The sequence below is a fragment of the Wenyingzhuangia sp. IMCC45533 genome, assembly GCF_054111225.1.
The window spans coordinates 730,172-845,514 of sequence record NZ_CM134197.1 but is presented as its reverse complement, the minus strand read 5'-3'; the positions used below and the strand labels follow the sequence as shown (position 1 = coordinate 845,514).

Genomic DNA, 115,343 nt, shown 5'->3' with positions numbered 1-115,343 from the left:
ACCACATTTGCTGCGTTGCTAGAATCAGGAGATCATATTGTTTCGGCTCGTTCTGTTTTTGGGGCTACGCATGGGTTATTTACTAAGTATTTTCCAAAGTGGGGCGTAGAAACGTCTTACTTTGGAGTGGATGAGGTAGAAATTGTAGAAAGCTTAATACAACCCAATACAAAATTTATTTATGCAGAAACTCCTACCAATCCTGCTGTGGATGTGTTGGATATGGAAGTGCTGAGCAAAATTGCCAAAAAACATGGAATTTTATTAATTATAGATAACTGTTTTGCAACTCCTTATTTACAAAACCCTATTAAGTTTGGAGCAGATTTGGTAATTCATTCTGCCACAAAATTAATTGATGGGCAAGGACGTGTATTAGGAGGCGTTACCGTGGGACCTAAAGATTTGATAAGAGAAATTTATTTATATGCTCGTTTAACTGGGCCTGCAATGTCTCCGTTTAATGCATGGGTATTGTCTAAAAGTTTAGAAACCCTAGCCGTTAGAGTAGATAGACATTGTGACAACGCTTACAAATTAGCACAGTTTTTGGAAACTCACCCTAAAGTAAACTGGGTAAAGTATCCGTTTTTAAAATCTCATCCACAATATGAGATTGCTAAAAGGCAAATGAAATTAGGAGGCTCTATTATTGCTTTTGAAGTAAAGGGGGGGAAAGAAGCTGGTAAAAAGTTTTTTGACAATATTAAAATGTGTTCATTATCGGCCAATTTAGGAGATACAAGAACAATTGTTACACACCCTGCATCTACAACACATCACTCCGTGGCGGAAGAAGATCAGTTAAAGGTAAATATCACCCAAGGAATGGTACGTTGCTCGGCTGGGTTGGAACATATAGATGATATTATTGCAGATATCAAGCAAGCTTTGGAGGCTTAAAAGCATAAACCGAGTTTTAACTCGGTTTTTTTTGTTCTAAAAATTAATTTTTTGAGGTAATACAATTTACGAGACAACTCTACGCATCCCCACTTCCTGCTGAACTTGTTTCAGGATCCCATCCTCACTATGATATTTAGTTGGGTGTGATTCTGAAATAAATTCAGAATGACTGTATGTAAAATATTTGAATGTAGACAATGTAGGTTTCTAGTGAAAATCACTTAATTTTTATAGAAAGATCAACCCTAAAATTTTAAGTATTCTGCTGAATTTTTTAATTGTATGGAGGGTGAGATTGAGCTTTTTAAGAGCTTTATAGAGTAAACTGAATGATGTTTTTCGGAATTTTATTGAAAACAACATTGGTGAAAATTGCGTGAGGGATTGTAGCGGCATCCTTTTACCTTTGGTTTGAGTGGATTTGTGAAGTGAAACGGAATAAATTTGTATCGAAAACAGGTAAAAGATATAGCGAAAAGCCCGACCCTTGGGACACGCCCAAAAATGATTCAGAATTTTTTTTAAGAAATTTAAAACTTTTTTGAAATACCAGGGTCTAAGAAGTATAAAAGCAAACCGTTTTGACAAACGAAAAAGAGTTTATTGAAGAGTTACTTGGTAAAAGCACTAGAGATAATGCTTTTAAAAGGCTGCTTGATATGTATCAGGAGCGTTTGTACTGGCATATCAGAAAATTGGTTCACACTCATGAAAATGCAGATGATGTTTTGCAAAATACTTTTGTAAGAATTTATAAGAGTTTGCCTAATTTTAAACAAAAGAGCTCTTTGCATACATGGATGTACAAAATAGCTTACAACGAGAGTTTAAGATTGTTGGAAAGTAACAAAAGACATTTTAAAGTTTCTGTAGACGAGGTAAGCGAAAAGCATTTAGAGGGTTTGTTTGAGGATGCTTATTTTAATGCCGATGCAGTGCAAGTTAAATTACAAAAGGTTTTGAATTCTTTACCAGGCAAACAACGAGATGTTTTTAAAATGAAATATTATGACGATTTAAAGTTTAGAGAAATATCAGAAATTATTTTATTAAAGGAGGGAACTGTTAAGACCTTGTATTACAAGGCTGCTAAATTTGTAGAAGATACGATGGTAGATGAAATGTTGGTGGAAAGTAAAATTTAAGAAAATGGACACATTTAATAATCATAGAGAAGAGAAAGAACAAGTGAGCACGAATTCAAATCAACAAAAAAATCACGTTGAGGACTTGGGTTTAGAGGTGCCTGAAAATTATTTTAAAAACTCAAAACAATCTATTTTAGATAAAATTGCTGAAGAGTCGCAAGAGACACAATACGATACTACAATAATTGATTGGAGACGTAAAAGAGTAGGGTTGTTTATTGCTGCATCGGTCGCTATTATTTTTGGGTTAGCGATTTTAAAAGTTCAGCAAACTTATTTTGATGTCGATAAAAAGCATACTCATAAGATGGCATTGTTAGAGGAAAACGACGATTTAATTAATTCTCTGTTTGTAGAAGAGTACGAGGCAGAAGACGTGATAGATGATTTTTTTGTGGATAAATTACTAGAGGATTTGTAAAGAATTAAATAGGATGTGAATAGGAGTAAAATTTTTTACTCCTATTTTTTTTTTGAAAGAATTAAAACTTTTTTAAAATAGGCAGGTCTAAATAAATAGAACGTTCAAATAATTAACAATTTAAAACATTAGATAGATATGAAAACATTTAAAACACTAACAACATTAGCATTGGTATTAATATTAGGGTTAAGCAATGCAAGTGCTCAAGACACAGAAGTTATTGCAACAGCTAAAGAAAGTATTTTAACGGAGGCTCAAAAGGAGATGATTAAAAATCAGAGAGAGATGATTAAATCAAACAAAGAGGCTTTTAAAACTTCGTTAACAGAGGAGCAATTGGCAATTTTAGAGAATAAAGAGTTAACAAGATCCGAACGAAGAGCAGCTTTACTAGCATCTTTAACAGAGGAGCAAAAAGCAATTAAAACAGCAAATAGAGAAAGCGCTAAAGAAGCGAGAGAGGCTTTTAGAGAAACGCTTACAGAGGAGCAAAAAGCTCAGATGCACGAAAGACGAACGTCTGTAGCAGAGAGAGGAACTAAGGCAAGAAAAAAGATTAGAGAAAGAAGAGAAAATTTAACCGAGGGGCAAAGAAGAAAACTGCGAGAAAGAATAAAGCAAAGAAGAGAAGATAGAAAAAATGCCAAAGGAGAAGCTGTAGTAAGTCCTACAGAATAGAGCATAGTTGCGAGTAATTAACTAAAAGTAACTACCCAAGCGGGTGGTTGCTTTTTTGTGTTTTAACCAAAGCGAGAAAATGGATGAAGTATAAAATTTTAATTCTTTTAATAGTATCACTTTTTTTTATGGATATTCAAGCGCAAAAGGCTGATCAAAATAAAACTGAAGTTGATGTTTTGATAGATGATTTGTTTGAGGATGAAAACGACATAACAGCCGACGAAGAAGCGTTGATAGAAAGCGTTTTTTTAGAACAAACAGAATTGGAGAATTTGGTGAGCAGCTTGTCTGATTTCAAATTTTTGTATTTTTCGATGGACTACACGAGTGATACTTATTTTACGGGTAGAGATATTGGAATTGATCAGTACAATTTACGACCTCAAGTAACTTATATGAATGCTAAAGGTTTTTTTGCAAGCGTATCTAGTATTTATTACGATGAGTTTGATCCACAATGGGACTTTATCTCTTTAACTACAGGTTATGGAAAAAGTATAGGAAGGAAAAAACTCCTGAGATTGACAGCGAGTTATTCTAGATTTATTTACTTAAATGACTTGGATAACGCGTTTACCAACTCCATCACAACAGGTGTTGGAATAAGAAATAAAAAGAGAAGTATAGGTACACGCTTATCAACTACGTTTTCCTTTGGTGGAGACACTTCTTTTCAAATATCTTCTAATTCTTTTTTACGCTTTAAGTTGTTTAAAAAATCTAATTCTAGCTTGTACTTGAGACCCTCTGTAAATTTTCAAATAGGGGATCAAATTGTTTTCCAGGAGTCTGGAATTATAGAAGAGCAAGGAGTTGAGTTTATAGATTTTGAGGAGCAAAATGTTTTTGACTTATTGAATATACAGTATAGCTTACCTTTGCTGTATACGATTAAAAACTTTGATTTTGAATTATCGTATCATATAAATACTCCAAAATCTCACGGTTTTTTTGAATATGATCATACAAGTTTTTTTAATTTTTCTGTAGCGTATTTGTTAGAGTTATAGACTATATATGTGTTTTTTATTTAACTTTGTAGCTAATGAAATCGATACTATCAGTCATATTAATCTTTTCTTTTTTGTTGCAATCTTTCGCGACCGTACAAGCGATGCCTTACAGAGAAGGAAAGTTGGATATGCAATGTATGGTTAAAAAAGAATCGCTAAAAAAACATAGTTGTTGTACAATGGCAACTGCAAAAAAAGAAGCCTCAAATAAAAAAGATTGTTGTTCTGGTACTTCTAAAATGAGTTGCTGTGTAATGATTGTTGCTATTTATCCAATAGAATATCATTATTCATTTTCCAAGATATCTACAGCAAATCCTAGATTCGGTTACCACGAGTCAATTTCCAATTATAGAAACAAAATTTTTCATCCTCCAATTTTAGCATCATTATATACTTAGTATCATTAATGACATCCTTGTTGGGATGTATAGAAATATGTTAGAATTTTAAATTTAAAAAGATGAAAAAAATAATTAAAGCTACGTTATTAGTAGCAATATTTGGAGCATTTACCTTATTGATGTCTTCTTGCGGTAACAAGCGGAAATGTAACACTAATTGTTGCCAAACGGAGCAATGTAAGCAAAATTGCATTGCAGATGGTTGTTGTAAAGCTGGAGAAACTTGTGATACAACCAATCATAAAAAGTGCAAACACAAATGTTGTGATGCTACCAAGGAAACTTGCCATACAGGTCAAGAAAAATCTTGTTGTAAAACCAAGTAATAGCAAAAGCCCATCAAATTTTGATGGGCTTTTTAATGATTAATCTTCGTTCATTCCAATTTCAGCTAGTGGGTCAGTTTTTAAATCTTCATAAAACTTTGCATTAGTTACGTGGAAGTAGGGAATTAACCACAAAAAACCAATACCGAAAGTAAAGAATGCGCATAGTAGTGACCATCCCATAAATCTCAGCGTTAATCTAAAATATTTCATTTTATGACCATTCATCATTTCTTGACTTTTAGCCAATGCCTCTTGCGGACTTAATTCTGGTTCATCTACCATAATAAAAAATACCATTGAATAAGAAAGAGATTTAATGATTCCTGGGATAATTAGTAAAAGAGACCACAGGAAAACGTAAAGAGCTCTCAATAAATAAGCTACCAATCCGTTGCTGAAATTTTTAAATCCTTCAAAAATATTTTCGAATTTTAATTCGTTACCTCTGGAGATATTTAAAGAAAATAAAGCTAACCCCAATGCAAAGGGACCTCCCAATATGATACCGGCATAAGGTATCATAAACGTTAGAATGATGTAGGTTAGAAATGCCCCAATAGCAAGTGGCCAATTGTTTTGCAAGGCTGCCCTTGCGTTTTTCATTAAAGTAGTGTTTTCTGTAGTCATGTTTTTTTGTTTGAGTTATCGCAAATTACTAATATTAAACATATTTTTATTTAAAAAATATAAGGTTTCTTACTTTAGTAAAAAAAAACGAATTGAATCAAAAAATATATTTGTCACCTCCGCATTTAAAAGGAAATGAGCGAGAATTACTGTTGAAAACGATGGAGAGTAATTGGATTGCTCCGCAAGGTCCGATGTTGGCCCTTTTCGAACAAAAAGTAGCTGATTTCGTAGGTAGTAAGTATGTGTTGGCTTTAAATTCTGCAACAGCGGCTATCCATTTAGGATTGCAAGTTTTAGGGATAAGTAAAGGAGACAAAGTATTGTGTGCTAACTTTTCATTTATTGCATCAGTAAATCCAATTACCTATTTAGGAGCTATTCCTGTTTTAGTAGATTCGGAGTCTACAACACACAATATGTGTCCTGTTTTGTTAGAAAAGGCTATTACTAATGAAATAAAGAATGGTGAAAAACCAAAGGCAATGGTATTGGTGCACGGTTATGGGATTCCAGCTAAAATTGACGAGATTTTAGCGATTACTAAAAAATACAATATTCTAGTTTTAGAGGATGCAGCCTCTGCTTTGGGAGCTAGATATAGAAACCAATGTTGCGGCACGTTTGGAGATTTAGGGGTATTCTCTTTTAACGGAAATAAAATAGTAACTACCTCAGGAGGAGGGGTACTGATATCCAATCGGGAAGAGTATATAAAAAAAGCAAGGTATTTAGCTACTCAAGCCAAAGAAAATGGTACAGATAATCAGCATCATCAAATAGGTTATAATTATAGGTTGAGTAACGTTTTAGCAGCTATTGGTGTAGCACAAATGGAATTGTTAAATGATTTTATATCACTAAGAAAACGCAATTATGAGTTTTATAAAAAAAACTTGTCAAACGATGATATTTCTTTTTTAGGAGCAGAAACCGTAGCGGAGAGTAATTATTGGTTAACCTCTGTAATATTTAAGACAAATAACATCAAAGAAAAAGTAAGAGAAGCTTTAAAAGAAGAGGGGATTGAGAGTAGAAACTTGTGGAAACCTATTCATCAGCAAGTAGCATATCAAAACACAGTGGTGTATACAAATGGTATTTCCGAGGATCTTTTTGGGAGAGGACTCAGTCTACCTAGTGGCTCTAGTTTGAGTTTACATGATTTAGATAAGATTTGTGAGATTGTAAAAAAAAGTGTTTAAAACCATTTTTTTCTCTTAAAATAAATCATAATAATCACCGTAACAACCGCCATAATACCCAGTAAAATAAAATAGCCATTAGGCATATCTAATTCGGGGATGTATTTAAAATTCATTCCGTAAATACCCGCTAAGAAAGTAAGAGGGATAAACACAACAGAAAAAATGGTAAGTGTTTTCATGACTTCGTTTAGTCTATGTCCTTGGATACTAAAAATCATGTTGATTTTACTTTCCATTTCTTGCAAATCAAAATCAATCGTATTAATTAGATTATTTACTTGGGCATTCAATTCGCTATAAAACTTTTTATTTACGCTTTCTTCTTCAATTTTTTCTAGCTTAGTGACCACATCTCTTAAACTACTAACAGCTTTTTTATAGGTAATAATTACCTTTTTATCGTTTTCAACAGTTTTGGTAAATTCTGGAGTTGGGTTTACGTCCAATGAGTGATTTAAGGTATTCAAGCTGGATGAAGCGTTTTCATAAGCTTCTTCATAATTATCAATAATAGATTCTAAAATTAAGAACAGTAAATAGTCTGTTTTTTTGGTTCTAACAATCCCTTTGTTTTGTTGAATACGCTCACGAATCCACTCAAAATAATCTCCTTTTTTTTGCTGAATACTCCATAAATAATAAGGAGTAAGGATAAAAAACATTTGTTCAGTTTCAAAATTGAGACTTTCTGTTTTTAACACTTTAATGGCTACAAAAATAACTCCCTTTAGTTCCAAAACTTTGTTAGGATGTTTTTCTTCGCTAATTAACTTTAGTAAAAAGTCGTCTAATAAAGTTTGTTTGATAACAGATTTAAATTCATCGGTATAATTCGTACCGTAAGTGTTTAGCCAGCTAGTAGTACTGGGGTCGTTGATAAAAGCAATTTGATTGATATCCGTTATAGGCTCACTAGAATAAGATTCTTTGTTGTATTCTATCAAAGACGTATTTTTTAAAAACAATTCATTCATCTGTACCTATTTTTGAATATGAATATCTAATTGATTAAACGGAACCGTAATATCTTTTTCCTCAAAAGCCTTAGCTATTCGTATTCTAATATCGCTTTTAATTTTTTCTGCTCCAAAAATATTTGTTGTGTAAAATAAAAGCATAAAGTCTAACGAAGAAGAGCCAAAATCGGTAAAAAACACATTAGTACTTTCAGTTTTTATTACTTCAGGATGGTTATTGGCACATTCTTTTAAAGTTGCAATTACCAAATTTACATCACTCCCGTAAGCAACACCTACTTTTATTTTAAATAAAGTTTTAGTTTCATTATGACTCCAGTTAATTACTTTGCTTGTAGTAATTTGAGAATTAGGAATAATGACCGAAATATCAAATCTATTGATGGCTTTGGAAGTTCTCAATCCTATTTCATGAATTCTAACAATGTCACCATCAATTTCTAAAACGTCACCCACTTTGGTAGTTCCCTCAAAAAGTAAAATAAGCCCAGAGATAAAATCGTTAAAAGTTTGTTGTAATCCTAAACCAATTCCTACCAATAAGGCAGCAGATCCTGCTAAAATAAGTTTTACATCAATATTTAGACTTTCTAGTACAGCGACAATGGCTAGAGTCCAAAAAAAGTATGCACTAATTTGAATCATTGCATAATTATTGGCGTGCGTATGATTTACGCTATTTCTCTTTTTGATGATTTTAGAAAATCCCCACAACAGTATTTTGGTAAATACTAAAATAAAAAGAGCGAGTACTACATTAAAGACTTTTATTTGACGTTCTCCAATGCTTAAAAGTTCAAAATTTAAAAAATCACTAAAGGTGTCCATAAGTTTTTTTGATAAAAGTAGTAAAACAGAACAAAGTAAAGGAAAAAAGAATAACCCACGAATTAGCCACCAATGGCAATCATACTTCGGTTATTTAATCTAAGTTCATCTGAAGTAAATTTGTCCTGCGTATCCATACCTCCACGTACTTTCTTTTTAGATTGAACGGCAATATTGATGGGTTTTTCAATATCATCACCATTTCTCAAAGCTTCTAACAAATTGGTTTCTCCACCAGAAAATAGACAGTTTTTTAACATACCATTTGCAGTTAACCTAATTCTATTACAGCTATCACAAAAAGGATTGGTAACAGTACTAATAATAGCAAAACTACCTGTGCCATTCCTTACCTGAAAGTTTTTAGAGGTATCATTAGCAGCATCTTGTAGCCTGATGATGTTTTCTGACCCAAAGTGTTTTATAGCTTTATCTACAATGGTGTCTAAAGAAACCAACTGATCTAAATTCCATTTATTTCCGTCGAAAGGCATAAATTCTATAAACCTAACATTTAAGTTGTGAGTTTTAGAATAGGCTATAAAATCAACAATTTCGTTATCATTGGTGTTTTTCATTAACACGCAGTTCAGCTTTACCTTAAAAAAATCATCCTCTGTAAAAAGTTGAATGTTTTCTAATACTTTATCAAAATCTTTTCTACGAGTAATGGAGTTAAATTTATCTCTATCCAAAGAGTCAATACTAATATTTATTTTTTTGATATTACACGCTTTAAAGATATTTAGAAAACGATCAATCAGCACACCGTTAGTGGTGATAGAAAGCTCTACAGGAAGTGTAGCTAGTTTTCTCAACACAATTTCTACATCTTTCCTAACTAGCGGTTCTCCACCAGTAATTCTAATTTTAGTGACTCCTAAATCAACAAACTTTTTAGCCACCGTATAAATCTCATCATAAGTCATAATATGGCTTTTTGGAGACAATGGAATTCCAGCTGCAGGCATGCAATAGGTACAACGAAAATTACATCTTTCAGTAATCGATATACGCAAGTACGTGTGTTCTCTATTAAAAGAGTCTGTTAATATGTTGCTTGAGTTGTTGATATATTTGCTGTTTATGTGTTTAGTTGTTGAGTTGCGTTATAGCTTAATCAGTTTAAGGTTAGAAAAATGAGCATCGAAATTAATGTCTTTCTCCTTTTAATACTCCGTAAATGTGTAATATTTCTGGAAAAATAGCTTCCATAGATTCTTTAGCACCATTGGTAGATCCAGGCAAAGCTAATACTAAAGTATTATTTATAATTCCTGCCACGCTTCTGGATAACATAGCATAAGGCATTCTGTTTTGTCCGTAGTTTCTAATGGTTTCTTCAACACCAGAAATTCTTCTATCCAATAAAGGAATCAATGTTTCTGGAGTAACATCTCTTGGAGATAAGCCTGTACCTCCTGTGTATATAATCAAGTCAAAATCTTTTTGACTATTGGTTAATGCTTTTTCTTCGATAATTGCTGCTTCGTCGGGAATAACTGTGTATTCGCCAGTGGTAACATCACATTCTCTTAGTTTTTCAATAATAGCTTTACCAGCCTTATCTTCCTTAGTCCCCGCAGAAATAGTATCCGAACAAACAATAACTGAGGCTTTTAAACCTGTTCCTTTCTTTTGTTTATAGGTAGATTTACCTCCTCTTTTTTGTAAAAGTTTAATGTGTTCTATTTCTACTTCCTTGTCTATGGGCTTTAACATATCATACATGTTTAAAGCAACAACACTTGCTCCGTGCATAGCTTCTACCTCAACCCCTGTTTTGTAAATTGTTTTAACGGTCATCAATACAGTAATTTCTAGTCCGTTAATTTGGTATTCAACTCCAGTATACTCAATAGGCAGTGGATGACAATCGGGTAGTAAATAAGGGGTTTGTTTAATACCTAATAAACCAGCAGCTCTGCTCATTTCAAAAACATCTCCTTTAGGAACCGTTTTGTTATTAATTGCATCAATAGTTGTTTGCTTGCTAACTTTTACAACTGCTTGGGCAACTGCTGTCCTTAGTGTGTTGGTTTTATATGTGATGTCTACCATTTAATTTATGTTGAGTTGCGGAAGTGTTTATTTGTTTAGCTGTGTTTTTCGCAAAGCGTTAATTTTGTTTGAAATCATTTCTATTACAGACCTTATTTCTTTGTATTTCTCAGCATTAATATAGCCCAATTCGTATGAAATAATCACTTGATTTAATACTTCAACTAGAGAACTATAGGCTATTGTTGAAAAATAAGCTTTGTCTTTATAAGTTTTTCTGGAACTACCTTCGGCTAGATTGGATGATACGGATATGGATGCTCTTCGTAATTGAGATGATAAACCATAGATTTCTGATTTGGGAAAATTCTTAGTTATCTTATAAACCTCTTTGACCAACTCTTTCGAATCTTGCCAAACAATTAATTTCTCAAAAGAAAATATATGCATATTTAACAAACTAACCAATTAAACAAAAAACAAATAAACAACTAATTGTTTACTTTCCACTGATGCGTTTCATCTTCAAAAACCTCTTTTCCAAAAATTGGAGTTTCTGCTTTAATGGTTTCTACCAAATACTCCAAAGCCTTCATCGCTTCTTTTCTTCTTGGAGAAGACACGAAAACAAAAAGACAAAGTTCGCCAGTTTTTACAGCACCTAAACTGTGATAAATATGAGAACAAGTCAATTCAAATTTATCAAAAGCACTTTCTCTAATTTCATCAAACTTAGTATTAGCCATTTCTTCGTAAGCCGTATACTCAATAGCAGCAACCGTTTTACCGTCAATGTTATCCGCTCTAACCTGACCTAAAAAAATATCGTGAGCTCCAATGGTAGTTTTACTTTGATGTTTAGAAATTGAGTTGGCTATAAATTCTGGGGTGATAGCACCTTCAACAAAAACGTTTTTTATTTTTTTCATAACAATGTTTTTAGAATATTTTGAGATGTGTTGTCGAACTATTTAAGGGTTGAGTACTCTAAAATTTCAGAGTACAAATATAATCAACCTCCAGCAAACGGAGGTAAAAAAGCCAATTCATCTCCCTGATTAATCAATGTGTCTTTAGAAGCAATTTTTTGATTGCAAGCAATGTTGTAGGTAAGCTGACTCAACGTTGGATACTTTTCCAAGATAAGATTTTCAATATCAGAAATACTAGTATCCGTATCAGGAAAACCGATGTTTTCTGAGGAGGTATTTGTCTTTTCCAATACCATTCCAAAATATTTTACGGTAACTAGCATATGTCGTGTTTTTCTAAATCTTTTGGCGTGTTAATGTTGGCTAACTTACACACAATATTGTCTGGAGCAGGAATCGTTTTATGCTCTAGTTGTTTTACCACAAAGCGCAATTTTTGAATTTTATTCTTTAGTGCTAATTTAAACACAGGCAAACACTTTTTATTATACAAAGCAGTAAGGGGTGTTGTTCTGGTATTATAGATATATTGAACAACATCATATTTATTGTTTCTATATTCCAGTAAAGGTCTAAATACGTCCATATCTACCTTAGGACTATCGCAACTTATAACAAAACTGTAGTCTGTTTTACTAGCTTTTAAACCTGTGTATACACCAGCAATTGGACCGTAATCTTTGACGTTATCAGGTATTCTTTTTACACCAAACTGATCGTAATTAGGATTGTTACTAACAATGATGATTTCGTCCACAATAGGATATAAATTATTAATTATATGCTGCGTAAACATTACGTTTTTAAAAAGTAATGTTCCTTTATCAGCACCCATTCTAGAGCTTTTTCCTCCAGCCAAAATAATTCCTGTGATATTCTTTCGCATAACGATGTTAATCTATAATGTAGGTGGTTACAAGTTCATTTTTACGAATAGTTCCTCTTCCTTCTTCCAAGTAAATCAAGGCATTTGCGTTTGCAAATGTATTCAGCATTGCGGAGCTTTGACTTCCTAAAATTTCTACATAATTTCCGTTGGCTTTTGCTTTTAGAAATTCACCTCTTATTCCTTTCTTTTGATAATGATTGATTAGTGCTAGTTCTTGCGTTTGTTTTTGATAGGTTGGATTCCCTACAAACTTTTGCAGTGCAGTTTCTATGTAAATGTAAAAACAGGTGAGGGCAGAAGCAGGGTTTCCAGGCAGCGCAAAAATGGCTGTGTCCTGATGAATTCCATAAAACAGCGGCTTTCCAGGTTTTTGCTTTATTTTATAAAAAATCTGTTCAGTGTTTAGTTCTAACAAAGCTTTACCCACAAAGTCATAATCTCCAACGGAAATTCCACCAGAAATCAGAACAAAATCACTGTTGTTAATAGCTTCTTGTAAACTATTTAAAGTTTGTTGGTAATCATCTTTTACTTTGATGATATTGATGTTTCCAAACCCTTTTTTTAACAAGGCAGTTTGCAACATAATAGCATTGCTCTCATATATTTGTCCAAAATCTAAAGGAGTTCCAGGAGGAGTCAGCTCGTTTCCGGTAACTACAATTGATATTGATGGTTTTTGGTGTACTTTGACAGTGGTTAAACCCAAAGTAGCTAAAAAGCCAATAGCGGCAGGATTTAATTTGGTTCCTTTTGTTAATGCAATTTGCTGCTCTTTAATTTGCTCTCCTGCCAAACGAATATTTTTATGATGACTCAATTCGTCTTCAATAGCAAGTAGCCCATCTTTTACGGAGGTGTTTTCTTGCATAATTACAGCATTGGCATTATGCGGAGTAGGAGCTCCTGTAAAAATTCTTACAGCCTCTCCAACTTTTAATGTTTTAGGTTTATTGTCTCCAGCCTTAATCTCATCAACCAAGGTAAAGTTGTTTTGATGCGCTATATCATACAAAATAGCGTATCCGTCCATGGCAGATTGATTGAAAGGAGGCATATTGATAGGTGATAAAATATCTTCAGCCAAGTATAAATCTAAAGCATCCAGCAAAGGAATTTCAACGACTTTGCCAACACGAGTACGGGTGTTAACAAGCTCAATAGCTTTAGAAATGCTTACCATGTATTTGTTGTCCATCTTGCTTTAAATAAGAAACCAAAATTAGGATTTATTTTTAAAGTTCAACTTCCGAAAATTCTTTTTTAGGAGCTTCACACAAACCACATTCGTAATCTGCTGGTAATTCGTCAAATAAAGTACCAGGTTTTATGTTGTTTTCCTCATCTCCAATTTGTTCATCATAAATAGTCATACAATGATTACATTGATGAACTTTGCTAGTAATCAAACCGCTATCCTTGTTCTCTTTTGGTTTGGCAACATTTTCCAAGCTATTATCTAGCTGATCAAAGTACAATTGACTCAACTGCATCAATAAACCCGGTAATTCAATTTCTTCGACATTTTGTGCATATGGAATATATACACCTGTGTTGGGATTAAAGTTCTTACAATACAAAACATTGTATGTTGCAATGTTTTCAAATTCGTTGGCGATTTTAGGAGCAGGATTTTTTTCAATAATCATAGAAGTGAAATATTGAGGTTGCTCGCTCCTTTCGTGGTAACCAATAGTTAACCCATAGGTACTAATATCGTTTTGATCTAAAGATTTTACAATAAAACGCTTTAGTTTTAGTGCGTCGTGGTTATTTACAGGTAAGTGCCAGTTCAATTCTAAGGAAGAGTGACGTACATTAATACCTCTTTGTCCTAAGAATTTTTCTAACATAAACTTGTATTCCTTTTCAATTCCTTTTATAACTAAAGATTTCCAAGGAGTGATACAAATTCTACTGATTTTATAATCCATACAAAAATCGCAGAATTCTTCTAAAAATTTGATGTCGTATTTGTTGTTTCTCCAGTATAGTCCTAACCAATACTGATTGATTCCCATTTTATTCATACCCTCATAGTACGGAAACGGTTTGTAGGCAATAGATAAAGGTTGAGTAATCACTTTGTTGTTGGTTTCTACCAACTCGTTTACTCTATTGTATAAATCTTGAACGTTGTTAAAATTTTTATATTCATCTTCAATAGCTTTGGCAATGTTGGCAATATTCCAAGTATAAACCAAAACAGGGTAATCTGTATCTCTTTTCCAACCTGGTAAATTTAAGTTTAAATACCAGTAATCTTCATCTTTGGAGGCCACAAAATTTAAGTGTCCGTTATAAATTGGAACTAAGTTTTGTTGTGCATCTACCAAATTAATTTTTAATGTAGGGTTGTATTTGAATTCTTCGTGTAAATACAAATAAGTGGTTGCACTTAGCCACGATGTTTGCGGAAATACATCTGCAGATACATAAGAGGAAACAATATTTTGAAACTTATGATTTTCTTCAATATCCTGTTTGAATTGAGGAAAGTATGTTTTTAGTAAATGTTCTTGATTTTCTTTTACGGGTAGTAAAATATCTTGTCTAGAACCAAAACTGATGCTATCTAAATTTAAAGCTTTGGCTAATTGAATAACTTGTTTTAACTCGTTAGGAGTAATTACTCCCCCTTTGATAAATATTCTTTTTAACGTTTCTACCATTTTACTAAGCGTTAACAGTTACTAATTCTTCTTTTAAAATATCTCTTACCTCTGGTTTACAACTTCCGCAACCCAAACCAGCTCCGGTGGTTTTACACAATTCTGCAAAATCTTGACAGCCCCCTGCAATGGCTTGCTTTAAGTTACCGTCTCCCACTTGACTACAAGAACATACTAATTTTCCTACTACAGGTTCTCCACCACCACTACCGCGTAGTAGTTCGTCACGTTTGTCAGACAGTTCTACCTTATCCTCTATTAGGGCTTTGAATTCTGCAAATTCTTTTTTGTCTCCCATTAAAACGGCACCCACTAAAATATCGTCTTTCACTACGCATTTTTTGTAATAGCGTTTGCGTTCATCAGTCAAAATAATTTGTTCGTAGGATTTGTCATCTTTAGGAATTTCAATATTTCCGATACTACATAAATCTAAGTTCTCAAACTTTAGAATATTCATCAACACAGATCCATCGTATATGCTACCTAAATCTCCTAAGATATATTTAGCAGCGATATCAGCTTGTTGCTCCGCTGCTGAGGTAATTCCAAATAACCAACCGTTGTATTGAGCGATTTCTCCCAAAGCAAAAATACTAGGGTCGCTAGATTGTAAGTGTTGGTTTACTTCTATCCCTCTACCACATCTTAGTTTGATCGCTCTACCTAACTCAATGTTTGGAATGGTACCAATAGCGTACACAATTGCATTGGTTTTAATGATTTTTCCAGTCTTAAGTCTTACTTCTAATTCGGTTTCTTTTTCAGTCTCAAAAACAGTATCTACTTCGTTATTATAATGAACTTGAATACCTCTTTCTTCTACATCTTTCCCTAGTAATCTACTAGAAACCAAATCTAACTGACGTTCCATCAAACGGTTGGCACGCTGTATAATACTAGATTTGATATCTATTTTAGAAAGAGAAGCAGCTAATTCTAATCCTAATAAACCACCACCTACGATAGTTACATGTTGTTGGTTTTCTGGCAATCCTGTTTTTTCAAGATGCGCTTTTAACGCATCTGCATCTTTTCTCGTTCTCATGGTAAAAGCACCTGCAATGTCTAACCTAATATCTTTAGGAACAAAGGCTCTACTACCTGTAGCAATAATTAAAATATCATAAGAATGTGTATCTCCATTGCTATCGGTAATAATTTTGCGCTCACGATCTATATTTTCTATACTACAACTTGCGTGTAGATTTACTTGTAATTTTTCTAATTCTCCTTCTTTAATTTTTTGGAGTTGCTCCCAAGTCATTTCTTCGTTAATGTACTCAGGTAACATCACTCTGTTGTAAAAAGGATATGGTTCTAAAGAGAATACGTCTAATTGATCTTCAGTATTATGTTCTCTATAGGTTTGTATAAATCTGTACGAAGCAGAACCTGCTCCTACCAAACAAATCTTTTGTTTTTCTTTTTTATATTTTGTGACTTGTGCTACAGCATGTTTAAAATCTGGCTCACTAGAAATAGGATCAATCAACTCGTTGGTTAGATTGTTGACACGTCCAAAATCATCACCAGAAACTTTACCAAAGTGCATTGGCATAAATATAGATCCCTTTTTAATGTCTTTGTTTACTACTGCTTTTACTCTGGTTGTTCCTCTGCCGTTGCTAACAATTACAACAGTTCCTTCTTCTATTCCTCTTTCTTTGGCATCTTCCTCGTGCATTTCTACATAAGGGCCATCAATATGGGTTAACAAACGTTTTACTTTTCCTGTTTTGGTTCTGGTATGCCACTGATCTCTAATTCTACCAGAATTCAGTATCAATGGAAATTCTTCTGTAGTTTGTTCAGATTGATTGTAAATATTTGTAGGAACGTTAAAGTTGGCTTTCCCATTAGGAGTGTAAAACTTTTTATCGGTAAATAATCTAGGAGTTCCTTCGCTATCTTCTGTAGGTACGGGCCACTGAATAGTTCCGTTGGCTTTTAACTTGTCATAAGACAAACCAGTAATATCTATATTGGTTCCTTTAGTCATTTGGCAGTACTCTTTGTACACCTCTTCTGCGTTCTTAAAGTCAAACCCTTTGTAGCCCATAGCTTGCGCAAAACGACATAAAATTTCTATATCTGGCAATGCTTCTCCTGGAGCTTCTATTCCTTTTTCTAAGTAAGATATTCTTCTTTCGGAGTTAGACATGGTTCCTTCTTTTTCTAACCAACCCGCAGCTGGCAATAAAAGATCTGCATACTTAGTGGTTTCTGCATTATGAGAAATATCTTGTACCACTACAAATTTAGCCTTTTTTAAGGCTCTTTCTATCTTGTTAGAGTTGGGTAAACTTACCACAGGATTGGTACATATAATCCAAATTGCCTTTAATTCGCCTCTGTCAAGTGCATCAAACATTTTGGTTGCCGTAAATCCTGGTTTAGGATTGATAGGGTTAGAGCCCCAAAAATCTGAAACCTCTTTTCTGTGTTCGGGATTGCTCAAATCTTTATGAACTGCCAATAAATTAGCCATTCCTCCAACTTCACGACCTCCCATGGCATTGGGTTGACCGGTTAAAGAAAAGGGACCAGAACCAGGTTTACCAATTTGTCCTGTAACCAATGATATGTTTAATAAGGAGACGTTTTTATCTACTCCGATAATACTTTGATTTAGTCCCATGGTCCACATACTAATAAATCCTTTGGCATCGCCAATGTATTTAGCAGCTAGTTTTATTTCATCTACGGTAATATCACAATTTTTGGCAGCCTCCTCTAAAGACATTTCAAAAACTAAGTTTTTAACATCTTCAAAGTTGTTGGTGTGATTTAAAATAAAATCAAGATCTATTTTGTCTGTTTCAATCAATTCACGAACAATGGCATTATTCAAAACAACATCTGTTCCTTGTTGAATTTGTAGATGCAAATCTGCCATGGCAGCAGTTTGCGTTTTTCTAGGGTCTACAACAATAATTTTAGTATCAGGATTCGCTTCTTTATGTGCTTCTAATCTTCTGAACAAAATAGGATGACACCAAGCTGGGTTGGCACCAGTAATTAAAAACGTATCTGCTAATTCTATATCTGCATAGGAAATAGGTACTGAATCTTCTCCAATGGCTTTCTTATAACCCACCACGGCAGAACTCATACATAATCTTGAATTGGTATCTATGTTGTTAGTTCCAATAAATCCTTTGGTCAATTTATTAACTAAGTAGTACTCTTCCGTTAAACATTGTCCGGATACATAAAAACCAACACTGTCAGGTCCATGTTTTTCAATAATGGATTTAAAAACAGCTGCAGCTCTATCAAAAGCAGTATCCCACGAAACTCTTTTTAAAGGGTGATTTTTACTCCACTTCATTTCTGGATATAGAATTCTATCAGTAGTGTCTTGCGCTACGTAATGCAGGTTCATCCCTTTAGAACAAAGCATTCCTTTGTTTACAGGATGCTCAGCATCTCCTTTAACTTTTAAAGTTCCGTTAACATCTTTATCAACGATGATTCCACAACCTACTCCGCAGTAAGAACAAGTTGTTTTATATGATTTATTTGCAGACATGAATTGTTATGTTTTAAAGATACTTTCGCAAATATAGTTAATTTTACGTAGATTTTAAGTATATATACGTAGTTTTGGTTTTTGAATCTGTTTGATTTTTAAATTTCGAGGCCTCAATTTCTTAACATATTACACAAAAAGCCTAAGTAACTATACTTAGGCTTTTTGTGGTTAGTGAAATGAATAAAAACAGTTTGCTATTTTTTTGTATACTTTTTAATCCATTCTTGTTCCGTTAAGGCTTTAAATTTTTTCTTACCCTCATACGGGTCTTCTCCACCTTTAAAATAAGCTTTTATTTTTTGCATTGGAATGGTGTCTTTCATGTTTTCTGGAGCGGGAGCTTGATGATTTCCGTGAAAATCGTGACATTGTAAACAAGTGTCCCATTTTCCTGTACTAAATAACACGGAGTGAGGCACATCCAAAGGATCATTTTTAATTTTAGTGTCGCTATGGCAATTGATACAGTAGTTTCCTTCAGCTAAACTGATTCTAATTCCGTTGTGCTCGCTATGGCAAGTGTTACAATTAGTGGCATCAATTTCTTTAATAGCTTCTTTGTACTTGGGTTCTAAGAAACGATGCGTGGGGTGTCTATCGTTGTCTCTTTCATGACAAGACAGACATTTTTTGGTGTCTGCTGGAAGAGAACCAAAATCAACTACATTCTTTCTCAGTCCAATGGCACATTCGGTGTTGGATTGTATTTGTTGAAGTAGGGTTCCTTTAGCATCGCTATGACAGGTGTTACAGGAAAATCCTTCGTGACCAGTATTCATAGGGCCAATACTTAAGTATTTCTCCGCAGGCTTTGCAAAAATTAAGGAGGCAATTACAAGAATAGAAACAATAATACCTATTAAAATTCCGTAAAACTGTCTCTTTCGTAATGGATTTATATTAAACATTTTTTAACTGATTTCAATCGTTACTTTTTCGCTATTAGGATAAGTTATACAGGTTAAAACTTCTCCGTTTGCTACTTGGTCATCACTTAACAAATGACCCTGACTCATGGTAGTTTCTCCGTCTATACAGTTTCCTTTACAAGTACTACACATTCCTGATCTGCAAGAGTAGGGAAGAGGTATATTTTTACTCATGGCTTGCTGAAGAATGGTTTTATCTCCAGGAACTTCTAATTCGTAAGTCTCTTTTTTGTATTTGATGGTAACGTTGCTAACTAAATTTTTTCGATTGACCTTAACGGTTGGAGCTTTAAAAGCTTCTAGCATAATTTTGTTTCGCTCAATTCCCTTTTCTCTAAGAATTTTTACGGTATTGTCCATAAAACCACTCGGACCACACATCATGTATTTGTGGTCTTCATATTGTAAATCATATTTGCTAAAAATAGTGTCTAAAATATGCTCGGTTAAAAAACCAGTATGGTAGCTAGGATTAGTATTTTCACTTAAAACATGTTCAACAAAAAAGTTTTTTGGGTATTCTTTTTCTAGTTTGCTTATTTCGTTGTAAAAAATAATATTTTCTTTATTCTGGTTAGCGTATATTAAAATCACTTTAGATTTAGGTTCTTTCACCATGACCGATTTGGCAATGGAATACACAGGAGTAATACCACTACCGGCTCCAAACAAAACATAGGTTTTTTCTTCTTTTATGTTTGGTTTTACGTAAAAGCTACCCATGGCAGTATCTGCCTTTATTTTGTCTCCAACTTTTAGAATATTATTTACGTAGTTAGATACGTACCCACCTTTAACGCGTTTTACTGTAATTCTAAGATCTTTTTCAGTATCAGGACTACTACTAAAAGAATACGCTCTTTTAACAGTATCCTTGCCGATTTTAAAATCGAACATAATAAACTGACCAGGCAAATACTTTATTTTTCTAAAAAAATTGCCATTTTTAAAGCAAACAGTAACGGCTTCAGGGGTTTCTTTAATAATATCTGTAACCTTTAATATCATGTGAAGATGATTTATTTATTTGTAGTAAAAAACGGTAGCTATGTGTAAAAACATAATTCCGGTGATAAGCATAGAAAAACCTACGTGAAGAATCATCCACGATTTAAAAATCCATTCTTTTTGTGATTTAATCACATCAAGATTAATGGTACCTAGCAACATATTGCTAAAGAAAATATAGCTTAGTAAAGCCAAGTAACCGTATCCAAAACTAGTTGCGTGGATATAGAACAATAAAGGGCTAAATGCACCTAGCCACTTGTGAAAGTTAGTAAGTTTTAAAGAGTGTTTTCTTAATTTGGTAATTACCCTTGTAAAGGTTAAAAGCCATTGGAAAACAATAAAGAGAGCTACTGCTAATCCTGTCCATCTCTTAAACATTTCTTGTGATTGTAGCAGCTCGAAAGATGTAATTTTTAAGTTTAGTACCTCCTGTAGTATATAACTACAGAAGAGTACCAAACCAATAATTGTTATAATCTTTTGATTTTTCAAAATAGGTCTATTTCATTAATGATGCCATGGTAGTGTAAGAAGATAATTTTCTAACGCTATCAATAAATACCTCTGGAGTAGGTAAGTATTTACCTGAAGACGGCCATTTGTCACCAACTTCTGGTTTTTCACTTTCTTTGAAATCTGCAATTTCTGCTAAGTAATCATTATAAATAGCTGCTGTACCATCTCTATAAGCTTTTAACACATCCATAGCTTCTGTGTAGCTTAAAGAATCCGAAGGATACTGCCAAGTAGTTGCTCCCATTACATCTCCTAATTTCCAATCTTTTTTGGTAGTCTGAGGGTGTTTGTTATGACAACTTACACAAGCAGGAGCTCCAGCCACATCAGCAAACATAGCAGTGTAAACTTTTGCTTCTTCATCATAGAAATGTTGAGGTTTTCTGTCTTCTTTAATTTTTTTGAATAAGTCTGCTTGTTTTCCCACTAATTGGTTAGAAGCATTGATAGGGTAGTCTGAACCTAAGTACAAACCTAAAGGCACATCACCTTTACGGATATCGTTAGCAACTCCTCTTAAGAATAAAGCTGGTAACGGACCTGCTTCAACTTTTTCGTCTTGCCACTCTTCGTCAAACTTAAACCCTTGTTTTTTTCCAGCTCCTACAATAGCTTTGGTGTATAAAGTTCTTGTAACGTCATTTTCATGGGCTACCATGGTAAGTACATCTGCAACTGCAAAAGATTTTTTTTCAGTAGCAGTAGCTTTCGATTCTTCTGGAACTCCGCCACAAGAGACTAAAATTAACGCACACGTTGCAAAAGAGAATAATTTTTTAATTAGATATATAAAAGTTTTCATGTTGATTGTTTTTAAATGTAGTTTGTATAGTTTTAGTTTAGTTTTTTAGTATGCTGCTTCAATCATTACAGAGGCCATTACTCCGTAAACATCTGTCCAAGCTTGTTTTACTTCAGGAGTAAAATCGTCTCCTAAGCCAACAGCTAAGGTTCCTAATAAAGCTGCACCTACGGTATCGTAGTGAGATTTTTCTACTCTGTATGCTACGTGTCTTTTTCCTAAATCTTGTAATACGGGTACCAAAGCCTCAATGTTAGATAATCCTGCAACAGCTCCAGATAACATCGTCATTAATTTATTTCCTTGCTCTTTCATTTTGTCCTCATCTGCAGCTGGAAATAAAGGTTTAAGATTTGGGTCTAGTTCAAATAACTTAGAATAAAAAATTTCTGCAGCTGTGGCAGCGATAGGTTTTACTGCTTCAAAAGAAGTTTGAACTAATTCTACTGTTTTAGCAGGAATAATTTCTTCTTTCTCTACTACAACAGGTTCCACTTTCTTTTTTCCGAATAGTTTAGATAAAAATGCACTCATGATTTTTGATTTATTTACAGTTTAGTGAATATTAGTTTTGTAAAATTAGTTGATAACTATCAAGTTTAAAATGTTATTAATCAACGAGAATATTGCTTTTATAGGGTATGATAACTGCGATTTGACAGTTGGCTATCAAGGAGTTAATAATACTTGACAGTTTTATAAAACGAAAAAAGCTCGAGCAATTGCTCGAGCTTTTAACACTGAATATTAAGGTTTAAGGATTCCTTAATATCTTATAAGAATTTTGGCTTGATGATTAACATTAACCATGCCCAGTTTTGAGTGCTTTCTGCGTTCGCTGGTTCTGTGTCCCCTTCAAAAAATTGAGAGTAACCACCGACTAACTTAAATCCATTGAATTTTTTTGCTATTACCAAATCTAATTCTTGTCCAATGTTGTCTTCGTTTCCTGATTGTTGCGAGAAGTTGTGTCCTTTTAAAGATACTGCGTATCCAGAGATGTTAGTTTTAACTCCTAAGTTTAAGTCGATAAGTCCAGGTCCGTTAACATAGTTACCTACAAAAAATCTATCCATTAAACCATTAAATGCATGGTTTGTTCCGTATAATGGAGCGAAACCGAATGTACCATCATCTGTTCTACCTGAAATAATTTCACCTCCAGCTAATACAGTTAGCTTTTCAGTAGCCTTAAACGTAGCGTCTAAACTTACTAAATAAGCACCTTCAACCTCCTGTACTCCTGAAGCTGCAGGTGTAGCTGCTTGAGTGATATCATATCTCTCTCCGTCTTGTATAAAAGCATTAGCTTTTAATTTTAAAGAATTAATGCTGTAGTCTGCGTGTAGACCAACAGTCCCTAAAGTAGCTTTACGGTCAGTACCGTTTTGAAAAGTATTTACCATTCCTAAGAAAGATAGATTCAGTGCATCATATTTTTTATTTGCGTGCACAAATCCCATGTCTCTGTAAGAAAAGGCATTCAGTCTGCTGTAAATTCCAGTTCCTGGAGTTGTATTGCTTAAAGACCCACCTAAGTCTAAACTATATCCGTTATTTTTGTATTTGATTATAGCAGCATCATGTGTTCTCGCTTGTTGAGCCCATCCTAGTCCTCCTAAAATTCTTTGGTCATCGTAAGATAAAGGTTGACGACCTAATTTTAAGCTAGTAGATTCTGATAATTTAATATCTGCCCAAGCCTCTTGTACTCTAAAGTTTCCATTTCCCGAAGGTGAAATTTGCGGTCTGTCTCCGAAAAGGAATACTTCTTGTACTCCAATATGCAATTTGTAACCTTGCGAAGCATAATCAGCATTTAACGCTGCTCTTATAGAAGTGTTATAAACACCTGTGCTACCTTCTAAAGCGGTTGCTGATTGACCGTTACCAAATAATTCTGTACGTGGTCTAAACTCACCAGATAAAGAAAATTTTGGAGCTTCTTGTGCTTGTGCTAACGCAGAGACAGCAAAAGTAGCTGCTAATAATGTCTTTGTTAATTTCATGTTTAAAGTATTTATAGTTTTCGTTTATTTAAGTATTTACTTACGTATTACAAATGTATAGCTAAGTATTTATACGTATTTTGTTTTTTTGCAAAACATTACCTGTTTTTTAACAGGTAATGCACATTTTTATTTAGTGTTCTAAGAAATCAATTAAGTGTTTTCTGTATTTGTAGTAATCGTCATGTTCCAAAATAGCCTTACGAGTTCTAGGTCTTTGAAAATCTATAGAAAGTACATCTCCAATTTTAGCCCTAGGTCCACTAGTCATCATCACTACACGGTCTGCTAAGAATATCGCTTCATCCACATCGTGGGTAATCATTACGGCAGTAATCTTTTCTTTGTTCCAAACATCAATTAAAACATCTTGTAATTGTCCTCTGGTTAAAGAATCCAGCATTCCAAAAGGTTCATCTAACAAAAGTACTTTGGGTTTAATGGCAAATGCTCTTGCAATACCTACACGTTGTTGTTCTCCTTGAGAAATGTCAGAAGCTCTTTTATTAAAAGCACTTTCCATTCCCACTTTGTGTAAATAGTATTTACAAATGTCTTCTTTTTGTTTTTTTGTAGCGTGCGGATATACTTTTCTTACCCCAAGCATCACGTTTTCCATAGTCGTTAACCACGGCATTAAACTTGGAGCCTGAAAAATAACCCCTCTGTCTGGTCCAGGTCCTTTAATACTAGAACCTAATACAGAAATTTTTCCTCCTGATATTTCATTCAAACCAGCAATCATAGATAGCATGGTTGTTTTACCACATCCAGAGTGACCAATGATGGTGATAAATTCTTCTTTTCTTATTTGCAGATTTAGGTGTTCTAAAACTACGTAGTCTCCTTTGGGAGTTGGATATACTTTTTTTAAGTCTTGTAAATCCAACATTACCTCATTACTAGGGAAACGTTCTATTTTTGGGTGATTTGTATTTAGAGTCATAGTGGTAATGGTTTTATTTAGTGTGCCATCTAAAATCTTTAGGCTGAATGTCTGGTAATTCATAAGTTGCTGTACTTCCAGCAGCTTGTTCATCCCCTAAATTCATAAGGTACTCTATAATTTCGTTACGTGTTTTTTTGTACTCAGGATTGTCGTTTAAAGCTGTTTTGTCTCTTGGTCTTTCAATGTTTACTCTAAACTCTGGTCCTAAAGTTGCTTTAGGTCCTGGTTTTAGTGGAATAATTCTATCAGCCATATAAATAGCTTCATCCACATCGTTCGTGATTAACAAAGCTGTTCTTTTGTTACGCTCCCAAATTTTTAAAATCTCGTCCTGAAGATTTCCACGTGTTAAGGCATCCAAAGCTCCCAATGGTTCGTCCATAATAATCATCTCAGGATCCATAGCCAAAGCTCTGGCAACAGAAACACGCTGTCTCATTCCTCCTGATAATTCTTTAGGTCTTTTGTTGGTTGCGTGGGTAAGCCCCACCATTTCTATGTATTCTTTTACTCTAACGTCTTTTTCTTGTTTAGAAGCTTTTGGGAAAGCCTCTTGAATTGCCATGTCTATGTTTTGATAAACAGTTAGCCAAGGTAATAAAGAGTAGTTTTGAAAAATAACTCCACGTTCGTGGCTAGTATCTTCTACAGGTTTCCCTTTAAAAATAACTTCCCCCTCGGTAGGTTTTAGTAATCCGTTAATTAGGTTTACTAAGGTTGTTTTTCCACTCCCTGAAAATCCTACAATGGCTACAAATTCTCCTTCTTCAATGCTTAAGTTGATGTTATCAAGAATTTCACCCTTGTATTCCTTGCTAGGATTGTAGGACTTATGTATGTTTTTTAGTTCTAATATTGCCATGATATTGATTTAAGATTTAAATAATGAGAATTTTAACTTCTGGTTTAAATTCTTAGATCGTTTCTTTCTCGAAAGAGATTAAGTTTTGGATAAACATCATGATTTTGTCTAATGCAAAACCAATCAATCCAATCACAAACATGGCTACAATAATTTTTGAGTTTGAATCGTTTGCTCCGTTCTGAAATTCTTCCCATACAAAAGAACCTAATCCTGGAGATTGTGCTAATAATTCAATAGCAATCAATACCATCCAAGCTACAGATAAGGTAATTCTTAAACCTGTAAAAATTAAAGGTAAAGAGGCAGGTAATATCACTTTAAACGTTTTTTGTAAAGGTCTTAGTTTTAAAACTTTTGCTACGTTAATATAGTCTATGTTTACAGAAGCAACTCCCATAGCAGTGTTTACCAATGTTGCCCACATAGAACATAGTCCAACAGATATAAATGAGATGATAAAAGAACTATCACCATCAGAATCTCTTAATAATGTAGTAACAATCATTGTTACTAACAGTAGCCATACTACTGGAGATACGGGTTTAAAAATTTGAATAATCCAAGTAATAGAAGCTCTTAATGTTTCGCTTAAACCTACCACAATACCAATAGGAACGGCAATAAACAGGGCTAATAAAAATCCTGCAAATACGGTTTTTAAACTTGTTTTAATTTGGTCTACAAAAGAGGGTCTACCTGTGTACGTAATTGCTTTTTTACCCTGAGCAACACGTTTTTTGTTCATTTCAAATGTTTTTTCTTTGAATGCTTTTTTATCGGAACGAACCGTTTTAAAATCTACCCATAAAGAATAGAATGCGTTTTTGGTTTGTGCAGGAGACGGTAAAGTAACAGGAATTACTTTTTTTTCTTCAGGTGTTAATCCGCTAAAAATCTCGTAAGATCCATCTTCCTTTTCGATAGCAACGGCATTTACATCATCTTGCTTTGCTAGTTCCTTGTCAGCCATATCATCAGAAATAATAAACTCCCCGTTTAATTTTTCTTTAGCCGATTTAATTAATGAAGCCACTCTTTCTGCTTCTTTATCTCCACTTGCTCTACGAGCGTTTTCTATTTTGTTTTCAGATAAACTATGAAAAAGTGAGTTAGCCCCAACGTTCCATAATAGTAAAAATATAAATATTGAAGCTATGGGAGCTACAATTTTTCTCATGACCTGCTTAGTGTTTTTTTTAGGTTCTTCTCCACTCGCCAAACGAATTAGAGGTTCTAAAAAACCAAGTCCTATAAATTTTACTACTTTAATAGTTGAATCCTTCATAATGTGTTTTGTTTTCCTTAAATGCTATAAATATTCAGTGCTTTAAATAATTTGGAGCGCGATTAAGCGCTCCAAATTTTAACTTAATCTGTTTTGAAGAGGATTAGTCTTTGTTACCAATTTTGAATGAGTTGATGTATCCGATTGGATCTTTACCATCATACTTGTTTCCGTCGATAAAGTCAGTAGTAGCTGGTTTGTATCCATCAGTAGATGGGATGTCAGAAGCAGGAATCTTTCCTTCTTCAACTAACAACTCAGCAGCTTTTTTCCAAATCTCTGGCTTGTAAATATCTTTTGCTTTTTCAGCATACCATTCAGCAGATTTTGTAGTAGGAATTTGTCCCCATCTCCTCATTTGAGTTAAGAACCATACAGCATCAGAATAGAATGGATAAGTTGCATTATAACGGTAGAATACGTTAAAGTCTGGCATTTCTCTTTTGTCTCCTTTTTCGAATTCAAAAGTACCTGTCATAGAGTTTGCCAACACAGCTTCTGGAGCTCCTACGTATTGAGGCATAGATAAAATCTTTACAGCTTCAGTTCTGTTTCCAGGAGCATCTAACCATTGTCCAGCTCTAATTAAAGCTTTAGTAATTGCTACTGTAGTGTTAGGGTATTTTTCAGTAAATTCTTTCGTTAAAACAAATACTTTTTCTGGGTTGTTTTTCCAGATATCGTAGTTAGTAGTTACAGGTACACCAATTCCTTTAGAAACCGCTTGTTGGTTCCAAGGTTCACCCACACAGTATCCGTAGATAGTTCCTGCTTCTAAAGTAGCTGGCATCTGTGGCGGAGGAGTAACAGATAATAATACGTCAGCATCAATTTGTCCTTGAATGTTATCAGCAGAATACATACCTGGGTTGATTCCTGCAGAAGCTAACCAATATCTAATTTCGTAGTTGTGTGTAGATACTGGAAATACCATTCCCATTTTAAATGCTTTTCCTTCATTTTTATACTCAGTAATTACTGGCTTTAAAGCTTCAGCGCTAATTGGGTGTACAGGTTTACCATCTGCATCTTTCTTGACGTGTGGTTTCATACCCTCCCAAACTTTGTTAGAAACTGTAATACCGTTTCCGTTTAAGTCCATAGAGAAAGGAGTTACCAACTCAGCCTGACGTCCAAATCCTGCACCAGCAGCAATTGGCTGACCAGCTAACATATGAGAACCATCTAATTGACCATCAATTACACGGTCTAAAATGTTTTTCCAGTTAGATTGTGCTTCTACAGATACAAACAACCCTTCGTCTTCAAAGAATCCTTTTTCTTTAGCGATTGCTAAAGGAGCCATATCTGTTAATTTAATAAAACCAAAAGTTAACTGAGGTTTTTCAATTTCCAAACTTGTTGTTGCTGCTTCTGGAGCAGCTTCGGTAGTTTTGGTTTCTTTTTTCTTTCCACCACCACAAGATGCTACTAACATAGCGGCTGCGACAAGTGTAGAAGCTTTTAAAAATGTAATTTTCATATTAAGTGTTTTAAATAATTACGTATTGATACTTAGATAAGGCAAAGATATATACGTAGTAATATTCAGTAAATGTTGAATAAACACTACAAAACGAGTTTTTAAACACAAAAAAAACTGCTGATAGGCAGTTTTTTTTTGTGTTAGTGTGTATGTACTTAGTTTTGTTAACTATCTAAGAAGAAATTGTGTTCGGATATTTCTTTCTTTAATTTATTGATGTCTAGTATTTTAATCACTTTTGATTTGGTGAAAATCAAATTTTCCTTTTTTAAGGCAGATAATATACGTATCACTTGTTCATCAGTAGTACCTGCGTAGTCTGCCAACTCTTTTCTAGATAATTCTAGCCCCAAAGTATTTTCTTCTTTATTACCAAACTTTCTGTATATATATAGTAACATATCTATGACTTTTTCTCTAACCGTCATTTGGGACATGGTTTTTACTTTGGTTTCGCTTCTGTTTAACTCTTCTGCGTAAAAGTGCATAAAATCAAAAGTAACTCTTGGTTCCGCTAAAAGTATTTCCTTTAATAAAGAAGTAGAAAAGTTACAGAGAATGGTGTTTTCTAAAGCCGTGGCTCCAATTTTATAAGTTTCTCCCATTCCAAATCCACGATGCCCAATTACTTCTCCGTCTTTAGAAAGTCTTAAAATTTGTTCTTTACCGTTGTATCCAGTTTTAATAACTTTAACTTTTCCGCTATAAATAAAATATAAACCATTTACAGGAGCCCCCTCCATAATAAACTGTCTAGATTTTTTACATTGAATAGTGTGTTTTTGGTTAGTAATATCTGGATTGATATTATTAATGGCTTCTAGATTCTTTTTGATTAAGCATTTTTCGTTGACACAGTCTGAACAGCTATAACTCATTTTTTCTACGTATTTATGATGACAAATGTACTCATTAATTTTGTTAATCTAAGTATTACTACGTATATTTGCATTGTGGTACAAAGTAAAACAAACTTCTTTATATATGAAAACAATTTTAGTAATAGGTAACGGAATGGTAGGTTATAAGTTTTGTGAAAAGCTTATGGCTAAGTCTGAAAGTGGTGATTACAAGGTAGTTGTGTTTGGTGAAGAACCAAGACCAGCGTATGACAGAGTTCACTTAAGCGAGTATTTTGCAGACCAAAATGCTGAGCGTTTAAGTATGGCTCCAAGATCTTGGTACGAAGAAAACGGTATTGAATTAATTACCAACGAACGTGTTACCGACATTCATAGAGATAGTAAAACAATCACTACCATTAGCGATAAACAATACAAATATGACTATTTAGTACTAGCTACAGGATCTTCTGCATTTGTACCTCCAATTCCAGGAGTGGAGAAAAAAGGAGTTTTTGTGTACAGAACTATTGAAGATTTAGATGCTACCATGGCTTATGTGGCCGAAATTAAAAAAGCCAAACCAGATGGGAAAGCCGCTATTTTAGGAGGTGGTTTGTTAGGGTTAGAAGCGGGTAAAGCAATTATTGACATGGGACTTGAGACTTCTGTGGTTGAATTTGCTCCTAGACTAATGCCGAGACAATTAGATAACGATGCTAGTAAATCTTTACAAACAAAATTGGAAGATTTAGGAATTAAGATATTGCTAAGCAAAGGAACTCAAAATATAGAAGGAGATGGTGCCATTACAGGGATGAAATTTTCTGAAGAGGAAACATTACCTGTTGATATGCTATTAGTTTCTGCTGGTATTCGTCCTAGAGATGAGTTGGCTAAGACTTGTGGTTTAGAGGTTGGTACCCGAGGAGGAATTGTGGTAACCAATGATATGAGAACTTCTGATAGCGATATTTTTGCCATTGGTGAGTGTGCTTTATTAAATCAAATGATTTATGGATTGGTGGCTCCTGGTTATGATATGGCTGGTGTAGCAGTAGATCAAATTACAGGAAGTACTGATGCTCAAATGCCAAGTTCTATTGATATGTCTACCAAATTAAAATTGAGTGGTATTGATGTAGCAAGTTTTGGAGATGCTTTAAACGAAAGTGAAGAAGCAGAATCTATAGTTTACGAAAATAAATTTCAAGGGATTTACAAAAAGATTAATGTATCTAAAGATGGTAAAGCCCTATTAGGAGGTATTTTGGTAGGAGATGCTTCTGACTACAATATGTTGCATCAAATATTTTTAAACGGAATGGCTATTCCAGAGAATCCAGAAGATTTAATTTTGGGTGCTCGTGGAGGAGAAGAAGCTTCTTTTGGATCGGCATTAGATTTGCCAGATACAGCAGTAGTTTGTTCGTGTGAAGCTGTTACCAAAGGAGATATTTGTTGCAAAGTAGAAGAAGGAATAACCACCATGAAAGGAATTGCAGCCGAAACTAAGGCAACTACAGGTTGTGGAGGTTGTAAACCAATGGTTTCTGATTTAATTAACGAAACACTTAAAGCACAAGGAGTAACGGTAAAAGAGACAATCTGTGAGCATTTCGATTATTCTCGTCAAGAATTATATGATATTGTAAAAGTAACAGGTGTTAAAACTTACGAAGAGTTATTGGCAAAACATGGTAAAGGTAAGTTAGGTTGTGAAATCTGTAAGCCTTTAGCTTCGTCTTTATTTGCGAGTATCTATGCGGATACAGGAAACGACCACAATCAGTACCAAGATTCTAACGATAAATTCTTAGCGAATATTCAACGTAATGGTACTTATTCAGTAGTGCCAAGAATACCAGGAGGAGAAATTACTCCGGACCAGTTAATCATTTTAGGAGAAATTGGTAAAAAATACGATTTATACACAAAAATTACTGGAGGGGTTCGTATTGACTTCTTTGGAGCAGAATTACATCAATTACCTTTAATTTGGAAAGAACTAATTGATGCTGGATTCGAATCTGGACACGCATATGGTAAATCTTTACGTACGGTTAAAACTTGTGTAGGTTCTACATGGTGCCGTTACGGTATGGATGAATCAGTATCGTTTGGTATTGAAATAGAAAATAGATATAAAGGATTGCGTTCTCCACACAAATTAAAAGGGGGAGTTTCTGGTTGTATTCGTGAGTGTGCTGAGGCAAGAGGAAAAGACTTTGGAATTATTGCCGTAGAAGGTGGATGGAATCTATACATTGGTGGTAATGGAGGAGCTACTCCAAGACATGCGGAGTTATTAGCAGAAAAAATTACCAATGAGGAAGTAATCAAATATACAGACCGTTTCTTAATGTACTATATTAAAACAGCGGGTCCTTTAGTGAGAACTGCTGCTTGGTTAGACAAGATTGATGGAGGTATAGAGCATGTAAAAGATGTAGTTATTAACGATTCTTTGGGACTTTGTGCTGAATTTGATAAAGATATGCAAGGATTAGTTGATGCTTATAAATGTGAGTGGAAAGAAGCTATTGAGAATATTGATGATCAAAACAATCGTTTTGCTCACTTTGTAAATTCGGAAGATAGCGATAGCAATATTGAGTTTGTAGCATTGAGAGATCAAAAAATGCCAAAATTGTGGTCTTAATTTCTAACTATTAAAAACTAAACAAGATGAGTTCAATTCTAGAACAATATAAAACAATAGCAGAATCAGAAGTTAAAACATGGTTCAAAGCAGCTCCAGTTACCAAGTTTCCAGAGAATGGTGGAGCCTGTGTTAAGATAGACGATAAACAAATAGCAGTCTTTAATTTTACTGCAGAAGGTAAGTGGTATGCATCTCAAAATGTATGTCCTCATAAAATGGAAATGGTGATGTCTAGAGGTATGATTGGTGAAGACTGTGGTACTCCTAAAATAGCATGTCCATTACATAAAAAAACATTCTCTCTTGAAACCGGAGAGAACTTAAACGGAGAAGACTATTCTATTGCTGTGTATCCAGTAAAAATAGAAGATGGATTCGTTTACGTAGGTACTAATTAGTAAAATTATATTTTATTAATAAGTTTGTTTTATACTCAATTGAGCTCAATGGTAACATTGGGCTCTTTTTTATAAGCGAGGGATTCTATCATTTAAATATTCAACTCAAAAAAAAATCAAATTAAATTCTTGAATTTAATTTGATTTTTTTGCTTTCTTAAGCAGTCATTTTTTGTTGTAACAATAAAAAATGTTCAGGTTTTAAGTTTCGTTTCGCCTGATCATAGATAGAAACATACATTTCTGGATCTCTGTTTTTTATTCTTTCAATAAGCTTGTAATAGTAAGTGTAACTTAAACTTTTCATATGTTTTTATTATAAGGTTATGAGACAAAATTACGTTAAGTGTATGTTAACTCTGTTGTTCTGAATCAATTACAATACTGTCTTAGAAAATAAAACAATGATTTGTGTCAATTTTAATTTTGAATGTTTGAATAGTATAAATAGTCAGAGAGGTCTAAGAAATATCATCAACTGCAATGTTAAAAGATGGATTAATTTTATACAATAAATAGTCATCGAGAAATGTTGCAATTAACTTACTTCAGTATAGGATTCAAGAAATAAGTGAAATGATACTTGATTATTCGCTTTGACTCAATTAGAAACAAACCACACCAATACAAAGAATTAGAATAAACAACAAACTAGCAAATCAATAATTTTTAAGGTGAGTGCGCTTACAAATCACCGTCAATCTTGGCTTGTTTGATGATGATATCTACAAACATTTTATACGTTGTGTTATTCTTAAAGCTTTTGTTGTCTTTGTTTTTAAACAAATAGGTCATAATCTCATCCACAGAAAAGTGATGTAAACTAACGGGACTATGGTATTTGCTATCAGGTTCGTTTACGTTACTGCTTTTAGAAATATATAAATCATAATATTCTTTAAAACCATGTAACGAATTAAAAAACTTTTCTCTCGTTTTTTTTTGAGGATTACCTTTTTTATTTAAAAAATCGCTAATGGCTTGTTGAGAATCTCCAGTAAGGCTTGCAAGTTCAGATTGACTGATGCCTTTAGTTTTGAGGTAGTTATTTAAGATTTCTCTGAACATGAATTATTTGAAATAAAACTAGTTATTTTCTTGTTTACTTGTTTTTTACTTGTATATTTGTTTTTGTAATTACCGCAATTGCGGATGCTGTAGTTGCATACAGCGTAAAAGTACAAAAAGAATTGGTTTATGAATTCTGAAACAACAAAAAAGAAAAGACAAAGAGCAGCGTCTTTAAATGTAATGAAAAAGACAAATACATTGCTGATTGCTTTAAATGAAGAGTTTGATATATGGAACTCTTCTGATTTTAAACACATAGCTCGGCTAAACAATCCAGAGCTTAGTTTAGAGTCTGACTCAACTTTTAAAACCTTCTTTGGCGGACAGTGTAAAAATCCTGTTCTGTTAGCCAAAATGGAAGTAGTTTATCAAAACTTAAAAAAGAAAAAAATTGGAGGTTAAAGAATTACTTCAAAAAATGCTATGGGGTAGAGTGATGGCTCTCTATAAAAAGCCATGTGCACAACAAAAGCGTTCCGTCTGGGGTTGGATGGAACGTGTTGTGTAAACAACTCAATCACTTTGTATAAAATTACATTCCTACTGTGTAAGTAGGAATTGTATATTTGTAGCCATGTTATCAAAGAAAACAAAATATGGCATAAAGGCATTAACATATCTAGCCAAAAAAAATAGGGGGTGTCCTATTCAAATCTCTGAGATTGCCGAAAGTGAAAGTATTTCTGTTAAGTTTTTAGAACGCATTTTATTAGAACTAAGAAAAGCGGGTGTATTAGACTCAAAGAAGGGAAAAGGAGGAGGTTATTTTTTAGCTAAGTCTCCTGCGGATATTCCAATGACAGAAGTGATAAGGACTCTTGAAGGTCCCATTGCTATGGTACCTTGTGTATCTCTAAATTTTTATAAAAAGTGTGATGATTGTAAAGATGAGAATTTATGTTCAGTAAACAAATTAATGATACAGGTCAGGGACAATACTTTAGAGGTTTTTAGAAACAATTCTCTGCAAGATTTGATAAACATAAATGTTTAACTTGCTAATATGCAAAACGATTTATTATGGGATACACAAAAGTTTTTTCTGGAAGTTTGGTAGAAGTTCAACACGTTAAGCAGGTATTGCAGGAGCGAGGTATAGAGCCTATTGTTAAAGATCATTCTAATTCTGCAATGATGGCCGGTTTCGGTGCGGTTTTACCAAATTATCAAGAGCTCTTTGTGAGGGATGATGAAACAGAAGCGGTATTAAATTTTATTAAAAACATGTAAGTTAGTAGCTTTTAATGTTACTAAATGGCCAAACTTATTTTTATGAAAATTACTTTTGCTTTTTTCTTTATACTGTCTATCTCCTTGGCTAGTGCACAAGAAATGACGAACTATCAACTTCAAAAAATTGTAAGGAGCCAGTCCGATTCAATTTTTAATAAGAGTGTTAATTTTACAGAATTTAAAAAATTAGATAGAAAACTAATTTGTTTAACTGACAGTCTTGCCAACCGAATGAGAATTATTTCTCCAATTTCTAAAGTAGAAGATTTATCGGTAGAACATGTTTTGGCTTCTTTAGCAGCCAATTTTCATACAGCCTTAGACGTAAAGTATGCAGTTTCCGATGGAATTATGTGGTCTGTGTATATACATCCTTTAAAAGAGCTTTCGGAAGTACAGTTAAAAAATGCGGTTATGCAGGTCTACAATGCCAATGTAAGCTTTGGAACTACCTATCAGAGTACCAACTTAATTTTTGGAGGAAAATCTAATGAGTCTGTAGAGGAATCCGCAGAAGAAAACAAAATATAAAATTTATAAATAAAAACATTTATACCAACGAAATATATTATCCTACTTCTTTAGTAGGAATTTTTTATTTTTTATTTTGTTAGCTGTAATATAACTTATATCTTTGCGACCTACTTGTTGTTATTTCCTACTTATTAAGTAGGGTAATAAATAAGAGATAGAAGAACGACAATGATTACAGAAAAAATAATTGAAAATAAGTCTGATGCTAGCTTTAAAGAGTCTAGATCTTCAGAAACACCTATCAGAAGTGTAGTAAAAGCGGTGAGCTGGAGGGTAGTGGGTACTGTAGATACTTTGATAGTCTCTTGGTTTGTAGTTCAAGATGCAAAAACTGCTTCGGCAATAGCTTCTATTGACTTTGTAACAAAAATGATATTGTACTTTTTTCATGAACGTGCGTGGAACGCAATAAAATGGGGTAAAAAATGAGCAAAAAATATACAGAGGAGCAAATAGCTCAATTCAATCAAGATTTACAAGGAAAGACTCCTGCAGAAATTGTTGCATGGGCAATTATTAAAGCAGAAAAACCTGTAATAACAACAAACTTTAGACCTTATGAAGGGGCTATTTTACACGCAGTTACAAGCATCAAACCTTCAATTGATGTAGTTTGGTGTGACACAGGATACAATACTCGTAATACCTACAAACATGCAGAAGAGTTAATTAAATTATTAGATTTAAATATCGATTTATATGTGCCTCAGCAAACTTCATCACATAGAGATGCAGTTATGGGAATTCCTCAAATTGATGACCCTATGCATCAAGTGTTTACGGAACAAGTAAAGTTAGAGCCTTTTAAAAGAGCGATGGCTGCGCATCAACCAGATGTTTGGTTTACCAATTTAAGAAAAGGACAAACTGCGTTTAGAGATTCCATAGAGGTGGTTTCTCAAGATGCCAACGGAGTGTTAAAAGTAAGTCCATTTTACAACTATTCTGATGAGCAATTAGACACTTATTTAGAAGAAAATAATATCCCGAATGAGCACAAATACTTTGATCCAACAAAGGTTTTGGGAAATAGAGAGTGTGGATTGCATAATTAATACTGAGTATTGAGTGCACAGTATTCAGCAAGTCAGTAAAATAGAAAACAAACTAAAATATACGTAGCAGTAGTAAACTTAGTACTTAGTGCTAATTACTTAATACTAAAATAACAAATGAACGATTTAAGAGTAAATACATTAGAAAGCGAAGCCATTTACATCATGAGAGAGGTAGCTGCGCAGTTTGAAAAGCCAGTTCTGTTATTCTCGGGAGGTAAAGATTCTATCACCTTGGTAAGATTGGCTCAAAAAGCCTTTTGGCCTGCTAAAATTCCTTTTCCATTTTTACACGTAGATACAGGACATAACTTTCCAGAAACCGTAGAGTTTAGAGATCGTTTGGCTAAGGAATTGGGGATAGAGTTAATTGTACGTAATGTACAAGACAATATTGATGCTGGTAAGGTAACGGAAGAAACAGGAAAGTATGCTTCTCGTAATATGTTACAAACAGAAACTTTACTAGATGCTATCGAAGAGTTTGGTTTTGATGCTTGTATTGGTGGTGCTCGTAGAGACGAAGAAAAAGCAAGAGCTAAAGAACGTATCTTTTCTGTAAGAAGTGATTTTGGTGAATGGGATGAAAAAAACCAAAGACCAGAATTATTTGATTTACTAAACGGTAAAATAGAATTAGGACAAAACGTAAGATGTTTCCCTATTTCTAACTGGACAGAATTAGATGTATGGTCTTACATAGAAAAAGAAAATATTGAAATCCCTTCAATCTATTTTGCACACAAACGTAAAGTGTTTTTAAGAGACGGAATGATTTGGTCTGCCGAAGATGGTGTCGTGTACCGTGAAGAAGATGAAGAGGTACAAGAAATGATGGTTCGTTTTAGAACTGTAGGAGACATGAGTTGTACGGCAGCTGTATTGTCTGATGCTGTTTCTATCGGTAAGGTAGTAGAAGAAATTAGAGACTCTTCTATCTCTGAGCGTGGTGCAAGAATTGACGATAAGCGTTCTGAAGCAGCGATGGAAAAACGTAAGCAACAAGGATATTTTTAATAGTACAGCGTAATTAGTACAAAGTACAGAGATTATAAAAATTAAAAACATATAAGGTACTCGTAGCAACTGAATTTAGATACTCAGTACTCAGTACTTAATACTATAAAACAAATGGAAGTTTTAAAAATAGCAACAGCAGGAAGTGTAGATGACGGTAAAAGTACGTTGATTGGACGTATTTTATATGATACACGTTCTTTAACAGATGATAAATTAGAAGCCATAGAGCGCACTAGTAAACAGAAAGGATTTGATTATTTAGATTTTTCCTTAGCTACAGACGGTTTGGTGGCAGAAAGAGAGCAAGGAATTACCATTGATGTTGCTCACATTTACTTTTCTACTGCTAAAAAAAGTTACATTATTGCAGATACTCCAGGTCACGTAGAATACACACGTAATATGGTTACGGGTGCTTCTACCTCACAAGCAGCTATCATTTTGGTTGATGCACGTAACGGAGTTATTGAGCAAACTTATCGTCATTTCTTTATCAATAACCTGCTAAAGGTTAAAGATATTGTAGTAGCGGTTAACAAAATGGACTTAGTAGATTTTGCTCAAGATAAGTTTGAAGCAATCAAAGCTGAGATTACAGCATTGGCAGAAAGAGCAGGTTCTACTCAAAATATTACCTACATTCCAGTTTCTGCATTGCAGGGAGATAACGTAGTAGATAGGTCGGATAAAACACCTTGGTATTCAGGTAAAACTTTATTGGAGCATTTAGAAAAATTGGAGGCACAAGACGTTTACGAAGAATCTGTGGCACGTTTACCAGTACAAACTGTGATTCGTCCAAAAACTGAAGATTTTCATGATTTTAGAGGATATGCAGGAAAGTTATACGGAGGAAGTTTATCGGTTGGAGATGAAGTAACTGTGTTACCATCTAAAACAGCATCCAAAGTAAAAGATATTTACTTTTTTGATAAAACGTATCAAACTGCAGAAAGAGGTACTTCTATCAATGTAACGTTAGAAAATGATATCAATATTTCTAGAGGTGATATTATTGTAAAGTCATCTGAATTACCTAGAGAAACCAAAGCATTAGAAGCAAAAGTATGTTGGATGGATGCCACTAATTTGGTAGTAGGAAAAAAGTATTTGTTACAACAAGGAGCTAATGTAATCGCAGCAAAAGTAGCTGCTATTAATGGTGTAATTGCAACAGATTTTTCTGGGGAATCACAAGCTACAGAGTTAAAAGTGAACGAAATTGGAAAGGTTTCATTCAAATTAGCTAAAAACTTGTTTTATGATACTTATGCAGAAAATAAAACCACAGGATCTTTCATTTTAATTGATCCTCAAACGAATAATACATCAGGAGCTGGATTTATTCAGTAACTATAGAATAAGTAAAGAGTACAAAGTAGTAAGTACTAAGCATAAAAATAGATTTAAGAATTAAAGTTTTAGTTTAAAGTTGTTGTAAAAGACTCTGTACTTAGTACTCCGTACTTTTGACTAAAGAAAAAAACAAAGTTTTTAACATGCAAAGTTTTAGATCAGAAATAGAAAATCCTATTGTTCAAAAAGATATTATTGAATTAGGAGATAAAATTCAACAGTTTTACGATGGTAAAATTGATGAAGAAAAATTTAGAAGTTTACGTTTAGCTCGTGGTGTATACGGACAACGTCAGTTTGGAGTGCAAATGATTCGTATCAAATTGCCATACGGAAAAGTAACTTCAGATCAGTTGTTGAGAATTTGTGATGTTTCAGAAGAATATTCAAGAGGACGTTTACATATTACTACTCGTCAGGATATTCAAATTCACTACGTGAGTTTGGATAGAACTCCTGAATTATGGGCAGAGTTAGAAAAAAGCGATATTACTTTGCGTGAAGCTTGTGGTAACGCAGTACGTAACGTAACAGCATCACCAGATGCAGGAATCAATCCAGAGGAGCCGTTTGATGTGACTCCCTATGCAGATGCTGTATTTAAGTTTTTCTTACGTAACCCAATTTGTCAAGAATTAGGACGTAAGTTTAAAGTTTCTTTCTCTTCTGCGGAAGACGATTCAGCTTTATCTTACATGCACGATATAGGATTTATTGCTAAAATTAAAGTAGTAGACGGTAAGCCAGTTTTAGGATTTAAAGTAATGTTAGCAGGTGGATTAGGTTCTCAACCTCGTTTAGCTGATGTGGCTTTTGATTTCTTAGAGTCTAATAAAATAATTCCTTACATGGAATCTATCTTACGTGTGTTTGATAGATACGGTGAGCGATCTAAAAGAGCCAAAGCGCGTTTAAAATTCTTAGTAAAAGATTTAGGATTAGAAGCATTTAATGAGATTGTTGCTAAAGAACAAAAAGCACTTTCTAATCAGTCTGTAGCTATCGTTACAGAAGGTTTTGACAACAATCCTGATGTATCTGCAATCGTAGCACCAGAGGTTTCTATTGATGATGCTGAGGCTTATGAAGCATGGAAAGCAAACAATGTTTTTGCTCAAAAGCAAGAAGGTTTATTTGCGATTGGAATTAAAGTAAATGTTGGAGATTTCTACTTACCAGAAGCTAGAGCTTTAGCGGCATTAATTAAAGAATATGCAGCAGATGAATTACGTTTTACTTTACGTCAAAACATTTTAATTCGTCACGTACGCGAAGATTTATTACCTTTCTTTTACACAAAATTAAAAGAATTAGGATTCACGGATTTAGGATACGAATCTGTAGTAGATGTTACTGCTTGTCCGGGTACAGATACTTGTAACTTGGGAATTGCATCTTCTACAGGAGCAGCACAAGAAATGGAGAAAGTTTTAAGAGCTGAGTACCCTCAATTCGCTAATGAATCCAATCTAGTGATTAAAATTTCTGGATGTATGAACGCTTGTGGACAGCACAACTTGTGTAACATTGGTTTCCAAGGAATGTCTATAAAATCAGGAAAATTAGTAGCTCCAGCCTTACAAGTTTTACTAGGTGGAGGAACTGTTGGAAATGGAGAAGGTAAAATTGCAGATAAAGTAATTAAAGTACCTTCTAAAAGAGGACCAGAAGCATTGAGATTAATCTTAAACGATTATATAGAAAACTCTGGAGGAGCAGACTTTATTGAGTACTACGAATCTAAAGGAGGTCAAAAATATTTCTACGATTTCTTAAAACCATTATCTAGTACTGATGATTTGGTTGAATCTGACTTTATTGATTGGGGTTCTGAAGAAAAGTATGAAAAGGCAGTAGGTACGGGAGAATGTGCTGGTGTTGTGATTGACTTGGTGTCCACTTTATTATTTGACTCCAAAGAAAAATTAGACAACGCTAAAGAAACTTTAGCTGGAAATAAGCTGAGTGATGCCATTTATTTTGCCTATAGTTCTATTGTTCACACAGCAAAAGCTATTTTAACTGCTGAGGGTACAAAAACAAATACACACAACAAAATTATCTCTGACTTTAACGAAATTTTCGTTCAAGGAGGTAAGATTGATTTAGGAACAGATTTTGAATCTTTTGTATATCAAATTAATCAAAACGAACAATCTGAAGCATTTGCAAAATCATACATTGCTGATGCGGAAAAATTCTACAATTTGGTAGATGCATATAGAATTGCAGAATTGGCTGAATAAACGATATAAGAATTTAAGAATTTAAGAATTTGAGGAGTAATAGTTTGCATAGCAAGCAGTAGTTAAGAAGTTTCATAGAGACTTCTTAACTACTAAATAGCGAAGCTATTGCTAACTCCCAAATTTCTTAACTCCCTAAAAAGTATGAGTAAAGGAAAATTAACATTAGTAGGAGCAGGGCCAGGAGATCCAGAGCTAATTACTTTAAAAGGAGTAAGGGCTCTTAATGAAGCTGATGTTGTTTTATATGATGCTTTGGCTAACGAACAGTTGTTGGAGCACGCACCTAATGCAGAAAAAATCTTTGTTGGAAAACGAAGAGGAATGCATAAGTTCATTCAAGAAAAAATACAAGAATTGATAGTGGAGCACGCAATTCAAGGAAAGCACGTGGTAAGACTAAAAGGAGGAGATCCTTTTATTTTTGGACGTGGAGCAGAGGAATTGAAGTATGTGCTAAGCAAAGGAATTGATTTTGATATTGTATCGGGAGTAACCTCAGCAATTGCAGCACCAGCTAGTTTTGGAATTTCGTTGACCCAAAGAGGGGTAAACGAGAGTTTTAGAGTTATTACAGGAACAACCTCTGATGTTGAACTTAGTGAAGATATTGAAGCAGCAGCAGGATCCAACGTAACTATCGTCGTGTTAATGGGGATGAGTAAGCTAGAAAAAATAGTAAACGCATTCTTAGCTCATGGCAAAACAGAAATTCCTGTTGCCATTATAGAAAACGGTACTTGGGATAAGGAAAGATTGGCCATAGGAAAAATAGATACGATTCTAGAAATCATCAATCAAAAAGGATTAACCAATCCATCTATGATTGTGATAGGAGAAACAGTAAAAGAAAGCGAAGTTTTATATAGCTATTTGTTAAATAAAAAAGGATTAAGTCTCTAATGGAAAAAAATCAGTTATACCCAGTCTTTTTAAAAGTTACTGCTTTGAATGTTTTGGTAGTAGGAGGTGGAAATGTAGCATTAGAGAAAATATCTTTCATGTTAAAATCTAGTCCTGATGCTAGAATAACAATGATTTCTCCTATGTATAGAGAAGAAACCATAGAAAAAGCAGATAGCGCAGCCAATGTTCGTAGAGTTATTGGGAAATACGATAGCAGTATGTTAGAAGGAAAACATATCGTAATTGCGACAACAGATTTACCAAGTGTAAACTTAAAAGTTTATAACGACTGTAAAGAAAGGTCTATTTTGGTAAACTTGGCAGATAATCCCCCTTATTGTGACTTTTACATGGGAGGAATAGTGACCAAAGGAAATGTTAAAATAGGGATTTCTACTAACGGAAAATCTCCTACCATGGCTAAGCGATTACGTCAGTTCTTTGAGTCTGTTTTACCAGAAAACATTGATGATTTGGCAGAGTACTTAAATAAGTACAGAGATACCATCAAAGGAAACTTTGAGGAGAAAGTAGACAAAATGAACGAATTTACTAAAGGTTTAGTTGGAGACGTTAAAAATAAGATAAAAGAGTAATTAATAGTGATTGATTGGAAAATTATTACGATTTTTGCAGTCATTATTTAAAATGAGAATAAATAAAAAACTAAGATAATGATCAAGACAGATATCTTAATTATTGGAGCAGGTCCGTGTGGAATGTTTACTGTGTTTGAAGCGGGATTATTAAAATTGCGTTGTCATTTAATTGATGCATTACCTCAAGCAGGGGGTCAGTGTTCCGAAATTTACCCAAAGAAACCTATTTATGATATTCCAGCTTATCCAGAAGTGTTAGCAGGGGATTTAATAGATAATTTAGCAGAGCAAATTAAGCCTTTTCAACCAGGATATACTTTAGGAGAAAGAGCGGAAACCATTGAAAAATTAGAAGATAATTCTTTTTTAGTAACAACCAATAAAGGTACAGAGCACAATGCTCCCGTAGTTTTTATTGCAGGAGGTTTAGGTTCTTTTGAGCCACGTAAGCCACCTATTAAAGAATTGGTAGATTTTGAAGATAAAGGAGTGGAGTATATTATTCGTGATCCAGAATTATATCGTGACAAGCGCGTAGTAATTTCAGGAGGAGGAGATTCTGCTTTAGACTGGGCTATTTTCTTGTCAGATGTAGCTAGCGAAGTATCTTTAGTTCACCGTAGAAACGATTTCCGTGGTGCTTTAGACTCTGTAGAAAAAGTAGTTGAATTGTCTAAGTCAGGTAAAATCAACCTAATTACAGAGGCTGAGGTTAAAGGAATTAATGGAGATGGAAAAGTTGAATCGGTTTTAATCAAACATAAAAAAGATGGTGACATCGTAAAAGAGTGTGATCACTTTATTCCATTATTTGGATTATCTCCTAAATTAGGGCCAATTGCTAATTGGGGATTAGAGATTGAGAAAAATGCCATCAAAGTAAACAATGCAGTAGATTACTCTACCAACAGAGAAGGTATTTATGCAATTGGAGATGTAAATACGTATCCAGGAAAATTAAAACTAATCTTGTGTGGTTTCCATGAAGCTACCATTGCTTTACAATCAGCATACAACATTATTCACCCAGGAAAACGTAATGTAATGAAGTATACTACGGTAAATGGAGTAGAAGGTTTTGATGGAGAAAAGAAAGAAGCTAAAAAAGCAGCAGTGATTAAAATATAATTTTAAATTTTATTTTAAATAAAAGATAAGCCACTTTTAACAATTTTGTTAAAAGTGGTTTTTTTATGCAAGTGTACTTAGAAATTGAAACTTCTACACTAGATACGATTAAATTCAAGATAGGCTTCATTGTACTAACAAAGCTGTTAGTATTTTACTTATTTTTATAGAAAAATAAAACATGACCTTATTAGTAGTTTATGCTGTTTTATCCATCTTTTTTTCCTTTTTATGCTCTATTCTAGAGGCCGTTTTATTAAGTATATCTCCTACTTTTATAAATGTTAAAAAGCAAGAAGGAAAATCTTATGCATCAAAATTAGAAGTATTTAAAAAGGATGTTGATAAGCCGTTAATAGCAATTTTAACAATTAATACGGTTGCACATACAGTAGGTGCTATTTTAGTGGGTGCGCAAGCTAAAAAGGTGTTTAACGATGATGGTAATGGGGTTTTTATTGTCTCTGTGGCTATGACTATTTTGATCCTTGTAGCTTCCGAAATTATTCCTAAAACTATAGGAGCAACTTATTGGAAATCGTTAGCAAGTTTTACAACCAGAACACTAGAGATTTTAATTTTTGCATGCAAATACACACTTATCCTTTGGGTATTGCAGCTATTTACTAAGCTTTTTGGGAAAGGAGGGCATGGAGAAAGTATCTTAAGTAAGGAAGATTTTTCGGTAATGACGGACATTGCTGAAAAAGAAGGTGTTTTCAAAAAAAACGAAAGTCAAGTAATTAAAAACTTGTTGAGTTTTGACGAAGTTGCAGTAAGACATATCATGACTCCAAGAACCGTATTACAAACCGCAGATAGTTCCCAAACTATCCAATCTTTTGTTGAAGAAAACAAAAAGCTAATGTTTTCTAGAATTCCAATCTACACAGATCATCCTGATAATATTAAGGGATATGTGTTGAAAAATCAGTTACTAGAGGCTTTAATTGATGGAGAAGGAGATAAAACATTAGAGATTATTCAACGAGATATTATGGTGGTTAATAGAGATATAGCAATACCTCAGATCTTTAAAAATTTAATAGATAAAAAAGAACACATTGCTTTAGTTGTAGACGAGTATGGTTCTACGGTAGGAGTTGTAACCCAAGAAGATATTATTGAAACTCTTTTGGGTTTAGAGATTATGGATGAGAGCGATCACGTAAAAGACTTACAGATTTTAGCCAAAAAAAACTGGGAAGAAAGAGCAAAGAGTTTAGGTATAAATTCTGATATAAAATGAATGGTTGATATAAGAAAATCAATATAAGCTATTTACTTTAAAATTCCTTTTCCTAATTAATCCCTACATTGTATCTTTGCACCTCAAATTTAAGAACATAAATAATCAAATTTCAGTATTATGTCTGATATTACAGTTAAAATCAAGGATAGAGAAGGAGTAGTACATGAGTTACAAGCCCCTACAGATATGGCAATGAACCTTATGGAGCTTTGCAAAGCATATGAATTGCCTGTAGAAGGTACTTGTGGTGGTATGGCTATGTGTGCATCTTGTCAATGCTATGTAATATCTGATCATGAATTACCTGAAATGGGAGAGGCTGAAGAGGATATGTTAGATCAAGCATTTTACGTAGAAGATAACAGTCGTTTAGGGTGTCAGATTCCTATTACGGAAGCGTTAGACGGTTTAGAAATTGAATTGGCTCCTGAGAGCGAGGTTTAATGAACTGTAAATAATATTCAAGAGCCTTTCGTATCGAAAGGCTTTTTTAGTTTTAGTGAAACTTAAAAATAATATCTTTGTGTCTTAAGAAGTAAGACTTAAATCAGTTTGTTATGGTGAAAATAGGTGATATAGAGTTATGTGATTTTCCTTTATTGCTAGCTCCTATGGAAGATGTCAGTGATCCTCCCTTTAGAGCGTTGTGTAAAGAACAAGGTGCTGATTTGGTTTATACGGAGTTTATATCTTCTGAAGGTTTGATTAGAGATGCAGCTAAAAGCGTAAAGAAATTAGATATATATGAAAAAGAAAGACCTGTGGGTATCCAAATTTTTGGAGCCAATTTAGAATCTATGTTGCGTACCGTGGAAATTGTAGAGCAATCTAAACCAGATATTATTGATATCAACTTTGGATGTCCCGTAAAAAAAGTGGTCAGCAAAGGTGCAGGTGCAGGAATTTTGAAAGATGTTGATTTAATGGTACAGCTTACCCAAGAAATGGTAAAGCACACAAATTTGCCTATCACCGTTAAAACACGTTTGGGGTGGGATGAAAATTCTATTATGATAGAAGAAGTTGCAGAGAGGTTACAGGATGTAGGATGTGCAGCTATTTCTATTCATGGTAGAACAAGAGCTCAAATGTATAAGGGAGATGCCGATTGGACTAGAATTGCAGCGGTAAAGAACAACCCTAGAATGCATATTCCTGTATTTGGTAACGGCGATGTAAATACTCCTGAAAGAGCTGTTAAAATGAGAGACGAATACGGCCTAGACGGTTGTATGATTGGGAGAGCTAGTATTGGAAATCCTTGGTTTTTTAAAGAAGTTAAACATTTTATAGCTACAGGAGAACATTTACCTATAGCCTCTATTGCTGATAGAGTTGCTGTGGCAAGAAGACATTTAGAAATGGAAATTGCATGGAAAGAGAATGAAATACAGGCAGTTATGGAAACTAGAAGGCATTATGCTAATTACTTTAAAGGGATTAGAGATTTTAAAAATTACAGAATAAGATTGGTTACAGAGGATTCTGCACAGGGAGTTTACGATGTGATGAACGAAATTTTAGACAGATTTGGACATGTAGAGAATTTGATGCAGCCATAATCAAACAGAATCATATGGTTTGAGTAAAACACTAAAAAGCTTTTTAAGAAATTAAAGAGCTTTTTTAAATTTTGGAGACAAACTTTTTAGAGATTCTACTACTCGCTAGCAAACTTGCTAAAGCTCCAAATACAATGATGGTTAAACACACAATCCAAACATTTTTTATTTCAAAAGCTACGGGATAGGGAATGGAGGTATTAATCATAATCAAGCCCAACTCGAGTTGTAAGTATATCAATGCAATCCCCAATAACAAACCTATTAACATTCCCGTAATGTTGAGTAAAAAACCATAAACGGTAAAAATCTGCCTAACGCTTTTAATGTTGGCACCCATATTTAAAAGCGTTTTGATATCTTTTTTCTTGTCCACAATCACCATAATAATGGTACCACTGGTATTAGATAAAACCATAATAACTACTAGCAATGAAACTAGGTAAGCAATTAATTTTTCGGAATTCAAAATTTTATAGAATGACCCATTAATCTCTTCTCGCCTAGTTACGTTGTATTCCGTAAGATTTGTCTTTAAATCATTAATTAAACTGTTTAACTCTTCTGAGTTGTTTATTTTAAGATCCACATAACTAACCTCGTTTACTCTTTTTCCTAGTAGCTTTTGCGCAAGTTTTAGTGGGACATAACAAATGCTTTTATCGTCTTGATTTTGATTAGAAAAAACACCAATCACTTGAGGTTTTACTGTTCTAAAGGCATTTTTTGGATTGGTAATATATCCTTTACCTGTTTTAGGAACATAAATTTGTAGCCTGTCAGTATATACATTTAAGTCCAAAGCTCTTGTTAACGGATAATCTACGATACAAGCATTAGAACTTTCCGCAGAAAACCACTCGCCCACCATCATTAAAGAATCAATAGGGGTGGTTTCTTTAAATAAGCTATCTACCCCTTTTACAAAAGCAATTTCTTCTTTATCATTACTTTTAAAAAAAGCCCTTTCTTCAAGAATTTTAGTGGTAATAAAGTCAAAGTCTTGGTGTGGTAATTTGGAGATAAAAGAACTATCAGTTAGAAAAGTTTTTCCTTTGCTGGCAGTAATTCTAATATCTGGAGTGTTTTTGTCTAAAATATTAAGACTGTAATTCTTAATCCCGGTAAAAACTGACAGCACGATAAACAAAGCCATGGTACCTGCTACAACCCCCAAAGAAGCTAAAATGGTAACAATATTAATAATATTATTACCACTTTTAGATTTTAGATATCGTTGAGCTATATATAGCGAGAATTTCAAAAGGCTATGATTTTTTTCTTTTATCTAATATTTCTGGATTGTGGATAGGATTTACATCTTTTCCGTTTAGAGAGTCGTCAATGTTTTCAATATAATCCAAAGAATCATCACCAAAAAATAAGAGGTTAGGCATTCTTCTCAGCTGGTGCTTTGTACGCTGTGCCAATTCATGACGGATGGCAGGAGTGTTGGCAGTAACTGCTTTTAGGATAGCTTCTCTTTTATCAGAAGGAAATACACTTAGATAGGCCTTGGCTTGTCCCAAATCTGCTGTTACAGATACTTTAGATACAGAAATAATAACACCACGTAAACCATTACGAGCATCCGCTTGTAAAACTTCAGCTAAATCTTTTTGAATGACACCAGCAATTTTCTTTTGTCTATTTGTTTCTTCCATGCAACAAAGATACGATTATGAATGATAACCTAAATATTAATTATAAATATTGACAAGAAAGAAATGATAAACTTTAATTTTTGATTTATACATAGTACCTTGCAGCAAAATACCAAAATAGTACGATGTCTAAATCATTTGAAAAATATCAAAAAAGACGATTGTTAGCCTCTTACCTGTCTGTTGTACTGAGTATAACAATGGTCTTATTAATGGTTGGTTTTTTAGGTTTAACAGTTTTAAAGTATAGAAAGTTAAGTGGTTATTTTAAGGAAAAAGTATCAGTTACTTTATACCTAAAAAATGACATGAAAGACACTGAGAAAATAGGATTAGAAACTTATTTGCAGGACAAAGAGTACGTTAATAAAATTAATTTTGTCTCTAGAAAACAAGCTGCCGAAGAGTTTAGTAAAGATATTGGAGAAGATTTTTTAACTTTTTTAGGAGACAATCCTTTAAAAAGCTACTACGAAATTGGTTTAAAGGCAGATTTTGTGAGCCCAGGTCAACTCATTTACATTGCTAAGGAATTAGAGAAAAATGCTTTTATAGATGAGGTTGCTTATGATGCTCCGCTGGTTGATTTGTTAACTAAAAATATTAAAGCCATAGGGTTTTGGCTAGTTGTGGGTGCTTCTGTGTTGGCTTTTATCGCCATTTTGTTACTCAACAGTTCTATAAGGTTATCTATTTATTCTAAGAGATTTACCATTAAAACGATGCAAATGGTAGGGGCTACCAAGTCGTTTATCAGAAAACCGTTTATATGGACGAGTGTTCGCTTAGGTTTATTAGGGGCTTTATTTGCCTCTTTGATGATTGTTGCTTTTTGTTATAAAGTAGATGATAAACTACCTGCATTGGCTCTTTTAGATGACACACAAGTATTGTCTATGGTAATAAGTGGTGTCTTTTTGGTGGCTGTTATGATTACAACATTTAGTTCTTTTGTGGCTACACAGCGTTTTTTACGATTAAAAACAGATCAATTATATTTTTAAGATATGAAAGGAAAATTTGCATCAGACTTTGTGTTTGGTAAGAAAAACTATCAGTTAATGGTATTGGGCTTGATTGTGATTGCCATCGGATTTATATTAATGTCTGGAGGGGGGTCAAATAACCCAGCGGTGTTTAATGAAGAGATTTATAATTTTAGAAGAATAAGATTAGCACCAACTTTGGTTTTAATTGGCTTTGGAATTGAGATTTGGGCAATCTTAGCGAACCCATCAAAAAAATAAGATGGGATTAATAGAAGCTATTATTTTAGGAATTATTCAAGGACTTACAGAATTTCTACCCGTATCCTCTAGCGGACATTTAGAGCTAGCAAAATACATTTTGGGAGACACTTCGGTGCCAGAAGAGAGTTTAACTTACACAGTAGTACTTCACTTTGCTACAGCTCTAAGTACTTTAGTAATCTTTAGAAAAGAAGTATCTCAGATTTTGAAAGGCTTGTTTCAGTTTAAAATAAACGACGAATTTTGGTTCTCCTTAAAAATTGTAATCTCCATGATTCCTGCCGTATTTGTAGGTCTAATGTTTGAAGAAGAGCTAGAGTCTTTTTTTGGAGGAAAAATATTATTAGTAGGGGCTATGTTGTTAGTTACCGCTTTGCTATTGTTGCTCGCAGATAGAGCCAAAACCACAAATAAAGATGTTACTGTGGCGGGTTCTATAATTATAGGTATTTCACAAGCCATTGCAATGCTACCTGGAATATCCAGATCTGGAGCGACCATTTCCACTTCAGTTCTTTTAGGTGTAGATAGAAACAAAGCAGCTAAATTTTCTTTCTTAATGGTTGTACCCCTAATACTAGGAAAAATAGCCAAAGATGTTCTAGGTGGAGATATTCATTTTGCTTCCCAAGAAATGATACCTATGGGAGCTGGTTTTTTTGCTGCTTTTTTTGCAGGTTTGTTAGCATGTAAGTGGATGATTGCTTTGGTTAAAAGAAGCAAATTAATTTACTTTTCCATTTACTGTGCAATCGTTGGTTTGGTTGCCATCACTTATACATTTATAAAATAATATGGAGTCTTTAGAAGCGTACAAACAAGGACAGGTACTATTGATAGACAAACCTTTGCATTGGACATCTTTCCAAGTTGTGAACAAACTACGTTGGGTGATTAAGCAGCATTATCAAATAAAAAATATCAAAGTAGGACATGCAGGGACATTGGATCCTTTAGCCACAGGTTTGTTAATACTATGTACAGGTAAATTCACCAAAAAGATAGAAACTTACCAAGCACAGCATAAAGAGTATACAGGTACAATTACTTTGGGAGGTACTACCCCTAGTTACGATTTGGAAACGGAGATAGATAAAACTTACCCTACAGAACACATCACAAAAGAAATGATTTACGACACCACAAAGCAGTTTGTAGGGGAAATAGATCAAAAACCACCTATTTTTTCTGCCATTAAAAAAGAAGGTAAAAGGTTGTATGAGTTGGCAAGAGAAGGGAAGACTACAGAAATAAAATCTAGAAAGGTTACTATTTCTGAATTTGAAATCACGCGTATAGAGTTTCCTAACGTCTTTTTTAGAGTGGCTTGCAGTAAAGGAACTTATATTCGTTCTCTAGCGTACGATTTTGGACAAGCTTTAAATTCGGGTTCTCATTTATCTGCTTTACGAAGAACCAAAATAGGAGAATTTGATGTAAAAGAGGCAATATCCGTAAACCAATTTTTAGAAGAATTTGGTTTGGAAGTCGATTAGTAGCTAAAGTAAAAACAGTTATGAAAACATTCTAGCATACCAAGTGTCTTCTGCAGGTAGCTCCCAGTCAGATTCTAATTCCTCTTTGGTATTAATAAGGTTATTAAAGACAATTGTATTTGCATTTACACTTTTGCTCTTGATAAGTTTTTTAAACTCTTTTACATCCTTGTATTGTACAAACTCCCCTTGTTTAAAGCAAACATTCAGTTTATCCAGCAATTCTATTTGGTGTTCTAGTTGTAGTTTAAAAATAAAACTAACCAGTTCGTCAATGATGGATGTAGTAACAGGCTTATCATTGTCAATAGCTATAATGATGAATCGTTGATACTTAATAGTGTACCCAGCTTTGATAGTGTTGTTAGCCGTCCACTGCTCAACAAAATCACTTACTTTAGTCTCAATTTGTTGTAAAAGATCAGGGTAAAACTTTTTACTACTTGGATATAAAAAAACTTTAGCATCGCCATTTAAATCGTCAAAATTTACTAACATAAGTGGTTTTTATTTTACACAAATATATTAGCTATCTATCAAAAAGTAAGTCAATTAACCAATTATTATATAGTTTGAGGTTTGTTGGTTTTTAAAAGTATGTTATTTACATCATTCAAAGTATCTAAGCCCTTGTTTTGATTGTACCAGAGTTGAAGATTTTCTTTAAACTCTGCCGTTAATCCTCCATGCTCTTCTTTAAAATTATTTACCATTTTTGTAGCAGTTGTTGGTCTGGGACCCCAATCAGCAATCACCTTTTTCTTGTTGTCTAAAATAATTAGCTTTGGAATGGCTTGGTTTCCGTTGGTTAAAAAATGATTCATTAATTCACTATTTTCATCTCTATAAGCAATCCTGAGATTGATATGATTAGAGGCCTTTGCAATTTTGTACAGAACAGGTACAGTTTGAGCAGCATCTCCACACCAGCTTTCTGTGAGAATTAAGAAAGTAAGTTCAGTTTCTAAAGAGAGTAACGTATTGACAATATCCTCGTTCACTTTTTGAGTTTTGGTGAGTCTTTTCATTCTAGCGTGATTAAGCTTGGTGAAATTGGTCAACTCTTCGGATTGTACGTTGCCCGAACTTTTTCTTTTCATAGATAAATCTTTCATTTGATCTAAATATTCTTCATAGGTGAACGAAGTTTCAAGGGCATTTTTTAACGTTTTACTAAAAGCAGGCATATTCATTTGATTTGTTTGTTTTAGACGTTATACTTACCACAGCTTACACGTTTTACATAAACTTATTTTATATTTGTTGTTATGAAAAATGCAGTACTATCATTGTTATGGGTCGTTGCTCTAGTCACCTTTTCTTGTAAATCGGAAATTGGGAAAAAAAATGATACAATAACCAATAAGGAAAAGTACAATAATCCTAAAGACAAAATAATAGTTTTTGATACTGTAGGGGAGGTTCCTGTGGTTTACAAAGATTCTATTTTAGATTGGAAAGGCTATTTTAGAGTAAAAAAAACGTTGAAAAAATTGAGAAAAACTAGCGTTACCAATGTGTTAAGTAGTTCGACTGTGTTGGTTAAAAATGTTAAAGTGATGAAAGATTCTATCTCTACTTCTTTAGCTCAAAACAGAGGGATTAGGGCTAGGATAAACGGTTTATATAACCAATCTTTAAGATTACAAGACATGAGAGATATACCCGCTATTACTGTTGATGAGGTAACTAAACAAACTCAGGGATTATTTGTGATTTTTAGAACAATTGATAAAAAAATAAATGCCATATATGACCAAGTAGAATTTGAAAGGGAGATGAAAGATGACAATTTCTTCTTTTCAAAGATAGATTCTATACGTTAATTTATAATTAATGGTATTCGTTTAATTTATTGAAAATTAGACTAGATTCATATCCTTTTCGCAAAACAAAGTCGGCAACTTTTTTCTTTTTTTTGTAAAAATTATCTTCCGTGGTATTTTCCCATTTTTTAGAAATTAGAGTGTATAGAGTTTCCATATACTCTTGTTCATCAATTTCTTTTAGCGCAGTTTTAATGTTGTAGGCAGAGATGTTTCTGAATTTTAACTCTTGCGTAATTCTTACTTTTCCGTATTTTTTGATTCTGAATTTTCCACGAGCAAAACTTTTAGCAAAGCGTTCTTCGTTTAAAAAATTATGTTCCATGAGATGAAGCATGATAAGCTCGCAGGCCTCAGGAATCATACCCATTTTATAAAGTTTCTCTTCTACTTCTTTATGACACCGGTCTTGATAAACGCAAAAATTTTCTAAGGCTGATTTTGCTTGCTCAACTGTATAGCTCTTATTATTTTGCTTTTTAAACTCCATAGCGTAAAAATAGGATTTATTGGACTATTGGCAATGATAGAAATAGATGAGTTACGTGTTATTGCAATAGGGATTGACTGGTTTGTTTGAGCTCTTTTGTTTGGTGTTCTCAACTTTAGTTGAACACCAAATAAAAAGCGAGTAAGGAAAGCCCGACCTTTAGGATTGCCCAAAAAAAAGCTGCTTAGAGAATAAATCTAAACAGCTTGTTGTCAAGTTTTTACTACTTTTTAAACCCTCTGAGCCATACTTTTATTTTATGCTGTAAATAGAACATTACAGGTACAATAACCAAAGTAAGGAAAGTGGCAAAGGTCAACCCGAAAATAACGGTCCATGCGAGTGGTCCCCAGAAAATTACGTTATCTCCACCCACATAAACGTGCGCATCTCCTTCGTTGAATAGTCCGAAGAAATCTATATTGATACCTTGTGCCAATGGAATTAAACCGATAACGGTGGTAATCGCTGTTAAAATTACAGGTCTTAAACGAGCTTTTCCTCCTTTTACAATCACTTCGTAAGCTTGTTGGTTAGAAATCAGTTCTCCCTCAGCAAGATTCAATTCTTCAGCCTTGCGGTCAAACAATAGTTGCGTGTAATCTAGTAGTACCACACCATTGTTTACTACAATTCCGGCGAGAGAAATAATTCCCATCATGGTCATCATAATTACAAAGCTCATTCCTGCACCAATAATTCCGAAAAACACCCCTGTGAAACTTAGGAAAATAGCCACCATAATAATGGCTGGCTTAATAGCTGAATTAAACTGAAATACCAAGATAAAGGCAATTAGTCCTAGTCCAGAAAATAGAGCTCCCATTAAGAAAGCCATTTGTTTGTTTTGTTCTTCTATTTGACCTGTAAAATCAAATTCAACAGTATCTGGAGCATCAAAATCTGCCATTTCTGCTACAATTTGATTTACTACTGCTTGCGCATCCGTAAAACCAGGAGCCAGCGCAGAGTAAACTGTAACGGTTCTTTTACCATTTTTATGCTTGATAGCACTGAACGAAGAGGTATTTTTTCTTTGGGTAACCGCAGAGATGGGTATTTGTTTAATTTGACCATCTAATTGACTACGAAACGTGATATTCTGGTTAAAAATAGCACTAATGTTTGTCTTATCTTCTTCTTTAAAACGTACATAAATGTCATAATCTTCTCCGTTTTCTTTGTAAACACTTGCTTTTTCTCCAAAAATAGATCTACGCAGTTGATTGGCTACCATACCTACGGGTACTTGCAATGCTCCAGCCTTTTTACGGTCTACGCTTACTTCTAGTGCAGGTTTTTGTTTGTTTACATCAACCTTTAACTCATCTACACCAGGAACGTTCTTTGTAGCGATAAAACGTTGCATTTGATTGGCTACTGCAATAAGTTCGTCATAATCTTCTCCCTGAATTTCTATATTGATGGGATAACCAGCGGGAGGACCTACAGCTTCTTTTTCCACAGAGATAGATAGCCCGGGATATTTTCCTTTTAGAGTTTCTTGTACTTTGATACGTAATTCTTCGGAATCCAGTCCTTTACGATACTTAAATTCTCGCATAGAGGCTGTAATTTTTCCTCTATGGGGCATTTCCGTAGTTCCTGTATCTGTCTGAGGATTTCCAGCTCCCATTCCTACTTGAGACACAGCGGATTCTACCATAAAATTTCGTTTATCATCAAAATACATTTCGTTATTAAGTACTTTGAATACTTCTTTCTCTACTTTTTTGGTAATGGCATTGGTTTTAGCAATGTCCGTTCCTTCGGGATACTCTAAGTAAACTATAATTTGATTTGGAGTATTGTCTGGAAAAAACTCTACTTTGGTTCTTCCAGAACCAACCGAGGCACCAAAGAAGGCAAAGGATGCAAATAACATAATGAATGTACCTACAAAAAATATAACTGGCTTCCATCCACTTAAAGCAAAACGCAAGAATTTTTCGTATGCGTTTTCAAAAGCTTTTAGCGCTACGTCCTGAAACCAATTGGCAGCTCCTTTAATAGCATATCTGTATGCCCAAAATAAAGCAACTGTCACTAACATTACACTACCTAATCCTCTTACTGTACCACCAAATAATAAAATCGGAATACCGAAAGCAGCTAAAATAACGGTTAGACGTATCAATTGTTTTCTAGAGAGTTTCTTTTCATCAATACTCATGAATTGGGAAACCAATACTGAGTTAAAGAATAGGGCAACCACCAAAGAAGATCCTAAGACGATAGATAAGGTAATAGGAAAGTAAATCATAAACTGTCCCATAACCCCAGGCCACATTCCTAACGGAACAAAGGCAGCTACCGTGGTTAACGTTGAGATAATGATAGGGTAAGCAATTTCTCCAATTCCTTTTTTGGCAGCCTCTAAGCGTGTCATGCCTTCTTCATCCATCAAACGGAACACGTTTTCTACCACCACAATACCGTTGTCTACCAACATTCCTAATCCCATAATCATCCCAAAAAGAATCATAGTGTTCATAGTGTATCCTAAGGCTTCAATCAGCATAAAGGACATAAACATAGACATTGGAATGGCAAAACCAACGAACAGGGCGTTACGAAAACCTAAGAAGAACATTAAAACTACCACTACGAGAATAATTCCAAAAATAATGTTGTTGACCAACTCATCTACTTGATTCAATGTTTTGGAAGATAAATCGTTGGTGATGCTAATTTTTAAACTCTTTGGTAACAAATTTTCTTTAGCATCTTCTAATTTTTCACGCACTTGGTCAGTAGCAGCTACCATGTTGGTACCAGAACGTTTTTTGATATCTAGCATTACTACATTGTGTCCCCATTCTCTAGCAAAAGTTGTTTTTTCTTTTTCTTGAAACTTAATTTCTGCAACATCTTGTAGGTATACTATTCCTCCTTGGGTTTTTACAACCAATTCGTTTAGTTCTTTAGGAGAAGAAACTTCTCCCAAAACACGAATGGTTCTACGTTGTCCGCTGGTAATTAAGTTACCTGCTGATGTAGTAATATTTTCTTGACGTATGGTGTTTAAAATATCATCGAAACTAACTTGGGCAGCCATCATTTTATAAACATCTACGGCAATTTCTACCTCTTTGTCTTGAGCTCCGCGAATGTCAGCAGCTTTAATTTCTTGAATTTCTTCAATTCTATCTTGTAAAATTTCAGCGTATTCTTTTAGTTTTTCTACGGGATAATCTCCTGATAGATTGATGTTCATGATAGGAGTTTCCTCAGCAATATTCAAATCAAAAATAGCAGGGTCTACTTTAGCACCGTTAAAAGTTGGCCAGTCTTCGGTAGCTTTCACAGCATCTACTTCGTCCTTTACTTTTACTTTTGCTTGTTCTACGGTTAAAGACTCATCAAACTCCACAATAATAACACCTACGTCTTCTTGAGAGGTAGAAGTAATTTTGGTGACATTACTAATTCCTTTAAGTTCCTCCTCTAAAGGATCTACAATTAAGCGCTCTATATCTTCTGCAGTATTACCAGGATAAATAGCATTAACGTAAATTTTAGTTTCTTTTATTTCAGGAAAATCTTCTCTAGGTAGGCCGTTGTAGGCAGACAGTCCCAATATAAAAATCAATGCAATTACAACATACATGGTGTATTTATTTTCAATAGCCCATGATGAAAGTGCAAATTCTTTATTTGTTTTTTTATTGCTCATGATGTTGTTACTTTATAATTGATACCTCTTGATTGTCTTTAACAGATCTTGCACCTTCTATAATTACTTCTGTACCGTCTGACAATCCTGATAATACTTCGATGTCATCTCCTTGTGTTTTACCTGTTTTGATAAAAGTTCTTTTAGCAATAGTTGCATTTTTTTCTTTGCTTACCGTATAGATATACTGCTCGTTGTTTTCATTTTCAGAAATAATGCTTTGGGGAATTAATAGCGCATTTTCGTTGTGATAGTCGTTGATGTTTAGTTTTACCGTCATATTAGGTTTGGCATTTACTTCATTAGGCACATTCATTTCAACTTTAAAATTTCTACTTGCAGGATTGATAAAATTACTAGCCTGAGTTACTTCCGTTTCAGCAAACTTATTCAAAATAGGAAAGTGTGCTTTTACGGTTTTTCCTTTGGTAACAGAGGTAACGTAAACTTCTGGTATCATTGCAGTAATGGTCATGTCGTCTAGGTTTACAATTCTAGCAATTGGAGTTTGACCAGGACTTACTAAAGATCCTTCTTCGGTAATGATATCATCAATAGTTCCTGAAAAAGGAGCTCTAACATTTACTTTATCTAGCTGCGCTTTAATTTGTGCTACTTGATTTTTACCTGCAAGATAAGTTGCTTTGGCTTGTAGGAATTGTATCTCGGATCCGATTTTTTGTTTCCATAAACGCTCTTGCCTTTCAAAAGTAATTTCTGATAATTCTGCAGAGGCTTGTGCTTGTGCCAATTGACTTGTTAATCCAGCATCATCAATTATAGCAATTACTTGTCCTTTTCTTACTTGTTGCCCTTCTTTTACCAACACTCTTTTTAAGTTTCCACTAAACTCAGGTTGAATTAAGATGTTTTGTTTGGTTTCTACATTTCCTTGTACTTCAAAGGTGTGGTAAAAATCTGTGGCATTGATTTTTTTTGTAGATACCAATACCAATTTTTTAATAGTGTCCAATTTAGAAATAGCAGTCTCTAATTCTTTAATTTCTGAGAGTAAAGAAATTCTATGAGATTTAATTTCTTTTAAATTATTGGATTTTATAATATCCGCTGTTGATTTTTCTTTGGACCCACATGAGGCTAAAAGTAAACCTGCGATTGCTGTAAGTGTGAATATTTTTTTCATAATATTTTATATTGTAGGAGTTAGTTTTTTAATGCGTTAAGTTCTGCTTTTTTGTTGATCACATTTACCATAGCTTGTAAATACTCTTGTTGGCTGCTGTAAAGTTGAACTTGAGCTTGTCTCAAATCAAAACTACTGCTAATTCCCTCAGCGTATTTTATGTTATTTTTACGTTCTATTCTTTCTGCAAGACTTAGGTTTTTCTTTTTGTTTTCCAAGGTGTTAATAGCCAACTGAAGTTCTGTTTTAGTGCTTTGTATTTTAATAGCCAATTCTTCTTGAACATCTGCGAGTTCGTTTTGAGCTATTTCCCAGTTAAATTTGGCCTGTTTCATTCTCGCCAAACTTTTAAAAGACGAAAATATAGGTATGTTAATGTTTATTCCAAAAGTTGCAGTTTCAAACCAGTCTTGCTTCTTGGAAAAAAACTGAAATTCATCATCATTAGCGGCATTTGATTGACCAAAATATCCTGCATTTAAGAAAGCACCAACAGATGGGAGTTTTCTATTAATCTCTAACTTGTATAAAAGTCTTTTGGCTTCGGTGTTGTTTTCAGCTATTTTATAATCTATGGTGTTGAACACAGATAAATTTTGTTTTTCAAGATTGATAATCGATATGTCATTAGAGAGCGTATCTAGTTTATCAGTAACGTTGATGATGTGCTTGGTATTGTAGCCCATTAAAAGCTTTAAAAAATCCTTAGAGATTGTTTTAAAATCGTTTAGATTTTCAAGATTGTTTTCAAGTTTATTTAAAGTAAGCTGTAGCTGTTCTAAGGCCTCTTCTTCTACAAAGCCATTGTTAAACAATGAGCTAGTTTCTTGAATGCTGGCTTTTAAGTTGCTGATGTTTCTGTTAATAATATTGATGCTTTCTTTTGTTAATAGTACATTGTTATATGCAGCAGTAACAGATTTTTCAATTTCTTTATCTGTTTTTAATTTGGCATTGTTAGAAATTTCCAAGAAAACCTTAGAAGATTGTAGTCCTACTAAATAAGTACCGTCAAAAATTAATTGCGTTAATGTAATAGTAGGTGTTGCTTTATGTTTCGGAAAAAAGAAGGCAGGACTAAACTGGCCAGGGGCTGGAGCTGATGTTAATTCGTTTGGTCTTATAAAAGAATTTGTGTACTCTAAGCTGGCATCTATCTGAGGCAAGCCAGTTGCAATCGTTTCCCATTTTTGTTTTTCTGCTGCTTGTACGCTTAAATCTGCGTTTTTAACTTTTCTGTTGTGCAGTAGGGCGTAACTGATGGCTTCTTCGAGAGAAAAATCAGTTTTTTCTTTTTCTTGCGTTTCTTGCGAAAGCACTTGGAGCGGAATTATTAAATATGCAATTAGACATAAATAAATAATAAAATACTTTTTCATAATAGTTTATTTGTCGTTTTGTAATGTTTGTTCTAAAATTTGTATGCCTTTGGTAGTGGCAATAGCCCTAATATGATAATCTAAATAGGTAGTTGTTAATTCATTTCTTCCAAAGTTTTCAGCCGGGAAAATTTCTTCGTCTTTGATATTGTGCATACCAGAAAAATAAATTCTAGTGATAAAATCAGGATTGATGTTTTTTCTAAACAAGCCCTCTTTAATTCCCCTTTCTATATTGTCATCAACACAGCCTCTCATAATTTCAAAATGTTTTTTCTTCATTTTCAAATGGATGTCAGGAAAAAATTTTTGAAGCTGATATTGAGGTGATGATTTTTCGTTTTTTAAATTTTTCATCACATAAGATTTAATTTCAAAAAGCTCGCTAATTGAGTTAAGTTTGTTTGCACAGATACTGTTAATACCATCACATAGCTTATGGAATATTTGAAAACTAGATTCCTCTACTAACTTATTTTTATTTTTAAAATGCGTGTAAATAGTTTTTTTAGAGATGCCCAATTCGTTGGAGATATCGTCCATAGTAACACTCTTAAAGCCGATGTTTAAAAACATCTCGGTAGCTCTTTCTAAAATCTTATCCTTCATAATTCCTTTGTGTTTTCGTTGCAAATATAATAACGGAAACTTTAGAAACAAAAAAAGTTTCCATAGTTTAATATAAAATTTAGGTTAGGTTTTTGTAAACACTTCTATTGTTTTACTTTTACCAAAAAACACATCATTGGATTTATCAGTTTACACACAACATTTTTTGTCTTTTCTTAAAGAAGAAATAAAGGTTAAAGAACCCAAAAGCTTGTATAAACCTGTAGAATATATATTGCAGCTAGGAGGTAAGAGAATTAGACCACTTTTGGTTTTGATGAGTATGAATGCTTTAGGTAAAGATTACAAAGATGGGCTTAATGCAGCCCTAGCCATTGAGGTATTTCATAATTTTACCTTATTACATGATGATATCATGGATGCGGCTCCTTTAAGGAGGGGTCAGAAAACGGTACATCAAAAATGGGATGTAAATACCGCAATTCTGTCTGGTGATGCAATGATGATTTTAGCCAATCAATATTTGGAATATTATTCAGGCGATACTTATAAAAAGTTGATGGTCTTATTTCAGAAAACAGCATTAGAAGTGTGCGAAGGGCAGCAATATGACATGGACTTTGAGAACAGAAACGATGTAACGGTTGAAGAGTATATCGAGATGATAAGGCTAAAGACTTCTGTTTTAGTAGCTGCTGCATTAAAAATGGGAGCAATTATCGCTGAGATTTCAGACAAAGAAGCTGATGCTTTGTACGATTATGGCTTAAATTTAGGCCTAGCTTTTCAGTTGCAAGACGATTACCTAGATGCTTTTGGTGATCCCAAAACCTTTGGAAAACAGATAGGAGGCGATATTATAGAAAACAAGAAAACATTTTTAGTGCTAAAAGCAAAAAAAGCGTTGAGAGGGGATGACCTTGTATCATTTAACAATTATTTCAATCAAACTCCTGATGATTCAACAGTTAAAATACAAGAAGTTAAAAAGTTATTTGTAAAAAGTGGAGTAGTGGAGATGATAAAGAATGAAATATCTCATTACACAAACAACGCATTCAAAAAATTAGATGAAGTTAAGTTGACCGAAAGTTCTAAAAATCAATTGATTGAATTTGGAAGGTATTTAATGGCTCGAAGTGTTTAGTGATTTACTCAAAAAAAGTTTGTACGAGTGTAAAAATAGTGTAAATTTGCCACCGCTTTAGGTCTCATAGCTCAGCTGGTTAGAGCACCTGACTCATAATCAGGGGGTCCTAGGTTCGAGCCCTAGTGGGACCACTACTTAAAGCTTAGAGCCCCAGTTTTTACTGGGGTTTTTTATTCCTCAATGCGTTCTGGATACGCACAAAACAAAAGGTAACAAGTGTTAGCATACTTGGCTAACTGTTGTTTTTTTAAAATTAATTCAATTTTTTTTTTGATAATTGTTTTAAAATCATACTTTTGTTTAACCATATTTGATATATGTTAGTTACACAAAATAAAAGTTATGAATAGACTATTTTATTTACTAGTTATAATGTTGGTTTTTGTAGGGATGCAAGAATTAAACGCAACTCCTAGACCTCCATCTCCTCCAGGTGCAGAAGACAAAGTCCCTATTGATATGGGGTTAACTTTATTACTAGCTGCTGGTGCAGGATTAGGGATAAAGAAAATAAGAAATAAGAAAAGAGAATAGCAACATTCTAAAATAAAAAAAACATCTGATATTGTCAGATGTTTTTTTTTGCTGAAAGCTTATATATTTCCAATCAAGCATTCACTTGTTTAACGAACGGGGGGATGCCATGTTGTGTTTATACTGTTATCGCTAATAAATTAAATGCGTAATGTTCCTTATGGTAATCAACAACTTTAATTAAAAATTTAATTATTATTTATCTCAGATAATTTTTTTACGTATTTACCCAATACATCAAACTCTAAGTTTACGATTGTTCCAGTTTTATAGTTTTTAAATCGAGTATTTTCGTAAGTGTAAGGTATAATAGCTACACTAAAAGTATTGCTTTCTGAATTGATGACAGTTAGACTAGTACCGTCAATGGTAATAGAACCTTTTTCTATGGTAAGATTACCTAAAGACTTGTCAAACTCAAAAGTAAAAATCCAACTTCCCTCCTGATTTTCGATATTGGTACAAGTAGCAGTTTGGTCTACGTGACCTTGAACAATATGTCCGTCAAGTCTATCTCCCAATTTCATCGCACGCTCTAAATTTACTTTCTCGCCAATGTTTAAAGTGTTCAAATTGGTTTTGTTTAAAGTTTCTTCAATAGCAGTAACAGTATATTCTTTCTGCTCGATTCTTACAACTGTTAGGCAAACCCCATTATGGGCTACACTCTGATCTATTTTAAGTTCGTCTGTTATAGACGATTGAACCGTGATATGTAGGTTGGTGTCTTCTTTCCTTAAATTTTTAACAACTCCTATAGTTTCAATAATTCCAGTAAACATTAACAATATAATTTTAAATGAGTAATTTTGTGTTTCAAAAGTAATATTTAATGAGTGAAAATCGTATGATTAGAGTAGGAATCTCTGTAGGTGATTTGAATGGAGTGGGAATAGAATTAATTTTGAAAACATTTGAAGATAAAAGAATGTACGACTTCTGTACTCCTATTGTTTTTGGTTCGGATAAATCTGTCTCGTTTTACAAAAAAAGATTAAAAATCAACTATCCTACTTATAGCATTAAGGAGCTTTCTAACATTCAAGATGGGAAGCTTAATGTTTATAATGTATGGAATGATCTTGTTGAAATAACTCCTGGTCTTCCGTCGGAAATCTCAGGACAGAAAGCGTTCGAGTCCTTACAAGTAGCTACAGAAGCATTAAATAATAATGACATTGATGTGTTATTAACAGCACCTATTAGCAAAGATAATATTCAGTCAGAGGAATTCAATTTCCCAGGTCATACGGAATACTTAGAATCTAAAATTGAAGGAAAAAGTTTGATGATTTTAATGTCTGATGAAATCAAAATAGGACTGGTCACAGGTCATGTTCCAGTATCTAAAGTAGCGGAGTCTCTAAGCAAGGATATTATTACTTCTAAAATTGATATTATGTATCAATCCCTACAACAAGATTTTGGGATTTCAAAACCTAAAATTGCTGTTTTGGGCTTAAACCCTCATTGTGGAGATCACGGAGTTATAGGTTCTGAAGATGACGATCTGATATTACCCATATTAACAGAGTACCAAAACAACGGAAAACTAGTGTATGGACCTTATGCAGCAGATGGTTTTTTTGGAAACCAGAGTTATTTAAAATTTGATGGTGTTATTTCTATGTATCACGATCAGGGATTGGTAGGTTTTAAAGCCATTTCATTTGGAGAAGGAGTAAACTATACAGCAGGATTATCCAAGGTGAGAGTTTCACCAGATCACGGTACAGCTTTTGATTTGGCAGGAAAGGGAGAGGCTAATGTTTCTTCTTTTAACAAAGCCTTAAACCAAGGAATATCTATCGCTAAAAAAAGGAAAGAGTATTTGGAATTGACCTCAAATCAATTAAAAGTTAAAAAGTATTAAATTAATGGCTTAGGTTTTTGAATGAATAAAATGTTTTTATATCTTTGCCGGCTCAAATTGATGTTTCTGTATGAAAACGCTAAACGAATTTAAAATTCCATTTGTAGGGTTAAAAGAAGGAAAGCATCATTTTGATTATCAAATTGATAAAAAGTTCTTTGATGCTTTTAATTACGATGAGTTTGATCAAATTGATTTTTTAGTAAACCTTGAGTTGAATAAAAAGTTAACCATGATGGAACTTCATTTTTCTGCAAAAGGAACTGTAAATGTTCCTTGTGATGTAACGGGAGAAGATTTTGATTTGATTGTTGAAGGAGAGTTTCCTTTGATAGTTAAGTTTGGAGAAGTTCTAGATAATGAGAATGAAGAATTGTTAATACTTCCTCATGGAGCTTATGAAATAGAATTACATCAGTATATATATGAATTGATACTGTTATCGATACCTCAAAGACGAGTGAAGCCAGGGGTAGAAAATAACACTGACGATACAGAAGAGCAGGACAAAGAATTAGAAGACAAAGAAGTAAAAAACGAACAGAGAGATCCTAGATGGGATCAATTAAAACAATTATTAGATAAAAAATAAAAATTTATAGCAATGGCACATCCAAAGAGAAAAATCTCAAAAACAAGAAGAGATAAAAGAAGAACTCATTATAAAGCTGTAGCTCCTCAAGTTGCTGTAGATCCAACTACTGGAGAAGCACACTTGTATCACAGAGCTCACTGGAACGAAGGAAAATTATATTACAGAGGACAGGTTGTTATCGATGCTACTGAAGCCGAAGCATAATTCTGTATTCTACACTTTTTAAGAAAAAACCCTCATTTTATGAGGGTTTCTTTGTTAAATCTAATCAAAAACGTTAAAAAACGAGTGTTTTTAAGCAAAATTTAAAAATAAATTTTATTACTTTGGCACTCAATATTGTTTAAAGATTTCTTAACAATCAATTTATGGCAAAAATAAATGCTGCTATCACAGCTGTTGGAAAGTATGTTCCTGATTATGTGTTAACTAACAAAGAGTTAGAGTCAATTGTGGAAACGAACGACGAATGGATTACGACTCGCACAGGAATCAAAGAACGAAGAATTTTAAAAGATAAAGATAAGCCAACATCTTATTTAGCTATAAAAGCAGCTGAGGATTTGATCCAAAAGAAAGGACTAGATCCAAAGGAGATAGATTTAGTTTTAGTAGGAACTGCTACTCCTGACATGAATGTTGCATCCACAGCAGTGTATGTGGCAACACAAATTGGTGCTGTTAATGCCTTTGGTTACGATTTACAAGCAGCTTGTTCAAGTTTTTTATATGCCATGTCTACTGCGGCTGCGTATATAGAGTCGGGGAGATATAAGAAAGTTCTAATTATTGGGGCCGATAAAATGTCTTCTATTATAGATTATAATGACAGAGCTACCTGTATTATATTTGGAGATGGAGCAGGAGCTGCCTTGTTTGAGCCAAATGATGAAGGTTTAGGATTACAGGACGAGTATTTAAGAAGCGATGGTATTGGTCGTGAATTTTTAAAGATGGAAGCAGGAGGTTCTCTAAACCCAGCTTCGCACGAAACAGTAGACAATAAACAACACTACATAAGGCAAGAAGGAAGAACGGTATTTAAATATGCTGTTTCTAACATGGCAGATGCAGCGGTAAAATTGTTGGAAAGAAACAATTTATCTAAAGAGGATGTAGATTGGTTAGCGGCTCATCAAGCAAATACAAGAATTATAGAAGCCACTGCTAACAGAATAGAATTAGATAAAGAGAAAGTGATGATGAATATCCAGTATTATGGAAACACAACATCTGGTACTTTACCTTTGCTATTAGCAGACTATGAAAAGAAGCTAAAAAAAGGAGACAACATTGTTTTTGCTGCTTTTGGAGGAGGTTTTACATGGGGAGCTACTTACCTAAAATGGGCTTACAACTCATAAGCCAAAATAAAATTTAAAGAACACTTATCTTAATATAAAATATTATGGAATTAAAGGATATTCAGAATTTAATAAAATTCGTTGCAAGATCAGGAGCTAACGAAGTAAAATTAGAAATGGAAGACGTTAAAATCACCATTAAAACAGGTGAAGGAAAAACTGAAACTACTATTTTACAGCACGCAGCCCCTATATCTATGGCAGCTCCAGTAGCAGCACCGGCCCCAGCTGCAGCACCCGTAGCTCCTGCTGCGGAAGCAACTCCAGCCAAAGAAGAAGAAAATAGCAATTATGTTACAATTACTTCCCCAATGATTGGAACTTTTTATAGAAAACCATCCCCAGATAAACCATTGTTTGTGGAGGTAGGAGATACTGTACAACAAGATTCCGTTGTTTGTGTGATAGAAGCAATGAAATTATTTAATGAAATAGAATCTGAGGTATCAGGTAAAATAGTAAAAGTATTGGTAGAAGATAGTACTCCAGTTGAATTTGGACAACCGTTATTCTTAGTTGATCCTTCGTAATCATTAGTGAGATTATAGAGTAATTAAGTACTAATTTTCCAAAAGAAATACAATGTTTAAAAAAATATTAATTGCCAACCGTGGTGAAATTGCTTTGCGTGTTATTAGAACATGTAAAGAAATGGGAATAAAGACAGTTGCCGTTTATTCTACTGCAGATCAAGATAGTTTGCACGTTCGTTTTGCGGATGAAGCGGTTTGTATAGGACCGGCACCAAGTTCAGATTCTTATTTAAAGATGTCTAACATTATTGCTGCTGCAGAAATAACAAATGCAGATGCAATACACCCAGGTTATGGTTTTTTATCAGAAAATGCAAAATTTTCTAAATTGTGTGAGGATCATGAAATAAAATTCATCGGAGCTACTGCTGAAATGATCAACCAAATGGGAGACAAAGCAAATGCTAAATCTACTATGATTGCTGCGGGGGTACCTTGTGTACCAGGTAGTGAGGGAGTTATTAATGATTTTGATGAATGTGAAAAACTGGCCGTAAAAACAGGTTACCCTGTAATGCTTAAAGCTTCTGCTGGAGGTGGAGGTAAAGGAATGCGTGCTGTTTGGAAAGCCGAAGATTTAAGAGATGCTTGGGATTCTGCACGACAAGAGTCTAAAGCAGCTTTTGGAAATGATGATATGTATATGGAGAAGCTTATTGAAGAGCCTCGTCATATCGAAATTCAAATCGTTGGGGATGCCTACGGAAAAGCATGTCATCTATCAGAAAGAGATTGTTCTGTACAAAGAAGACATCAAAAACTAACAGAAGAAACTCCTTCTCCATTTATGACAGATGAATTGAGAGAAAAAATGGGAGAAGCTGCAGTAAAAGCTGCAGAATATATTAAATACGAGGGAGCAGGTACCGTGGAGTTTTTAGTGGATAAACACAGGAATTTTTACTTTATGGAGATGAATACTCGTATCCAAGTAGAGCATCCTATTACAGAAGAAGTGGTAGATTTTGATTTAATTAGAGAACAAATTTCTGTAGCAGCAGGTATTCCAATTTCTGGTAAAAACTATTTACCAAAACTACATTCGATAGAATGTAGAATTAATGCTGAGGATCCTTTTGCAGGATTTAGACCAGCACCAGGTAAAATTGTTTCTTTCCATGCACCAGGAGGACATGGAGTAAGATTGGATACGCACGTATACGCAGGATATGCGATTCCACCGAATTACGATTCAATGATTGCAAAATTGATATGTACTGCCCAAACAAGAGAAGAGGCCATAGCAAAAATGAAGCGTGCTTTGGATGAATTTATCATAGAAGGAGTAAAAACTACTATACCTTTCCACAGACAATTAATGGATCATCCTGATTATGTAGCTGGAAATTATACCACAAAATTTATGGAAGATTTTGTGATAGAAAAAACAGTTTAAGATCACTTAAACGCAGATAAACAAAAAAAGGAGCTATAATTATAGCTCCTTTTTTTATTTTTAAAACATGAAAACATTAGTCTTGTATACGGGAGGAACTATTGGAATGGTAAAAAATACAATAACTGGAACTCTAAGTCCTGGGAATGTATCTATAATTCAAGAATTTGTGGAGAATCAATTTCCGAATAACTATCATAAAATTGATGTTATCAACACCAAAGTAGCAATAGATTCTTCTAATTTTAATATAGATTTTTACCAAGAATTATCGGGGTTAATAGAAGCAAACTATCAATCTTATCATTCTATTCTAGTATTGATGGGTACAGATACGATGGCTTATGTTGCATCTTTATTATCATACTGTATAAAAGGTTTGTCAAAACCAATCCTGTTTACAGGAGGACAGTTACCTCTTGGTGTTAACAATTCAGATAGTTTTTACAATTTAAAAGAATCTATACAAGGATTAAGAAATGATAGTTTTCCTAAAGAGGTAGGGATTTATTTTAATAAGAAATGGATGAGAGCGGTAAACGCGATTAAAGTAGATTCTAAAAACAGAGCTGCATACGATACCCCTAATTCTAATCAAAACAAAATAGAACTGAATCATGAATCTTTTGAAATAACGAGTAGCTTAAACGGAAAGATTTCAGTTTTTAAATTTATTCCTTGGCAGGACTTGGATGTTTTAAAATTAATTTTAAAATCAAATAGGTTAGATGGTCTCATTTTAGAAGTTTACGGAGCTGGTAATTTGCCTAATTTTGATACTGAACTACAAGAATGCTTTATAAACTCAGTAAATAAGGGTTTACAAGTTGTTGTGGTTTCCCAATGTATAAAAGGAGGATTAAGCGTTGGAGCTTACGAAGCTAGTCAAAATATCAAAAAATTAAACTTTATTAACGGTCATAATTTGTCCACAGAATCGGCTTCAGCAAAATTACTTTATGGACTAACCAAAAAGATGAATCCGCAACAAATACGCAATTTTTTTAACATATCCTTTAGAGGAGAATAGAAAATATGTTAAGAAGATTTAACAATATAATATTTTTTAAAGTAAACATTTTTTTGTTACTTGCTCAACGTTTATCAATTATCATTAATAGTATTAATTAAAATAGAAATGAAAAAAGTTTTTAGTATCCTAGCTGTTGCAGGATTATTGATTTTAGGGACTTCAAATGCATTTGCACAAGAAGAAGAAGCTACTGTAGATTCTACAAGTGTAGCAGCAGAAGCAGTTGTACAAGACGAAGAAGCTGCTGTGGAGGTTGCAGAAGAAGTTGCAGAAGTAAATGATGCTCCAGTAGAAGCACCAAAAGAAGAAGCTACTTTTCACCAAATATTAAAACAACGTTTTATAGAAGGTGGAGCTGGATTCATGGGAATTGTATTGGTTGCTTTAATTTTAGGATTAGCTATTGCAATTGAAAGAATTATTTACTTGAACTTAGCGAGTACAAATACTAAAAAATTAGTAGCTAAAGTAGACGAGGCATTGGCTTCTGGAGGAGTAGAGGCAGCAAAGGATGTATGTAGAAATACAAAAGGGCCTATCGCTTCTATCTTTTACCAAGGTTTAGACAGATCTACTGAAGGTATTGATGCTGCAGAAAAAGCAGTTGTTGGTTACGGTGGAGTTCAAATGGGATTATTAGAGAAAAACATTTCGTGGTTATCTTTATTTATTGCCTTAGCACCTATGTTAGGATTTATGGGAACTGTAATTGGTATGATTGATGCCTTTGATGCAATTCAAGTAGCAGGAGATATTAACCCAGCAGTAGTTGCAGGAGGTATTAAAGTAGCCTTATTAACTACTGTATTCGGTTTAGTGGTTGCTATTATTTTACAGATTTTTTACAATATCATTATTGCAAAAGTTGATAGTATTGTAAATAAAATGGAAGATGCTTCTATCTCATTGATAGATTTATTAGTAAAATATAAAAAATAATATTCATTATGAATAACGATAATAAAATTTCAAAATTCTTAACAGCGCTTATTTTTATCATCGCGGTTATAGGTTTTGTCTTATTTGCACTGGTTTATGTTGCGGATACTTCAAGCTTAGGTGATGCTGTAAGTCCTTTTGTAGAATTTTCAGTATGGCTATTATATGCATCACTTATAATAACTGTAGTATTTGCAATAGTAAATATTATAAAGAATCCAGAAGATTTAAAGAAAATAGTCGTTAATGTATTAGTGCTTGGAGCTGTATTTGCAGTAGCTTATTTCACGGCTTCTGATGCTGCTGTTTTAGATGTTCAAGGACAAATATTAGAAGGAGGAGAAGCAGGGTCTACTTCTAAAATGATTAGTACTTTAATTAACTTTAGTACTTTCTTGGGTATTATTGCGCTAGCAGTTGTTGGTTTGGGATCAATTAAATCAGCAATTAAATAATATAAATCATGGCAAAAAGAGATATTCCAGAAATCAATGCAGGTTCTATGGCAGATATTGCTTTCTTGCTGCTTATCTTTTTCTTGGTAACAACAACAATGGATACCGATTCTGGTGTTTTTAGAAAGTTACCAGAAATTCAACCAGACAATACAGAAGCACCACCAGTAAAGAAGAAAAACATTCTGGAGGTGAACATCAACCGTTTCGATCAACTTTTAGTTGATGATGAAGAAGTTAAAATAGGAGATGTACGTCAACTAGCTATCGACTTTATAGACAACGGAGGAGGTACTTACGAAGGTAAAAAATGTGATTACTGTGAGGGTGAAAAGAATGAATCTTCTTCAGATCATCCTGGGAAAGCAATTATATCAGTGCAAACAGCCCAAACTACTTCGTACGGAATGTATATTTCAGTTCAAAATGAATTGTTAGCGGCCTATACTGAGTTGAGAAATAGATATGCAAAAAAATATTTAACAGGTAAGTATAAAGGACTTTCTTATACAGATTTATTAAATATTCAAAAAGCAGATAAAGAGAACGCTGATGTTAAAGCAGCTTTGTCTAAAATTAAAAAGGCATATCCTGAGATATTGTCAGATGCTGAACCTATAAAATAAGTATATATGTCTAAGTTTGGAAAAAAGAAAAAAGATGTACCTGCGGTAAATACTGCAGCCTTACCAGATATTGTATTTATGCTTTTGTTCTTTTTTATGGTTGCTACAACTATGAGAGAGACCACGTTACAAATTAAACCACCAAAATTGCCAAGTGCAACAGAAGTGAAAAAATTGGAACACAAGAGTTTAGTAAGTACTATATATGTAGGTAAATCCAAAAGCGCATCTGGAGGAAAAGGAGATAAAATTCAGCTAAATGATAAAATCTCAGGAGTGAATGACGTAACAAACTTTATTTATTCTGAGAGAGACAAGCACGATGCTGAAGAGCAAAAAGCAATGGTAACATCTATCAAAGCCGATGTTAAAACTAATGTAGGAACCATATCGGATATCAAACATGAGTTAAGAACCATCAACGCTTTAAAAATTAGTTACTCATCGGGAACTGGTGATGTATCTAACAACTTTAAATAATAAAAAAGAGCAGTGTTTAACACTGCTCTTTTTTATTTCTAATCACAATTACATTTAACGAATAGGTTTTCGAAACTTATTTTTTTTATTCTATTTTCCATTTGTAATCTTGTGTATATTGCACATCGAAAACATAATAATAATTAAAAATCTAATAATATGAGCGTTATAGTTAACATTCACGCAAGACAAATTTTTGACTCAAGAGGTAATCCTACTGTAGAAGTAGATGTAATTACTGAAAATGGAGTTTTAGGTAGAGCTATTGTTCCTTCTGGAGCTTCTACTGGAGAGCACGAAGCTGTAGAATTAAGAGACGGTGGATCTGATTTTATGGGTAAAGGAGTTTTAAAAGCTGTTGAAAACGTAAACACTACTATCGCTGAGGAATTAATAGGACATTCTGTATTTGAACAAAATGCTATTGATAAAGCAATGATTGAATTGGACGGAACTCCAAACAAAGCTAAATTAGGAGCGAATGCTATTTTAGGAGTTTCTTTAGCCGTTGCTAAAGCTGCTGCTAACGAATTAGATATGCCTTTATACCGTTACGTAGGTGGAGTTTCTGCCAATACGTTACCAGTTCCTATGATGAACATTGTAAACGGAGGTTCTCATTCAGATGCACCTATTGCATTCCAAGAGTTTATGATTATGCCAGTTAAAGCTAAAGATTTTACAGAAGCTTTAAAAATGGGTACCGAAATATTCCACAACTTAGCTAAATTATTACACGGACGTAACTTATCTACGGCTGTAGGTGATGAGGGTGGTTTTGCTCCAACTTTTGATGGAACAGAAGATGCTATAGAAACTGTATTGTCTGCTATTGAAAAAGCTGGATACAAGCCTGGTGATGAAGTAATGTTAGCCTTAGACTGTGCTTCTGCTGAGTTCTACGAAAACGGAAAATACAATTACGCTAAGTTCGAAGGTGAAGGTGGGGCTATCCGTACTTCTAAAGAGCAAGCTGAGTATTTAGCTGAGTTATCTGCTAAATATCCTATTATTTCTATTGAAGATGGTATGGATGAGAACGACTGGGAAGGTTGGAAATACTTAACAGAATTAGTTGGAGATAAAGTACAGTTAGTAGGTGATGATTTGTTTGTAACCAACGTTGAGCGTTTATCTACAGGTATTGAAAAAGGTATTGCTAACTCTATCTTAATTAAAGTAAACCAAATTGGTACTTTAACCGAAACAATTGCAGCTGTAAACATGGCACACAACGCTGGTTACACATCTGTAATGTCTCATAGATCTGGTGAAACAGAAGATACTACAATTGCAGATTTAGCAGTGGCATTAAACACAGGACAAATTAAAACAGGTTCTGCTTCTCGTTCTGATCGTATGGCAAAATACAACCAATTATTAAGAATTGAAGAGGAATTAAACGAAGTTGCTTACTTCCCTCAAACAAAAGCTTTTAAAATAAATAGATAATTTTAGTTATCATTTATGAACTAGAAAAACCCGCTTATTAAAGCGGGTTTTTTGGTTTTTTTATTTAGTTAAACTCTGTATTGAGTGTGTTTATTCAATAATCACTTTTTGAGTCTTTACTTCTCCGTTACTAACAGTTCTCAAGATATAAGTACCAGGATTGATATCGGATACGTCAATTTCGTTCTTGTTCTGTGCATGAATTGTTTTTATAACAGCCCCTGTTTGAATGCTGTAAATGTTAATTGTACTATCAGTAAATTTCGAATGAAAGAAGATACGACCGTTTTTTACAGGGTTTGGATAAAAGTTATCGTTGGTTTGATCGCTTTGTTCTGATAGCGTTTTTAAACTGTTCGTGTTGTTTTTCTTAGTTGGACAAACTTTTCTTTTATCATTATCATAAACAATTCTAGGAGTACAGCTTCTAAACCCTCTATAAGTTTGCTTATTAGTTCGATGTCCTGAATCTCTAAAGGTAACCTTGTACTTACCATCCCCTCCGAAACTTGTAGCGCTATTTTGCGCATCAAATAACATTGGAGCAATAGAAGGGGCTTTTCTTGCATCCGGATCCGTACCTTTTGTCTTAGGAAAAGAAGCAAATGGATTATCGTTGGTAAAACTTGTAGGATAGTAATAGTAATGTTTCTGTTTAATTTGTGCTAAGTTTCTTCCTTCATTAGAATTTCTAGTAATTTTAATGTTACCTCCTACCACTACTCTTTCATATTTTCCGGCAGGATATCTATCCTCCTTAAAGCCTTTATCAATTCTAATTCCGAAGCTACAATCGGTTGAAGTTACGTTTTTTATTACGGCAAACCCTTGTCTTTTAGTATGTGGAGAAACCATAACGGCTGCATTACCATTTGCACCTGAGATGTTTACTCCATATAGCTTTGTAGATGTTGCATTTCTAACACCTGCATCTCTCATAGCCTTCCATCCACTTTCAAATCTTAAAGTAACACCTCCGCTTCCTTTTAAATTTTTGAATAGAACATTTTCTGCTGCCTGTACTTGTACTAGACCATATCCATAATCAGAATTGGTAATACTACAGTTAATAACAATACCGTTCTTAGCTATTCTATTCCAATTTCCCCCACTTGGTGGACTCACACTAATTCCTGATAAAAAAGTTTGATTATCTTTGAATAGCACACCACTTATCATAAAATTTTCTACCCAACCTACTGAAAATCCTGCAACTTTTCTACCGGGAGAAAAATTAGAATAATCAATGATAAACTTACCAGCAGTAGAACTAATTTTAACGTTGGTTACTTTTTTTTGATTAGCTCCTCCATTGGTACCCAAATCAAATACTACAAAAGCTGAGGTTGGTTTTAATACGGCATCCTTGGCTACTCTGATGTGTACGTTAGATTTAAGATTAATTATTTTTCTTAAAGTATGCACACCACTTGGTATGTTAATGACTCCACCATTGTCATCAAAACTTTTAATAGCATTATTAATTTTGTCTGAATTCACAGGTTTAACAATAGTTACCGATTTACGAGGAGTTTTACCATTAAAGAAAGTATTGCTAGCAGGTATAATAATTTCTTGAGATTGTGTCGTGGAAAACACAATAAAAAAACACATAAATAGTAAATAATGTAATTTTGAATAGTTTTCAATCATAATATATTAGTTTTCTTATTAATTAATTAGTAATAGTGTAATTTATAGATGGATATTCAATGATTTGTCTTTTATTGTAAAAATATTGATGTGTTAGTGTTTCTAAGTTTTATGAATGTCTCTAATAATCATAGCGTTATTGCTTGTGAGTTTAAGAATACCGTAAAACTGATACTAAATTTTGCACACGTTTATATGTAAAATTAGTTTGCGGCGTAAAACCTGTTGTGTTTTTCAAAAATTACATAGGAGCATAAAAAAACCTCTAAAAAAGTGTGTCTGCTGTATAAAAAGTTGGTGATAACGTTCTAAAAAATGATTTATATCTACAATAGGCTAGTAAAATTATCGCAGTATAAATTTTAATATTGTCTGAAAGTGGTGGATCATTTGGTTTTGATAGAAAAGTATGTCTAGTCGTAGTTCATATTACTCGTGATATTACATATACTTTTTAAAAATAAAAGAGATACCTTAGGTATGTCTTGCTATGTTTTATCGGTAATGTTCAAAACATTAGATTTAACCGTAGTGAAGTTTTTGTTGCTTATTATAGATTAGATTTGACTATCAAGTCTATGAGACTGCTAAAAACGATATTACTCTTGAAAATCTAGTTGAGAATTTTAAGGAAAATTGGATCGATAGTTCTATCGAATCTATGGGAAATATAGTTTTATTGAAATCTAAAAAATTAGACACAAAAAAGCCTAAAACAAAATGTTTTAGGCTTTTAAATAAAGTAATAAAAAGTTACTAATTACTTAGCAGCGTTATATTTTTCAGAAACAGCATCCCAGTCAATTACATTAAAAAATGCATTGATGTAATCTGGTCTTCTATTTTGGTAATTTAAGTAGTAAGCGTGTTCCCACACATCTAAACCTAAAATAGGAGGGTTACCACAAGTAACACCTGGCATTAACGGATTGTCCTGGTTAGGAGTAGAACAAACGTTCACTTCTCCACCTTTTGCAACACATAGCCATGCCCATCCAGATCCAAATTGAGTAGCAGCAGCGTTGGAAAAAGCGTTTTTAAACTCTTCAAAAGATCCAAATGCTTTGTTAATTGCCTCAGCCAATTCACCTTTTGGTTCTCCACCTCCATTTGGAGACATTACAGACCAAAATAAGTTGTGATTGTAAAAACCTCCACCATTGTTACGAACAGCACCATTGGTCATGTCTAAACCACCTAAAATATCTTCGATTGATTTTCCTTCTAAATCAGTTCCTTCAATAGCTCCATTTAATTTAGAAGTATAAGCAGCGTGGTGCTTCCCGTGATGGATTTCCATTGTTTTTGCGTCAATATTTGGTTCTAACGCATCGTATGCATACGGTAATTTTGGTAATTCAAATGCCATTTTATATTTTTTTTAAAGTTGATTCTACTCTCAAAGATAACCAACTTTTTGTATTAAATAAATATTTTACATAGACTATAAATATAATAATATAAGAAAATCTTATGTATCGAATTGTTGACTTTTATTTGAGTTCAGTTTTGAATTTCTAAGCAACTCATAAATTAAATAGCCAATGGTAATGGTGTACTCTAAGCCAACTAAGTAAAGATTTTCATGATAGTTCGGATCAATATATGCGCTGTAACTTAATATAATAGTAAACGACCACACTATCGGAAATTTATAGTGGGTAAACACGCATAGAAATAGAGGTACTGCAATATACCAAGGATGTACAATGCTGGACAGTAAATAGTAAAAAACGATGGTAAAAATCATACTGCTAATGAGTACCTTGTTTTTCTGATTATTTCGAACTAATGAAATAATCATAGTAATGAATATCACAATCAAAGGAGTTATTTTTCCTACAGACTGTATAATGTTATAGCCTTTGACCTTGTACCCGATTTCTCGAATGATATAATAAATACTTGCGTTGAATTCAAAATTGTTGAAATACAATTCAATACTAGACATAAAGTTGTTATAAAGTTCCCAACTAGCAAACGGTATAAAAAGTATTGCATTTACAAGAATAACAACAGTCCCGTATATAACCGATTTTTTAAAACCGATTTTTTTTATCAATAAAGGTAAAAATATAAGAGGTACTAACTTGATAGAAACAGCCAAACCAAAATAAAAGGCAGATACAAAATATCTGTTTTTGATAAGATAGTACAAAGCTGCGGATACTAAAGCTAACATCATTCCCTCAAAGTGCAAATTACCTGTTAGTTCAATAATGACAAACGGATTGATAAAATAGAGCAAGATTCTCTTTGAGTTTAGTTTCAGTACTTTCAAAATTCTAAGACCAAATAATACAGTAACTAAATCCGACAATATCAATGTTAGTCTCATTACAATGGTACTTAACAGTAAATTGGAATCTGAAAAAATTGCGGGAATCGTAAAAGCAATTTGATTTAATGGGGGATAACAAGTGTAGTGACTACCATTCATGCTTCCCATTCCTTCATACAAATGAACCCCCTCCTTAAGAAGTTCAGGATTATTTTTGGGCAGAATTAAATAAGGATTGATGCCGTTAAAAACAGCTCTACCATCCCATAGGAATCGATAAAAGTCATCTGACAAATTGGGGATAGAAAATATAAAAACAAGCCTTAAAAACAGACCTATATAAATGAGACCATTTGTGGAGATTTGACTTTTGCAGAGATAAAGGAACAGCAAAAAAAGGGTGCTGTATAGGAATAAAACTTGATAGAAATTTGTTCTTACTGTGTGATAAGCAAACAGATAGTATAGTAGCATAGAAAACAAAATGACTAACAAATTAAGCTTGTTAGTCATTATTTCACTTATGTATTTTTTCATGATGATGTTTTGTACCTATCTAGTCGATTTCTAATGACTTAATTTACACTAAACTTTTTTGTAAACAGACTTATAAAAAATAAAACCAAAACCTAAAAATAACATGGTGTGGAAAGCTAAAAGTCCGCCATCAAAAGGGATATACCAAGCATCACAAGGCAATAATCCTAACCAACATTTTTCTGTGTACGTTTTGGTGTGATTTTGGCCGATTCCTCTAACCAACCATGCGCTCACAATTCCGAATAAAAAGTAAAGGGTTAGCATGCCCTCGTAAACTACTTTTTTAGACGGTTTGTTTTTGATGTATTTATTTTTTTTCCAACCGTCCAAAGATTTTATATTAAACTTGGGAGTTCTCACAAATTCACTTCTTTTTCTTCTGTGACCTTCTATAACAGCTCCAGTATTATTTAATGATAACCCCATAGCTACACTAAAAAAAGTAAAAAAGGTACGGGTGTATTGCACAAAAGCTTTGATACCTGTTTTTTGTTGTACGTTTTTATACATAAACCAGTAACAGATAAAAAAGATAACAGTACTAATCGCAAAAAAACTCATGGCTATGAAATACCCTTTAAAGTCTTCAAAATAATTTTTGATAAATAACATGGGAACACTCAAAACCCCCACTACAAAAACGTTTAAAAACATAGTGCTATTTAAAAGATGCAGTACACAATGTGCTTTGGTCTTAAAAGACAAATCAGATTTGATAATCTGCTTAAACATCTTTTGAAAATTTTCGGCTCCGCCTTTGTTCCACCTAAATTGTTGAGACCTTGCGGCACTAATAACTACTGGTAGTTCTGCTGGAGTTTCAACGTCTACTAAGTATTTAAACTGCCAACCTTTTAGTTGCGCTCTATAACTCAAATCCAAGTCTTCGGTTAATGTATCTCCTTCCCAATTACCTGCATCGTAAATACATTCCTTTCTCCAAATACCCGCAGTACCGTTAAAATTAATAAAGTGTCCTTTGGCATTTCTTCCCATTTGTTCCAAAGTAAAATGAGCATCTAACGCAAAAGCTTGAATTTTGGTCAGCAAAGAAAAATTTCTATTAATGTGCCCCCATCTTGTTTGAACTACTCCTATCTTTGGATTTTTAAAAAATGGAATTGTTTTATAAAGCCAGTCCTTTTGAGGCAAAAAATCCGAATCAAAAATAGCGATAAATTCTCCTTTGGCTATTTCTAATCCCTCCTTTAAAGCACCCGCTTTAAAACCTTGTCTGTTCGTTCTTGTAATGTGTTTTATATCTAAGCCAGTTTTGGCCAAATTGTTTACTCGTTCTTTTGTTTTTTCAACAGTTTCATCAGTAGAATCATCTAAGACTTGAATTTCTAATTTTTCTCTAGGATACTCTAATAAAGCAATGTTTTTTAGCAAACGCTTCATTACGTATTTCTCATTAAAAACAGGCAATTGTATGGTAACAAACGGCACCTCATCTATATCATCTAAATTAAATTGAGGACAGGTATCTTTCGTGTTTTTATTTTTTTTATTTGCTTTTAAGTAATTGACCAATAAGTTTAATTGTGCCAATGCATAAAAAAACACCATAACAAGAGATACGACATAGATAATTAAAAGTAGGTAACTAACTACGTATAAAAAGTCGTTGGCAGTCTTAGAAATTAAAAATAAAGGACTTAGCATTATTTTAAACTATATTTAAATATCCAGGTTAGTATTTTAATTCCGGCAAATATAGTTCCTTTTACTGTACCGGACACCTTAGAAATTCCAATTCTTTCTCTATATTTTACAGGAACTTCAATATAAGAAAAATTGTTTTTGACAGCTTTTAGTTGCATTTCAACCGTCCAACCATAGGTTTTATCGGTCATATTAAGTGCTAATAATTTGTCATATTTAATCGCTCTAAAGGGACCAAGGTCTGTAAAATTAGCATCAAAAAAAAGTTTCATTAATGAAGTGGCTAGCCAATTTCCAAAAACTTGCTGAGGGGTCATAGAGTTTTTAGCTCTTTGTTTATTATTTCTAGACCCTATAACCAAATCGTAATGCTGATGGATAATAGGGGACGTCACATCAATAATCTGTTCAGGATAGTCAGAATAATCTCCATCTATAAATACTACTATATCAGGATTCAAGTTGTTGCTTTCTATATATTCCATTCCTTTAAGGCAAGCGTGGCCATATCCTTTGTTAGCTTCATACAAAACGGTAGCACCTGCTTCTTTTGCTTTTTCCCCTGTTTTATCACTCGAATTATTGTTAACCACTACAATCTCTGAGACAAATTCTTTAGGAATGTCATTAATAACGTTTGAGATAGATTGTTCCTCGTTATACGCAGGAATGATAACTATTATTTTACTCATCTAATTTTTTATAATCTTTTTTAAAAGAACTCCACGTTGTCCACTCCTTAGTTTTAACCCCCTTAGTATAATATTGCCCTTTTACAATTTTACTATTGCTATAATAAATGCAATACCCGTTGATTAGATTTTCTTTGTACTCGCATTTTTTGAGTAAATTTCCATCAATATCGTAAAACAGCCACCATTTGTTTTTTTTGCCAGCCTTAAAACTACCCTTTTCTTTAATAGAACCATTGTCGTGATAGAAATGCCAGTAACCTTCTTTCATTCCATTTGAATAAGGTCCTGTAGCTATTAGGGTGCTGTTATCGGCGTAATGCTTCCAATAGTCTACCTTTTTATTATTCATGTATTTTCCTATGGTTTTTAGATTTCCATTTTGATGGTAGATTTCTACATAATAATCATTGCTATTAGCAGTGTACGTTTTTTTAGTAACTAACCGCTTTTTATTGTAATGTAACCAATCACCTGTAGGTTTACCTCGGCTATAATTACCAATAGCATCTAAGTGTCGTTTGCTAAAAAATCTCCACGTTTTGGTCCTTAAATTATCAACATAAAACCCTTCTTGTTTTACAGAATTAGCTTTTTTTTCTATCCAGAAACCTTGTTTATCGTTCCCTAAGTACCAACCCTCTTCCGTTACTTTTCCATCTTTGTCAAAGGTTCTATGATAGTGTTCTTTTTTATCTTTAAAATACGTTTTCCAATATTTAATCGGATGTTTTTGTAAAGTATACCATTCATGTTTAACGGTACCATCTTTAAAAAATTCCTGATGTAATTTAGGCTCTTTTTGTCCGAAAACAATAAGAGCCTGCATCAAAAATAAGTATTTTAAAAGTTTAATCATTTTTTTTAGTCATTGCTAATAAATCTATATCGTTACCCAGTACCACTTCATCAACCTCAACTCTTGACTCATCTGTGTTAGGTCCGTTCTCTAATTTTAATACTCCTCTAGGACAGACCGCAGAACAAACTCCACAACCCACACATGACGAACGAACGATGTTTTGCCCTTTCTGAGCGTAAGACCTTACATCAATTCCTTGTTCACAATAAGTAGAACAATTCCCACATGATATACATTGTCCTCCATTGGTCGTAATTCTAAATCTAGACTTAAATCGTTGAACCAATCCTAAATAGGCAGCTAAAGGACACCCAAATCTACACCATACACGATTTCCTAAAATCGGATAAAATCCTGTTCCAATGACCCCAGAAAAAATAGAACCGATAAAAAATCCATACCAGGTTTGTATATCATATACGGAGATTCCCCAAAATAGTTCTTTCCAACTAGGTATTTCTGTAAAATAAATATACAAAGTTAGTAGAGTCATAGTAACAGCAGCCGCTAAAACACCATGAATCAACCATCTTTCCACTTTCCAAGAGAATAAAGATTTGTCGGATAATTGTCTATATGGGTCTCCCAGTGTTTCTGCCAATCCACCACAACCACATACCCAAGAGCAGTACCATCTTTTACCGTAAAAGTAAACCATTACAGGAACTACAATTAGGGTTAAAACAACTCCCCAAACAAACATAAATATTCCTAGGTTTCCGCTATTTATTAAGCTGTTGATATTCCAATCAAAAAAGAAAGAATAATTTAGAGGCCAAGCATTTTTAAAATCAAACCAAGGCTTGTTAAAGGCTACTAATATTTCGGGGATTAAGAAAGCGAAGGCAACTTGAAAAAATAGAACAACAGCAGTTCTAATTAATTGATACTTATTGTGGCGATATTTGATAAACATTCTTACCGCAAAAACGGTCATTACGGAACAATACATAAAACCATATAAAAACCACTGGCTGGCAGGATTTCCACTCAAAGCTTTACTAATCCCGTCAACTGCTAATATTGGATTTACTATGTAATTTGGAAAAAAGTATAGAAGAATGTAAAAGCTTACGAAAAAGAAAGCAGTTATAAACCCTAAAACACCACGGTTGGTTGCACTGTGCTGAAAAATTCCGTTATTCTTTATTCCAGCAGGACCTAAAAGTTTGTAATCAGGAATAAAAACTAATAATCCTCCAATAATGGCTAATCCAAATGTTAAAAAGAACCAAAGTGTTGTATTTTGTACAAACCACCCTGTAGCAGATGATTTTGTTAAAGGATATATATATTCTTTAGAGGTTTTATTCCATTTTAGATGAACAATTTTATTCCAATCTATTTTTTCTTGATTTTTTTGAAATTCATTAGCACCTTCAAATTGTTTAGTAACAGTTTGGCTTAGTGTCCATGCACTCATTTCTTTACCTACAAGTGCTTTTTGTGCGTTTTCTATAAAGTACTCACTTTTAATTCCCTTGTCTTTTATCCAACTATCGTAGTTCTCTTGAGTAACTTTATAGTTACCTGTAAAAATACTACCTATAAAAAAGGAGAACCCCAAAAAGGTAAGTATATATCCTATATATTTTATTGCTTTCATCTTATTATTTGTATTTAGATATGATCAACCTTAGGTTTATAGGTTGATGCTATTTTGTAAAATTCTTTTCCAGCTTTTCTTTTTAGGAACTAAGTCTGTTCCATTCTCAGCATTAAACTTTTGAAGGATTTCTCCTTCGTATTGATTATAGAATTCGGGATCAAAATTAGCGTCCTTCAAATGCTCTAAGATATAATCAACAGTGCGTTCTTCTCTTAACCACTTATCAAACATATTATGTCTTAATCTAATTCCAAAAGTGTTTAAACCAATAAATTTTCTAGTCGTTTTGTCGTAATTAAAATGGACACAGATTTTACCATCTTTGTGTTCCCAGTAAAAGCGATTTTCATTTTCTCTAGGCTGAGCCCATATCCACCCATAGGTTTGGTATTCTATGTCTAAAAATTTAGCAGAATTAAACCAATGTCCAGGAGTGTATTCCGAGGGCTTTCCACAAATTGTTCTTGCTACAGTTTCTCCCATCATTCTACCCGTGTACCAAACTGCTTCTATAGGTCTGCGCTCTCCAATACCTTTGTGCTGCTGAGCACAATCTCCAATTGCATAAATATTAGGAACAGAAGTTTCTAAAGTTCTATTGACCAAAACACCTCTATCTAATTCTATGTCGGAGTCTTTCAAAAAATCAATATTTGGACTTACCCCAGCCGTTAATCCTACTAAGTTACACGCTATGGTTTCTCCTTTATCAGTTACTACAGCTTTAGCTCTTCCGTTTTCATCTGCAAGTATTTCTGATAAGTTGGTTTCTAATTTTAAGTCTATGTGATGTTCTCTAATATGTCTATTAATCATATCAGATTCACCTTCAGGTAACACACCATTCCAAAAGCTATTTTCTCTTACCAAAAAAGTTACGGGTATGTCTTTGGAAGCTAACATTTCTGCCATTTCAATTCCAATTAATCCACCACCAACAATCACTGCTCTTTTGCAATCTTTAGAATATTCAGTAATAGCATCTAAATCTTGTTTAGAATACATACCTGTTACTCCTTTTAAATCTTGTCCTGACCAGCCAAATTTATTAGGTTTAGATCCTGTTGCAATAATCAGATCATCATAATCTAATGTTGTTTGATTGTCTAAAATTACTTTTTTGTTATGCGTATCTACGTTTGTCACAAAAGCTTTGACCAAATCAATACTGTTTTTTTTCCAAAACCAATTTTCATAAGGTTGGGTATGCTCAAACTTCATATGCCCCATAAAAACATACATTAATGCGGTTCTAGAAAAAAAGTAATCAGTTTCTCCGGAGATGATTGTAATCTTATGGTCTGATTTTTTTCGGATATGTCTCGCTGCTGTAACGCCAGCAATTCCATTACCTATAATAATTACGTTTTTCATGTGTTTTGAAAGTTAGATATTTATTCAATTTACATTCTTTAGGTCGAATAGAATTTTGAATACTTAATTTTTTTATTCTATTTATATTTAATTAAAATAACCTTTCCTAGATATTTTGACTAGAGTATTATTCATTGTGGAGTGTAACTATATTATCAACTTGATAATGAAGGTTACATTAGTGAATAGTATTTTCTTATTGAATAGATCTGATGACTGTACAAAAATAAACTTTAGAGCAACTGTAAGAACTCTATTTGTATTTCTACCTATAGCATTCATATTAATTGATTTGATATTATGAGTTATGTTTCGCCTATAAAATTTAGTTTGCTTTGTTTGTTGTTCTTTGTAAGTGAAGCAAATGCACAGGTAATAAAAAGCATACAATATAAAGGAAACAACAAAACAAAAGAAAGTGTTTTAAATAATATTATTACGGCTAAGACAGGTCAAGTTTTGGATAGTTTGGTACTAGATTTAGACACTAAATTACTGAGCAGATTGGCTGTGTGCAACAAGGCAGAATATAAATTAAAAGAAGACAAAGACGGAAATTACGAGGTAACTTATATATTTTACGAAACTAATACTATTATTCCTGCTATTAGCATATGGACAGCTAGTAATGAGCAGTTTTCTTATCAGTTGGGTGTTAAAGAATTTAATTTTTTAGGTAAGAATAAAGAGATCGGCTTTTTTTATCGAAACAATGGATTTCATTCATTTTCTTTCAACTACAAAGACCCTACACTTTTTAATGAGACTACGGGTTTGGGTTTAGCAGTACAATCTTTAAAAAGTTTAGAACCCATTTTTTTGGAGGAAAGACAAATTGATTACGAGTACACAAACTCATCAGTAGAAGTCTATGGAATTAAAAAAATAACTCCTTTTCACAAAGCTAAGCTTGGATTGAGCTTTTTTAAAGAAGATTACAAAATTTACGATAATCAGCTATTAGACAATACGCTACCTGATAATGTGAATATAGATAATTTAATGATGAGAATGGGTTTTGAGTATAACAAACTTACATTTTCAGAACAATATCTAGAGGGATTCAAAAGTGATTTTAACGGTCAGTTGGTTTTTCCTTTCGGAGATACTCAGCCTAATTATTTTGTACTGATTAACGATTTTTTGTATTACAACAAAATTCGCACAAAAGGAAATTTTGCGACTAGAACGAGATTAGGATTGGCAAGTGAAGTCAGTACTCCTTTTGCACCATTTTCTTTAGATAATAATCTAAATATTAGAGGAGTAGGGAACGTAATTGATAGAGGTACAGCAGCTGTAGTAGTGAATACTGAGTACAGACATACGCTGTATGAAAAAGGTTGGTTGGCCATTCAGTCTAACGTTTTTATAGATGCTGGTAGTTGGAGACAACCCAGAGGGAAGTTGTCGGATATTCTTACCACTAAAAATTTGAGAATACACCCTGGAGCAGGTTTACGCTTTATCCATAAAAAAATATACAACGCTGTTTTAAGGTTAGATTATGGTTTTGGAATTGTTAATGAAAAACAACAAGGAATTGTATTTGGAATTGGACAGTACTTTTAATATGCATTCAATATTCACAAAGGCCGTAACTCAAAGCTAACCTTTATTAAAGAACTTAAAATTTACATACGAAAAAGAGCATCATATTTTTGTTATGATGCTCTTTAATATGTACTCTAAGTTGTCTTACTTTTTTTCAGCCTCGATAACTTGTTTTCTATTACTTGGTAGCAACACGTCGTCTATGACATGTATCACTCCATTAATGGCTTGGATGTCATTAATTACAAAACTAGTACTTTCAGTATTTGCGTTTCCTTTGATAGAGGTACTAGAAATTATTCCCACAGTTTGTCCTTGTAAGGTAGCAGGAGTGGTACTTCCTAAGCCAGGTAAATCGCTAGCCACTGCGTTTGCTCCACTAATTACATGATATTTTAATACGTTGGCAAGCGCATCTCCAGTAGGAACAGATTCTAAAGCTTCAAAACCTGCGTTTAACGGGGCAAATACTGTTGCAGGATCTTGATCATCTACTGTTGTAACCAAACTGACTTCGATTAACTTATCTTTTAAGATAGAAATTCTAGCATCTGCAGTAGCAAACGTAGATATTTTTGGTAAATCGATAACTTTATCTACCGCGTGAACAATTCCATTGCTAGCATCGAAGGCATCAGGGGTGGTTACTGTAATATCCCCGTTGACCATTACTTTTTCATCTTCTACCGCATAAAATAATGAAAGATTGGTGTCTTTATCGGCAACATTTTTGGGTCCTACTGCAGCGTTCTTTATGTAAGCAGGTGCAGAATCTAATATTGTATTTGCTTTTGCTTCCGTTCCCAGAATAACATGGTTTAACAAGATGTTTTTTACCAAAGCTAATTCTTCTTCAGTATCTACGTCACTCAATCCATTCTCAAAACCTTTATCAGACAAAAACGTGGCGAAAGAATCGTTATCAGGTGCAAAAACAGTTATTGTTTGGCTTTGATCCAATGTGATATCCTTTAGACCTGTAGCAATAAGAGCAGCGTTAAGGGATGAATAATTGCTGTTAGTACTAACAAAAGCACCTACAGTAACTGGATTGTCATCATTGGAAATTGGATCATCGTTATCATCACAACTAACCGTTGTGAAGAGGCTAAGCGTTAGTAACGAAGCTTTAAAAAATGTTGTTTTCATGATTATATAATTTTATTGTTTGTATTAAAATTATGTATAGCATGTGATTTACAGTATTTTTTATATGTGATTATCTTATTTACGACAAATTCTAAATAAGTACCTTTTTGTTAGTTATTATTTAATTTGATTTTCAAAAATGTAATTTATTGAGCAGCAAATTAGAATTTTTTTAAGATGAGAATTTGAAAATGCTACCAAGTATGGATTGCTACAACTATCTTATGATAATATTTTTTACAAAAAAAAAACAGGGCTTTGAAAATGGTTCAAAGCCCTGTTTGGATATTTATGAGTGTTAATTAACAGCAACCTCCACCGTCATAGTGATAGGTAGATTCAGAAAAATAAATATCATCTCTTCCCAAGTTTTTTAGAGCCTGTGCGGTTTTATCGCAAATAGCCAAAGGTTGATTTTTTAGCAATGTGTGTCCTTTACCATCGTCAAAAAAGTCATCATCTCCATAATAAATGGCCGCTTTACCTGTAAAAATACAAGGACCATCTTCTGGCATCGGATCTTTAATAGCAGCTACTTCAATAGATTCAATATAGATTAACTCATCTGTAGGATAGTTCTTAGTATCCAAAATTCTATAAGGTTTTCTAGCTCTAATTTCTATGGTACCAAAACCAGCATCTGTTAATGCTTTTACATATTCTGCAATTGGCAAGCTACCGCTCAAACACAAAGCACGCAAACGTTCATCGTTGCGTAATTCATCATTCATAGGTTGTTCACAAGTAGGATCACTCATTACCAAACGACCATGCGGTTTTAATACACGATACATTTCTTCAATAGCTTTTTTTAAGTCTTCCGCTTTAAAAATATTGAACAAACAGTTTTGAGCAGCAACATCTATAGAGTTATCTTCAACAGGTAAGTTTAACGCATCTCCTTTTTTAAGATCTACGAATTCTTTTTTAAACCAGTCATTTTTCTCTTCAGCTTCTATAAAGTTTTTAGCAGAGGCCTCCAGCATTTCATCTACAACGTCAACTCCTACAACTCCACCTTTTTGTCGAGAAAAATAAGAGAATTGTAGTAATTCCATTCCACCACCAACACCTACGTACAAAATTTTAGGACTACGAGTAAGATCTCTTGCATGAACTGTAGATCCGCACCCATAGTTCATTTCTTGCATAATTTTAGGAATGGTTAATCCTGGTAATTCCCAAATAGGATTGGTTGTACAGCACAAACCCACATCTGGAGTGATTGCAGCTTCTTTATATACGTCTTTGGTTGTTTCTAAATAACTCATTTTATAATTTTTTAATCAATTCCTTAAATAATGTGACCAACTGTGGTTCTGCCTTAGCGGCCATTTCAAAAATTTCGGGAATATTGATGGGTTTCAAATGTTCTGGGTCACACTCATCCGTTAATACAGATACGGCAACGCATGGCAAATTAATTTGATTGGCAACTATGACCTCTGGCACGGTACTCATCCCCACGGCATCAGCACCAATTATTTTTAAATATTTATATTCTGCTTTGGTTTCTAATTGAGGTCCGACTACTGAAGCGTAAACTCCTTTATGTAAGTTAATGCTATTGTCTAGCGCAATTTTTTCCAATGCAGAATTTAAGTCAACATCGTAGGGAGCGGACATATCTACAAAGATATTTCCGAACTCTTTGGCATTCTTAAAAGCTAGTGGCGAACCTCCTTGCAAGTTAATATGATCTTCTATCAACATTAACTCCCCTTTGTTAAAATTTAAGTTAACGGCACCTGCTGCATTAGAGACCAAGAGTTGTTCAACTCCTAAAGCTTTTACAACTCTAACACCATAGGTGATTTCGTTAAAATTATAACCTTCGTACAAATGAAAACGACCGTTCATTACCACTACCTCTTTACCAGCAAGAGTTCCGAAAATTAGCTTTCCTGCATGAGACTCTAGCGTAGCCGACACAAAATGTGGAATATCAGTGTAGTCTATCTCGTGGGTAATTGTAATATGTTCAATCATTTTACCCAAACCTGTTCCCAATATAATGGCTATTTGGGGCGTGGGTATATTTTTTGTTTTGAGAAAGTTAACGCTCTCTTTGATGTCTTGTAAAGTCATAGAATATCAATTCAAACTATTAAAAGTCCAAGTTTTCAATTTGAGCTTCTGCGCTTTTAATTTTATCTTCAGCCCCCATCATCAATTGGTCAAATGGAACGATGGTAATATCAGTAATTCCTAAAAATGCCAAAATTTGTTTTAAATATGGAGTGTTAAAATCTGCTTCACTACCCACAGCTACACCACCACTAGGAACCACAATAAAGGTTTTTTTGTTTTCCAATAAACCTACGGGTCCGTTTTCTGTGTACTTAAAAGTTATTCCAGCTCTTACAATTAAATCTATATATGTTTTAAGAGTTGCAGGAATAGAAAAGTTGTAAACAGGAGCACCAATCACTAATACATCTGCCTCTTGTAATTCTTGAACTAGAGCATCAGATACTGCTACAGCATCTTTTTGAGCCTGCGTTCTTTCTCCATCCGCAAAAAAAGAATCCAACATAGCTCCATTTAAATGAGGTAAGTTGCTGTTTACAACATCTCTATCTATAATTTTAGCATCAGTGTGTTTATCCTTTATTTTACTAGCAATTACATCAACGTATTTTCTACTTACAGATGTTTGCATGTTTGCACTTGAATTGATTTTTAAAATTTTCATCGTTTTATTTTTTGTTTATAGGTTTCTATTAAAGGAAATAAGAAAGACTCTTCCGTAATATCTTCTAGGTAGTCGATATCATTCAACTCTTCTAACAAATAAATTTCTTCATTTTCAAAGTTGATTAACGTATCACGTAAAACAGTATCCGTTCCCCATTCTTTATTACTAAATACATCTGTTCTTGGTTCGTTCAATCCCAATAGGTAATAGCCTCCATCTTCTGCAGGACCAATTACGTTTTGTTCTTTAACTTGGTCAAAAGCCTCTTGAATAATTTCCGAGGTTAAGGTATCTACATCGCTACCAATCACTACAATTTCTAAATAACCAGCACCGAAACCTTTAAATACCGCTTCTTGCATTTTTGTTCCCAAATCTCCTTGAGCTTGAATCATTTTCATATATTCTCCCTCGTCCCACAAATCGTTGAACTCAATTTCATCGGTATAAAAAACCCATTTATCTACCTCAATATCTTTGGTGATGCTGTGCGTGTATTCTAATAATTGGTTGTAAACATTTAAGGCAGTTTGGTCTGATGTTTCTGCTGCCAAGCGAGTTTTTACTTTTCCTAATTCTGGTCTGCGCGTAAATATAATTAAGAGTTGACTACTCATGAAGTGTTGTTTTTTAAATAGTAAAAGTAAGTTTTTTACGGTTTAAAAAAGATACCTAAGTCCTAGATAAAATCTATATCTAGAACTAAATAATATGCTTTTTAGTTTGCTGAGATGCTAACTAAAGGAGAGCCTTTGTTAAAAATGTTACTTGAAGATAAATTCCAGTAGATGCTTTCTACTAAATCATATATGATTTTTGATTTAGGCAACACAGAGGATAACACTTCTTTTAAAGAAGTGCTAATATTTTGATATTGATATTTGTTAAGGTAAATAAGATCGTCGTAACAATCAATATCGTTCAAATGTTTTAACAATACGTAATCCGTTTCAGATAACTGTTGCAAAACTTTTTTGATAAGCGTAGAAGTTTGCCATGGGAGCGTATTTAACTTTTCAGGCTGAAATGATATACGCTTAAAAGTCATTAGATAAAAACCACCATCGTTAGAAGGACCAAAGGTTGAGAGTCCTTTAGCACAATTACTTACGGCAACTTTTAAAGCGTTGGTGGTCAATTGAGGAGTATCATTACCTACAGCAATCACATGTAAGTACCCAGCATTGAATATCTGCTGTACAGCATGAGTAAGCCTCTCGCCAAAGCTATTTCCAACTTGATTATTTTCGTTACACACAAAGTAGTCGCAACGTGTTGCTTGTACCTTGCTGATAATCTCCTTGTTTAAAGTATTAAACAACAAAGCAGCTTCAGGAATTTGTTTCAATTCTTGAGTACCATTCTGGGCAAATATTAATATGGCTACTTTACTGTTCATGCTTTACGCTACTGTACCTTGACAACTACTACCTGCACCGGCAGTACAGCCATAACAGTGTTGAGATACAATAATATTTCTTTTATTTAAATCTTCAATATTAAAATCGGATAAATGTTTTCCTTTCGTTGCAACTTTTAAGTCTAATTGCTGATTAAAATCACAATCATACAAGTATCCATTCCAGTCCACGGAAATAGTGTTTTTGCACATCACACTTTCTACAGCTGTTGGATTGTAGGCATCAACCAATTCGTCCATGTAATCTTCATAATTTTCAGAAGCGACTAAGAATTCTAAAAACCTACTGACAGGCAAGTTGGTAATGGCAAACAAATTGTTAAAAGTAATATCAAAATCTTCTTTTAACGCGGTTTTAAACTCCAACTCTAGTTCAGCCTGATTTCCTGGAAGAAAAGCTCCCGAAGGATTGAAAACCAAATCTAATTTTAAGCCACTTCCTGCTACACCATAACCCACTTTGTTTAATTCTTTTAAAGCTTCTATAGAAGCATCAAAAACACCGTCTCCACGTTGTTTGTCTGTCTTTCCTCTTTTGTAAAAAGGTAAAGAAGATACTACGTGAACATTATGTTTTTTAAAAAAATCTGGCAAATCGTAGTACTTTTTGTTGGCTCTTAAAATGGTTAAGTTGGAGCGTACAATAAAATCTTGCACTCCAATTTTGCTAGCTTCTTCTACAAACCATCTAAAATTGGGATTCATTTCTGGAGCTCCTCCAGTTAAATCCAAAGTGGTCGCACCAGACTCTTTTAACTTATCTAAGCACAATTGCATGGTTTCGGTGGTCATAATTTCTTTACGATCCGGACCGGCATCTACATGGCAATGTGCACAAACTTGGTTACACATATATCCCACATTTACCTGAAAAATTTCAAGTTTGTTGGGTTTTAGAGGAAACTGATTGGTTTCTGAAGTTTTTTGCTTAAACGTAGGTAGTTCGCCATTGGCAAAAACACCACTATTAAACAATGCAATTTGATTTTTAGGGTCTGCTAAACTATCTTTTCGTTTTGCGAGTGATTTCATTTTTCTAGGTATCAAATATCAGGCATGGTTGTAGTAAGTCTTAGTACTCGCTACTGCTTGCCAGATACTATTTAAATTACATGGATAGTTTATCGTATTTCTTCATCATTTGTACACCGTGTACCAAAGTAGCTCCAGATTTGATCGCAGCTGCTACGTGTACGGCTTCCATCATCTCCTCTCTTTCCAAACCTCTTTTAAGTCCATCTGTAGTGTAAGCATCTATGCAATAGGCACATTGCACAGTGTGAGACACGGCCAAAGCAATTAAAGACTTTTCTCTAGCGGTTAAAGCCCCCTCCTCAAAAACTTTTCCGTAGTATTCAAAAAATTTTTCTCCTAATTCTTCATCCCATTCGTTAATTTTTCCAAAATCTTTCAAATCTTTAGGATCGTAATAGGTCTTTTGCATATTAATGTTTATTTAGGTTCCAATCGTATTCTTTGTATTTGACTACGGCATTGGGGTTGATATGTATTTTACTGTATTGGTTGATAAATGTAATCAAATCCGTTTGTTGTGTAAAATCTCCTTTAAACCAATTGAATATTTGTGATAAATAAACCTCATCTGTACTTAACATATTTCTCACAGGGTCGTTCACAAAGCTCTTCATCCCTTTATTTAGCAATTCTTCTATGTTATCTTCCGTATAAGCTCTGTTGATAAGTGCGGGGCAAGACATAGAAGCACAGTTAACTGCTGAGTGAATACGAGGGTCGTTATATTGTTTTCTCAAAATTTCATGCTCAATTTGGTTCAAAGTATAAATATTGCCTCCCACTTTAGCAAAAGGAATTTCCCAGGCAGTTTTCCCCTCTTCTTGAATGTCTAAAATAGATTTTACAGGATAGTACTTTAAAATTAATTTGATGGTATAGGCATTATAAGCGTTAATCCAAAAGGCTTTGGTTTTGTTGGCCGTCCATGTTTTTTTAGGGCTGGTGTTGTTCAGATAACTCAAGTAGTTGTTTAACTCTTTTTCTTCTTTGGAAAAAGAAAAATAATCAACGGAACCATCAATATCCACATAGTGCATCAACAATTTATTCCAGTTTTCCGTTTGCGAAAAACTGTGTAAGCTAAAAAATGTTAAAAGTATTAAAATTGTTTTTTTCATAATAATTGTGTGATTAATTGAGCAGTAGCAGTTATGGTTAGTAAGCTACCGATAATGGTGTTTTTATAAGATGATTTGGTGCGATTTATTTTCTTTCCAATTTTTCCATACAGGAGAAGTGCAAATATCTTACCTAAATAAATGGCCATAAAAAAGTTGATTAAATGAACAGTGGAAAAATGATATCCGTACTGGGTTAAAACTTTTGTTTCTAACAACGAAATGGCGATAACCCAATATACCCAAACAGAAGGGTTGGCAATTCCTAGAAGCAAACCTTTGGCAAAGTCTGAGATTTTAATCCTATTGCTTTTAGGTGTTTGATCTCTTTTTACAAAAAAATAAATAGCCAATCCAAAAAGTATAACCACCATAGCATATTGCAGCACAACGTTGTTAGTGATGGTTTTTAAGATCATTTTGCCGTACAAATAAGCCAACAAAGCGATGGCAACCTCAGAAAATCCGGCAGCGATAGAAATTCTAGTAATGGCTTTTTTTTTGTTGAGAATGCTATTGTTAATTACGGCCAAATTTACTGTACCCAATGGCAACGCCCCTAAAAAAGCAAGAATCAATCCTGAAATAAAAAATAAAATCATTTCCATGTTTTCTTAGTAGTGTTTTGTACAGTAACATTACAGCAAAGCTTCAAAAGAAATAAAAAAGTGAAGCAAAGATAGATGAGTTTACTTTGTAGTAAGATATAGGTCTATCGCTTCGTTTTTGTTTTTAATGTTTAGTTTTTGATAGATGTTTCTGATATGATATTTTACGGTGTTTAAAGAAATAAACAGCTCATCTGCAATTCTTTGATTGGTATAGCCCTTAAAAATAAAAAGTAAAACTTCAGCCTCTCTTTCAGATAAATTGTGTTCAGTAATTAGATTGTTTAAATTGGTTTGTTGTTGTTCGGAACTGTGATTTTTCTCTAGGGTTTTAATTTTATCAAGAAATTCTTGTATTTCCTCTCTAAATTGTTCGTTTTCTTTTTGTAAAATATTAACTCGGTAAGTAATCGCATAGGTTAAAATAAGCATTTCTAACAAAGAGCCCACCTTAATATTGTTTAAAGAAGTAGTGTAGATGGGCAACCCCCAATCAACAGGAATAATGTACAAAGCTGCTGAGAAAAGGATAAAACAATAACCGATGACAAAGAATTTAGCGAATTCGTGTTTTTTAAAAATGATGATTCCTAAAATCCAGTTATACAAAAGCACAAAAAAAGAAATAGTATCTGCAATAGCAACAAAAAAGTATTGTTTGGAAAGTGTGAATAACAGATAACTCACAACAGCTATTAGTAATAAAAAGGTTCCGTATTTACCATAATTGGGTAAATAATAGGGGACGTTTAAAAATTTATATCCAAATAAATAGCCCAACGTAACAATTAAAAAATGAGTAACTGTAGGGGCATAAGTTGCCAAATAGGTTGGAAGTAAGGTTTGTAACAATCCATCGTAGGATAAAATACCCAATGTAATGGCAGCTAAAAACAAACAATAAAAAACAAAGGTTTTGTCCTTTAACGACAGGTAAAAAAACAAGTTAAGAATAAGTACTACGGTAGCAAATCCGTAATATAAGCCATTGATAAAAAAAGCGTGTTTTTCGTTTAACTGATGTTGATTAAAAACTTTAATGCTTAGTGGGAAGTAAGCAGCCTTGCGAAACAAAACTTTAAAATAGTAAACATTACTGTTTGCCTGATTTTTAACTTTTAAAGAATAATGTGTATTATCAATATTTTCGTAGGCTAAAACTTCATTTTCCTGATAAACTGTAACTTCATCAATATTACTTTCAGGCAAATCAAATACAATATGTTTGATAGGAGATTTGTTTAACAAGGTAATTTTAAACCAGTACGTGCCATTTTTAGAGCCAATGTTTGGACTCAACAAAGGAAGCATCTTTTCACTTGATATAGATTGAATGTGATAAACTTCATCAAAATCATCTATATAAGAAATCGAAAAGTCCAATGGCTCGTTCTTTACTTGTGTACAAGAAGTAAACACAAGAACCAACAAAACAAGTGATATATAAGTCTGTATAACTTTCAATTTATAGATTTTAAAGGCTTAAATTATTTTTTTGATTTTGTAACAATGTCAATCACCTCGTTCTTAGATTTAATATTTAACTTTTGATAAATATTACGGATATGATATTTTACGGTGTTTAAGGAAACAAAGAGTTCATCAGCAATTCTTTTATTTGTATATCCTTTATAAATCAGTAAAAGAACCTCCGTTTCTCTTTCTGATAAGTCGTGTTTGGTAATCAAAAGGTCAAACTCAACAGGATGTTGTTCAGAATCATCACTACTCTCTAATTCTTTAATCTTGTTTAAAAACGTTTGTATTTCCCTTTTAAATTGATCGTTCTCTTTCTGAAGAATTTTAACCCTGTAAGTAATGGCATAAGTTAATATTAACATTTCTAAAACAGCACCCACTTTTATAGTCTTAGAAGATACGCTAAGATGCTGAAAGCCCCAATCTCTAGGAAGTATAAACAAAAAGGCAGAAAACAGGATTAAACAATAACCTATGACAAAGAATTTAGCAAAATCATGTTTTTTAAAAATAACCACTCCAACACACCAATAATAGAGTAAAATTAGCAGCGAAATTGTATCGGCAATAGCTACAAACAAAAATTGTTCGGTAGGAATATAAAGTAGGTAGTTGATAAACGCAGCCATCAAAAGTATAAATCCCACGTAATTGCTCTTAGGCAGGTAATATTTTATATTTAAGAATTGATTGGCAAATAACGCACCACAAAGAGGAACTAAAAAATGGGTAATTAGACTTTCGTAGTACAAAAGATATGGAGGAAATACCTTGTTTAATAAACCATCATAACCTAGTAATCCTAACGTAATGGCCACTAAGAAAAAACCATAGTATAAAAAGGCTTGATCTTGTAACGAGAAGTAGAAAAATAAATTGACAATAAGAATCATCATTACAAAACCATAATAATAGCCATTGGCAAAGTAGTAATACTTTTCTTGGAGCTGACTACTAACATAGGGTTTGATATGAATCGGAAAATAAACTTCCTTAGTGAATAAAACCTTTAGATAGTACGAATGTTTAAAAGATGCGTTTTTTATGTGCAGAGATTTATAAGAGTTTTCTAGATTTTGAAAAGAAACAACCTTGTTGTTTTGGTAAATAGTTATATTGGCAATGTTTGCTTCAGGTATATTAAAGACAATATTGTGGTTCCAATTTTCTTTTTCAAAATCAATTTTAAACCAATACCAACAATTTTTATGTCCAATTCTAGAACTTACCAGAGGTTTCCATTCCTTTGTAGTGACAGATTCAAGAGCCTCTTTTTGGTTGAAATCCGCTAAGTAAAACACGGAATAATCTAAACTTTCTTCTTTCTGACTCTGAATGCAAGAGGAAAATGTGAGTGTTATAAAAATGTAGAATAGCAAGTATGAAACTTTTTTCAAGTCATTGGGTGTTTTTAAACAAATCAACTTCTCTTTTTAAGTTCCTTGCTATTTTATGTAGGCAGTAAAGTTACAATTTTGGATGACATATCACTTGCGTAACATTTATAAACATGGAGGGTTTCATTTGTCGTAAAAAATAATTAAAAACACTTGTCAATTTAAGAGTTTTTAAATCTCATTTTCCATTGCACTTTACTTTTCGGAGTCAATTCTGTACATATTCCTTGTCTAAAAATCAGTTGTACCATTTTTTCAAATATTTTTTAGGAACACAGTAAAATAAGGGTTTAAAGACCTGAAAATAGTAAAAACTACCCATTCTGGGTGGCAAAAAAAGAAATCAACAGGCTTAGTTTTGCAATAAATATGGCAACCATCACAAATTTCTTCAATTTTTAAAAACTGTAAAAATGAAAATAAAATTACATCTGTGTATCCTTACTATTCTGTGTTTAAACTTTGCGCTTGTAGCTCAAAATATACAGCCTAATCAACTTAAAGAACATACTACTTTAGTTCGTAAAAAAGCAACACAAAATACTGACAGCCTTAGGCCGCAAAAAACAAGAAAAAATGCCAAAATCCAACATATCAATAACAGTATAATATGGGGAGCTGGAGCTCTGGTGGGTAGTGCAGATGGCGAATTTGCCAACGATTTTGTAGAAGCAACCTTATTTACCCCAGGTGACAATCCAACGAGTTGGACAGCTCAGTCTATTAGCGAAAACTATGGAAATACAACTCCAGGAGCAGCCTATTGGACAAGAAACACGTTAGGTTATCTCCAAGGTGCTTTTTGGGGAGATCCTATACCGATAACATCAGATAGCCAAGCAAATGGATTTGCAGCTTTTGATTCAGATTTTTTAGACAACGGAGGAGACGATAACGACGAGGCTATTGGGAGTGGTACTTCACCAGCAGGACAGGTGGGTTCTTTAATTTCCCCGAGAATAGATTTAACGGGTTATTCGAACAAACCCCTAGCGATTAGGTTTTTTAGTTTTTATAGAGATTTTGACATTACAGCATTAAACGTAGGCTTGTCTTTAGATGATGGAGCTACTTTTACCGATGTGAATTATATGAATGTTGGAACGGACGAAGCAGAAGAATATTTAATCGTTCCGTTTGTTTCCACCACAGCAGGAGTAAACAATTTAACGCAATGTCGTATCAGATTTACCTTTGATGGGGATTATTATTTTGCTATTGTAGATGATGTGAGTATAAGTGAATACGAAGTTCCAAATTACGATTTAACAGTGGGGCCTTCTACAACTACGGGAGTAGCAAGCGAAGTAGGAGACCAAGCTCAGATAACCAGTAATTCAGTCGTATCCATTACTCAGCTTTCTAATGACTTAATACACAAAGGCTTTGGGGCTTACCTAACCAATTTAGGAGAAGAAGAGGTGAAACTTTCTTTAAATCCTAGAATAGAACTAAAGATTGAAAGAGATAATACAGGGAGTTGGGAAACTGTTTACACCCAATCTATCCCATCTTTTGCAAGCTTGGAAAAAAACAGGACGTTGCTTTTGGATGCCTCAATTTCAGACGACTCTTGGATGACAGTTGGAGCCTATAGAGTAACCTATACTGCTGCTCTTGATGGTATAGAAGAGGATGACGAGTCTAATAATACGTTACAACATTTTTTTACCGTAACTCCAGATACTCTAGTTTCCAAAGTACCTGTTGATGAATTTAACAACCCAATTGCTACTATCGCTACTTTTCCCGCAGATGAAACCCCTTCAGCTATAGAATTTGGTTCTTTGTTTTCTTTTAATGATGTGGAGGGAGAGAACTTTAACATTGAAAGTCTAAATCTAACTTATTTTTTAAGTGATGATTTTGATGGAGAAGCAAATCAAAAATTGTATGCACATATTTATAAAGTAGAGGCTTCTGGATTTCTTTTGGCTATAGGTGAAGATAATACAGAGCTAATTGCAAACGCTGAAATAAACTTGAACTCTTTGGATACAGCTCTGAGAGAAGTAGGCATTTCAGCAAGCTCAACTCGATTTATGAGTGAAGAAACAGGAGAAATACTCACTGCTTTGCCATCATCTGGTCTTTACCTGGTCACGGTAGAAGTCAATCCATCAAAAGAGATGAATACAACCACAACGTTTGATGCAGACGATGTGCCCAATATTGGTGTGAATACAACTAAAAATTACATTCTCAATAACAATTATTTCAATAGACCCAACGGGCATGAAAGACCTGCAATTTTAAAACTAACGGATGCAGATGATGAGGATGTCACTTTTATGTCTGGTTATGGAAATACGCTAGTACCAGCTCTATCATTAAATACTCGAAGCAATTATACAACTACAGGACCAAGACAGTTTGATGTCAAGCTGAATTCCCTAAACACAGATAAATATTTTTTAACAAACGCTACAATTCCCCTTGAAGTAGAGGTGTTTAATAACACAACTAATCCTGTTACTAGTATAGATTTAAATTGGAATGACGGAACAGACCACATAGCTACATTGCCTGTAGCGATAGGAGTAGGACAATCTGTTGTATTAGAACACCCTACTAGTTTGGTAATAAGCGAGGTAGGTGAAAAGAAAGTTTTGATATCTGTGTTGAAAGTTAACGGAGTTGTAGATGAAAATGCAACTAATAGTTCTGTAGAAAAATACTTTTATGCGGTTTCTAAGAATGGTAATAAAAAAGTTTTGATAGAGGAGGGTACTGGAACTTGGTGCGGATGGTGTCCACGTGGTTTGGTAGCAATGAAAAATATGTATCAAAATTTTTCAGATCAATTTGTTGGAATTGCAGTGCATAATTCAGACCCCATGGAAAACAAAGATTATGAGGAAGAGGTGGATTTTAACGCTTATCCGCAAATGAACGTAGATAGAATTTTTTTAAGACAGAGCGTTACACAAAGTTCCATGGAAACTACAGTCAATACTTTAAGGAGCAAGGTAACACCTGTAGATGTGGAAATAAGTGCCTCCATAGAGAATAGAAATTTAACGGTAACTCCCAAAGCCAATTTTTTCACCAATGTTTCGGAAGCAGATTTTAGATTTTCGGTAATTGTCTTGGAAAATAATGTTACAGGAACTACGAACGGATACGCTCAGCGCAACTTTTTCTCAGGAGGAGGAAATGGAGAAATGGAGGGTTATGAAGACTTGGCAGATCCTGTACCCGCAAATTTAATGACCTATAATCATGTGGGCACTGCTTTGTTAGGAGGTTACCATGGTGTAGATGGGTCCATAGCAACGGAAATAAATAACAATCAGGAATACGAATACACTTTTAATTACACGATTCCAGATGATTTTGATACGAATGAGATACAAATTGTAGTACTTGTTTTAGACAACGAAGATGGTTCTGTTGTCAACTCAAATACCATTTTTATGAATGATGTTACCTTGAGTTCAAAAAACGTAATCAATCACGAAAATTTTTCGCTGTATCCGAACCCAGCAACCGAATTTATCACAGTTACAGTTCCGTTTGACGACTCTTTTACTTTAAATATTTACAACTTAAACGGTAGTGTGGTACTTTCTAAAAACTTGGGTAAAATGACAAAACAAGAAACCTCTACTGTAGATGTTAGTACGCTTAGCAGCGGTAATTATCTACTGAGTTTAGAAGGTTCTAACAGTTTGATAGCAAAACAAATTATAATTAAGTAAATCATCAAAGTCAGTAACTGTAATAGCTTGCTGGCTTTTAAATTTTTGAATGATGAAAATATTTACCACTGCGTTAATTTTATGGATATCTCTTAGTTACCAAGTAAATGGTCAGTTTACCATGTCTGAGGTGGGGAGTAACGCACCTATTTTAAATGAGCAAACTTTTACTTTCAATACGACTTCTATCAACCCAGCCGAAGTCAAATTTCACATCAACAACACTACTCAACAACCTATAAAAGTATGGTCGCAAGTGGTTTCTATTGATGGAGCCGATGGAGATCAATTTCAGTTTTGTTTTTCGGGAGAGTGTTTTTTTAAAGTATCAGCAGGTCAGAACGTACCTAGTGAGCCTATCACCGTTCCTGCGGGTCAAAATCAAGGAAATAACTTTGATCATTTGTGGAATCAAAACACCTCAAGGTCTAGAATTGCCTACAGAGTTAAGTTTTTTCAAGTAGACAGAGCCAATAGACCTATAGGAGTTCCTTTGTTTGTCAATTACGTATATGACCAAACGCTGAGTGCCCGAGGAATATTCAAAACAGACAAACTTGCCATTACAAACCACATCGATACAGCGACATTGAGTATTGATACCAAAAAAGCGGGAGTGTGTACGTTGTACAATATTGTAGGCATACAGATTAAAAAAACTGATTTGAGCGAGGGACAAAACAACCTATCACTCGATGATTTTCCATCGGGTACCTACCTCTTACATATTGCCTTAAAATCTGGACGAAAAATCGCTAGAAAAATTATTGTCATTTAATATCAAACTAAAATCTAAAAGGATGAATTTTAAAAAACTCACTCAAATAGTCACTTTTTTATTCGTGACAGCTATTGTGTCTTGTTCCAAAAAAGAAGAGGATATGAAAGAAGACAATAATGTTGCTACTTCTATAAAAGTACTGTCAGACAGTAATGTTTATAGTCTACAGGAAACCATCGTTTTTTTGGTAGAAACTAATTTGGGAAACAATGTAACTGCGGAATCGGTGTTAACCATTAATGATGTTGTTATTGATGGCAATACCTACGTACCTCAAAAAAATGGTTCTTACAGTGTTAAAGCTAGCTATAATAATCTCAGTACTTCATCAACATTTACAGTGGGCAATGTTAGTAACGTAGAGTTGATTACCGATGCAAAAAGTATAGAGGTCGGAAGTACTGTTCAGTTTATAACGACAGCTGTATTGGCTAATGGTTCAAAAGTAGATGTGTCCGAAAACACTCAGTTTTTTGTGAATGAAAATTTGATATTTGGTAACAAATACATTCCTAATCAAGCAGAAAAAGCAATGAAAGTCAAGGCTGTTTTTAACGATGTTGCTAGTAACGAAGTAAGTATTGATGTTAACGAACTGATAAACATTCCTGCGAGTTTTACTCAAAAAGTTGTGGTAGAAGATTATACAGGAACTTGGTGTGGTTGGTGTCCAAGAGTTTCCCAAGCAATAGATTTGGTAAAAGCCCAGTCTAGTAAAGTATTCGTTGTTAAAATTCACGACAACGACATCATGGAAAACGATTATTCCATAGCGTTGAAAGCGGCCAATCAAGTAGAAAGTCATCCTACGGCTTTTATCAATAGACAAAATAAGTGGACAGGTTCACAGCCAGACAATTTAGATAAAGTTTTGAGCAAGGCTATTGGAACCACGCAGTTGGGGTTGGCAGTTAATTCCATCTTATTTAATCAGCAAATGACAATTTCTGTAGCTGCTGGTTTTGCAGAAGACACAACAGGTTTAAAACTAGTGGTTTTTGTTTTAGAAGATAAAATCATAGCTTCTCAGCTGAATTACACTTCTTTTTATCATGGTGAAAATCCAGTCCTCAATTTTGAACATAATAACGTAATTATCTACGCAGCAACAAATGTATTAGGAGATGATATAACGGCTACCCGAGGAATAAAACACAAACAATTCACGGTAGATTTGAGTGATAAAATTATTTCCAATGCAAGCAACACAGCAATTTTAGCTATGCTGGTAGATGAAAATAATAATCAGGTAATGAATGCCCAGTATGCAAAAGTAAATGCTCATAAAGTTTTTGACTAATCTCTTGATGAAAGTTTATCAATGAATCACTACAAAATGAAAAAAAACATACTTACAGGAATTTTGTTATTAGTGGTGACCTGTGTGTTCTCCCAAAAAAAAATGCCTAATGTATTTTTAAATACGCTCAATAGCAAATCTATTAACATTATTAAAGAATCAAAAAAAAATAAAATTGTAGTATTAAGCTTTTGGGCTACTTGGTGTGTGTCTTGTGTAAATGAGTTGGACGCTATCAATGATTTGTATAAGAGTTGGCAAAATAAAGTAGATGTAAAACTGATAGCCATTTCCGTGGACGATTCAAGAACTCAAAAAAGAATAAGACCCTTAGTTTTTGGAAAAGATTGGAGGTACGATGTTTTAATAGATGATAACCAAGTGCTAAAAAGGGCTTTGAACATTTCAGTTATTCCCCATACCATCATTATCAAAGACTCGAAAATTGTTTACAGACATACAGGTTATACACCAGGTTATGAAAACGATTTGCTAAAGAAAATTATATCATTTTCCGAATAAACACCCTTCCACTAGTATGAGAATATTACACCTTATCAGTGCATTCCTGTTTGTAGGTCTGTCATACTCACAAGCATTATATACCTCAGCGGGATTCGAATCCAACGCACAATATTATGTCGACGACCCCAAAACGGGTGATTTCTTAGAATCGCACCCATTTCGTTCTAATAATTATCTAAAATTAGAAGCTTCTCTTGATAATTTTTATGTTGGAGCGCAAGTGGAAAGCTACGCACCTATGGCGTTATTAAACTATTCGCCAGAATTTGAGAACAAAAATTTGGGGCTGTATTATGCGGGTTATAAAACGCAAACCATCACATTTACGGCAGGTCACTTTTACGAACAATTTGGGAGTGGCTTAATTTTGAGATTTTGGGAAGATAGACAGTTAGGCATAAATAATGCTCTAAGAGGGGTTAAAGTAAAATTGAATCCTCACAATGGTTTTAGTGTTACTGCTTTGGCAGGGAAGCAAAGGTTGGGCTTTGGGGTTTCTCAAGGAGTTATTTATGGAATTGACTCAGAGTTCAATCTTTCAAAAGCACTCAATTTTAATAACTCAGCTTTGATAAACTTAGGTGTTAGCTATGTAGGTAGATCTCAGGAAAAAACGAACACCCATTTTAATTATGATCAACTAACAAATTTAATAGCAGCCCGATTTGAAGTTAGTAAAGGGTCTTTTTACGTAAATACAGAATATGTTCACAAGCAAAAAGATGCTATTTATTTGGGCGATGAGATATCCAACGCAAAGGAGGGAAATGCAGCCTTGATAAATATGGGTTATGCTCGAAAAGGTTTAGGAATAGATGCAACACTAAGAAGGACAGAAAACTTGGGTTTGTATGCTAACAGAGCTGCAGCAGGAAATATTTTTAATGAATCTCTAGTAAACTACATTCCTGCTCTTACCAAACAGCACGATTATTTGTTAACCAACATATATGTATATCAGTCACAGTCACAAATTTCTTTTCAAGACCAAAGTTTAATTAAAACAGGTGAGATAGGTGGTCAAATAGACTTGTATTATCAAATAAACAAAAACACATTCTTAGGAGGTAAATACGGAATGGATATCGCGTTAAATACTTCTGCTTGGTATGGTTTAGACGGTAAAAAAGATTTTAAAAATACAGATTACAATAATAGATGGATTGGAGTTGATGAAAAATACTACTCAGATTTCAGTCTAGAAATTCGAAAAAAATGGTCACACAAGTGGAATACTATTTTTTATTTTGTTCATCAGTACTACAATACAAGATTTATAGAGGAAACTTTTGGAGAAGTAAACGCCTCTATTTGGGTATCTGAGGCAGTTTACCGTTTAGAGAATAACCAGTCCTTAAGATTTGAAGCCCAGTATTTATCAACAAAAGACGATCAGAAAGATTGGGTTGGAGGTACCGTGGAATTTCATGCATCGTCTTCGTTCTCATTTTACGTAAACGATATTTACAATTTTGGAAACGAGTCCGCACAAGACAGAATTCATTACTACAATGCAGGAGGTAGTTACACAGTTAACGGACATCGATTTTCTTTAAACTACGGAAGGCAGCGAGGAGGTTTAATTTGCGTAGGAGGTGTTTGTAGATTCGTGCCAGAAAGTACAGGAATTACTGCTAATGTCATCATGTCTTTTTAAAAATAGTATTACGAAAGGAAAAGATAATATAAGCATATAAATTAATAGTAGTTTGATTATTAAAGTGAAAGATTATGGAGCAGACAAAGAAATGTACGAACTAAAAACTGAAGGAGGATTTAGAATAGGATATCACTATCATTTTAAAAGGTTAAAAGATTAGCTATGTCTTTCAATTAGCTACCCAAGAAAAACAGAATAGCATATTTGGATTTTTGTAAATCTCAAGAAAAGAAGGAATATATTTAATAAACAATCCTTATTTTTGCCCCACAAAATTTAGAAAAAACTAATTTTTATGAAAGCATATGTATTTCCTGGACAAGGAGCACAGTTTACAGGAATGGGGAAAGATTTATATGATAACTCCCCATTGGCTAAAGAGTTGTTTGATAAAGCAAATAAAATTTTAGGATTTGATATCACCAAAGTAATGTTTGAAGGATCTGCTGAGGATTTAAAAAAGACGAACGTAACGCAACCAGCCATATTTTTACATTCTGTAATTATGGCAAAGGTTTTAGGAGATAGCTTTCAGCCTAGTATGGTTGCTGGACATTCCTTAGGAGAATTATCTGCTTTGGTAGCTGTTGGAACTTTATCATTTGAAGACGGGTTAAAATTGGTTGCAAAACGAGCTGATGCTATGCAGAAAGCTTGTGAATCAGTTTCAGGTACTATGGCTGCGGTTTTAGGTTTAGAAGATGCGGTGGTAGAGGAACTGTGTGAAGCTATTGACGGAGATGTTGTGGCTGCTAATTACAACTGCCCTGGGCAGCTAGTGATTTCTGGAGAATTTAAAGCCGTAGAGGCTGCGTGCGAATTAGCTAAGGAAAAAGGAGCAAGAAGAGCTTTGTTGCTACCAGTAGGTGGAGCATTTCATTCTCCGCTAATGGCTCCTGCGAGAGAAGAATTGGCAGCAGCCATTGAAGCTACAGAATTTAACCAACCATCATGCCCAGTATATCAAAATGTTGTAGCTAAAGCCATTACCAATCCATCTAAAATTAAAGAAAATTTAATAGCTCAGTTAACAGGGGCTGTAAAGTGGACTCAATGTGCGCAAGCCATGATTGCTGATGGAGCGACTGAAGCAATAGAAGTAGGTCCTGGAAAAGTATTACAAGGTTTATTTGCAAAAATAGATAGATCTGTAGCTAGAAGTAGTGCAGCTATATAACTATTTGACTGACACGATACCGAACAAAAATCCCTTTAGAAAACTTCTAGAGGGATTTTTTTATCAGAGCACACATTGTATACAATTAACACTTTCCCTTGTGTTTACCCAATGTGTGGGGTTCAAAGTAGTATCATAACCACATTGAGTCACTGCACCTTTATGTCCCTTATGGACAATTTCGTTTCCATTATTAAAATGTTTCACTCCCATAATTATTTTTTTCAATAAACATAAAGTAAATCAGGAGTTTATTGAAGATTACTGTATTTAGCTCTGAAAAACAAACCATAAAAGAACTTATTTAATTTATGAGTGTTGTTATTAAGGTTGTATTTGAGAAAAGTATCTTACGAATAGTACTTTTATAGCAGGTATATTTTTTACAATGAGAAAAGGTAAGGTAACCTAAGTTTTCTCAATTAATTTTACAGAAACCAGAGAGTTTTTATGAAGTTGCAAGAAAAAAATAGAGGTTGTAGAATTTCTATTTTTTTTAAAAGTTCTTTGGGTGAACTAGGAGTTCGGTGATACTTGTGTGAAATTGTTCATAAGAACATGTTTTGGAATGGGGAACAAGCCTTATCTCATCTATAATCTTGATGCATTGAAATGGTAACTTTTTCATCCTTATTTTAATGCGGTTACCTCAATTTCAATTTTCATAGAATCATCAGCTAATCCAGCAGAAAACATAGTTGCAGCAGGTTTTACAGCTCCTAAGTACTTGTTTAGTATGGGCCAGCATTTTTCAAAATCATCTACTTTGGGTAAAATGTAGGTAACTCGAACAATGTCTTTTAACGAGGAGTTAGCTTCTTTTAAAGCCTCTGTAATGTTTATAAAACACTGTTCCGTTTGCTCAATAATATTGTTGCTAATACTCATATCTGTGTAATTATAGCCTGTGGTTCCAGATACAAAAACCCAGTTCCCTTGAATTACAGCTCTAGAATATCCGATTTTCTGCTCAAATTCAGAGCCAGATGAAACTAATTGTTTATTCATAATATTGGAATGTGTAAATCCACAATACATTTATTATCAGGGTGAAGCCTATAGTCATTATGATATACTTCGTAAGGAGAAGCATTACTTGGAATGTGATAGTTTTCTTTCATCCATTGGTACATAGAGGTCCACGAATTTTGAAACTCATCTATTGCTATTTCAAAACGACTCGTAATTGCTTTGTGCTGAGGGATAATAATAGAAGATATTAGTGAGTCTTGCTGAAAATTTTCACTTGTATGTAAACAGATGCTCATTCTTATTTGGTCTTGATGTGTGTTGGTAAAACTATCGTGATAGATGCGCAATAACTTAGTGTTTTGTTCTTCTATTAATTTTTTTTGAGCCCCCCATGCAATAATCTGATCAAAAGATTTCTCCACTCCAACAATACCTTTGTGCTGGATGCAAGGGATTTTAGTTTTAGATACTTTGATTATTTTCATTTTTTTAAAGTTTAGAGTATTAAAATAAAGAATACATTTTCAATAATTTAAAAAAGGGTATGAGATGTCTCTTTTTTGGAATGTAGAATGTGTTTATCAAATTTGGTAGTACTTCTTATAAATTAGGCTCATTGGATATAGTTTTTTATGATTTGTTAATCAACTGCTTTTTTGGAATTCTATAAGCATCAGTAGCGTGAAAAAATGATTGTTATTTTCTGTGTATCGTAATACTTTCTACCCTTGTATTAGAAGGTATGACGTCTTTGTCCAAATCATATTTGTTATTGTTATAATTGAGTTGGTAGGTTAGGTAATCTTGTTTAACATAAGTTCTGCTATCTATTTCGGAACCGTGAACTTCCAAATTATCAATTTCCTCTTTTAGTTTATGATAAGGCATTCCTATTTGATAACCTTTAGAAGTGATTGCTTTTGGGCTTGTAATAGTGATGTCTCCTACTAATTCGGGATGATTAGGATTGCTACTGAAGTAACCGATTTTCTCGTTAAAATCATCGTAAATTAAATAAACAATAAAATCACCTTCACCCGTTTTTAAAGTATCTATTTTAATGTTTTTATCGGAGTAATCAGATATCTTGGTACCAGTTTTAATTCCGTAAAAGGTACTGTCATCAATCATATAGCTTTTATCGATACTACTCACAGTTTTTTTAATTTCACTATTTACATTCTTATCGTTTTTTGTAACACATGAACTACACATGACAGTGAGAACTAAAATCAATATATATATCTTCATATTTAAATCTTTTTATTCAAAGTTAGATATATTCTGGGATGAGGTTGAATCCGCTAATCAACGATGGAGTTGATTATGGTCAAATAGGTTACAGTTGGTTTTTGTTGGTTGTGAAATATTACACTAAACCCGTATCAAACTATGCTTGTTGTGTTGTTTTATTGATTGGCAACACGTTCTTTTTTTAGCAAACTAAACTGTGCCTTTATAAGTAGAAACTTAAATAAGATATGGATGAAGAAAAAACAACATAAATTTGCTTAGAATAAATCCGAAGCTTGACAAGAATAATGATGGTACTAAGGGGCTAAATTGTCAAAATGAGTATCTAGAAATGTTAGTCTCAATTTCACCCAATCAGTAAGGAAATTTTGTTCATCGCTAATATTCAAATTAGCTCCCCATCTTTTATTTTCGACAGTTATAACGTCGCTTTGCTTGATAATTTCAAAGTTTTGATTGAATAAACTCAGCAATTCAGTTTCAGAAAAAATATTATTTCTCAATTCGTTCCATCTACTTTTAAGTTTAGTTCTAAAGTTTCCACTGTTTGTTGCAATTAATCTATCGAACAAATTATTGGAAATGATGTCCGTATGTCCATAACGTCTTCCGTCATATGTGCTTCCCCAAGTAGCGTCTAAATCCCAAGGAATGTAATGAAGTTTGTCAGTAGCCCCCTTTTTAGCCATAAAAGTATTTTTACCAGTATTGTCTAAAGCAGACATTAGATTTATGAATAGGTAGAAATCTACAAAATGTTCGATATCTAAAAGATTAGAAGCCTGTGCTTGTAATTCGGTATCAGTGGTGTTAACAATCAGATTCCTAGCTTGATTTATAGGTGTCCAATCAATTCTCTCTTTGGGGTTAGGGCTTAGTTGTTCCCATCCGTCCCATATAATATTAAAAGGTGGTTTGCTTTTGAGTTTTTCAAAACGCGTACCACCATCTCCCCAGTCAAAACCTTTGTACAAAAACTCCGAGTTGGTTGTCATTACTAGAGTTTCGGCGTTTAAGTTATTGCTCAAACAGTAAAGTCCTCTACGGTTATTATTTACGAATACTTCCACGTATTTTCCTTTAATAGCTCTGTATTTGGGTTTACTCAACTTATTCCATAATTCAAACGACGTTTTGTTACGTGATCTAGATTTGTCTACCCACATAGCATTCAGTATCCAATCATTGTTTTTTGGTATGTCAAACAAGGATTCAGAAACTTCAGTATCTAAGCTAGGGTTTTGAAACAATGCAAAACCGAAAGATTTTTTATCAAATGATTGGGAAAAATTTCCTCTAAATTCAATCCCGATAAAATATTCCTCTAAATTTTGATTTGCATCTGTATGATTGATGGTTAGTTTGGCTAAATTTTTGGGTTCGTCAACAATAGTATTAGCGGTTGCGATTTGAATAATAGGCAGGGAAGTAAATCTTAAAAAAAACTGTTCTGTAGTTTCTCTGGCTTTAATGGTAAACGGGATTTTATTGTTAACATCAATATTACCTAGATTGTAATTCTCTCCATTAATTAATTTATTACCATTAAAGAAAACTTCGGCGATATTCTGAAACTCAATCTTTGGTGAAAATTGATTGATTGAAGTGTCAGAAATTGGATAACTCAATGTTTTAGTTTGATGGTCATATGAGCAATTCTTATCATTAATGACTAAAATCGGAGTGAGTTCAAGATTCCTATCTACTTCATTATCAAAGATAACTTCTGTTTTGTGACAGGATTGTAATAGAAAAAAGTAAAATGCCATTAATGTACATAGTCTAATCATAACTCGACATTGTAAATAAGTTTGACAAATAAAAACGTTAACGGATTCTTCGCATTTAGCTCTTTTTCATATCCCAAAGCAATATCAAAGTCTCCAAAGCCAGAGTTAACTTGATCTCCTATGTAGAAACGAATTTTATTAAAAGTAGACTCTTTAAAAGTTTCATTTAGCTTAAAAATCTCAGAAGAGAAATAAGGTGAGTTGTTTTTATTGAGTTTGTATTTGAGCCTAATCTTATTTCTGATTTCAAAAAAATTGACATGATTTGCATTTAAATCTTTGAAAAAGTCTAAGTACTCGTGCTGGTATCTTAGACGATAACTGAACTTTAATTTTTTTATAATCTTACCCGCAAAACCCAAATCTAAATTATATCTAAAATTATCTTCGGCAGCTTTTACTCTTCTTCTATTATGAGTGTATCTAACAGCAGCCCCTAATTTAAAATGTTTGTTTATTTTGTATTTACCACCTAAATTTAGCAAGTAGCTATCTACTTCGCTAGCGTTTGTCTGTAATCTTATTTGTGGATTGATGGATAAATCAAAATCTTTTAATACCTCCTTTTCAAAATTAGCTCCTATCCAAGCACCAAAGTCTTCGGTGACAACCACTTGTTGCGAAAATATAAACATAGAGCTCAATAGGCAAAGAAGAAGTAACGTATTTTTAATCATTTGATAGAGATTGTTTTCTTCTTCAAAGATAGCAAATATTAGTATTAAGTGATAAGATGAGCGTAGCTAGAGTGTTCTACCATCAAGAGTTACTATGGTATTCTCTCTTAAATACAAATTAGAAGTTAAATATTTGTTGAAATACTTCAATTATATGTTCAAGTTATGAGATAACATTATTATTTGTATTATAAATTATACACTCCACATCAAACTTTCGTTACTCATCTTTTTTACTAACAGATCTCAAAACCTTGTAAATATTTGAATTTTGAATGTTGTTGTTGTGTGAATTAAAGTAGAGTTTAAATTACGTTAGCCAAATAAAAAAGCTCATCACTTGTAATGATGAGCTTTATAGTTGGTAAAGAAAAATTGAATTATTTTTGCTTCAACTGCCATTCCCAGGCAGACTTTAAAGCAGTTTCTAAACTTAACTCAGTTTTCCAGTTTAATTCTTTATTAGCAATAGTTGTATCAGCATAAGCAGCAGTTATATCTCCAGCTCTACGATCTACAATTTTATAGTTTAACTTTAAGTTATTTGCAGTTTCAAAAGCGTTGATGACTTCTAAAACAGAGCTACCAGTACCTGTTCCTACGTTAAAATATTCGAACTTGGCTTTGTTGTTACCATCCAGTAAACGCTGTAAAGCAGCAATATGTGCTTTGGCTAAATCTACCACATGAATGTAATCTCTTACAGCAGTTCCATCAGGAGTATCATAATCATCCCCAAATACAGATAATTCAGCTCTCATACCAGCAGCAGTTTGCGTAATAAAAGGAATTAAGTTTTGTGGAACACCAATTGGTAATTCACCAATTTTGGTAGTTGGATGCGCTCCAATTGGATTAAAATAACGTAAAGCAATGGCTTTAAAGTCGTGTGCTTTGGTAGCGTCTTCAATAATTTCTTCTCCAATTTGCTTGGTATTTCCGTATACAGATTCTGCTTTTTTAACAGGAGCTTTCTCTGTAATAGGTAATTCATCAGCTTGTCCATAAACAGTACAAGAAGAAGAAAAGATAAAGTTGTCTAACTTTCTATCTCTCATTTCTTGTAATAAATACACCAATGCACCTAAGTTATTTTCATAATAATCTAAAGGTTTGTGCATGCTTTCTCCCACAGCTTTAAAGGCAGCAAAATGAATAATCCCATCAATTTGGTACTTGTCAAAAAATGCCTTTACATCAGCCTTAATACGTAAGTCAATTTGCTCAAAAGCTGGTTTAGTTCCAGTAATTTCAGTTATTTGATCTAAAACTTTAATTGTAGTGTTTGATAAATCATCAATCACCACTACGTTAAATCCTGCATTTTGTAATTCTACTACGGTATGAGATCCAATGAATCCTAAACCTCCAGTAACTAATATTTGCTTAGCCATGTTAATAGGTGTTAATATATTTAAGTATCGTGTTTGTAATTAATTCTAATTGCTCAAGCTCTAATGCCGTGTGCATGGGTAAAGATATTACTTCTTTTACCAATGCGTTTGTATTGATAAAATTATCTTCTATAACGTTTTCTTTTTGATAAGCTTTTTGACTGTGTAACGGAACGGGATAATAAATGGCATTGGGAATACCTTGTTGTTTTAAATATTTATGCAAATCATCTCTTTTACCATTGGTAATTCTCAGCGTATATTGATGAAATACATGATTACTAAAATTAGAGATAGCTGGGGTAATGATGTGTTCGCAATTTTCTAGTGCTTTATTATAAAAAGTGGCAGCTTTTAATCTGGCTTTATTGTAGTTATTTAGATAAGGTAACTTGGTGTTCAAAATAGCAGCTTGAATGCTATCTAATCTAGAGTTTACACCCACCACATCATAATAATATTTTTGATACATACCATGATTTGCAATTCCCCTAATTTTATGTGCCAAATCATCATCAGTGGTAAATATAGCTCCTCCATCCCCATAACATCCTAAGTTTTTAGAAGGAAAAAATGAAGTTGTACCCAATGTACCCATAGTCCCTGCTTTTTTTGTAACACCATTGTTAAAATTATATTCAGCACCCAATGCTTGTGCAGTATCTTCAATGACGTATAAATTGTGTTTTTTGGCAATCTCTAAAATAGCTTCCATATTGGCACATTGTCCAAATAAATGCACAGGAATAATCGCTTTGGTCTTAGGAGTAATGGCTTTTTTAAGCGCTTCGATACTTATGTTAAAAGTATCCAATTCAACATCTACCAAAACAGGATTTAGATGGAGAAGTTTAATCACTTCTACGGTAGCAGCAAAAGTAAAATCTACTGTAATCACTTCGTCTTTTGGCTGTAGACCTAGTGCCATTAAGGAAATTTGCAAAGCATCAGTACCATTACCGCAAGGAATTACATGTTCCACTTCTAAGTACTCAGCCAAATTGTTTGCAAAATCAGCTACTTGTGGTCCATTTATAAATGACGTTTTTGAAATTACTTCTTGTATAGAGTTGTCTATTTGGTCTTTAATCTCTGAGTATTGACTTTTTAAGTCTACCATTTGAAGCTTCTTCATTTTGCAGTTTGAGTTGATAAACAAAATAACAAAATAATCAATTGTTTTCCTAAGTGATGCAAGGGGTAATCTTTGTACATTTGGCTGTATATTTTGATTGAAGTCACAAATTGATTGAAAAGAGTTACAACTAAATAAACGGATTGTTACCTTTGATAGGTAGAAATTACAGAATTGTATGAAAGTATATTATTTAAAAATTACAGTAGCTTTTACAGCTATTCTTTTGATGTGCAATACTTTACAAGCACAGAAAGACGAAGAAAGTGAGAAGAAATTTGAGGATTTCAAAGAATTCTTCGTATTGCATCCTAATAAAAAAAGAGCAGCTCAGGATCCTGAGATTTATAAGTCTAGGTTGATATTAGCTCCAATTATTAGCTTTGCCCCAGAAACTAGCTTGGGGATTGGAGTAGGGGCAAAATATCTATTTAAGTTCAAAGGATCTGGAGAAGAAACTAGAACGTCTAATATGCCTATGACACTTCAGTACACCTTAAAAAATCAGTTTATTTTATTTTCTGGATTTGAGTTGTTCACTCCGCAAGAAAAATGGGTGATAGAGGGGAACTTTTCTTTTCAGAATTTTCCAAGAGCTTTTTATGGAATCGGTCCTAATTCTTTGGAATCAGATGAAGAAATTTACGATTCTTTCCAGTTACTTTTTGAACCTGTCTTCCTAAAGAAAATGTTTTTTGATTATCTTTTTGTTGGAGGAGGGGTTAGGGTAAATAAAATTTTTAATGTTGATATTGACCCTAACGAAAACTTAAGTCAGTTAAAACCTTTAGGATACAAAGGTTCTACTTCTGTAGGTACAGAATTGGCGGTGTTGTATGATAGTAGAGATAATATTTTAAATGCAAGAAAAGGTACTTATATTAAGGTAACTCATGGATTTTATGACAAGGCATTTGGTTCGAGTCAGAATTTTCAGTTGACAAGATTTGATGCACGTTATTTCCTACAACCCTTTAAAAACAGAGATGATGTATTAGGGTTTCACGCTATTGGTAGGGCTACTCATAACGATGTGCCATTATCAGAATTGGCATTGTTAGGAGGTTCAGATATTTTAAGAGGTTACACCGAAGGTAGATATATAGATAGTAACCTATTGGCTGCCCAAATGGAATATAGAACTCAAATTAAAGGGAGACTAGGTTTGGTGGCTTTTGTAGGAGCAGGTAACGTAGCAGATAAAATAGGCAACTTTAAACTATCTACCATCAAACCTAACTTTGGATTAGGACTTCGTTTTTTACTGGATAGAGAAGAAAGACTGAATATACGTTTAGATTGGGGATTTGGAGAGGATACCAACAGTTTGTATCTAAACATTGCAGAATCATTCTAATATTGATATTTAGAGAATAGCAAAAGATTTTTTAGAACTTTAGTTATCCTCTTCATTCTGTATCTCTAGTTTTAATTTACAAGGATGAAAAATTTAAAGAGAATTTTATGGGGAATAGCATCGCTAATTGTTTTAGGGGTGCTATTTGTTTTTATGTATTTACAGCACAACAAACCCAGCTATTCTGGTAGCGTTGAATTTGAGGAAATCTCGGGGGTGGAAGTGTATTACGACAGCATTGGGGTTCCACATATTTTTGCAAACACAGAACGCAAGGCACTCACAGCTTTGGGGTATTTGCACGCTAAAGAACGCTTATGGCAAATGGAGTTATTACGAAGAATAGCTTCAGGGAGATTGGCAGAGATATTAGGAGAAGATTTGGTTGATGTAGATGTGTTCTTCTCTAGTTTGGGAATTGATAAAACGGTACATAAGCAAGTGAAAAATCTTGAAAACAGTCCCCAAGTCAAACAAATGGCAGAGGCTTACCTAAAAGGAGTTAATAAGTATATTAACGAAGGTAAAACTCCTTTAGAATTTACCTTATTAGGAATTGATAAGGAATATTACTCAATGGAAGATACTTTTTACGTATCGGCTTACATGGCTTTTAGCTTTGCACATGCCTTCAAAACAGATCCGTTACTAAGTTATATCAAAGAGAATTACGGTAATGCTTATTTGGAAGATTTAGGAGTGCTTTCTGAAAATACCTTAGAACCGAAGAACGGTGGAGAATCTAATCTCACAGCGCAAACCAACGTAGACAAGTTGTTGAAAAAGTTGCCATTTCCTCAGTTTATCGGAAGCAATGGTTTTGCATTAGCTCCCAAAAAGACAACTACAGGCAAAGTTATTTTTGAAAACGATCCCCACATAGGTTATGCACAACCTTGCGTGTGGTATCAAGCACATATAAAAACTCCTACCTACGAAAATTATGGGTTTTATTTGGGTTTAATGCCTTTTCCTTTATTAGCTCACAATAGAGATTATGCATTTGGAATTACCATGTTCGAGAACGATGATATTAATTTCTATCAATTAAAAACTCACCCTACTAACAAAGACAAGTATATTTCGAGCACAGGGGAACATCGTTATAAAAAAGTAAAAAAAGTCATAAAAATTAAAGGTGGTAATACTAAAGAAATAGAGATAATGCAAACAACTTTAGGACCTATATTTAATCATCATTTAAAACCTTTAGATTCTTTGAATCCAATAGCTATTCAGTGGGTGTATAACGAAAAACCTAGCAAAGTATTAGAGACAGCTTACCACATTAACCACGTAAGTAATATTCAAGAATTTGAGAATAGTTTGCAAAATTTATCTGCTCCTGGATTAAATTTTATTTATGGTGATAAGGAAGACAATATAGGGTTGTGGTCTGCGGGTCAATTATATAGTTTTAAGGAAGAAATAAATACCAAATTTATACTAAATGGATTAGATTCTTTACACACAGAAAAGGAGTGGGTTTCGTTTCAACAGAATCCTAAAACCGTAAATCCTGATCATGGGTATGTGGTAACAGCCAACGCGCAAGTTCCTGCTGTAAACGGAGTCTTATATCAAGGGTATTACTTGCCCAAGAATAGAGAAAAAGCTATTGAGAAAAGAATACTGAATAAAGATAGGTTATCCTTTGGAGATGCAAAAAATATAGCAACTAGCCATACTAGTGAAACTTTAGTGACTAATGTTAAAAACTTGGTAAAAGGGATAGATATAGACGAGATGTCTGACTACGAACTATATATTTTGGATAGATTGTTAAAGTGGAAAGGGAATCATTATTTAGAAAATATAGAGCCAACCATCTATTATAAGTGGATGTTTAAAGTTTTTAAACATACGTTTAAAGACGAGTTGGGAGAAGAGCTTTTTAAACAGTTTACAAATACTAGTTTATCGAGAAAAGTAGAAAATAGATTTTTAATGAACACTCACTCGGTATGGTGGGATGATGTAAATACTAATAAAAAAGAAAGGTTTACATATATCGTTACAAATTCTTTTAAACAGTCAGTTAAAGAGCTAAGAATACAGCTGGGTGATGAGATAGAAGAGTGGCAATGGAAGAGAGTACATACTATAAGTCATGCTCATGCTTTGGCAAAAGTAGGGGTGCTAAAAACAATATTGAATGTGCAAGAGACTCCTGTGGCTGGGGGTAGAGAAACCATCAATAATATTATGTTTCCTCATAACGACAACGGTGTTTATAAAGCTGATGCGGGACCATCTACTAGAAGA

General features: G+C 33.7%; 114 protein-coding genes and 1 tRNA gene (2 of these 115 running past the window's edge). 54 read left to right on the top strand and 61 right to left on the bottom strand.

Annotation, left to right across the window (positions count from 1 at the left end):
- From ACXGQW_RS03760 to ACXGQW_RS03730, 7 genes are all read left to right on the top strand, one after another.
- Positions 1-903, top strand: the 3' portion of a protein-coding gene (locus ACXGQW_RS03760) for a trans-sulfuration enzyme family protein (protein WP_457823764.1). 270 nt of this gene lie to the left of the window's left edge; 903 of the gene's 1,173 nt are visible here — the last part of the coding sequence; the start codon falls outside the window, past its left edge; the stop codon is at positions 901-903.
- 584 nt (positions 904-1,487) lie between these two features.
- Positions 1,488-2,051: an RNA polymerase sigma factor gene (locus tag ACXGQW_RS03755; protein WP_457823763.1), complete on the top strand. Its 564-nt coding sequence runs from the start codon at positions 1,488-1,490 to the stop codon at positions 2,049-2,051.
- A gap of 4 nt (positions 2,052-2,055) precedes the next feature.
- The gene (locus tag ACXGQW_RS03750) at positions 2,056-2,475 is read left to right on the top strand and encodes a hypothetical protein (protein ID WP_457823762.1); all 420 of its coding nucleotides are present in this window, start codon (positions 2,056-2,058) and stop codon (positions 2,473-2,475) included.
- Positions 2,476-2,613: 138 nt separating this feature from the next.
- Positions 2,614-3,156, top strand: coding sequence for a hypothetical protein (locus tag ACXGQW_RS03745; RefSeq protein WP_457823761.1), 543 nt, complete (start codon positions 2,614-2,616; stop codon positions 3,154-3,156).
- An 83-nt stretch (positions 3,157-3,239) separates the two neighbouring features.
- The gene (locus tag ACXGQW_RS03740) at positions 3,240-4,169 is read left to right on the top strand and encodes a hypothetical protein (RefSeq protein WP_457823760.1); all 930 of its coding nucleotides are present in this window, start codon (positions 3,240-3,242) and stop codon (positions 4,167-4,169) included.
- Between the two features lie 35 nt (positions 4,170-4,204).
- Positions 4,205-4,573, top strand: coding sequence for a hypothetical protein (locus ACXGQW_RS03735; protein ID WP_457823759.1), 369 nt, complete (start codon positions 4,205-4,207; stop codon positions 4,571-4,573).
- A 62-nt stretch (positions 4,574-4,635) separates the two neighbouring features.
- On the top strand, positions 4,636-4,902 hold the full coding sequence (locus ACXGQW_RS03730) for a hypothetical protein (protein ID WP_457823758.1): 267 nt from the start codon (positions 4,636-4,638) through the stop codon (positions 4,900-4,902).
- A 39-nt stretch (positions 4,903-4,941) separates the two neighbouring features.
- Here ACXGQW_RS03730 and ACXGQW_RS03725 read toward each other — a convergent pair whose 3' ends face one another.
- The gene (locus tag ACXGQW_RS03725) at positions 4,942-5,532 is read right to left on the bottom strand and encodes a DUF975 family protein (protein ID WP_457823757.1); all 591 of its coding nucleotides are present in this window, start codon (positions 5,530-5,532) and stop codon (positions 4,942-4,944) included.
- Positions 5,533-5,624: 92 nt separating this feature from the next.
- Here ACXGQW_RS03725 and ACXGQW_RS03720 point away from each other — a divergent pair, with 92 nt between their 5' ends.
- The gene (locus tag ACXGQW_RS03720) at positions 5,625-6,737 is read left to right on the top strand and encodes an aminotransferase class V-fold PLP-dependent enzyme (protein WP_457823756.1); all 1,113 of its coding nucleotides are present in this window, start codon (positions 5,625-5,627) and stop codon (positions 6,735-6,737) included.
- On the opposite strand, the gene ACXGQW_RS03715 is transcribed toward ACXGQW_RS03720, so the two are convergent.
- From ACXGQW_RS03715 to ACXGQW_RS03610, 22 genes are all read right to left on the bottom strand, one after another.
- On the bottom strand, positions 6,734-7,714 hold the full coding sequence (locus tag ACXGQW_RS03715; RefSeq protein WP_457823755.1) for a CorA family divalent cation transporter: 981 nt from the start codon (positions 7,712-7,714) through the stop codon (positions 6,734-6,736). The genes ACXGQW_RS03720 and ACXGQW_RS03715 overlap by 4 nt on opposite strands.
- A 6-nt stretch (positions 7,715-7,720) precedes the next feature.
- Positions 7,721-8,545 (bottom strand): mechanosensitive ion channel family protein, encoded by an 825-nt coding sequence (locus tag ACXGQW_RS03710; protein ID WP_457823754.1) that lies wholly within the window; start codon positions 8,543-8,545, stop codon positions 7,721-7,723.
- Between the two features lie 62 nt (positions 8,546-8,607).
- Positions 8,608-9,618 carry a GTP 3',8-cyclase MoaA gene (gene moaA, locus ACXGQW_RS03705; protein ID WP_457824186.1) on the bottom strand — a complete coding sequence of 337 codons (1,011 nt, stop codon included), beginning with the start codon at positions 9,616-9,618 and terminating at the stop codon, positions 8,608-8,610.
- Positions 9,619-9,697: 79 nt separating this feature from the next.
- Positions 9,698-10,606 (bottom strand): bifunctional molybdenum cofactor biosynthesis protein MoaC/MoaB, encoded by a 909-nt coding sequence (gene moaCB / locus ACXGQW_RS03700; protein WP_457823753.1) that lies wholly within the window; start codon positions 10,604-10,606, stop codon positions 9,698-9,700.
- Between the two features lie 27 nt (positions 10,607-10,633).
- Complete coding sequence (locus ACXGQW_RS03695) at positions 10,634-10,996, bottom strand: four helix bundle protein (protein ID WP_457823752.1); 363 nt, start codon at positions 10,994-10,996, stop codon at positions 10,634-10,636.
- A 41-nt stretch (positions 10,997-11,037) separates the two neighbouring features.
- On the bottom strand, positions 11,038-11,475 hold the full coding sequence (locus ACXGQW_RS03690) for a molybdenum cofactor biosynthesis protein MoaE (RefSeq protein ID WP_457823751.1): 438 nt from the start codon (positions 11,473-11,475) through the stop codon (positions 11,038-11,040).
- Positions 11,476-11,558: 83 nt separating this feature from the next.
- On the bottom strand, positions 11,559-11,801 hold the full coding sequence (locus tag ACXGQW_RS03685) for a MoaD/ThiS family protein (protein ID WP_457823750.1): 243 nt from the start codon (positions 11,799-11,801) through the stop codon (positions 11,559-11,561).
- Positions 11,795-12,364, bottom strand: coding sequence for a molybdenum cofactor guanylyltransferase (gene mobA / locus ACXGQW_RS03680; RefSeq protein WP_457823749.1), 570 nt, complete (start codon positions 12,362-12,364; stop codon positions 11,795-11,797). Before mobA ends, ACXGQW_RS03685 begins: the two co-directional genes overlap by 7 nt.
- Positions 12,365-12,371: 7 nt before the next feature.
- The gene (locus ACXGQW_RS03675) at positions 12,372-13,565 is read right to left on the bottom strand and encodes a molybdopterin molybdotransferase MoeA (RefSeq protein WP_457823748.1); all 1,194 of its coding nucleotides are present in this window, start codon (positions 13,563-13,565) and stop codon (positions 12,372-12,374) included.
- A 37-nt stretch (positions 13,566-13,602) separates the two neighbouring features.
- Positions 13,603-15,039: a rubredoxin gene (locus ACXGQW_RS03670; RefSeq protein WP_457823747.1), complete on the bottom strand. Its 1,437-nt coding sequence runs from the start codon at positions 15,037-15,039 to the stop codon at positions 13,603-13,605.
- A gap of 4 nt (positions 15,040-15,043) precedes the next feature.
- On the bottom strand, positions 15,044-18,574 hold the full coding sequence (locus tag ACXGQW_RS03665; protein WP_457823746.1) for a molybdopterin-dependent oxidoreductase: 3,531 nt from the start codon (positions 18,572-18,574) through the stop codon (positions 15,044-15,046).
- Between the two features lie 197 nt (positions 18,575-18,771).
- A complete protein-coding gene (locus ACXGQW_RS03660) occupies positions 18,772-19,485 on the bottom strand; it encodes a cytochrome c3 family protein (protein ID WP_457823745.1) in 714 nt (237 codons plus the stop codon).
- Positions 19,486-19,488: 3 nt separating this feature from the next.
- Entirely contained in the window at positions 19,489-20,514 is a 1,026-nt protein-coding gene (locus ACXGQW_RS03655) for a 2Fe-2S iron-sulfur cluster-binding protein (RefSeq protein ID WP_457823744.1), read from the bottom strand.
- A 15-nt stretch (positions 20,515-20,529) separates the two neighbouring features.
- On the bottom strand, positions 20,530-21,009 hold the full coding sequence (locus ACXGQW_RS03650; protein ID WP_457823743.1) for a hypothetical protein: 480 nt from the start codon (positions 21,007-21,009) through the stop codon (positions 20,530-20,532).
- A gap of 7 nt (positions 21,010-21,016) precedes the next feature.
- Positions 21,017-21,835, bottom strand: coding sequence for a c-type heme family protein (locus ACXGQW_RS03645; RefSeq protein WP_457823742.1), 819 nt, complete (start codon positions 21,833-21,835; stop codon positions 21,017-21,019).
- Between the two features lie 45 nt (positions 21,836-21,880).
- Positions 21,881-22,369 (bottom strand): globin family protein, encoded by a 489-nt coding sequence (locus tag ACXGQW_RS03640; protein WP_457823741.1) that lies wholly within the window; start codon positions 22,367-22,369, stop codon positions 21,881-21,883.
- 239 nt (positions 22,370-22,608) lie between these two features.
- Positions 22,609-23,844, bottom strand: a complete 1,236-nt coding sequence (locus tag ACXGQW_RS03635; RefSeq protein ID WP_457823740.1) for a hypothetical protein — start codon at positions 23,842-23,844, stop codon at positions 22,609-22,611.
- Between the two features lie 133 nt (positions 23,845-23,977).
- Positions 23,978-24,790 carry an ABC transporter ATP-binding protein gene (locus tag ACXGQW_RS03630; protein WP_457823739.1) on the bottom strand — a complete coding sequence of 271 codons (813 nt, stop codon included), beginning with the start codon at positions 24,788-24,790 and terminating at the stop codon, positions 23,978-23,980.
- A 13-nt stretch (positions 24,791-24,803) separates the two neighbouring features.
- Positions 24,804-25,655, bottom strand: coding sequence for an ABC transporter ATP-binding protein (locus tag ACXGQW_RS03625; protein WP_457823738.1), 852 nt, complete (start codon positions 25,653-25,655; stop codon positions 24,804-24,806).
- Between the two features lie 52 nt (positions 25,656-25,707).
- Entirely contained in the window at positions 25,708-26,943 is a 1,236-nt protein-coding gene (locus ACXGQW_RS03620; protein WP_457823737.1) for an ABC transporter permease, read from the bottom strand.
- A 103-nt stretch (positions 26,944-27,046) separates the two neighbouring features.
- Positions 27,047-28,426, bottom strand: a complete 1,380-nt coding sequence (locus ACXGQW_RS03615; protein ID WP_457823736.1) for a CmpA/NrtA family ABC transporter substrate-binding protein — start codon at positions 28,424-28,426, stop codon at positions 27,047-27,049.
- 167 nt (positions 28,427-28,593) lie between these two features.
- Positions 28,594-29,307, bottom strand: coding sequence for a Crp/Fnr family transcriptional regulator (locus tag ACXGQW_RS03610; RefSeq protein ID WP_457823735.1), 714 nt, complete (start codon positions 29,305-29,307; stop codon positions 28,594-28,596).
- 106 nt (positions 29,308-29,413) lie between these two features.
- On the opposite strand from ACXGQW_RS03610, the gene nirB reads away from it, so the two are divergent.
- Both nirB and nirD read left to right on the top strand, forming a co-directional pair.
- A complete protein-coding gene (gene nirB / locus ACXGQW_RS03605; protein WP_457823734.1) occupies positions 29,414-31,933 on the top strand; it encodes a nitrite reductase large subunit NirB in 2,520 nt (839 codons plus the stop codon).
- Between the two features lie 26 nt (positions 31,934-31,959).
- Positions 31,960-32,334, top strand: a complete 375-nt coding sequence (gene nirD / locus ACXGQW_RS03600; protein ID WP_457823733.1) for a nitrite reductase small subunit NirD — start codon at positions 31,960-31,962, stop codon at positions 32,332-32,334.
- Positions 32,335-33,018: 684 nt separating this feature from the next.
- On the opposite strand, the gene ACXGQW_RS03595 is transcribed toward nirD, so the two are convergent.
- Positions 33,019-33,402, bottom strand: coding sequence for a helix-turn-helix domain-containing protein (locus ACXGQW_RS03595; RefSeq protein WP_457823732.1), 384 nt, complete (start codon positions 33,400-33,402; stop codon positions 33,019-33,021).
- Between the two features lie 129 nt (positions 33,403-33,531).
- On the opposite strand from ACXGQW_RS03595, the gene ACXGQW_RS03590 reads away from it, so the two are divergent.
- From ACXGQW_RS03590 to dusB, 15 genes are all read left to right on the top strand, one after another.
- Entirely contained in the window at positions 33,532-33,807 is a 276-nt protein-coding gene (locus ACXGQW_RS03590; RefSeq protein WP_457823731.1) for a hypothetical protein, read from the top strand.
- 172 nt (positions 33,808-33,979) lie between these two features.
- The gene (locus tag ACXGQW_RS03585; RefSeq protein WP_457823730.1) at positions 33,980-34,399 is read left to right on the top strand and encodes an RrF2 family transcriptional regulator; all 420 of its coding nucleotides are present in this window, start codon (positions 33,980-33,982) and stop codon (positions 34,397-34,399) included.
- A gap of 26 nt (positions 34,400-34,425) precedes the next feature.
- Complete coding sequence (locus tag ACXGQW_RS03580; protein ID WP_457823729.1) at positions 34,426-34,635, top strand: putative signal transducing protein; 210 nt, start codon at positions 34,426-34,428, stop codon at positions 34,633-34,635.
- A gap of 42 nt (positions 34,636-34,677) precedes the next feature.
- Positions 34,678-35,169, top strand: coding sequence for a hypothetical protein (locus ACXGQW_RS03575; protein ID WP_457823728.1), 492 nt, complete (start codon positions 34,678-34,680; stop codon positions 35,167-35,169).
- A gap of 171 nt (positions 35,170-35,340) precedes the next feature.
- Positions 35,341-35,601 carry a DUF2061 domain-containing protein gene (locus tag ACXGQW_RS03570; RefSeq protein ID WP_457823727.1) on the top strand — a complete coding sequence of 87 codons (261 nt, stop codon included), beginning with the start codon at positions 35,341-35,343 and terminating at the stop codon, positions 35,599-35,601.
- Positions 35,598-36,227, top strand: a complete 630-nt coding sequence (locus tag ACXGQW_RS03565) for a phosphoadenosine phosphosulfate reductase domain-containing protein (RefSeq protein WP_457823726.1) — start codon at positions 35,598-35,600, stop codon at positions 36,225-36,227. Before ACXGQW_RS03570 ends, ACXGQW_RS03565 begins: the two co-directional genes overlap by 4 nt.
- A gap of 117 nt (positions 36,228-36,344) precedes the next feature.
- Entirely contained in the window at positions 36,345-37,244 is a 900-nt protein-coding gene (gene cysD / locus ACXGQW_RS03560; RefSeq protein ID WP_457823725.1) for a sulfate adenylyltransferase subunit CysD, read from the top strand.
- Between the two features lie 114 nt (positions 37,245-37,358).
- The gene (locus tag ACXGQW_RS03555; protein WP_457823724.1) at positions 37,359-38,600 is read left to right on the top strand and encodes a sulfate adenylyltransferase subunit 1; all 1,242 of its coding nucleotides are present in this window, start codon (positions 37,359-37,361) and stop codon (positions 38,598-38,600) included.
- Positions 38,601-38,746: 146 nt separating this feature from the next.
- Positions 38,747-40,849, top strand: coding sequence for a nitrite reductase (locus tag ACXGQW_RS03550; RefSeq protein ID WP_457823723.1), 2,103 nt, complete (start codon positions 38,747-38,749; stop codon positions 40,847-40,849).
- A gap of 144 nt (positions 40,850-40,993) precedes the next feature.
- Positions 40,994-41,752: a uroporphyrinogen-III C-methyltransferase gene (gene cobA, locus ACXGQW_RS03545; RefSeq protein WP_457823722.1), complete on the top strand. Its 759-nt coding sequence runs from the start codon at positions 40,994-40,996 to the stop codon at positions 41,750-41,752.
- Positions 41,752-42,351: a precorrin-2 dehydrogenase/sirohydrochlorin ferrochelatase family protein gene (locus tag ACXGQW_RS03540; RefSeq protein ID WP_457823721.1), complete on the top strand. Its 600-nt coding sequence runs from the start codon at positions 41,752-41,754 to the stop codon at positions 42,349-42,351. Before cobA ends, ACXGQW_RS03540 begins: the two co-directional genes overlap by 1 nt.
- 78 nt (positions 42,352-42,429) lie before the next feature.
- Positions 42,430-43,482, top strand: a complete 1,053-nt coding sequence (locus ACXGQW_RS03535) for an NAD(P)/FAD-dependent oxidoreductase (RefSeq protein ID WP_457823720.1) — start codon at positions 42,430-42,432, stop codon at positions 43,480-43,482.
- Positions 43,483-43,663: 181 nt separating this feature from the next.
- The gene (locus ACXGQW_RS03530) at positions 43,664-44,731 is read left to right on the top strand and encodes a CNNM domain-containing protein (RefSeq protein ID WP_457823719.1); all 1,068 of its coding nucleotides are present in this window, start codon (positions 43,664-43,666) and stop codon (positions 44,729-44,731) included.
- Positions 44,732-44,851: 120 nt separating this feature from the next.
- Positions 44,852-45,178 (top strand): 2Fe-2S iron-sulfur cluster-binding protein, encoded by a 327-nt coding sequence (locus ACXGQW_RS03525; RefSeq protein ID WP_457823718.1) that lies wholly within the window; start codon positions 44,852-44,854, stop codon positions 45,176-45,178.
- A 113-nt stretch (positions 45,179-45,291) separates the two neighbouring features.
- A complete protein-coding gene (dusB, locus tag ACXGQW_RS03520) occupies positions 45,292-46,296 on the top strand; it encodes a tRNA dihydrouridine synthase DusB (RefSeq protein ID WP_457823717.1) in 1,005 nt (334 codons plus the stop codon).
- Between the two features lie 64 nt (positions 46,297-46,360).
- Here the strand turns inward: dusB and ACXGQW_RS03515 are convergent, their stop codons facing one another.
- Both ACXGQW_RS03515 and rbfA read right to left on the bottom strand, forming a co-directional pair.
- Entirely contained in the window at positions 46,361-47,560 is a 1,200-nt protein-coding gene (locus tag ACXGQW_RS03515) for an ABC transporter permease (protein WP_457823716.1), read from the bottom strand.
- Positions 47,561-47,564: 4 nt separating this feature from the next.
- Positions 47,565-47,960 carry a 30S ribosome-binding factor RbfA gene (gene rbfA, locus ACXGQW_RS03510; protein ID WP_457823715.1) on the bottom strand — a complete coding sequence of 132 codons (396 nt, stop codon included), beginning with the start codon at positions 47,958-47,960 and terminating at the stop codon, positions 47,565-47,567.
- Between the two features lie 125 nt (positions 47,961-48,085).
- Between rbfA and ACXGQW_RS03505 the strand changes: the two genes are divergently transcribed.
- From ACXGQW_RS03505 to truB, 4 genes are read left to right on the top strand one after another with little or no spacing between them, the layout of a single operon-like run.
- A complete protein-coding gene (locus ACXGQW_RS03505) occupies positions 48,086-48,964 on the top strand; it encodes a cell division protein FtsX (RefSeq protein ID WP_457823714.1) in 879 nt (292 codons plus the stop codon).
- Between the two features lie 3 nt (positions 48,965-48,967).
- Complete coding sequence (locus ACXGQW_RS03500) at positions 48,968-49,207, top strand: DUF3098 domain-containing protein (RefSeq protein WP_457823713.1); 240 nt, start codon at positions 48,968-48,970, stop codon at positions 49,205-49,207.
- Position 49,208: 1 nt separating this feature from the next.
- Positions 49,209-50,003: an undecaprenyl-diphosphate phosphatase gene (locus tag ACXGQW_RS03495; RefSeq protein WP_457823712.1), complete on the top strand. Its 795-nt coding sequence runs from the start codon at positions 49,209-49,211 to the stop codon at positions 50,001-50,003.
- Position 50,004: 1 nt separating this feature from the next.
- The gene (gene truB, locus ACXGQW_RS03490) at positions 50,005-50,706 is read left to right on the top strand and encodes a tRNA pseudouridine(55) synthase TruB (protein ID WP_457823711.1); all 702 of its coding nucleotides are present in this window, start codon (positions 50,005-50,007) and stop codon (positions 50,704-50,706) included.
- Positions 50,707-50,724: 18 nt separating this feature from the next.
- Here truB and ACXGQW_RS03485 read toward each other — a convergent pair whose 3' ends face one another.
- Both ACXGQW_RS03485 and ACXGQW_RS03480 read right to left on the bottom strand, forming a co-directional pair.
- On the bottom strand, positions 50,725-51,204 hold the full coding sequence (locus ACXGQW_RS03485) for an ABC transporter ATPase (protein WP_457823710.1): 480 nt from the start codon (positions 51,202-51,204) through the stop codon (positions 50,725-50,727).
- 65 nt (positions 51,205-51,269) lie between these two features.
- Positions 51,270-51,893 (bottom strand): thioredoxin family protein, encoded by a 624-nt coding sequence (locus ACXGQW_RS03480; RefSeq protein WP_457823709.1) that lies wholly within the window; start codon positions 51,891-51,893, stop codon positions 51,270-51,272.
- An 81-nt stretch (positions 51,894-51,974) separates the two neighbouring features.
- Here ACXGQW_RS03480 and ACXGQW_RS03475 point away from each other — a divergent pair, with 81 nt between their 5' ends.
- Positions 51,975-52,532 carry a hypothetical protein gene (locus tag ACXGQW_RS03475; protein WP_457823708.1) on the top strand — a complete coding sequence of 186 codons (558 nt, stop codon included), beginning with the start codon at positions 51,975-51,977 and terminating at the stop codon, positions 52,530-52,532.
- 7 nt (positions 52,533-52,539) lie between these two features.
- On the opposite strand, the gene ACXGQW_RS03470 is transcribed toward ACXGQW_RS03475, so the two are convergent.
- From ACXGQW_RS03470 to ACXGQW_RS03450, 5 genes are all read right to left on the bottom strand, one after another.
- Complete coding sequence (locus tag ACXGQW_RS03470; protein WP_457823707.1) at positions 52,540-53,022, bottom strand: regulatory protein RecX; 483 nt, start codon at positions 53,020-53,022, stop codon at positions 52,540-52,542.
- A gap of 223 nt (positions 53,023-53,245) precedes the next feature.
- Positions 53,246-56,698 (bottom strand): efflux RND transporter permease subunit, encoded by a 3,453-nt coding sequence (locus ACXGQW_RS03465; protein ID WP_457823706.1) that lies wholly within the window; start codon positions 56,696-56,698, stop codon positions 53,246-53,248.
- Positions 56,699-56,705: 7 nt separating this feature from the next.
- Positions 56,706-57,842, bottom strand: coding sequence for an efflux RND transporter periplasmic adaptor subunit (locus tag ACXGQW_RS03460; RefSeq protein WP_457823705.1), 1,137 nt, complete (start codon positions 57,840-57,842; stop codon positions 56,706-56,708).
- A gap of 20 nt (positions 57,843-57,862) precedes the next feature.
- A complete protein-coding gene (locus ACXGQW_RS03455; RefSeq protein ID WP_457823704.1) occupies positions 57,863-59,221 on the bottom strand; it encodes a TolC family protein in 1,359 nt (452 codons plus the stop codon).
- A 6-nt stretch (positions 59,222-59,227) separates the two neighbouring features.
- On the bottom strand, positions 59,228-59,830 hold the full coding sequence (locus ACXGQW_RS03450) for a TetR/AcrR family transcriptional regulator (protein WP_457823703.1): 603 nt from the start codon (positions 59,828-59,830) through the stop codon (positions 59,228-59,230).
- Between the two features lie 136 nt (positions 59,831-59,966).
- Here ACXGQW_RS03450 and ACXGQW_RS03445 point away from each other — a divergent pair, with 136 nt between their 5' ends.
- The 3 genes from ACXGQW_RS03445 to ACXGQW_RS03435 all read left to right on the top strand — a co-directional run bounded on the left by ACXGQW_RS03445 (position 59,967) and on the right by ACXGQW_RS03435 (position 61,475).
- Positions 59,967-60,938 (top strand): polyprenyl synthetase family protein, encoded by a 972-nt coding sequence (locus ACXGQW_RS03445; protein WP_457823702.1) that lies wholly within the window; start codon positions 59,967-59,969, stop codon positions 60,936-60,938.
- 60 nt (positions 60,939-60,998) lie between these two features.
- Positions 60,999-61,072, top strand: a tRNA-Ile gene (locus tag ACXGQW_RS03440).
- Positions 61,073-61,283: 211 nt separating this feature from the next.
- Complete coding sequence (locus ACXGQW_RS03435) at positions 61,284-61,475, top strand: PID-CTERM protein-sorting domain-containing protein (RefSeq protein WP_457823701.1); 192 nt, start codon at positions 61,284-61,286, stop codon at positions 61,473-61,475.
- Positions 61,476-61,663: 188 nt separating this feature from the next.
- Here the strand turns inward: ACXGQW_RS03435 and ACXGQW_RS03430 are convergent, their stop codons facing one another.
- The gene (locus ACXGQW_RS03430; protein ID WP_457823700.1) at positions 61,664-62,257 is read right to left on the bottom strand and encodes a riboflavin synthase; all 594 of its coding nucleotides are present in this window, start codon (positions 62,255-62,257) and stop codon (positions 61,664-61,666) included.
- A 50-nt stretch (positions 62,258-62,307) separates the two neighbouring features.
- Here ACXGQW_RS03430 and pdxA point away from each other — a divergent pair, with 50 nt between their 5' ends.
- The 12 genes from pdxA to eno all read left to right on the top strand — a co-directional run bounded on the left by pdxA (position 62,308) and on the right by eno (position 72,221).
- The gene (gene pdxA, locus ACXGQW_RS03425; RefSeq protein ID WP_457823699.1) at positions 62,308-63,348 is read left to right on the top strand and encodes a 4-hydroxythreonine-4-phosphate dehydrogenase PdxA; all 1,041 of its coding nucleotides are present in this window, start codon (positions 62,308-62,310) and stop codon (positions 63,346-63,348) included.
- Between the two features lie 70 nt (positions 63,349-63,418).
- A complete protein-coding gene (locus ACXGQW_RS03420; protein WP_457823698.1) occupies positions 63,419-63,940 on the top strand; it encodes a YceD family protein in 522 nt (173 codons plus the stop codon).
- A 12-nt stretch (positions 63,941-63,952) separates the two neighbouring features.
- Positions 63,953-64,147, top strand: coding sequence for a 50S ribosomal protein L32 (gene rpmF, locus ACXGQW_RS03415; protein ID WP_010135057.1), 195 nt, complete (start codon positions 63,953-63,955; stop codon positions 64,145-64,147).
- A gap of 164 nt (positions 64,148-64,311) precedes the next feature.
- A complete protein-coding gene (locus ACXGQW_RS03410) occupies positions 64,312-65,307 on the top strand; it encodes a beta-ketoacyl-ACP synthase III (RefSeq protein ID WP_457823697.1) in 996 nt (331 codons plus the stop codon).
- Positions 65,308-65,351: 44 nt separating this feature from the next.
- Positions 65,352-65,837, top strand: a complete 486-nt coding sequence (gene accB, locus ACXGQW_RS03405; RefSeq protein ID WP_457823696.1) for an acetyl-CoA carboxylase biotin carboxyl carrier protein — start codon at positions 65,352-65,354, stop codon at positions 65,835-65,837.
- A 52-nt stretch (positions 65,838-65,889) separates the two neighbouring features.
- Positions 65,890-67,236, top strand: a complete 1,347-nt coding sequence (gene accC, locus ACXGQW_RS03400) for an acetyl-CoA carboxylase biotin carboxylase subunit (protein ID WP_457823695.1) — start codon at positions 65,890-65,892, stop codon at positions 67,234-67,236.
- 67 nt (positions 67,237-67,303) lie between these two features.
- On the top strand, positions 67,304-68,266 hold the full coding sequence (locus ACXGQW_RS03395) for an asparaginase domain-containing protein (RefSeq protein WP_457823694.1): 963 nt from the start codon (positions 67,304-67,306) through the stop codon (positions 68,264-68,266).
- 108 nt (positions 68,267-68,374) lie between these two features.
- Positions 68,375-69,208, top strand: a complete 834-nt coding sequence (locus ACXGQW_RS03390) for a MotA/TolQ/ExbB proton channel family protein (protein WP_457823693.1) — start codon at positions 68,375-68,377, stop codon at positions 69,206-69,208.
- A gap of 8 nt (positions 69,209-69,216) precedes the next feature.
- The gene (locus ACXGQW_RS03385; protein ID WP_457823692.1) at positions 69,217-69,663 is read left to right on the top strand and encodes a hypothetical protein; all 447 of its coding nucleotides are present in this window, start codon (positions 69,217-69,219) and stop codon (positions 69,661-69,663) included.
- A gap of 8 nt (positions 69,664-69,671) precedes the next feature.
- Entirely contained in the window at positions 69,672-70,289 is a 618-nt protein-coding gene (locus tag ACXGQW_RS03380; protein WP_457823691.1) for an ExbD/TolR family protein, read from the top strand.
- A gap of 6 nt (positions 70,290-70,295) precedes the next feature.
- Positions 70,296-70,769, top strand: a complete 474-nt coding sequence (locus tag ACXGQW_RS03375) for an ExbD/TolR family protein (RefSeq protein WP_457823690.1) — start codon at positions 70,296-70,298, stop codon at positions 70,767-70,769.
- 159 nt (positions 70,770-70,928) lie between these two features.
- Positions 70,929-72,221, top strand: coding sequence for a phosphopyruvate hydratase (gene eno / locus ACXGQW_RS03370; RefSeq protein WP_457823689.1), 1,293 nt, complete (start codon positions 70,929-70,931; stop codon positions 72,219-72,221).
- A gap of 90 nt (positions 72,222-72,311) precedes the next feature.
- On the opposite strand, the gene ACXGQW_RS03365 is transcribed toward eno, so the two are convergent.
- From ACXGQW_RS03365 to ACXGQW_RS03330, 8 genes are all read right to left on the bottom strand, one after another.
- On the bottom strand, positions 72,312-73,874 hold the full coding sequence (locus tag ACXGQW_RS03365) for a T9SS type A sorting domain-containing protein (protein WP_457823688.1): 1,563 nt from the start codon (positions 73,872-73,874) through the stop codon (positions 72,312-72,314).
- A gap of 760 nt (positions 73,875-74,634) precedes the next feature.
- Positions 74,635-75,243 (bottom strand): superoxide dismutase, encoded by a 609-nt coding sequence (locus ACXGQW_RS03360; protein WP_457823687.1) that lies wholly within the window; start codon positions 75,241-75,243, stop codon positions 74,635-74,637.
- 102 nt (positions 75,244-75,345) lie between these two features.
- Positions 75,346-76,692: a glycosyltransferase 87 family protein gene (locus tag ACXGQW_RS03355; protein WP_457823686.1), complete on the bottom strand. Its 1,347-nt coding sequence runs from the start codon at positions 76,690-76,692 to the stop codon at positions 75,346-75,348.
- Between the two features lie 48 nt (positions 76,693-76,740).
- A complete protein-coding gene (locus ACXGQW_RS03350; RefSeq protein ID WP_457823685.1) occupies positions 76,741-78,360 on the bottom strand; it encodes a cellulose synthase family protein in 1,620 nt (539 codons plus the stop codon).
- Positions 78,360-79,052, bottom strand: coding sequence for a glycosyltransferase family 2 protein (locus ACXGQW_RS03345; protein WP_457823684.1), 693 nt, complete (start codon positions 79,050-79,052; stop codon positions 78,360-78,362). The genes ACXGQW_RS03350 and ACXGQW_RS03345 overlap by 1 nt, the downstream gene beginning before the upstream one ends.
- A complete protein-coding gene (locus tag ACXGQW_RS03340) occupies positions 79,045-79,911 on the bottom strand; it encodes a toxin-antitoxin system YwqK family antitoxin (RefSeq protein ID WP_457823683.1) in 867 nt (288 codons plus the stop codon). Before ACXGQW_RS03340 ends, ACXGQW_RS03345 begins: the two co-directional genes overlap by 8 nt.
- A complete protein-coding gene (locus tag ACXGQW_RS03335) occupies positions 79,904-81,520 on the bottom strand; it encodes a 4Fe-4S binding protein (protein ID WP_457823682.1) in 1,617 nt (538 codons plus the stop codon). The genes ACXGQW_RS03340 and ACXGQW_RS03335 overlap by 8 nt, the downstream gene beginning before the upstream one ends.
- A 36-nt stretch (positions 81,521-81,556) precedes the next feature.
- Positions 81,557-82,897 (bottom strand): NAD(P)/FAD-dependent oxidoreductase, encoded by a 1,341-nt coding sequence (locus tag ACXGQW_RS03330; protein ID WP_457823681.1) that lies wholly within the window; start codon positions 82,895-82,897, stop codon positions 81,557-81,559.
- Between the two features lie 300 nt (positions 82,898-83,197).
- On the opposite strand from ACXGQW_RS03330, the gene ACXGQW_RS03325 reads away from it, so the two are divergent.
- Positions 83,198-84,469 carry a POTRA domain-containing protein gene (locus tag ACXGQW_RS03325; RefSeq protein WP_457823680.1) on the top strand — a complete coding sequence of 424 codons (1,272 nt, stop codon included), beginning with the start codon at positions 83,198-83,200 and terminating at the stop codon, positions 84,467-84,469.
- A gap of 126 nt (positions 84,470-84,595) precedes the next feature.
- On the opposite strand, the gene ACXGQW_RS03320 is transcribed toward ACXGQW_RS03325, so the two are convergent.
- From ACXGQW_RS03320 to ACXGQW_RS03265, 12 genes are all read right to left on the bottom strand, one after another.
- Positions 84,596-85,600, bottom strand: a complete 1,005-nt coding sequence (locus tag ACXGQW_RS03320; RefSeq protein WP_457823679.1) for a fasciclin domain-containing protein — start codon at positions 85,598-85,600, stop codon at positions 84,596-84,598.
- 302 nt (positions 85,601-85,902) lie between these two features.
- On the bottom strand, positions 85,903-86,871 hold the full coding sequence (gene arsM / locus ACXGQW_RS03315; RefSeq protein WP_457823678.1) for an arsenosugar biosynthesis arsenite methyltransferase ArsM: 969 nt from the start codon (positions 86,869-86,871) through the stop codon (positions 85,903-85,905).
- A 1-nt stretch (position 86,872) separates the two neighbouring features.
- Positions 86,873-87,688, bottom strand: a complete 816-nt coding sequence (locus ACXGQW_RS03310) for a purine-nucleoside phosphorylase (RefSeq protein WP_457823677.1) — start codon at positions 87,686-87,688, stop codon at positions 86,873-86,875.
- A 19-nt stretch (positions 87,689-87,707) separates the two neighbouring features.
- The gene (locus ACXGQW_RS03305) at positions 87,708-88,295 is read right to left on the bottom strand and encodes an FMN-dependent NADH-azoreductase (RefSeq protein ID WP_457823676.1); all 588 of its coding nucleotides are present in this window, start codon (positions 88,293-88,295) and stop codon (positions 87,708-87,710) included.
- Entirely contained in the window at positions 88,292-88,915 is a 624-nt protein-coding gene (locus ACXGQW_RS03300) for a TIGR04282 family arsenosugar biosynthesis glycosyltransferase (protein ID WP_457823675.1), read from the bottom strand. The genes ACXGQW_RS03305 and ACXGQW_RS03300 overlap by 4 nt, the downstream gene beginning before the upstream one ends.
- A gap of 101 nt (positions 88,916-89,016) precedes the next feature.
- Positions 89,017-89,697: a DUF2064 domain-containing protein gene (locus ACXGQW_RS03295; protein WP_457823674.1), complete on the bottom strand. Its 681-nt coding sequence runs from the start codon at positions 89,695-89,697 to the stop codon at positions 89,017-89,019.
- A gap of 3 nt (positions 89,698-89,700) precedes the next feature.
- Entirely contained in the window at positions 89,701-90,750 is a 1,050-nt protein-coding gene (gene arsS / locus ACXGQW_RS03290; protein ID WP_457823673.1) for an arsenosugar biosynthesis radical SAM (seleno)protein ArsS, read from the bottom strand.
- Between the two features lie 76 nt (positions 90,751-90,826).
- Positions 90,827-91,162: an arsenosugar biosynthesis-associated peroxidase-like protein gene (locus ACXGQW_RS03285; RefSeq protein WP_457823672.1), complete on the bottom strand. Its 336-nt coding sequence runs from the start codon at positions 91,160-91,162 to the stop codon at positions 90,827-90,829.
- A gap of 1 nt (position 91,163) precedes the next feature.
- Positions 91,164-91,871 carry a DUF547 domain-containing protein gene (locus ACXGQW_RS03280; RefSeq protein WP_457823671.1) on the bottom strand — a complete coding sequence of 236 codons (708 nt, stop codon included), beginning with the start codon at positions 91,869-91,871 and terminating at the stop codon, positions 91,164-91,166.
- Complete coding sequence (locus ACXGQW_RS03275) at positions 91,868-92,479, bottom strand: LysE family transporter (protein WP_457823670.1); 612 nt, start codon at positions 92,477-92,479, stop codon at positions 91,868-91,870. The genes ACXGQW_RS03280 and ACXGQW_RS03275 overlap by 4 nt, the downstream gene beginning before the upstream one ends.
- 81 nt (positions 92,480-92,560) lie before the next feature.
- Positions 92,561-93,943 (bottom strand): 7TM diverse intracellular signaling domain-containing protein, encoded by a 1,383-nt coding sequence (locus tag ACXGQW_RS03270; RefSeq protein ID WP_457823669.1) that lies wholly within the window; start codon positions 93,941-93,943, stop codon positions 92,561-92,563.
- A gap of 23 nt (positions 93,944-93,966) precedes the next feature.
- Positions 93,967-95,355, bottom strand: coding sequence for a 7TM diverse intracellular signaling domain-containing protein (locus ACXGQW_RS03265; protein WP_457823668.1), 1,389 nt, complete (start codon positions 95,353-95,355; stop codon positions 93,967-93,969).
- Between the two features lie 413 nt (positions 95,356-95,768).
- Here ACXGQW_RS03265 and ACXGQW_RS03260 point away from each other — a divergent pair, with 413 nt between their 5' ends.
- The 6 genes from ACXGQW_RS03260 to fabD all read left to right on the top strand — a co-directional run bounded on the left by ACXGQW_RS03260 (position 95,769) and on the right by fabD (position 104,499).
- A complete protein-coding gene (locus tag ACXGQW_RS03260) occupies positions 95,769-99,056 on the top strand; it encodes an Omp28-related outer membrane protein (protein ID WP_457823667.1) in 3,288 nt (1,095 codons plus the stop codon).
- Positions 99,057-99,105: 49 nt separating this feature from the next.
- On the top strand, positions 99,106-99,834 hold the full coding sequence (locus ACXGQW_RS03255) for a T9SS type A sorting domain-containing protein (RefSeq protein WP_457823666.1): 729 nt from the start codon (positions 99,106-99,108) through the stop codon (positions 99,832-99,834).
- Between the two features lie 22 nt (positions 99,835-99,856).
- Entirely contained in the window at positions 99,857-101,137 is a 1,281-nt protein-coding gene (locus tag ACXGQW_RS03250; RefSeq protein WP_457823665.1) for an Omp28-related outer membrane protein, read from the top strand.
- Positions 101,138-101,173: 36 nt separating this feature from the next.
- Positions 101,174-101,659, top strand: a complete 486-nt coding sequence (locus ACXGQW_RS03245) for a TlpA family protein disulfide reductase (RefSeq protein ID WP_457823664.1) — start codon at positions 101,174-101,176, stop codon at positions 101,657-101,659.
- A gap of 16 nt (positions 101,660-101,675) precedes the next feature.
- Complete coding sequence (locus ACXGQW_RS03240; RefSeq protein WP_457823663.1) at positions 101,676-103,319, top strand: DUF6029 family protein; 1,644 nt, start codon at positions 101,676-101,678, stop codon at positions 103,317-103,319.
- Between the two features lie 298 nt (positions 103,320-103,617).
- Entirely contained in the window at positions 103,618-104,499 is an 882-nt protein-coding gene (fabD, locus tag ACXGQW_RS03235; RefSeq protein WP_457823662.1) for an ACP S-malonyltransferase, read from the top strand.
- 630 nt (positions 104,500-105,129) lie between these two features.
- On the opposite strand, the gene ACXGQW_RS03230 is transcribed toward fabD, so the two are convergent.
- From ACXGQW_RS03230 to ACXGQW_RS03200, 7 genes are all read right to left on the bottom strand, one after another.
- On the bottom strand, positions 105,130-105,507 hold the full coding sequence (locus tag ACXGQW_RS03230; protein ID WP_457823661.1) for a RidA family protein: 378 nt from the start codon (positions 105,505-105,507) through the stop codon (positions 105,130-105,132).
- Positions 105,504-105,956 carry an AraC family transcriptional regulator gene (locus ACXGQW_RS03225; RefSeq protein ID WP_457823660.1) on the bottom strand — a complete coding sequence of 151 codons (453 nt, stop codon included), beginning with the start codon at positions 105,954-105,956 and terminating at the stop codon, positions 105,504-105,506. The genes ACXGQW_RS03230 and ACXGQW_RS03225 overlap by 4 nt, the downstream gene beginning before the upstream one ends.
- A gap of 211 nt (positions 105,957-106,167) precedes the next feature.
- On the bottom strand, positions 106,168-106,722 hold the full coding sequence (locus tag ACXGQW_RS03220; protein ID WP_457823659.1) for a hypothetical protein: 555 nt from the start codon (positions 106,720-106,722) through the stop codon (positions 106,168-106,170).
- Between the two features lie 299 nt (positions 106,723-107,021).
- Complete coding sequence (locus tag ACXGQW_RS03215) at positions 107,022-108,515, bottom strand: CotH kinase family protein (RefSeq protein ID WP_457823658.1); 1,494 nt, start codon at positions 108,513-108,515, stop codon at positions 107,022-107,024.
- The gene (locus tag ACXGQW_RS03210; protein WP_457823657.1) at positions 108,512-109,150 is read right to left on the bottom strand and encodes a DUF2490 domain-containing protein; all 639 of its coding nucleotides are present in this window, start codon (positions 109,148-109,150) and stop codon (positions 108,512-108,514) included. Before ACXGQW_RS03210 ends, ACXGQW_RS03215 begins: the two co-directional genes overlap by 4 nt.
- A 422-nt stretch (positions 109,151-109,572) precedes the next feature.
- Positions 109,573-110,586 carry a UDP-glucose 4-epimerase GalE gene (galE, locus tag ACXGQW_RS03205; protein ID WP_457823656.1) on the bottom strand — a complete coding sequence of 338 codons (1,014 nt, stop codon included), beginning with the start codon at positions 110,584-110,586 and terminating at the stop codon, positions 109,573-109,575.
- 1 nt (position 110,587) lies between these two features.
- Positions 110,588-111,721: a DegT/DnrJ/EryC1/StrS family aminotransferase gene (locus ACXGQW_RS03200; RefSeq protein ID WP_457823655.1), complete on the bottom strand. Its 1,134-nt coding sequence runs from the start codon at positions 111,719-111,721 to the stop codon at positions 110,588-110,590.
- 178 nt (positions 111,722-111,899) lie between these two features.
- Here ACXGQW_RS03200 and ACXGQW_RS03195 point away from each other — a divergent pair, with 178 nt between their 5' ends.
- On the top strand, positions 111,900-113,078 hold the full coding sequence (locus tag ACXGQW_RS03195; RefSeq protein ID WP_457823654.1) for a BamA/TamA family outer membrane protein: 1,179 nt from the start codon (positions 111,900-111,902) through the stop codon (positions 113,076-113,078).
- Between the two features lie 84 nt (positions 113,079-113,162).
- Positions 113,163-115,343, top strand: partial view of a penicillin acylase family protein gene (locus ACXGQW_RS03190; protein WP_457823653.1) — the 5' portion only. The gene runs 180 nt beyond the window's last position; the window shows 2,181 of its 2,361 coding nt (coding positions 1-2,181); the start codon lies at positions 113,163-113,165; the stop codon falls past the right edge of the window.

Coding starts and splice junctions, on each gene's coding strand:
- ACXGQW_RS03750 (WP_457823762.1), top strand. CDS start 2,056: ATGGACACATTTAATAATCATAGAGAAGAGAAAGAACAAGTGAGCACG.
- ACXGQW_RS03745 (WP_457823761.1), top strand. CDS start 2,614: ATGAAAACATTTAAAACACTAACAACATTAGCATTGGTATTAATATTA.
- ACXGQW_RS03740 (WP_457823760.1), top strand. CDS start 3,240: ATGAAGTATAAAATTTTAATTCTTTTAATAGTATCACTTTTTTTTATG.
- ACXGQW_RS03735 (WP_457823759.1), top strand. CDS start 4,205: ATGAAATCGATACTATCAGTCATATTAATCTTTTCTTTTTTGTTGCAA.
- ACXGQW_RS03730 (WP_457823758.1), top strand. CDS start 4,636: ATGAAAAAAATAATTAAAGCTACGTTATTAGTAGCAATATTTGGAGCA.
- ACXGQW_RS03725 (WP_457823757.1), bottom strand. CDS start 5,532: ATGACTACAGAAAACACTACTTTAATGAAAAACGCAAGGGCAGCCTTG.
- ACXGQW_RS03715 (WP_457823755.1), bottom strand. CDS start 7,714: ATGAATGAATTGTTTTTAAAAAATACGTCTTTGATAGAATACAACAAA.
- ACXGQW_RS03710 (WP_457823754.1), bottom strand. CDS start 8,545: ATGGACACCTTTAGTGATTTTTTAAATTTTGAACTTTTAAGCATTGGA.
- moaCB (WP_457823753.1), bottom strand. CDS start 10,606: ATGGTAGACATCACATATAAAACCAACACACTAAGGACAGCAGTTGCC.
- ACXGQW_RS03695 (WP_457823752.1), bottom strand. CDS start 10,996: ATGCATATATTTTCTTTTGAGAAATTAATTGTTTGGCAAGATTCGAAA.
- ACXGQW_RS03690 (WP_457823751.1), bottom strand. CDS start 11,475: ATGAAAAAAATAAAAAACGTTTTTGTTGAAGGTGCTATCACCCCAGAA.
- ACXGQW_RS03685 (WP_457823750.1), bottom strand. CDS start 11,801: ATGCTAGTTACCGTAAAATATTTTGGAATGGTATTGGAAAAGACAAAT.
- mobA (WP_457823749.1), bottom strand. CDS start 12,364: ATGCGAAAGAATATCACAGGAATTATTTTGGCTGGAGGAAAAAGCTCT.
- ACXGQW_RS03675 (WP_457823748.1), bottom strand. CDS start 13,565: ATGGACAACAAATACATGGTAAGCATTTCTAAAGCTATTGAGCTTGTT.
- ACXGQW_RS03670 (WP_457823747.1), bottom strand. CDS start 15,039: ATGGTAGAAACGTTAAAAAGAATATTTATCAAAGGGGGAGTAATTACT.
- ACXGQW_RS03665 (WP_457823746.1), bottom strand. CDS start 18,574: ATGTCTGCAAATAAATCATATAAAACAACTTGTTCTTACTGCGGAGTA.
- ACXGQW_RS03660 (WP_457823745.1), bottom strand. CDS start 19,485: ATGTTTAATATAAATCCATTACGAAAGAGACAGTTTTACGGAATTTTA.
- ACXGQW_RS03655 (WP_457823744.1), bottom strand. CDS start 20,514: ATGATATTAAAGGTTACAGATATTATTAAAGAAACCCCTGAAGCCGTT.
- ACXGQW_RS03645 (WP_457823742.1), bottom strand. CDS start 21,835: ATGAAAACTTTTATATATCTAATTAAAAAATTATTCTCTTTTGCAACG.
- ACXGQW_RS03640 (WP_457823741.1), bottom strand. CDS start 22,369: ATGAGTGCATTTTTATCTAAACTATTCGGAAAAAAGAAAGTGGAACCT.
- ACXGQW_RS03635 (WP_457823740.1), bottom strand. CDS start 23,844: ATGAAATTAACAAAGACATTATTAGCAGCTACTTTTGCTGTCTCTGCG.
- ACXGQW_RS03630 (WP_457823739.1), bottom strand. CDS start 24,790: ATGACTCTAAATACAAATCACCCAAAAATAGAACGTTTCCCTAGTAAT.
- ACXGQW_RS03625 (WP_457823738.1), bottom strand. CDS start 25,655: ATGGCAATATTAGAACTAAAAAACATACATAAGTCCTACAATCCTAGC.
- ACXGQW_RS03620 (WP_457823737.1), bottom strand. CDS start 26,943: ATGAAGGATTCAACTATTAAAGTAGTAAAATTTATAGGACTTGGTTTT.
- ACXGQW_RS03615 (WP_457823736.1), bottom strand. CDS start 28,426: ATGAAAATTACATTTTTAAAAGCTTCTACACTTGTCGCAGCCGCTATG.
- ACXGQW_RS03610 (WP_457823735.1), bottom strand. CDS start 29,307: ATGAGTTATAGCTGTTCAGACTGTGTCAACGAAAAATGCTTAATCAAA.
- nirB (WP_457823734.1), top strand. CDS start 29,414: ATGAAAACAATTTTAGTAATAGGTAACGGAATGGTAGGTTATAAGTTT.
- nirD (WP_457823733.1), top strand. CDS start 31,960: ATGAGTTCAATTCTAGAACAATATAAAACAATAGCAGAATCAGAAGTT.
- ACXGQW_RS03595 (WP_457823732.1), bottom strand. CDS start 33,402: ATGTTCAGAGAAATCTTAAATAACTACCTCAAAACTAAAGGCATCAGT.
- ACXGQW_RS03590 (WP_457823731.1), top strand. CDS start 33,532: ATGAATTCTGAAACAACAAAAAAGAAAAGACAAAGAGCAGCGTCTTTA.
- ACXGQW_RS03585 (WP_457823730.1), top strand. CDS start 33,980: ATGTTATCAAAGAAAACAAAATATGGCATAAAGGCATTAACATATCTA.
- ACXGQW_RS03580 (WP_457823729.1), top strand. CDS start 34,426: ATGGGATACACAAAAGTTTTTTCTGGAAGTTTGGTAGAAGTTCAACAC.
- ACXGQW_RS03575 (WP_457823728.1), top strand. CDS start 34,678: ATGAAAATTACTTTTGCTTTTTTCTTTATACTGTCTATCTCCTTGGCT.
- ACXGQW_RS03570 (WP_457823727.1), top strand. CDS start 35,341: ATGATTACAGAAAAAATAATTGAAAATAAGTCTGATGCTAGCTTTAAA.
- ACXGQW_RS03565 (WP_457823726.1), top strand. CDS start 35,598: ATGAGCAAAAAATATACAGAGGAGCAAATAGCTCAATTCAATCAAGAT.
- cysD (WP_457823725.1), top strand. CDS start 36,345: ATGAACGATTTAAGAGTAAATACATTAGAAAGCGAAGCCATTTACATC.
- ACXGQW_RS03555 (WP_457823724.1), top strand. CDS start 37,359: ATGGAAGTTTTAAAAATAGCAACAGCAGGAAGTGTAGATGACGGTAAA.
- ACXGQW_RS03550 (WP_457823723.1), top strand. CDS start 38,747: ATGCAAAGTTTTAGATCAGAAATAGAAAATCCTATTGTTCAAAAAGAT.
- cobA (WP_457823722.1), top strand. CDS start 40,994: ATGAGTAAAGGAAAATTAACATTAGTAGGAGCAGGGCCAGGAGATCCA.
- ACXGQW_RS03540 (WP_457823721.1), top strand. CDS start 41,752: ATGGAAAAAAATCAGTTATACCCAGTCTTTTTAAAAGTTACTGCTTTG.
- ACXGQW_RS03535 (WP_457823720.1), top strand. CDS start 42,430: ATGATCAAGACAGATATCTTAATTATTGGAGCAGGTCCGTGTGGAATG.
- ACXGQW_RS03530 (WP_457823719.1), top strand. CDS start 43,664: ATGACCTTATTAGTAGTTTATGCTGTTTTATCCATCTTTTTTTCCTTT.
- ACXGQW_RS03525 (WP_457823718.1), top strand. CDS start 44,852: ATGTCTGATATTACAGTTAAAATCAAGGATAGAGAAGGAGTAGTACAT.
- dusB (WP_457823717.1), top strand. CDS start 45,292: ATGGTGAAAATAGGTGATATAGAGTTATGTGATTTTCCTTTATTGCTA.
- rbfA (WP_457823715.1), bottom strand. CDS start 47,960: ATGGAAGAAACAAATAGACAAAAGAAAATTGCTGGTGTCATTCAAAAA.
- ACXGQW_RS03505 (WP_457823714.1), top strand. CDS start 48,086: ATGTCTAAATCATTTGAAAAATATCAAAAAAGACGATTGTTAGCCTCT.
- ACXGQW_RS03500 (WP_457823713.1), top strand. CDS start 48,968: ATGAAAGGAAAATTTGCATCAGACTTTGTGTTTGGTAAGAAAAACTAT.
- ACXGQW_RS03495 (WP_457823712.1), top strand. CDS start 49,209: ATGGGATTAATAGAAGCTATTATTTTAGGAATTATTCAAGGACTTACA.
- truB (WP_457823711.1), top strand. CDS start 50,005: ATGGAGTCTTTAGAAGCGTACAAACAAGGACAGGTACTATTGATAGAC.
- ACXGQW_RS03485 (WP_457823710.1), bottom strand. CDS start 51,204: ATGTTAGTAAATTTTGACGATTTAAATGGCGATGCTAAAGTTTTTTTA.
- ACXGQW_RS03480 (WP_457823709.1), bottom strand. CDS start 51,893: ATGCCTGCTTTTAGTAAAACGTTAAAAAATGCCCTTGAAACTTCGTTC.
- ACXGQW_RS03475 (WP_457823708.1), top strand. CDS start 51,975: ATGAAAAATGCAGTACTATCATTGTTATGGGTCGTTGCTCTAGTCACC.
- ACXGQW_RS03470 (WP_457823707.1), bottom strand. CDS start 53,022: ATGGAGTTTAAAAAGCAAAATAATAAGAGCTATACAGTTGAGCAAGCA.
- ACXGQW_RS03465 (WP_457823706.1), bottom strand. CDS start 56,698: ATGAGCAATAAAAAAACAAATAAAGAATTTGCACTTTCATCATGGGCT.
- ACXGQW_RS03460 (WP_457823705.1), bottom strand. CDS start 57,842: ATGAAAAAAATATTCACACTTACAGCAATCGCAGGTTTACTTTTAGCC.
- ACXGQW_RS03455 (WP_457823704.1), bottom strand. CDS start 59,221: ATGAAAAAGTATTTTATTATTTATTTATGTCTAATTGCATATTTAATA.
- ACXGQW_RS03450 (WP_457823703.1), bottom strand. CDS start 59,830: ATGAAGGATAAGATTTTAGAAAGAGCTACCGAGATGTTTTTAAACATC.
- ACXGQW_RS03435 (WP_457823701.1), top strand. CDS start 61,284: ATGAATAGACTATTTTATTTACTAGTTATAATGTTGGTTTTTGTAGGG.
- ACXGQW_RS03430 (WP_457823700.1), bottom strand. CDS start 62,257: ATGTTTACTGGAATTATTGAAACTATAGGAGTTGTTAAAAATTTAAGG.
- pdxA (WP_457823699.1), top strand. CDS start 62,308: ATGAGTGAAAATCGTATGATTAGAGTAGGAATCTCTGTAGGTGATTTG.
- ACXGQW_RS03420 (WP_457823698.1), top strand. CDS start 63,419: ATGAAAACGCTAAACGAATTTAAAATTCCATTTGTAGGGTTAAAAGAA.
- rpmF (WP_010135057.1), top strand. CDS start 63,953: ATGGCACATCCAAAGAGAAAAATCTCAAAAACAAGAAGAGATAAAAGA.
- ACXGQW_RS03410 (WP_457823697.1), top strand. CDS start 64,312: ATGGCAAAAATAAATGCTGCTATCACAGCTGTTGGAAAGTATGTTCCT.
- accB (WP_457823696.1), top strand. CDS start 65,352: ATGGAATTAAAGGATATTCAGAATTTAATAAAATTCGTTGCAAGATCA.
- accC (WP_457823695.1), top strand. CDS start 65,890: ATGTTTAAAAAAATATTAATTGCCAACCGTGGTGAAATTGCTTTGCGT.
- ACXGQW_RS03395 (WP_457823694.1), top strand. CDS start 67,304: ATGAAAACATTAGTCTTGTATACGGGAGGAACTATTGGAATGGTAAAA.
- ACXGQW_RS03390 (WP_457823693.1), top strand. CDS start 68,375: ATGAAAAAAGTTTTTAGTATCCTAGCTGTTGCAGGATTATTGATTTTA.
- ACXGQW_RS03385 (WP_457823692.1), top strand. CDS start 69,217: ATGAATAACGATAATAAAATTTCAAAATTCTTAACAGCGCTTATTTTT.
- ACXGQW_RS03380 (WP_457823691.1), top strand. CDS start 69,672: ATGGCAAAAAGAGATATTCCAGAAATCAATGCAGGTTCTATGGCAGAT.
- ACXGQW_RS03375 (WP_457823690.1), top strand. CDS start 70,296: ATGTCTAAGTTTGGAAAAAAGAAAAAAGATGTACCTGCGGTAAATACT.
- eno (WP_457823689.1), top strand. CDS start 70,929: ATGAGCGTTATAGTTAACATTCACGCAAGACAAATTTTTGACTCAAGA.
- ACXGQW_RS03365 (WP_457823688.1), bottom strand. CDS start 73,874: ATGATTGAAAACTATTCAAAATTACATTATTTACTATTTATGTGTTTT.
- ACXGQW_RS03360 (WP_457823687.1), bottom strand. CDS start 75,243: ATGGCATTTGAATTACCAAAATTACCGTATGCATACGATGCGTTAGAA.
- ACXGQW_RS03355 (WP_457823686.1), bottom strand. CDS start 76,692: ATGAAAAAATACATAAGTGAAATAATGACTAACAAGCTTAATTTGTTA.
- ACXGQW_RS03350 (WP_457823685.1), bottom strand. CDS start 78,360: ATGCTAAGTCCTTTATTTTTAATTTCTAAGACTGCCAACGACTTTTTA.
- ACXGQW_RS03345 (WP_457823684.1), bottom strand. CDS start 79,052: ATGAGTAAAATAATAGTTATCATTCCTGCGTATAACGAGGAACAATCT.
- ACXGQW_RS03340 (WP_457823683.1), bottom strand. CDS start 79,911: ATGATTAAACTTTTAAAATACTTATTTTTGATGCAGGCTCTTATTGTT.
- ACXGQW_RS03335 (WP_457823682.1), bottom strand. CDS start 81,520: ATGAAAGCAATAAAATATATAGGATATATACTTACCTTTTTGGGGTTC.
- ACXGQW_RS03330 (WP_457823681.1), bottom strand. CDS start 82,897: ATGAAAAACGTAATTATTATAGGTAATGGAATTGCTGGCGTTACAGCA.
- ACXGQW_RS03325 (WP_457823680.1), top strand. CDS start 83,198: ATGAGTTATGTTTCGCCTATAAAATTTAGTTTGCTTTGTTTGTTGTTC.
- ACXGQW_RS03320 (WP_457823679.1), bottom strand. CDS start 85,600: ATGAAAACAACATTTTTTAAAGCTTCGTTACTAACGCTTAGCCTCTTC.
- arsM (WP_457823678.1), bottom strand. CDS start 86,871: ATGAGTTATTTAGAAACAACCAAAGACGTATATAAAGAAGCTGCAATC.
- ACXGQW_RS03310 (WP_457823677.1), bottom strand. CDS start 87,688: ATGACTTTACAAGACATCAAAGAGAGCGTTAACTTTCTCAAAACAAAA.
- ACXGQW_RS03305 (WP_457823676.1), bottom strand. CDS start 88,295: ATGAAAATTTTAAAAATCAATTCAAGTGCAAACATGCAAACATCTGTA.
- ACXGQW_RS03300 (WP_457823675.1), bottom strand. CDS start 88,915: ATGAGTAGTCAACTCTTAATTATATTTACGCGCAGACCAGAATTAGGA.
- ACXGQW_RS03295 (WP_457823674.1), bottom strand. CDS start 89,697: ATGAACAGTAAAGTAGCCATATTAATATTTGCCCAGAATGGTACTCAA.
- arsS (WP_457823673.1), bottom strand. CDS start 90,750: ATGAAATCACTCGCAAAACGAAAAGATAGTTTAGCAGACCCTAAAAAT.
- ACXGQW_RS03285 (WP_457823672.1), bottom strand. CDS start 91,162: ATGCAAAAGACCTATTACGATCCTAAAGATTTGAAAGATTTTGGAAAA.
- ACXGQW_RS03280 (WP_457823671.1), bottom strand. CDS start 91,871: ATGAAAAAAACAATTTTAATACTTTTAACATTTTTTAGCTTACACAGT.
- ACXGQW_RS03275 (WP_457823670.1), bottom strand. CDS start 92,479: ATGGAAATGATTTTATTTTTTATTTCAGGATTGATTCTTGCTTTTTTA.
- ACXGQW_RS03260 (WP_457823667.1), top strand. CDS start 95,769: ATGAAAATAAAATTACATCTGTGTATCCTTACTATTCTGTGTTTAAAC.
- ACXGQW_RS03255 (WP_457823666.1), top strand. CDS start 99,106: ATGATGAAAATATTTACCACTGCGTTAATTTTATGGATATCTCTTAGT.
- ACXGQW_RS03250 (WP_457823665.1), top strand. CDS start 99,857: ATGAATTTTAAAAAACTCACTCAAATAGTCACTTTTTTATTCGTGACA.
- ACXGQW_RS03245 (WP_457823664.1), top strand. CDS start 101,174: ATGAAAAAAAACATACTTACAGGAATTTTGTTATTAGTGGTGACCTGT.
- ACXGQW_RS03240 (WP_457823663.1), top strand. CDS start 101,676: ATGAGAATATTACACCTTATCAGTGCATTCCTGTTTGTAGGTCTGTCA.
- fabD (WP_457823662.1), top strand. CDS start 103,618: ATGAAAGCATATGTATTTCCTGGACAAGGAGCACAGTTTACAGGAATG.
- ACXGQW_RS03230 (WP_457823661.1), bottom strand. CDS start 105,507: ATGAATAAACAATTAGTTTCATCTGGCTCTGAATTTGAGCAGAAAATC.
- ACXGQW_RS03225 (WP_457823660.1), bottom strand. CDS start 105,956: ATGAAAATAATCAAAGTATCTAAAACTAAAATCCCTTGCATCCAGCAC.
- ACXGQW_RS03220 (WP_457823659.1), bottom strand. CDS start 106,722: ATGAAGATATATATATTGATTTTAGTTCTCACTGTCATGTGTAGTTCA.
- ACXGQW_RS03215 (WP_457823658.1), bottom strand. CDS start 108,515: ATGATTAGACTATGTACATTAATGGCATTTTACTTTTTTCTATTACAA.
- ACXGQW_RS03210 (WP_457823657.1), bottom strand. CDS start 109,150: ATGTTTATATTTTCGCAACAAGTGGTTGTCACCGAAGACTTTGGTGCT.
- galE (WP_457823656.1), bottom strand. CDS start 110,586: ATGGCTAAGCAAATATTAGTTACTGGAGGTTTAGGATTCATTGGATCT.
- ACXGQW_RS03200 (WP_457823655.1), bottom strand. CDS start 111,721: ATGAAGAAGCTTCAAATGGTAGACTTAAAAAGTCAATACTCAGAGATT.
- ACXGQW_RS03195 (WP_457823654.1), top strand. CDS start 111,900: ATGAAAGTATATTATTTAAAAATTACAGTAGCTTTTACAGCTATTCTT.